118 protein-coding genes, 4 tRNA genes, 1 pseudogene and 1 CRISPR repeat array (1 of these 124 cut by a window edge) are annotated in these 112379 nt (G+C 51.1%); of the genes and pseudogenes, 59 read left to right on the top strand and 64 right to left on the bottom strand.

The features are described from left to right. Positions 1 to 10 precede the first annotated feature (10 nt). The 6 genes from GAH_RS06985 to GAH_RS06960 are packed head-to-tail and all read left to right on the top strand — an operon-like array spanning position 11 to position 6368. A complete protein-coding gene (locus GAH_RS06985; RefSeq protein WP_048095611.1) occupies positions 11 to 1582 on the top strand; it encodes a type II/IV secretion system ATPase subunit in 1572 nt (523 codons plus the stop codon). Continuing rightward, entirely contained in the window at positions 1579 to 3552 is a 1974-nt protein-coding gene (locus tag GAH_RS06980) for a type II secretion system F family protein (RefSeq protein ID WP_048095609.1), read from the top strand. The genes GAH_RS06985 and GAH_RS06980 overlap by 4 nt, the downstream gene beginning before the upstream one ends. Before the next feature lie 9 nt (positions 3553 to 3561). Beyond that, positions 3562 to 4278, top strand: coding sequence for a DUF432 domain-containing protein (locus GAH_RS06975; RefSeq protein ID WP_048095607.1), 717 nt, complete (start codon positions 3562 to 3564; stop codon positions 4276 to 4278). Continuing rightward, complete coding sequence (locus GAH_RS06970) at positions 4275 to 5099, top strand: mechanosensitive ion channel family protein (protein ID WP_048095606.1); 825 nt, start codon at positions 4275 to 4277, stop codon at positions 5097 to 5099. The genes GAH_RS06975 and GAH_RS06970 overlap by 4 nt, the downstream gene beginning before the upstream one ends. Before the next feature lie 30 nt (positions 5100 to 5129). Beyond that, positions 5130 to 5648 (top strand): metallophosphoesterase, encoded by a 519-nt coding sequence (locus tag GAH_RS06965; protein WP_048095604.1) that lies wholly within the window; start codon positions 5130 to 5132, stop codon positions 5646 to 5648. A gap of 9 nt (positions 5649 to 5657) precedes the next feature. After that, entirely contained in the window at positions 5658 to 6368 is a 711-nt protein-coding gene (locus GAH_RS06960; protein WP_052747804.1) for a molybdenum cofactor biosynthesis protein MoaE, read from the top strand. On the opposite strand, the gene GAH_RS06955 is transcribed toward GAH_RS06960, so the two are convergent. Both GAH_RS06955 and GAH_RS06950 read right to left on the bottom strand, forming a co-directional pair. Then, positions 6351 to 7058 (bottom strand): DUF2103 domain-containing protein, encoded by a 708-nt coding sequence (locus tag GAH_RS06955; RefSeq protein ID WP_048095602.1) that lies wholly within the window; start codon positions 7056 to 7058, stop codon positions 6351 to 6353. The genes GAH_RS06960 and GAH_RS06955 overlap by 18 nt on opposite strands. Beyond that, a complete protein-coding gene (locus GAH_RS06950; RefSeq protein ID WP_048095600.1) occupies positions 7055 to 7741 on the bottom strand; it encodes a dolichyl-phosphate beta-glucosyltransferase in 687 nt (228 codons plus the stop codon). The genes GAH_RS06955 and GAH_RS06950 overlap by 4 nt, the downstream gene beginning before the upstream one ends. 77 nt (positions 7742 to 7818) lie before the next feature. Here GAH_RS06950 and GAH_RS06945 point away from each other — a divergent pair, with 77 nt between their 5' ends. Then, on the top strand, positions 7819 to 8664 hold the full coding sequence (locus GAH_RS06945; RefSeq protein WP_048095599.1) for a lysylphosphatidylglycerol synthase transmembrane domain-containing protein: 846 nt from the start codon (positions 7819 to 7821) through the stop codon (positions 8662 to 8664). A gap of 1 nt (position 8665) precedes the next feature. Here the strand turns inward: GAH_RS06945 and GAH_RS06940 are convergent, their stop codons facing one another. The 3 genes from GAH_RS06940 to GAH_RS10855 form a co-directional block, all read right to left on the bottom strand. Beyond that, on the bottom strand, positions 8666 to 9469 hold the full coding sequence (locus tag GAH_RS06940; RefSeq protein WP_048095598.1) for an MBL fold metallo-hydrolase: 804 nt from the start codon (positions 9467 to 9469) through the stop codon (positions 8666 to 8668). A gap of 437 nt (positions 9470 to 9906) precedes the next feature. Continuing rightward, entirely contained in the window at positions 9907 to 11334 is a 1428-nt protein-coding gene (gene proS / locus GAH_RS06935) for a proline--tRNA ligase (protein WP_048095597.1), read from the bottom strand. Positions 11335 to 11430: 96 nt separating this feature from the next. Further along, a complete protein-coding gene (locus tag GAH_RS10855) occupies positions 11431 to 16056 on the bottom strand; it encodes an outer membrane protein assembly factor BamB family protein (RefSeq protein WP_218915464.1) in 4626 nt (1541 codons plus the stop codon). Positions 16057 to 16496: 440 nt separating this feature from the next. Here GAH_RS10855 and GAH_RS06925 point away from each other — a divergent pair, with 440 nt between their 5' ends. Then, complete coding sequence (locus GAH_RS06925) at positions 16497 to 17150, top strand: 30S ribosomal protein S3ae (RefSeq protein WP_048095594.1); 654 nt, start codon at positions 16497 to 16499, stop codon at positions 17148 to 17150. Between the two features lie 9 nt (positions 17151 to 17159). Here GAH_RS06925 and GAH_RS06920 read toward each other — a convergent pair whose 3' ends face one another. From GAH_RS06920 to thpR, 6 genes are all read right to left on the bottom strand, one after another. Next, a complete protein-coding gene (locus GAH_RS06920) occupies positions 17160 to 18926 on the bottom strand; it encodes a ribosome biogenesis/translation initiation ATPase RLI (RefSeq protein ID WP_048095591.1) in 1767 nt (588 codons plus the stop codon). Positions 18927 to 18966: 40 nt separating this feature from the next. Beyond that, on the bottom strand, positions 18967 to 19224 hold the full coding sequence (locus tag GAH_RS06915) for an EMC6-like membrane protein (RefSeq protein ID WP_048095589.1): 258 nt from the start codon (positions 19222 to 19224) through the stop codon (positions 18967 to 18969). A 1-nt stretch (position 19225) separates the two neighbouring features. Beyond that, complete coding sequence (locus tag GAH_RS06910; RefSeq protein ID WP_048095586.1) at positions 19226 to 21082, bottom strand: threonine--tRNA ligase; 1857 nt, start codon at positions 21080 to 21082, stop codon at positions 19226 to 19228. Between the two features lie 85 nt (positions 21083 to 21167). Next, complete coding sequence (locus GAH_RS06905; RefSeq protein ID WP_048095584.1) at positions 21168 to 21878, bottom strand: MBL fold metallo-hydrolase; 711 nt, start codon at positions 21876 to 21878, stop codon at positions 21168 to 21170. Next, positions 21875 to 23203, bottom strand: a complete 1329-nt coding sequence (gene cca / locus GAH_RS06900) for a CCA tRNA nucleotidyltransferase (RefSeq protein WP_048095582.1) — start codon at positions 23201 to 23203, stop codon at positions 21875 to 21877. Before cca ends, GAH_RS06905 begins: the two co-directional genes overlap by 4 nt. After that, positions 23200 to 23745, bottom strand: coding sequence for an RNA 2',3'-cyclic phosphodiesterase (gene thpR, locus GAH_RS06895; RefSeq protein ID WP_048095580.1), 546 nt, complete (start codon positions 23743 to 23745; stop codon positions 23200 to 23202). Before thpR ends, cca begins: the two co-directional genes overlap by 4 nt. A gap of 44 nt (positions 23746 to 23789) precedes the next feature. On the opposite strand from thpR, the gene GAH_RS06890 reads away from it, so the two are divergent. Further along, the gene (locus GAH_RS06890; protein WP_048095579.1) at positions 23790 to 24848 is read left to right on the top strand and encodes an AAA family ATPase; all 1059 of its coding nucleotides are present in this window, start codon (positions 23790 to 23792) and stop codon (positions 24846 to 24848) included. Here GAH_RS06890 and GAH_RS10415 read toward each other — a convergent pair. Together GAH_RS10415 and GAH_RS10410 are read right to left on the bottom strand one after the other, a co-directional pair. Beyond that, positions 24845 to 25273 (bottom strand): nitrilase-related carbon-nitrogen hydrolase, encoded by a 429-nt coding sequence (locus tag GAH_RS10415; RefSeq protein ID WP_052747803.1) that lies wholly within the window; start codon positions 25271 to 25273, stop codon positions 24845 to 24847. The genes GAH_RS06890 and GAH_RS10415 overlap by 4 nt on opposite strands. A 73-nt stretch (positions 25274 to 25346) precedes the next feature. Then, complete coding sequence (locus GAH_RS10410) at positions 25347 to 25880, bottom strand: nitrilase-related carbon-nitrogen hydrolase (protein WP_052747802.1); 534 nt, start codon at positions 25878 to 25880, stop codon at positions 25347 to 25349. 188 nt (positions 25881 to 26068) lie between these two features. On the opposite strand from GAH_RS10410, the gene GAH_RS11035 reads away from it, so the two are divergent. After that, the gene (locus tag GAH_RS11035; RefSeq protein ID WP_281173920.1) at positions 26069 to 26194 is read left to right on the top strand and encodes a hypothetical protein; all 126 of its coding nucleotides are present in this window, start codon (positions 26069 to 26071) and stop codon (positions 26192 to 26194) included. A 94-nt stretch (positions 26195 to 26288) separates the two neighbouring features. Beyond that, a tRNA-Arg gene (locus tag GAH_RS06880) sits at positions 26289 to 26363 on the top strand. A gap of 127 nt (positions 26364 to 26490) precedes the next feature. Here GAH_RS06880 and GAH_RS06875 read toward each other — a convergent pair. Next, on the bottom strand, positions 26491 to 27234 hold the full coding sequence (locus GAH_RS06875) for a hypothetical protein (protein WP_156967418.1): 744 nt from the start codon (positions 27232 to 27234) through the stop codon (positions 26491 to 26493). A 20-nt stretch (positions 27235 to 27254) separates the two neighbouring features. After that, on the bottom strand, positions 27255 to 27767 hold the full coding sequence (locus GAH_RS06870; protein ID WP_048095576.1) for a hypothetical protein: 513 nt from the start codon (positions 27765 to 27767) through the stop codon (positions 27255 to 27257). Positions 27768 to 28007: 240 nt separating this feature from the next. Here GAH_RS06870 and tsaA point away from each other — a divergent pair, with 240 nt between their 5' ends. After that, the gene (gene tsaA / locus GAH_RS06865; RefSeq protein WP_048096814.1) at positions 28008 to 28412 is read left to right on the top strand and encodes a tRNA (N6-threonylcarbamoyladenosine(37)-N6)-methyltransferase TrmO; all 405 of its coding nucleotides are present in this window, start codon (positions 28008 to 28010) and stop codon (positions 28410 to 28412) included. A gap of 12 nt (positions 28413 to 28424) precedes the next feature. Here tsaA and GAH_RS06860 read toward each other — a convergent pair whose 3' ends face one another. Then, positions 28425 to 30500 (bottom strand): DHH family phosphoesterase, encoded by a 2076-nt coding sequence (locus tag GAH_RS06860; protein WP_048095575.1) that lies wholly within the window; start codon positions 30498 to 30500, stop codon positions 28425 to 28427. 235 nt (positions 30501 to 30735) lie between these two features. Here GAH_RS06860 and GAH_RS06855 point away from each other — a divergent pair, with 235 nt between their 5' ends. Further along, a complete protein-coding gene (locus tag GAH_RS06855; RefSeq protein WP_156967417.1) occupies positions 30736 to 31152 on the top strand; it encodes a hypothetical protein in 417 nt (138 codons plus the stop codon). 46 nt (positions 31153 to 31198) lie between these two features. Here the strand turns inward: GAH_RS06855 and GAH_RS06850 are convergent, their stop codons facing one another. Next, positions 31199 to 31660 (bottom strand): zinc ribbon domain-containing protein, encoded by a 462-nt coding sequence (locus GAH_RS06850; RefSeq protein ID WP_048095573.1) that lies wholly within the window; start codon positions 31658 to 31660, stop codon positions 31199 to 31201. A gap of 214 nt (positions 31661 to 31874) precedes the next feature. Here GAH_RS06850 and GAH_RS06845 point away from each other — a divergent pair, with 214 nt between their 5' ends. Both GAH_RS06845 and GAH_RS06840 read left to right on the top strand, forming a co-directional pair. Then, entirely contained in the window at positions 31875 to 32711 is an 837-nt protein-coding gene (locus GAH_RS06845) for a hypothetical protein (RefSeq protein ID WP_156967416.1), read from the top strand. 343 nt (positions 32712 to 33054) lie between these two features. After that, positions 33055 to 33138 (top strand) — tRNA-Leu (locus GAH_RS06840). 67 nt (positions 33139 to 33205) lie between these two features. Here the strand turns inward: GAH_RS06840 and GAH_RS06835 are convergent. Continuing rightward, positions 33206 to 34477, bottom strand: a complete 1272-nt coding sequence (locus GAH_RS06835) for a TM1812 family CRISPR-associated protein (RefSeq protein ID WP_048095571.1) — start codon at positions 34475 to 34477, stop codon at positions 33206 to 33208. Then, positions 34474 to 35211 carry a CRISPR-associated protein Csx14 gene (locus tag GAH_RS06830; protein WP_048095569.1) on the bottom strand — a complete coding sequence of 246 codons (738 nt, stop codon included), beginning with the start codon at positions 35209 to 35211 and terminating at the stop codon, positions 34474 to 34476. Before GAH_RS06830 ends, GAH_RS06835 begins: the two co-directional genes overlap by 4 nt. Before the next feature lie 205 nt (positions 35212 to 35416). Then, positions 35417 to 36000: a CRISPR direct-repeat array (repeat unit 24 nt; unit sequence GTTTCCGTTCTCCCTATGAGATTC). Positions 36001 to 36522: 522 nt separating this feature from the next. On the opposite strand from GAH_RS06830, the gene GAH_RS06825 reads away from it, so the two are divergent. Continuing rightward, positions 36523 to 37353 (top strand): DMT family transporter, encoded by an 831-nt coding sequence (locus GAH_RS06825; protein WP_048095567.1) that lies wholly within the window; start codon positions 36523 to 36525, stop codon positions 37351 to 37353. Positions 37354 to 37356: 3 nt separating this feature from the next. On the opposite strand, the gene GAH_RS06820 is transcribed toward GAH_RS06825, so the two are convergent. Further along, positions 37357 to 37428, bottom strand: a tRNA-Arg gene (locus tag GAH_RS06820). Between the two features lie 89 nt (positions 37429 to 37517). Here GAH_RS06820 and GAH_RS06815 point away from each other — a divergent pair. The 15 genes and pseudogenes from GAH_RS06815 to GAH_RS06750 all read left to right on the top strand — a co-directional run bounded on the left by GAH_RS06815 (position 37518) and on the right by GAH_RS06750 (position 49329). Then, positions 37518 to 37591 (top strand) — tRNA-Phe (locus GAH_RS06815). Between the two features lie 474 nt (positions 37592 to 38065). Further along, on the top strand, positions 38066 to 38350 hold the full coding sequence (locus GAH_RS06810; RefSeq protein WP_048095565.1) for a hypothetical protein: 285 nt from the start codon (positions 38066 to 38068) through the stop codon (positions 38348 to 38350). A 331-nt stretch (positions 38351 to 38681) separates the two neighbouring features. Continuing rightward, positions 38682 to 40201: pseudogene (locus GAH_RS06805) on the top strand (class I SAM-dependent DNA methyltransferase). A gap of 56 nt (positions 40202 to 40257) precedes the next feature. After that, positions 40258 to 40833, top strand: a complete 576-nt coding sequence (locus GAH_RS06800; protein ID WP_156967415.1) for a hypothetical protein — start codon at positions 40258 to 40260, stop codon at positions 40831 to 40833. A 576-nt stretch (positions 40834 to 41409) separates the two neighbouring features. Beyond that, positions 41410 to 41745 (top strand): hypothetical protein, encoded by a 336-nt coding sequence (locus GAH_RS06795; protein ID WP_048095562.1) that lies wholly within the window; start codon positions 41410 to 41412, stop codon positions 41743 to 41745. Beyond that, the gene (locus GAH_RS10950; RefSeq protein ID WP_245603994.1) at positions 41735 to 42064 is read left to right on the top strand and encodes a hypothetical protein; all 330 of its coding nucleotides are present in this window, start codon (positions 41735 to 41737) and stop codon (positions 42062 to 42064) included. Before GAH_RS06795 ends, GAH_RS10950 begins: the two co-directional genes overlap by 11 nt. Further along, complete coding sequence (locus GAH_RS06785) at positions 42042 to 42461, top strand: type II toxin-antitoxin system VapC family toxin (protein ID WP_048095560.1); 420 nt, start codon at positions 42042 to 42044, stop codon at positions 42459 to 42461. Before GAH_RS10950 ends, GAH_RS06785 begins: the two co-directional genes overlap by 23 nt. Continuing rightward, a complete protein-coding gene (locus GAH_RS10405; protein ID WP_052747800.1) occupies positions 42458 to 43009 on the top strand; it encodes a restriction endonuclease subunit S in 552 nt (183 codons plus the stop codon). Before GAH_RS06785 ends, GAH_RS10405 begins: the two co-directional genes overlap by 4 nt. Before the next feature lie 61 nt (positions 43010 to 43070). Then, on the top strand, positions 43071 to 43658 hold the full coding sequence (locus tag GAH_RS10400) for a restriction endonuclease subunit S (protein WP_052747799.1): 588 nt from the start codon (positions 43071 to 43073) through the stop codon (positions 43656 to 43658). 99 nt (positions 43659 to 43757) lie between these two features. Continuing rightward, positions 43758 to 44813, top strand: a complete 1056-nt coding sequence (locus GAH_RS06775; protein ID WP_156967414.1) for a hypothetical protein — start codon at positions 43758 to 43760, stop codon at positions 44811 to 44813. 249 nt (positions 44814 to 45062) lie between these two features. Then, on the top strand, positions 45063 to 45323 hold the full coding sequence (locus tag GAH_RS06765) for an AbrB/MazE/SpoVT family DNA-binding domain-containing protein (protein ID WP_048095555.1): 261 nt from the start codon (positions 45063 to 45065) through the stop codon (positions 45321 to 45323). Beyond that, the gene (locus GAH_RS06760; protein WP_048095553.1) at positions 45292 to 45708 is read left to right on the top strand and encodes a PIN domain-containing protein; all 417 of its coding nucleotides are present in this window, start codon (positions 45292 to 45294) and stop codon (positions 45706 to 45708) included. Before GAH_RS06765 ends, GAH_RS06760 begins: the two co-directional genes overlap by 32 nt. 55 nt (positions 45709 to 45763) lie before the next feature. After that, complete coding sequence (locus GAH_RS06755; RefSeq protein ID WP_245603993.1) at positions 45764 to 48367, top strand: type I restriction endonuclease subunit R; 2604 nt, start codon at positions 45764 to 45766, stop codon at positions 48365 to 48367. Further along, positions 48256 to 48663, top strand: a complete 408-nt coding sequence (locus tag GAH_RS10945) for a hypothetical protein (RefSeq protein ID WP_245603992.1) — start codon at positions 48256 to 48258, stop codon at positions 48661 to 48663. The genes GAH_RS06755 and GAH_RS10945 overlap by 112 nt, the downstream gene beginning before the upstream one ends. A gap of 9 nt (positions 48664 to 48672) precedes the next feature. Then, complete coding sequence (locus tag GAH_RS06750; RefSeq protein ID WP_048095551.1) at positions 48673 to 49329, top strand: M48 family metallopeptidase; 657 nt, start codon at positions 48673 to 48675, stop codon at positions 49327 to 49329. A gap of 170 nt (positions 49330 to 49499) precedes the next feature. On the opposite strand, the gene GAH_RS06745 is transcribed toward GAH_RS06750, so the two are convergent. Then, positions 49500 to 50009, bottom strand: a complete 510-nt coding sequence (locus GAH_RS06745) for a hypothetical protein (protein ID WP_156967413.1) — start codon at positions 50007 to 50009, stop codon at positions 49500 to 49502. A 331-nt stretch (positions 50010 to 50340) separates the two neighbouring features. Here GAH_RS06745 and GAH_RS06740 point away from each other — a divergent pair, with 331 nt between their 5' ends. From GAH_RS06740 to GAH_RS06730, 3 genes are read left to right on the top strand one after another with little or no spacing between them, the layout of a single operon-like run. Next, complete coding sequence (locus tag GAH_RS06740) at positions 50341 to 50790, top strand: EVE domain-containing protein (protein ID WP_048095547.1); 450 nt, start codon at positions 50341 to 50343, stop codon at positions 50788 to 50790. Beyond that, the gene (locus GAH_RS10720; protein ID WP_048095546.1) at positions 50777 to 51079 is read left to right on the top strand and encodes a hypothetical protein; all 303 of its coding nucleotides are present in this window, start codon (positions 50777 to 50779) and stop codon (positions 51077 to 51079) included. Before GAH_RS06740 ends, GAH_RS10720 begins: the two co-directional genes overlap by 14 nt. Further along, positions 51060 to 51821, top strand: a complete 762-nt coding sequence (locus GAH_RS06730; RefSeq protein WP_048095545.1) for a transglutaminase domain-containing protein — start codon at positions 51060 to 51062, stop codon at positions 51819 to 51821. Before GAH_RS10720 ends, GAH_RS06730 begins: the two co-directional genes overlap by 20 nt. 26 nt (positions 51822 to 51847) lie before the next feature. Here GAH_RS06730 and GAH_RS06725 read toward each other — a convergent pair whose 3' ends face one another. Further along, entirely contained in the window at positions 51848 to 52888 is a 1041-nt protein-coding gene (locus GAH_RS06725; RefSeq protein WP_156967412.1) for an integrase, read from the bottom strand. A 178-nt stretch (positions 52889 to 53066) separates the two neighbouring features. Here GAH_RS06725 and GAH_RS06720 point away from each other — a divergent pair, with 178 nt between their 5' ends. Further along, positions 53067 to 54269 carry a pyridoxamine 5'-phosphate oxidase family protein gene (locus GAH_RS06720; RefSeq protein WP_048095542.1) on the top strand — a complete coding sequence of 401 codons (1203 nt, stop codon included), beginning with the start codon at positions 53067 to 53069 and terminating at the stop codon, positions 54267 to 54269. A 4-nt stretch (positions 54270 to 54273) separates the two neighbouring features. Continuing rightward, positions 54274 to 54720, top strand: a complete 447-nt coding sequence (locus tag GAH_RS06715) for a pyridoxamine 5'-phosphate oxidase family protein (RefSeq protein WP_048095541.1) — start codon at positions 54274 to 54276, stop codon at positions 54718 to 54720. On the opposite strand, the gene GAH_RS06710 is transcribed toward GAH_RS06715, so the two are convergent. From GAH_RS06710 to GAH_RS06685, 6 genes are read right to left on the bottom strand one after another with little or no spacing between them, the layout of a single operon-like run. Continuing rightward, positions 54709 to 56055, bottom strand: a complete 1347-nt coding sequence (locus tag GAH_RS06710; protein ID WP_048095540.1) for an RsmB/NOP family class I SAM-dependent RNA methyltransferase — start codon at positions 56053 to 56055, stop codon at positions 54709 to 54711. The genes GAH_RS06715 and GAH_RS06710 overlap by 12 nt on opposite strands. Further along, entirely contained in the window at positions 56025 to 56321 is a 297-nt protein-coding gene (locus GAH_RS06705) for a DUF424 domain-containing protein (protein ID WP_048095539.1), read from the bottom strand. Before GAH_RS06705 ends, GAH_RS06710 begins: the two co-directional genes overlap by 31 nt. Beyond that, positions 56318 to 56725 (bottom strand): translation initiation factor IF-2 subunit beta, encoded by a 408-nt coding sequence (locus GAH_RS06700; protein WP_048095538.1) that lies wholly within the window; start codon positions 56723 to 56725, stop codon positions 56318 to 56320. The genes GAH_RS06705 and GAH_RS06700 overlap by 4 nt, the downstream gene beginning before the upstream one ends. Next, positions 56712 to 57116 carry a GIY-YIG nuclease family protein gene (locus GAH_RS06695; RefSeq protein ID WP_048095536.1) on the bottom strand — a complete coding sequence of 135 codons (405 nt, stop codon included), beginning with the start codon at positions 57114 to 57116 and terminating at the stop codon, positions 56712 to 56714. Before GAH_RS06695 ends, GAH_RS06700 begins: the two co-directional genes overlap by 14 nt. A gap of 9 nt (positions 57117 to 57125) precedes the next feature. After that, positions 57126 to 57878: a HesA/MoeB/ThiF family protein gene (locus tag GAH_RS06690; protein WP_048095534.1), complete on the bottom strand. Its 753-nt coding sequence runs from the start codon at positions 57876 to 57878 to the stop codon at positions 57126 to 57128. After that, the gene (locus GAH_RS06685) at positions 57856 to 58947 is read right to left on the bottom strand and encodes a DUF362 domain-containing protein (protein ID WP_048095533.1); all 1092 of its coding nucleotides are present in this window, start codon (positions 58945 to 58947) and stop codon (positions 57856 to 57858) included. Before GAH_RS06685 ends, GAH_RS06690 begins: the two co-directional genes overlap by 23 nt. A 50-nt stretch (positions 58948 to 58997) precedes the next feature. Here GAH_RS06685 and GAH_RS06680 point away from each other — a divergent pair, with 50 nt between their 5' ends. Beyond that, positions 58998 to 59948 (top strand): hypothetical protein, encoded by a 951-nt coding sequence (locus GAH_RS06680; protein ID WP_048095531.1) that lies wholly within the window; start codon positions 58998 to 59000, stop codon positions 59946 to 59948. Here the strand turns inward: GAH_RS06680 and pyrH are convergent. Continuing rightward, positions 59935 to 60594 carry a UMP kinase gene (gene pyrH, locus GAH_RS06675; protein ID WP_048095529.1) on the bottom strand — a complete coding sequence of 220 codons (660 nt, stop codon included), beginning with the start codon at positions 60592 to 60594 and terminating at the stop codon, positions 59935 to 59937. The two genes, GAH_RS06680 and pyrH, sit on opposite strands and share 14 nt — an antisense overlap. A 122-nt stretch (positions 60595 to 60716) precedes the next feature. Between pyrH and GAH_RS06670 the strand changes: the two genes are divergently transcribed. Together GAH_RS06670 and GAH_RS06665 are read left to right on the top strand one after the other, a co-directional pair. Next, on the top strand, positions 60717 to 61079 hold the full coding sequence (locus GAH_RS06670) for an ArsR family transcriptional regulator (RefSeq protein WP_048095527.1): 363 nt from the start codon (positions 60717 to 60719) through the stop codon (positions 61077 to 61079). Beyond that, positions 61076 to 61783, top strand: a complete 708-nt coding sequence (locus tag GAH_RS06665) for an alpha/beta hydrolase family protein (protein WP_048095525.1) — start codon at positions 61076 to 61078, stop codon at positions 61781 to 61783. The genes GAH_RS06670 and GAH_RS06665 overlap by 4 nt, the downstream gene beginning before the upstream one ends. On the opposite strand, the gene GAH_RS06660 is transcribed toward GAH_RS06665, so the two are convergent. Genes GAH_RS06660 through GAH_RS06645 form a run of 4 tightly spaced genes read right to left on the bottom strand, consistent with a single transcriptional unit; the run spans position 61773 to position 64342 of the window. After that, positions 61773 to 62426, bottom strand: coding sequence for an adenylate kinase (locus tag GAH_RS06660; RefSeq protein WP_048095523.1), 654 nt, complete (start codon positions 62424 to 62426; stop codon positions 61773 to 61775). The genes GAH_RS06665 and GAH_RS06660 overlap by 11 nt on opposite strands. 34 nt (positions 62427 to 62460) lie before the next feature. Continuing rightward, positions 62461 to 62994 (bottom strand): ASCH domain-containing protein, encoded by a 534-nt coding sequence (locus GAH_RS06655; RefSeq protein WP_048095521.1) that lies wholly within the window; start codon positions 62992 to 62994, stop codon positions 62461 to 62463. After that, positions 62991 to 64136 (bottom strand): radical SAM protein, encoded by a 1146-nt coding sequence (locus tag GAH_RS06650; RefSeq protein ID WP_048095520.1) that lies wholly within the window; start codon positions 64134 to 64136, stop codon positions 62991 to 62993. The genes GAH_RS06655 and GAH_RS06650 overlap by 4 nt, the downstream gene beginning before the upstream one ends. Next, entirely contained in the window at positions 64133 to 64342 is a 210-nt protein-coding gene (locus GAH_RS06645; protein ID WP_048095518.1) for a hypothetical protein, read from the bottom strand. Before GAH_RS06645 ends, GAH_RS06650 begins: the two co-directional genes overlap by 4 nt. Positions 64343 to 64412: 70 nt before the next feature. Here GAH_RS06645 and cobS point away from each other — a divergent pair, with 70 nt between their 5' ends. The 3 genes from cobS to GAH_RS06630 are packed head-to-tail and all read left to right on the top strand — an operon-like array spanning position 64413 to position 66263. Beyond that, positions 64413 to 65120, top strand: a complete 708-nt coding sequence (gene cobS / locus GAH_RS06640; protein ID WP_048095516.1) for an adenosylcobinamide-GDP ribazoletransferase — start codon at positions 64413 to 64415, stop codon at positions 65118 to 65120. Further along, a complete protein-coding gene (locus tag GAH_RS10395) occupies positions 65108 to 65629 on the top strand; it encodes an NTP transferase domain-containing protein (protein ID WP_052747798.1) in 522 nt (173 codons plus the stop codon). Before cobS ends, GAH_RS10395 begins: the two co-directional genes overlap by 13 nt. Continuing rightward, complete coding sequence (locus GAH_RS06630) at positions 65613 to 66263, top strand: protein-L-isoaspartate O-methyltransferase (RefSeq protein ID WP_048095513.1); 651 nt, start codon at positions 65613 to 65615, stop codon at positions 66261 to 66263. The genes GAH_RS10395 and GAH_RS06630 overlap by 17 nt, the downstream gene beginning before the upstream one ends. Here GAH_RS06630 and GAH_RS06625 read toward each other — a convergent pair whose 3' ends face one another. From GAH_RS06625 to GAH_RS06610, 4 genes are read right to left on the bottom strand one after another with little or no spacing between them, the layout of a single operon-like run. Next, complete coding sequence (locus tag GAH_RS06625; RefSeq protein ID WP_048095511.1) at positions 66264 to 67046, bottom strand: ABC transporter ATP-binding protein; 783 nt, start codon at positions 67044 to 67046, stop codon at positions 66264 to 66266. It lies immediately after the preceding gene. Continuing rightward, positions 67040 to 68074: a FecCD family ABC transporter permease gene (locus tag GAH_RS06620; protein WP_048096811.1), complete on the bottom strand. Its 1035-nt coding sequence runs from the start codon at positions 68072 to 68074 to the stop codon at positions 67040 to 67042. The genes GAH_RS06625 and GAH_RS06620 overlap by 7 nt, the downstream gene beginning before the upstream one ends. Further along, positions 68071 to 70233 (bottom strand): ABC transporter substrate-binding protein, encoded by a 2163-nt coding sequence (locus GAH_RS10390; protein WP_052747797.1) that lies wholly within the window; start codon positions 70231 to 70233, stop codon positions 68071 to 68073. The genes GAH_RS06620 and GAH_RS10390 overlap by 4 nt, the downstream gene beginning before the upstream one ends. Then, the gene (locus tag GAH_RS06610; protein ID WP_245603991.1) at positions 70233 to 70982 is read right to left on the bottom strand and encodes a class I SAM-dependent methyltransferase; all 750 of its coding nucleotides are present in this window, start codon (positions 70980 to 70982) and stop codon (positions 70233 to 70235) included. Before GAH_RS06610 ends, GAH_RS10390 begins: the two co-directional genes overlap by 1 nt. A gap of 125 nt (positions 70983 to 71107) precedes the next feature. On the opposite strand from GAH_RS06610, the gene GAH_RS06605 reads away from it, so the two are divergent. From GAH_RS06605 to GAH_RS06595, 3 genes are read left to right on the top strand one after another with little or no spacing between them, the layout of a single operon-like run. Next, positions 71108 to 71998: a hypothetical protein gene (locus tag GAH_RS06605; protein WP_048095509.1), complete on the top strand. Its 891-nt coding sequence runs from the start codon at positions 71108 to 71110 to the stop codon at positions 71996 to 71998. Positions 71999 to 72047: 49 nt separating this feature from the next. After that, complete coding sequence (locus GAH_RS06600; protein WP_048095508.1) at positions 72048 to 73397, top strand: CoA transferase; 1350 nt, start codon at positions 72048 to 72050, stop codon at positions 73395 to 73397. A gap of 10 nt (positions 73398 to 73407) precedes the next feature. Next, positions 73408 to 74757 carry a CaiB/BaiF CoA transferase family protein gene (locus GAH_RS06595; RefSeq protein WP_048096808.1) on the top strand — a complete coding sequence of 450 codons (1350 nt, stop codon included), beginning with the start codon at positions 73408 to 73410 and terminating at the stop codon, positions 74755 to 74757. Here the strand turns inward: GAH_RS06595 and GAH_RS06590 are convergent. The 9 genes from GAH_RS06590 to GAH_RS06550 form a co-directional block, all read right to left on the bottom strand. Continuing rightward, entirely contained in the window at positions 74754 to 75536 is a 783-nt protein-coding gene (locus GAH_RS06590) for an enoyl-CoA hydratase/isomerase family protein (protein ID WP_048095506.1), read from the bottom strand. The two genes, GAH_RS06595 and GAH_RS06590, sit on opposite strands and share 4 nt — an antisense overlap. 4 nt (positions 75537 to 75540) lie before the next feature. Then, on the bottom strand, positions 75541 to 76725 hold the full coding sequence (locus GAH_RS06585; RefSeq protein ID WP_048096807.1) for an acyl-CoA dehydrogenase family protein: 1185 nt from the start codon (positions 76723 to 76725) through the stop codon (positions 75541 to 75543). A gap of 46 nt (positions 76726 to 76771) precedes the next feature. Beyond that, on the bottom strand, positions 76772 to 77251 hold the full coding sequence (locus GAH_RS06580; protein ID WP_245603990.1) for a Zn-ribbon domain-containing OB-fold protein: 480 nt from the start codon (positions 77249 to 77251) through the stop codon (positions 76772 to 76774). Then, the gene (locus tag GAH_RS06575) at positions 77251 to 77781 is read right to left on the bottom strand and encodes a Zn-ribbon domain-containing OB-fold protein (protein ID WP_052747872.1); all 531 of its coding nucleotides are present in this window, start codon (positions 77779 to 77781) and stop codon (positions 77251 to 77253) included. The genes GAH_RS06580 and GAH_RS06575 overlap by 1 nt, the downstream gene beginning before the upstream one ends. A gap of 5 nt (positions 77782 to 77786) precedes the next feature. Next, positions 77787 to 78986: a thiolase domain-containing protein gene (locus tag GAH_RS06570; protein WP_048095504.1), complete on the bottom strand. Its 1200-nt coding sequence runs from the start codon at positions 78984 to 78986 to the stop codon at positions 77787 to 77789. A 6-nt stretch (positions 78987 to 78992) separates the two neighbouring features. Beyond that, positions 78993 to 80138 carry a thiolase domain-containing protein gene (locus GAH_RS06565; protein ID WP_048095503.1) on the bottom strand — a complete coding sequence of 382 codons (1146 nt, stop codon included), beginning with the start codon at positions 80136 to 80138 and terminating at the stop codon, positions 78993 to 78995. A 155-nt stretch (positions 80139 to 80293) separates the two neighbouring features. Then, positions 80294 to 80794 carry a type II toxin-antitoxin system VapC family toxin gene (locus GAH_RS06560; RefSeq protein WP_245603989.1) on the bottom strand — a complete coding sequence of 167 codons (501 nt, stop codon included), beginning with the start codon at positions 80792 to 80794 and terminating at the stop codon, positions 80294 to 80296. Continuing rightward, the gene (locus GAH_RS06555) at positions 80746 to 81021 is read right to left on the bottom strand and encodes an AbrB/MazE/SpoVT family DNA-binding domain-containing protein (protein ID WP_048095499.1); all 276 of its coding nucleotides are present in this window, start codon (positions 81019 to 81021) and stop codon (positions 80746 to 80748) included. The genes GAH_RS06560 and GAH_RS06555 overlap by 49 nt, the downstream gene beginning before the upstream one ends. Positions 81022 to 81099: 78 nt before the next feature. Then, positions 81100 to 82230 carry a hypothetical protein gene (locus GAH_RS06550; RefSeq protein WP_048095498.1) on the bottom strand — a complete coding sequence of 377 codons (1131 nt, stop codon included), beginning with the start codon at positions 82228 to 82230 and terminating at the stop codon, positions 81100 to 81102. 165 nt (positions 82231 to 82395) lie between these two features. Between GAH_RS06550 and GAH_RS06545 the strand changes: the two genes are divergently transcribed. Together GAH_RS06545 and GAH_RS06540 are read left to right on the top strand one after the other, a co-directional pair. Beyond that, the gene (locus tag GAH_RS06545; RefSeq protein WP_048095497.1) at positions 82396 to 82728 is read left to right on the top strand and encodes a nucleotidyltransferase domain-containing protein; all 333 of its coding nucleotides are present in this window, start codon (positions 82396 to 82398) and stop codon (positions 82726 to 82728) included. Next, positions 82721 to 83104: a HEPN domain-containing protein gene (locus GAH_RS06540; RefSeq protein ID WP_048095495.1), complete on the top strand. Its 384-nt coding sequence runs from the start codon at positions 82721 to 82723 to the stop codon at positions 83102 to 83104. The genes GAH_RS06545 and GAH_RS06540 overlap by 8 nt, the downstream gene beginning before the upstream one ends. Before the next feature lie 32 nt (positions 83105 to 83136). On the opposite strand, the gene GAH_RS06535 is transcribed toward GAH_RS06540, so the two are convergent. From GAH_RS06535 to pan, 10 genes are all read right to left on the bottom strand, one after another. After that, positions 83137 to 84642 (bottom strand): MFS transporter, encoded by a 1506-nt coding sequence (locus tag GAH_RS06535; protein ID WP_048095493.1) that lies wholly within the window; start codon positions 84640 to 84642, stop codon positions 83137 to 83139. Then, positions 84642 to 86621 (bottom strand): COG1361 S-layer family protein, encoded by a 1980-nt coding sequence (locus tag GAH_RS06530; protein WP_048095492.1) that lies wholly within the window; start codon positions 86619 to 86621, stop codon positions 84642 to 84644. The genes GAH_RS06535 and GAH_RS06530 overlap by 1 nt, the downstream gene beginning before the upstream one ends. Then, positions 86618 to 87112, bottom strand: coding sequence for a PadR family transcriptional regulator (locus GAH_RS10385; RefSeq protein WP_052747796.1), 495 nt, complete (start codon positions 87110 to 87112; stop codon positions 86618 to 86620). The genes GAH_RS06530 and GAH_RS10385 overlap by 4 nt, the downstream gene beginning before the upstream one ends. A gap of 48 nt (positions 87113 to 87160) precedes the next feature. Continuing rightward, positions 87161 to 87937, bottom strand: a complete 777-nt coding sequence (locus tag GAH_RS06520) for a CoA-transferase subunit beta (protein ID WP_048095490.1) — start codon at positions 87935 to 87937, stop codon at positions 87161 to 87163. Continuing rightward, a complete protein-coding gene (locus tag GAH_RS06515; RefSeq protein ID WP_048095488.1) occupies positions 87934 to 88902 on the bottom strand; it encodes a CoA transferase subunit A in 969 nt (322 codons plus the stop codon). The genes GAH_RS06520 and GAH_RS06515 overlap by 4 nt, the downstream gene beginning before the upstream one ends. Positions 88903 to 88962: 60 nt before the next feature. Beyond that, positions 88963 to 90567, bottom strand: coding sequence for a sodium:solute symporter family protein (locus GAH_RS06510; protein ID WP_048095486.1), 1605 nt, complete (start codon positions 90565 to 90567; stop codon positions 88963 to 88965). Next, positions 90567 to 90734, bottom strand: coding sequence for a hypothetical protein (locus tag GAH_RS06505; protein ID WP_245603988.1), 168 nt, complete (start codon positions 90732 to 90734; stop codon positions 90567 to 90569). The genes GAH_RS06510 and GAH_RS06505 overlap by 1 nt, the downstream gene beginning before the upstream one ends. Positions 90735 to 90896: 162 nt before the next feature. Continuing rightward, entirely contained in the window at positions 90897 to 91499 is a 603-nt protein-coding gene (locus GAH_RS06500) for a 3'-5' exonuclease (protein ID WP_245604110.1), read from the bottom strand. A gap of 5 nt (positions 91500 to 91504) precedes the next feature. Continuing rightward, positions 91505 to 93253 carry a DUF294 nucleotidyltransferase-like domain-containing protein gene (locus GAH_RS06495; protein WP_048095481.1) on the bottom strand — a complete coding sequence of 583 codons (1749 nt, stop codon included), beginning with the start codon at positions 93251 to 93253 and terminating at the stop codon, positions 91505 to 91507. A gap of 65 nt (positions 93254 to 93318) precedes the next feature. Continuing rightward, a complete protein-coding gene (gene pan, locus GAH_RS06490) occupies positions 93319 to 94527 on the bottom strand; it encodes a proteasome-activating nucleotidase (RefSeq protein WP_048096803.1) in 1209 nt (402 codons plus the stop codon). Positions 94528 to 94649: 122 nt separating this feature from the next. Here pan and GAH_RS06485 point away from each other — a divergent pair, with 122 nt between their 5' ends. From GAH_RS06485 to GAH_RS06470, 4 genes are all read left to right on the top strand, one after another. Continuing rightward, positions 94650 to 95126 (top strand): multiprotein bridging factor aMBF1, encoded by a 477-nt coding sequence (locus GAH_RS06485; protein ID WP_048095480.1) that lies wholly within the window; start codon positions 94650 to 94652, stop codon positions 95124 to 95126. A gap of 163 nt (positions 95127 to 95289) precedes the next feature. Then, positions 95290 to 95871 (top strand): DUF2589 domain-containing protein, encoded by a 582-nt coding sequence (locus GAH_RS06480; protein ID WP_048096802.1) that lies wholly within the window; start codon positions 95290 to 95292, stop codon positions 95869 to 95871. A gap of 17 nt (positions 95872 to 95888) precedes the next feature. Next, positions 95889 to 96377 (top strand): DUF2589 domain-containing protein, encoded by a 489-nt coding sequence (locus GAH_RS06475; protein WP_169745345.1) that lies wholly within the window; start codon positions 95889 to 95891, stop codon positions 96375 to 96377. After that, positions 96377 to 96826 (top strand): hypothetical protein, encoded by a 450-nt coding sequence (locus tag GAH_RS06470; protein WP_048095477.1) that lies wholly within the window; start codon positions 96377 to 96379, stop codon positions 96824 to 96826. The genes GAH_RS06475 and GAH_RS06470 overlap by 1 nt, the downstream gene beginning before the upstream one ends. On the opposite strand, the gene cysS is transcribed toward GAH_RS06470, so the two are convergent. Further along, complete coding sequence (gene cysS / locus GAH_RS06465) at positions 96827 to 98224, bottom strand: cysteine--tRNA ligase (RefSeq protein ID WP_048095475.1); 1398 nt, start codon at positions 98222 to 98224, stop codon at positions 96827 to 96829. It lies immediately after the preceding gene. 51 nt (positions 98225 to 98275) lie between these two features. Here cysS and GAH_RS06460 point away from each other — a divergent pair, with 51 nt between their 5' ends. Beyond that, complete coding sequence (locus GAH_RS06460) at positions 98276 to 98881, top strand: VIT1/CCC1 transporter family protein (RefSeq protein WP_048095473.1); 606 nt, start codon at positions 98276 to 98278, stop codon at positions 98879 to 98881. Between the two features lie 68 nt (positions 98882 to 98949). Here the strand turns inward: GAH_RS06460 and GAH_RS06455 are convergent, their stop codons facing one another. The 3 genes from GAH_RS06455 to GAH_RS06445 all read right to left on the bottom strand — a co-directional run bounded on the left by GAH_RS06455 (position 98950) and on the right by GAH_RS06445 (position 102678). After that, entirely contained in the window at positions 98950 to 100131 is a 1182-nt protein-coding gene (locus GAH_RS06455; protein ID WP_156967410.1) for a hypothetical protein, read from the bottom strand. 84 nt (positions 100132 to 100215) lie between these two features. Then, positions 100216 to 102030 (bottom strand): SLC13 family permease, encoded by a 1815-nt coding sequence (locus GAH_RS06450; RefSeq protein WP_245603987.1) that lies wholly within the window; start codon positions 102028 to 102030, stop codon positions 100216 to 100218. 114 nt (positions 102031 to 102144) lie between these two features. Then, entirely contained in the window at positions 102145 to 102678 is a 534-nt protein-coding gene (locus GAH_RS06445) for a ribbon-helix-helix protein, CopG family (protein WP_048095469.1), read from the bottom strand. 141 nt (positions 102679 to 102819) lie between these two features. Between GAH_RS06445 and GAH_RS06440 the strand changes: the two genes are divergently transcribed. Next, entirely contained in the window at positions 102820 to 104121 is a 1302-nt protein-coding gene (locus GAH_RS06440; protein ID WP_048095468.1) for an NAD(P)-dependent malic enzyme, read from the top strand. On the opposite strand, the gene GAH_RS06435 is transcribed toward GAH_RS06440, so the two are convergent. Further along, positions 104102 to 104548, bottom strand: a complete 447-nt coding sequence (locus GAH_RS06435; protein ID WP_048095466.1) for a protease complex subunit PrcB family protein — start codon at positions 104546 to 104548, stop codon at positions 104102 to 104104. The genes GAH_RS06440 and GAH_RS06435 overlap by 20 nt on opposite strands. 55 nt (positions 104549 to 104603) lie before the next feature. Between GAH_RS06435 and cbiB the strand changes: the two genes are divergently transcribed. After that, positions 104604 to 105449 (top strand): adenosylcobinamide-phosphate synthase CbiB, encoded by an 846-nt coding sequence (cbiB, locus tag GAH_RS06430; protein ID WP_048095464.1) that lies wholly within the window; start codon positions 104604 to 104606, stop codon positions 105447 to 105449. Here the strand turns inward: cbiB and GAH_RS06425 are convergent. Genes GAH_RS06425 through GAH_RS06415 form a run of 3 tightly spaced genes read right to left on the bottom strand, consistent with a single transcriptional unit; the run spans position 105391 to position 109100 of the window. Further along, on the bottom strand, positions 105391 to 106536 hold the full coding sequence (locus GAH_RS06425; protein WP_048095462.1) for a DUF401 family protein: 1146 nt from the start codon (positions 106534 to 106536) through the stop codon (positions 105391 to 105393). The genes cbiB and GAH_RS06425 overlap by 59 nt on opposite strands. A gap of 33 nt (positions 106537 to 106569) precedes the next feature. After that, positions 106570 to 108192 carry a DUF2070 family protein gene (locus GAH_RS06420; RefSeq protein ID WP_048095460.1) on the bottom strand — a complete coding sequence of 541 codons (1623 nt, stop codon included), beginning with the start codon at positions 108190 to 108192 and terminating at the stop codon, positions 106570 to 106572. After that, the gene (locus GAH_RS06415) at positions 108189 to 109100 is read right to left on the bottom strand and encodes a formylmethanofuran--tetrahydromethanopterin N-formyltransferase (RefSeq protein ID WP_048095458.1); all 912 of its coding nucleotides are present in this window, start codon (positions 109098 to 109100) and stop codon (positions 108189 to 108191) included. The genes GAH_RS06420 and GAH_RS06415 overlap by 4 nt, the downstream gene beginning before the upstream one ends. A gap of 75 nt (positions 109101 to 109175) precedes the next feature. Here GAH_RS06415 and GAH_RS06410 point away from each other — a divergent pair, with 75 nt between their 5' ends. From GAH_RS06410 to nrfD, 5 genes are all read left to right on the top strand, one after another. Next, positions 109176 to 109373, top strand: coding sequence for a hypothetical protein (locus GAH_RS06410; protein WP_048095456.1), 198 nt, complete (start codon positions 109176 to 109178; stop codon positions 109371 to 109373). A 108-nt stretch (positions 109374 to 109481) separates the two neighbouring features. Beyond that, positions 109482 to 111041, top strand: a complete 1560-nt coding sequence (locus tag GAH_RS10380) for a multiheme c-type cytochrome (protein ID WP_169745344.1) — start codon at positions 109482 to 109484, stop codon at positions 111039 to 111041. A gap of 41 nt (positions 111042 to 111082) precedes the next feature. After that, a complete protein-coding gene (locus GAH_RS06400) occupies positions 111083 to 111547 on the top strand; it encodes a multiheme c-type cytochrome (protein WP_048095454.1) in 465 nt (154 codons plus the stop codon). A gap of 1 nt (position 111548) precedes the next feature. Then, positions 111549 to 112289 (top strand): 4Fe-4S dicluster domain-containing protein, encoded by a 741-nt coding sequence (locus tag GAH_RS06395; RefSeq protein WP_048095452.1) that lies wholly within the window; start codon positions 111549 to 111551, stop codon positions 112287 to 112289. 1 nt (position 112290) lies between these two features. Next, positions 112291 to 112379, top strand: partial view of an NrfD/PsrC family molybdoenzyme membrane anchor subunit gene (gene nrfD, locus GAH_RS06390; protein ID WP_048095450.1) — the beginning only. 1099 nt of this gene lie beyond the right edge of the window; the window shows 89 of its 1188 coding nt (coding positions 1-89); it begins with the start codon at positions 112291 to 112293; its stop codon lies beyond the right edge, outside the window.

Here is a 112379-nt window from a genome sequence, read left to right as displayed (position 1 = left end):
TCATAATAATATGCAACCAATCTACACAAGATACTATGGACTTCTCGGAAAATACCTGCTGGAGGATATCTCGCCCGATCAGGTAATTGAGGACATCTCTTCTGTGGAAGACGGCAGCATAATCGAATCTTACTGGATATTCAGACCCTTTGTTGGTGTGAACATAATCAAGGACAGGCTCACTGCGGGAATAAAGTACCTGCTGCTCGAACCAACCCTCACACCGGATGAGTTCGAACTTCTCGAAAAAATTTACTTCGAGCTCGGAAACGTCCTGATACTTAAAGACATAACACTCGACACGTTTCAGAAGGAAAAGATTCTGATGGACGCGTTCGAGGAGATAGTTCAGGAGTTCAGCGTTGACCTCGACCCCGTTTTGAAGATGAAATTCATCTACTACCTATTCAGAGATTTCATAGGGTTCGGCCCGATAGACGGGGCGATGAACGATCCCTACATTGAGGACATAAGCTGCGACGGCTACAACATTCCCGTCTACGTGTACCACAAGAAGTACGGCAACATCCCGACGAACATCTCATTTTCCGAAGAGGAGCTGGACAGGTACGTTCAGGCTCTCGTCCAGATAGCGGGAAAGCACATAAGCTACGGGAATCCCGTAATGGACGCATCCCTTCCAGATGGAAGCAGACTTCAGGCCACCTACGGAACGGAGATAACCCCGAGAGGTTCGAGCTTCACCATAAGAAAGTTCACTGAAGAGCCCCTCACACCGATCGACCTGATAAGATTCGGGACGTACACTGCAGAACAGATGGCGTATTTCTGGCTTGCCGTTGAAAACAAGCTGAACCTGATGGTGGTTGGGGAAACCGCGGCAGGAAAGACCACCACACTCAACGCGATACTTATGTTTCTGCCACCTGATGTCAAGGTGATATCGATCGAGGATACCCGAGAGATTGCTCTGAGGCACGACAACTGGGTAGCGGGAGTCACGAGGGAGGTAACAACCGGAGACGAGAAGTCGATAACGATGTACGATTTGCTAAAAGCTGCCCTCAGGCAGAGACCGGAGTACATAGTGGTTGGAGAGATTAGAGGTATTGAAGCCCAGACGCTGTTTCAGGCGATGTCCACGGGGCATGCGGCGTACTCAACGCTGCATGCAGGAGACATTCACCAGACGATATACAGACTGGAGAGCGAACCTCTGAACGTTCCAAGAAGCCTGATACAGTTCCTTGACATTGTCACGATCCAGACCCAGTGGACGAAGGCAGGGGTGAGAAAGAGGAGGTCGAAGGGAATATACGAGTTTATCGGCGTTGATCCAAACGACAAGAACCTGCTCATAAACGAGGTCTACAGGTGGGTTCCGCATGAGGATGCGTTTTACCTCGTGAGCCCGTCAAAGAAGATAGAGAAAATCGCACTCATAAGGGGTGAATCCCCCGAGGAAACATCCAGCGAGCTGAAAAGGAGAGCGGAGTTCCTTCAGTACCTTGACAAGATCGATGTCAGGGACTTCGTAAAGGTGACCCACATGATTCACTCCTACTACAGAAATCCAGAGGAGACGTTCGAGTACATTGTCAGGGAAGGGATGAGAGGATGACACAGTGGCTGTTCAGAAACGGAGAAACGGAGTTCTCGGAGAAATTCAGCGTATGGGTTCCAAAGAGACTTGTAAAGTTCTACAGAGCGAGATACGAAAAACGCAGAGACAAGTACTCCTGGCTGGAGAGAGACCTCATCTCATCGAGGCTGCCGGTAACCGTTCCCAAGCTGCTTGCCATCGCCCTGTTTTACCCGGCAATCCTGCTTCCGGTCTTCGCGTTCGTTTCGGTGGCCATCTCGAAGAAAATAGGGTACATTTACCTCATGTACTCGAACAAAGAGATCCCCCCGGAGTTAAAGGTAATAAAAGACGTGCCAGTGGAGTTCTCGTTCCAAAAACCAGACGTGTTTGTTGTAGAGGTGCTGTCCTTCGTGATCCTGACGCTGGCGCTGCTGTACCTCACGAGGGTTGCCATACTGAGGTACCCGAGACTTGTCGTGTCCCAGCGGAGGTCGAAAATCGAGTCAACGCTGCCTCATGTTGTTAACATAATGCTGGGAATGACCAAGGGAGGAACGCCTCTCTTGGAGATCATAAAGACTGTGGCGGAGGAGAGAACGGTAACCGGGGAGGTCGGAAAGGAGTTTTCGGTGATCATAAGAGAGGTCATGATGTTCCACAGGGATATAATTTCCGCGATGAGGTACGTGGCAAACACAACGCCATCACCCAAGCTGTCAGAGTTCCTCGAGGATCTGATAAGCGTTGTGGAGGGTGGTGGAAGCCTCAGCGACTTTCTCGAGTTCAAGTCAGCCCACTACATAGAGGAGAGGGAGAGGTACCACGAGATATTCATCAACTCCCTCGAAATACTCGCAGAGGTTTACGTCTCGCTTTTCGTGGTTGCGCCTCTATTCACCCTGATTGTGTTCATCGTCATGGGGATGATGGGCGAGGACATACATACTGTCTCCAGAGTCATAGTCTACGGGTACATACCGCTCGGTGGGCTTCTGTTCATCTGGCTGATCAGGTCGATGATGCGTAGCGAAAAGGCCGGGTGGGTTAGCGGAAAGGTCATCCCCGTGTTTCTGAGAGCCAGAGTTGTGGAGAACGGGAGGGAGAACGCATTTGCATACCGAACAGACTTCAAATCCAAGCTCATGACCAAGGTTGCTGCAGTGAGAAGAAGGCTCAATCTTCCGGAACTCCTGAAAAATCCCGAGTACACACTGATTGTCACACTGCCAGCCTCCATTTTTGTCATCGCGGCGATGAAACCCTACAAGCCCGAGACCGTGCTTGGCGTGCTCTTTGCCGTCATTGCAGTTCCCTACGTGGTGCTCTACGAGTACAGGAATCGCATGATCAGGAAGCTTGAAGAGGAGCTTCCGGAGTTTCTCAAACAGCTCGGGAGCCTAAATGAGAGCGGTCTCACGCTTGTTGCAGCCCTCAGAGTTCTCTCCACCACGAACCTCGGAGCGCTGACGAAGGAGGTCATGAACATAAGAAAGGATGTGGAGTGGGGCAGACTGATAACGGAAGCTCTCCAGAGGTTTGACGAGAGGGTCGGAAGCAACGTCGTCTCCAAGGTCGTTTCGATCCTCGTGAAGGCCCTTGAGGCGACAGACAACGTAAAGGCGGCAATATTCACCGCCGCGACTGATGCTGAAATGTATCTGGAGTTCAGGAAGAGGATAGCCAACGAGATGTTCGTTTACACGGTCATAGTGTACATAACCTTCGCAGTCTTCCTGTTCACGGTTGTCGTGCTCAACCAGAACTTTGTAAAGGTCTTTGGAAGCATCTCGGTTCCGGAGTCGTTTGTTGGGACAAGCTTCACGTTTCCGGATGCCGAGAAGCTGACCACCCTGTTTTACCATGCCACCCTGCTCAACGGCTTTTTCAGCGGCCTTGTGGCGGGTGTTATGGGAGCCGGAAGTCTTAAATCTGGACTGAAGCATTCACTTATAATGGTTCTCGCCTCAATACTGGTGTTCCACCAGTTCGTCGGCGTGAGCCTGTGAGGGCTGGTTATGAGTCTCTTCGGCATATACGATCTGGACGAGGTGGAAATTGAAGCTGATGGAGTTAGGATCACTCTTGAAAGGCACCCGGAGCACTACATTTACAGGAGAGAATTTGGAGGCAACACGGTAGAGAAGGTGATACTCTCGAAGAAAGGGAGGCTTGTAATAAATCCCGTAGAGCCCGTGAACCTCCCGAAGCAGGTCTGCCACCACCTTGAGATATCCTTCAAAAAGAGAGTCATCGTTGAGCCGAAGTACAGGGAGACTTTCTTTCTGACGTTTCCTGTAGAGATCGGAGTGTTCACGACGGGAAAGGGAGACATAGAGCTGATAGACGTTTTCTCGTTCGTTAAGCCGAAGTACACGCTCTACGGAGACCCGAGGAACGGGCTGATATGCAGGTACTGGGAGAGTGAGCCGAGCCTGTCCCTCCCCAACCCAGATCCGCTGAGGGAGGGAGTTATGAGGCTCGAGATCAGGAATACTGAGAGCGAGTGGGTTGAGGTAAGCAGGGTGGTCTTCAACGTGTATCTCATGAGCATATACTACAGCGACGATCTCGTTTTCTCAAACGCGGAGATGGAGGTGACGTCGAAGAAGGTCGCCGAGACGAGGTTCCTCCTCTCACCCCTCAGAGACGGGATGAGGAAGGCCGTGGAGATCTTCACACCGAGGAAGGTTCCGGGCCTGACCAAGAGGTTCTTCATGGAGTGGGGACTATGATAGATGTGCTCGGCCTGACGGTTTACGGGGATGTCACGCTGTACGACTTCGTTGTTGCGTTTTTAGTGATGTTCTTCGCGGTTTTGCTGGCGAAGTTTGCCACATCCAACCTCAGAAGGGCCCTCTCGGAGAAGCTGAAGAAGGATCAGCTGGAGCTCCTGCTCAAGGTGGTGAACTTCGCCATACTGCTCATCGCCTTCCTGTCGATCTCCCCCCTCCTCGGGATAAACCTCTCGGGACTCCTCGTCGCTGGAGGCATAACTGGTATTGTCATAGGTTTTGCGAGCCAGAGCGTGGTTGCGAACCTGATCTCCGGTCTGTTCCTTCTCTGGGAGAAGCCGATAAAGCTCGGAGACCAGATAAACGTGGACGGCATCTCCGGGTTTGTTGAGGACATAAACATCATGTCCACCATTGTCAGAACATACGACGGGCTTTACGTGAGAATCCCCAACGAGAAGCTCTTCACGTCGAAGATCACAAACTATGTTGCCAACGTGGCGAGGAGGTTCGAGTACGTGGTCGGGATCAGGTACTCGGACGATGCAGAGAAGGCCGTTGAGATCGTCAAGAGGGTTGTTGAGGATGAGCCGTTCGTGCTGAAGAATCCCGCTCCTGTAGTTTTCGTTGACAGCCTTGGGGACAGTGCCGTGAACCTCGTCATAAGGGTGTGGGCTCCCGTTTCTGTCTGGTACGACGTGAAGATGTCCCTGCTCAGCAAGATAAAGGTGGAGCTTGAGAGGAACGGCATCGAGATCCCGTTCCCGCAGCGTGTCGTGTGGTTTGCCAACGAGCTCAACCTCAGAACAGAAGGGGAATAGTTTTTATTTTCGTCGCCAGTCCTTTCATTTATGAAGATCATCGCAGTCTCGGACACTCACGTGAGGAGGTTTGATGATCTCCCCGAGAGGCTCGTGAGGCTCATGGACTCCGCAGACATGGTAGTTCACGCCGGAGACTTTGTCAGTGCGGACGTTCTTGATGAGTTCGAGAGGAGGTACGAGTTCGTTGGTGTTTATGGAAACAGCGACGACGCTGAGGTTAAGGAGAGGCTGAACGAAACAGAGGTGTTCGAGGTTGAGGGAGTGAAGATCGGGCTGATTCACAGGGGGAACTTCATAAACGAGTTCCATGATCTCGGCTACAAGGCAAGGGAGCTTGGCGTGGATCTTCTCGTCTTCGGACACATCCACAGGTTCGTTGTGGAGAGGTTCGGCAGGATAATCGTCGCGTGCCCCGGAAGCCCGACCCAGCCGAGACTGTCTGCGTCGAGCTGTGCGGTTATAAGCGTTGAGGATGGCAGGATGGAGATAGACTTCGAGCTCGTTCAGGAGTTCGCCTGCGGGATAGATGTGAGGCTCAGAACCTGAGGTGGTCGGATGAAGGTCTGTCTGGTTAAAGGCGATGCGTGGAAAATTAAGGAGGAACTCGACAGGAGGGGCAGGGCAATAGTCGTTGAGAAGGGGAAAGGCGGTGAGGAGGGAGTTGTTTTTGGTGAAGACTCGGTGTCGTTCTCAGTCTCGCCGATGAACTTAAGAGACGTGCTGGAGGTGCTCGCCGATCTGGGGTACGACTACGCCCTTCTCAGCGGGTTCATGAGGGAGGAGGTGTCTAACCTCGGGATCTTCATTCCGGAGATTGAGAGCGCCGAGGAGGCTGAGAAGGCGGAGGACTGCGAGACACTCAAAAGCATAATGAGAAAGCTGAAGAAAAGCACAGGCTCAGAGTTCTGCGGTGCGATGGGCGTTTTCATCGGATTCGTCAGAAAGATCTCGGAGGGGAAGGAGGTCGTCAGGCTTGAGTACGAGAAGTACGAGGACATCTTCGATAGAGTGAGGAAGGAGATCGAGGAGGAGATCATGAGGTACGAGGGTGTCAGGGGGGTCAGAATATACCACAGGGTCGGCACGCTGATGCCAGGTGAGGACATAGTCTACGTGATCGTGATGGCTGAGCACAGAAAGCACCTCTGGGAGCCGCTGCACAGGGCAGTTGAGCTCTTCAAGGCGAGGCTGCCAGTCTGGAAGAAGGAGGTCTACGTTGACGGTGAGGTGTGGGCGCACGACAGGGATCTAAAGGAGGGATCTTAGCTCCCTCATCACAACCTCTCCCTCTTCCCTGTTTTTGGCGGTGGTTATGACGTGGATCTGCTGGACACTCCCTCCGTGAATCAGGAGCCCCCTGATGTTGCCCCTGTCATCGCACCTCGTCAGCTTGAGCCTCACGCTTCCGGTTGTCGTGCCCTTGTTCTCTATGACCCCCGGCACCACCTTCTTGACGAATTCCGAAGAGGCGAGCCTCATGACCAGATCCCTACCCTCCCTTCCACCTATGATTGTGGAGTGCGCGCCGCCAATCTTCTCCCCGACAGGGATGCTCACCCTCGGAATCTCATCCCTCACCCTGACAAACCTCTCCAGCCTCTCAGCAAACTCGTGGAGTGGCAGTGGCTCTGACGTGAGAATCCTTGCGCTGTAGAGAGACGTCAGCCTCAGCATCCTCTCCGCCTTCACTATGCTCTCCACGTCTCTGCCAGACACGACAACCTCCCCAGCCCTCTTCCTGTGGAGCTTCTCCCAGACCACCTCGTAGAGGTTTCTCCTGCTCTCCCACTCCTCGTACTCCTTAAAGGTCAGGTACCTCACGCCGGAGTCTCCAACGAGAACCAGAGTCAGCACGTCTCCTGAATGCAGCCCGCAGAGCAGTACGTTCCTGCTCCCACACCTGAGGCAGAAGTCGTAATCCTCATCAAGCTCCGAAAAACAGGTTCTGCACTTCATTTCATCATTCTGAGGATGTTCCTGAACATGTAAACGCTGTCCCCGAGCACACTTACCTTGGACTCTCCTCCGTGCTCCCACCTGACCGGAATCTCCTTAACCCTCAGCCCCTCCCTCTGGGCGAGGACGAGAAGCTCGGTGTCCCAGAACCAGTGATTGTCCTCTATCCTCTCCAGAATCCGCATGATTCTGCTTTTCCTGAACCCCTTGAACCCGCACTGATGGTCTCTAACCTTCGAGCCAAGCAGAATTCGCACGAGGAGGTTGTATATCCTCGACGGAAGCTCTCTGAAGAATGGCCTTGTGGCGAGGCTTTCCGGCATGAGTCTCGAGCCTATGGCAACATCGTAACCCTCCTCCAATGCGCTGTAAACTTCCTTCACGTGGTTTAGGTCGGTGGAGAGATCAACGTCCATGTACATCACGAACTCGAATCTTGCATTTGCTATAGCCCTGTTTAAGGCCTTTCCCCTCCCCAACCTCTCATCGCTGTGCAGATGGGTTACAAATTCATACTTCTCAGCGAGCCTTCTCGCTATCTCGTCTGTTCCGTCCGTGGAGCCATCCTCGGCTATTATTATCTCGAACTCGCTGAAATTATCCTGAAGGTACTTTGCGAGTGTCTCGACGCTCCTCTCGAGTCTTTTTGCCTCGTTGTAAGCGGGAAGTATGACCGATATCATCTCTCAGAAGGTCTGGAGAAGGATATTTGAAGCTTTTCCGCCATTACCTTTTTATCCCGGAGATAGTAGGCATGCTGATGTCCGCAGTGAGGGCCATTGCCGGCATTGTTATCCTTGCTCTCGTCATTTTCGCGTTTCGCGATTCTCTGACCCACATACTCTCTGCAAACCCTGAAATGTTCCTCCTCGCGGTTCTCTCCTACACTATCCTCAACATCCTGCTCGCCTATCGAATTCACTACCTCCTCAGAAAGCAGGGGATAGATGTGAGGTTCTTCAGAATCCTGAGGCTTCATTATGCCGGGATGATCGCGAGCGACTTCACCCCCGGGAGGGCAGGGTACTTCGCCATTCCAGCCCTCGCCAGAGGTTATGGAATTGACGGCAGTGCCGTGCTCGGAGTCATCCTCTCGTTTCAGGCAGTGGAGATGGTCGTGAAGATACTCGGCGCATCTCTCGCCGTGTTCTACCTGCTGACCCCCTCAAGCTACCTCGGCCTCGTGGTGCCGGCTATTCTGACCCTGATCGCGATTGCCTACCTGTGGTCTGACATTCCGCCAAGAATAGAAAGGCTGGAGGAGGTCAGAAGGAGGGCGAGGATGACCAAGGAGCACGCGCCGTTCATATTCTCGATCTCCCTTGCAGGGTGGGTTGTCGTTGGATTTCAGTGGTACTTTCTGTTCAGGGCGCTGAACATGAACGTCTCCTTCCTTCAGGCGTTCCTTCTCCAGCCTCTGGCAACCCTGCTCATGTTCGCCCCCCTGACTCCCGCGGGAATGGGGATATTCGAGAGCGGCTCCGCGTTCCTCATCTCCCTGCTAACCGGAAGCGTCTCTCAGGGGGTGGCCCTTTCCCTGCTCGTAAGGAGCTCGACCATCCTTGCCGACCTCCCCGGCATCCTCGAGTTTCTTTCAAAGAGGTGAGCTAATCGCTCTCAAGCACCCTCCTCTTAAGAAGCATCGCCGAAGCTTTCATGGCCTCCTTCGGGTAGAACTTCAGCTCGTCCACGATGAAGTACTCAAGGAGCTTCTCGTCCTCCATTCCGGATTTCACCATCTCTGCAAGCCTTACAGCCTCTTCCCTCGCCCTTCTGACAGCGTGATCGCATTCCCTTCCGGTGAAGTACTTGACGTGTCCGACGCCAAAAATCTCCGGTCTGAACCCGGCGATTCGGTCTATTGAACTCAGGTACTGATCGTAGCTGTAGAAGAACAGCGGTATCACTTTGCCTGAGGATGTGAAGTATCCGAGGGAGTCTGATACGAGCAGCACGTTCTCTCCCCTGTGGTACACCGAGAGAGAGTCTGGAGAGTGTCCCGGAACTTCGTAAATCTCGAGTCCGTGGAACACATCCCCCTCTCCCAGCCCCCTGTCAATTCTCAGCTTCTCCCCGTCATAGCTCTCTCCGCACACCTCAACATCATCTTTAAACCACGATTTGAGCACCTTCTCCTTCCCAAGCAGCCTCGCAATACCTGCATGCCCCCCCACCTCTGCTTCGGGGTACTGCTCCAGAAGGACAGAAAGGCCGGTTATGTGGTCGAAGTGGGCGTGAGTTATCAGTATGGAATCCACATCCTCGTCCAGCTCCTCGAGAAGCTTGCTTGCTGTGCAGCTCAACCCGGTCTCGATGAGCACGGTTTTTTCCCCAGAATAGACGTAGTAGTTCACGAATCCCACTCTGTAGAGCTTGAAGCTGCTCGTCAGCTCGATTACCTCGACCTCCATGGTTTTTAAATGATTAATCAGCTTGAAATAGTTTGCGATTATCTTTATTAACTTTCGGAACGTATAGTTAATGCCCCAACCGGGGAGGGTGTGGAGAAAGCTTCGCTCTCGATGAAGCTCCCTGCAAGCGTTGGGGTAACACCATGTCGCATGGTCCCCGAGCGAGAGGGGAGCAAATGCTCCGTCTATGACCTTGGGGCAACCCCGACATGGGACAGCCCCGAACGGTCAGCCATCCCGAGGTGGCGCGAGCCTGCGATGAGGGATGGTGTTAGCTTCGGGGGACATTCTGCAATTTTGTCACAGTGCGGTGGGACAGAAAACCGAAATGTGTCTTTGTGGAGAGGTACACATTGGGTTCAGCGGCATTTTTAAAGGGGCGGTAAAGAATACCGGACTATGATCAAAAAAGGGTAAAAACTGGATGGAAAAGGCAGTCAGTAGCTCTTCGCTATCGCGTTCAGCTTGCCCTCTCTTCCGCAGACTATGCACTGTCCCTCCTTGCTAACCTTAATCCCTTCCGGAATCTCGACGAGCTGTCCAAGCACCCCTGCCTTCGCCTCCTCCTCGACCTTCTCTCCACACTCCAGACTCTCGCAGAGGTGGAAGAGTGCTACGCCCTTTCCAATCCACTCTGCAATCTCGCCCAGATTGTCGAAGTACCTGATCTTCTCAACCATCTCTCTGTAGGCTCTCTCCCTCAGCCTCTCGTGCATCTCCCTGCCCCACTCCCTTATCCTCTCCTCCGTCAGCTCTTCTGCAGGAACCTTCCTCTTCACCTTCTCGTCCCTGAAGGACACCACCACTTCGTTGCTCTCAGCCTCCCTCGGCCCTATTTCTATTCTGATCGGCACTCCGAAGAGCTCCCACCTGTAATACTTGGCTCCCGGCCTGTCGTCGCTGGTGTCCATCACGACCCTGAAGCCCATGCCCTTCAGCGTCTCGTAAACCCTGTCGGCCAGGCTCATGACGAGCTCTTCCTTCCCCTTGTAGAGGATCGGGATTATGACTATCTGGTGAGGTGCAAAGTCGAATGGGAGCACGAGGCCAACGTCATCCCCGTGTATGCTTATGAGCGAGGCTATGCACCTCTCGGATATGCCGTAGCAAGTCTGGTGCACGTAGGCGTGGTCTCCGTTTGGAGTCTCGTACTTTATGTCGAACGTCTTGGCAAAGTTATCGGCCAGATGGTGAACTGTGCCGATCTGAAGGGTTCTGCCGTCGGGCATGATCGTGTCGAAGGCAATCGTGTAGTCTGCGCCGGGGAACTTGTCCCACTCCGGGCGCTTTATGACCATGTATGGGATGGCGAGGGAGTCGTAGAACTCCTTGTACGCCGAGATCGCCTTCTTGACGTTCTCCTCCGCCTCCTCGTAGTTTCTGTGGGCTGTGTGAGCCTCCTTGAAGGACGTGATCTCCCTCAGCCTGATCAGCGGTCTGGTGTGCTTGGTCTCGTACCTGAAAACGTTCACAACCTGATATACCTTGAGAGGGAGGTCGGCATGGCTCCTTATCCAGAGCTTGAACATCGGATACATCGCCGTTTCGCTTGTCGGCCTTAAGGCGAGCTTCACGTCCAGCTCATCAAGCCCTCCATGAGTGATCCAGTAGACCTCATCCTCAAAACCCTTTATGTGCTGACCCTCCTTACCGAGCTCGGTTTCGGGGATTAGGGCTGGGAAGTAGACCTCGTCATGCTCCCTGTCCATGATCTCCTTGAGCTTCCCGTAAACAAGGTTCCTGAGCTTGAAGCCAAACGGGAACCAGACATACAGCCCCTTGACGGGATACCTTATGTCCATTATCTGAGCCTGCTGGATTATCTCGTGATACCACTCCGAGAAGTTTGATTTGGGAGGAAGCATGAATATGGGCAAATGGGAGTGTTATTAAAACTTTTTTGAATGTGGCTTATTTTGGAAAAAATGAGGGAAAAGATGTGTGGGTGTCTCCGCAATTTCTCAGCTCATCCTTCTCATCAGTGCAGCTCCGATCGCAAGGAGCGCAACGACGACCTCGAACCCAGGTATCCCGAATGATGTCGTGGTCTCTTCTTTTTCCTCCACCACTTTCTCGGCAGTCTCTGTGGGTGCCGGTTGTATCGTGCTTCGCTTTTGTGCAGTGGGTGTAACCTCCGGTGATCCTGCTGTGGCGGGAGTTTCTTCAGGTGATGGTGGCTTGGTTTCAGTGGAGCCCGAACTCTTTTCGTGCACAGAGGCTTCAGTTTTTTCAGTTTCAGGAGCGGGGCTCTCTTCTTGCTTTTCCGGTGGTTTTATCCAGTACCCCCCACCTCCGACGTATCCTGTTCCAAGAGAGGGCTGGGTTTGAGCCTCCTTAATGGTAACGGTCTTCACGCAGTGTGAAACGGCTCCATCGCTGTCAGTAACTGTGAGGTTTACGGTGTACGTGCCCGGAGCGGTGTAGGCGTGGGTAACTACCGCGCCTCTGCCACTCCCTCCATCGCCGAAATCCCATGTGTAATTAACAATGGTTCCGTCAGGATCGTAGCTCTGAGACGCGTTGAACGTCAGGATTTCGTTTGTTTTTGCAGACGTTTTGCTCACAGCAAACATCGCAACCGGAGGGTGGTTGACCACGCGAATGAGCACACTGGTGGAGTTCACGTTTCCGGCCAAATCGCTCGCACGAATTGTATATGTCCAGTAACCAAGAGCAGTCGTATTTACAGAGATGTTGAATGGTGACGCGCTGCTGTAGCTTCCTGACGCGATGAGGGAGCCGTTTCTGTAGGCTGTGTAGCTGAGTGGATGTGCATCTGTGACTGTTACGGTAATGTTTGCCGAGGTAGCTCGGTAAATTGTCGAGGGGGCTGCAACAGAGATTTGGGGTGGTGTTGTGTCAATCACATTCACGAGGGTCTTGCTCGCATTCCTGTTCCCTACAGTGTCATTCGCCAGAGCGTAGTAGGTGTACTTCCCTTCGCTGAGATTAGTGATGTTGGTGTAGAAAAACCAGTCAGTATCATTGTGCTTCCAGAGGGTTGAGTAGTAGAGCATCTTGACCTCTTCCGGTGTTAGGGCTCTGTTGTATATGCGAACATCGTCAACAACACCGTTGAGATAGCTATTATCCAAGGCCACCTTGTACCCGATAGTCAGTGGATAGGAGTTCGTGTTTATTGTGAATGTGTCATTTACCTCGTTGTTCAACACTCCATTAATGTATATCCTCTGAGTTTTTCCATCGTAGGTACCAACAACGTGGTACCACACTCCAGCTTGGGGTTTCACAGTGGATGGCAGGTTCTTCCAGCCGCCTCCAGCAGCAGTCAGGTGGAATGTAAAGTAGCCCTCTGTCTGGTAGAACTGAAGTCCATAAGCTGTATTGCCTTTCATTATTATGTCCTCCCAAGAACCTGGAGAACCGGTATTGTGCTTAACCCATGCAGCTATCGTTATGTTATTGGTTATCTGGAATTCCGGCTTATTGCCAAGGTCCACGTAGTCGTTTATGCCATCGAACTTCAATGCCTTTCCATATCGTCCTTCAACGTAAACTGCTCCATTAATTGTCCCGTTGTTCCTGTACCCGCTCACGTCAACAACATGAGTGCTATTTTCCCCTATTGCCGAGTTGTTGTTGAAGTTAAGGTAGAGCACAAGCGAGTCATCATATATGCTGTAGTTTGTGCCGTTCCAGTTGAAGATTAGTTCGTTCAGATTCGGTTCCTGCACGCTCAGGTTAACTTCTAAATAATTTCGGGAAGTTACGGTGTTGTTCGCTGGAGTGGGTGGCAGGAATTCCATTGTAGGTGGCGCGGTGTCAACGCTGAAGTAGACCATCTCGCTTGAATTCATATTCCCAAAGCTGTCGCTTGCATAGATTCTTATGTAATGCCTACCATCGGCAAGATTTACCGAGCCAACGTAGTGGCCATTGGAGTAGCTCAGGGTTACATTCTGCGACCCGTCAATCTGGGCGATTACGGCATTTACTCCACTCGGATCGCTGACCGAGACGTTTATTGCTATTGTCGAAGTGCCGTAGATTAAGCTCTGGGGAGACAATATGGTCACCCTCGGAGGTGTTAGATCGCTGAGTGCGTGAAGTTTGTTGCCTGCCGACGCAATGTAAATCGTACCATCACTCGCCATAGCTGGAGAGCCTGCGGCACTGCCGATGTTAAAAGTCCATTTCAGCGTTCCGTCTGGGTTCAAAGCATAAACGTTGCCTGTAGATGACCCAACGTAGATCACGCCGTTTGAGTCTACAATCGGTGATGTGCCTATCAGACTCGTTACCGACCCTAACGTGAAATTCCATTTCTCCGTTCCGTTGGGGTGGAGGGCAAAGAGGTAACCTGCAGTGGTTCCACCCACCAGCACGTAAACCGTACCATCGCTCGCTATGGCTGGTGTCGAATAGATCCCCACCGTTGTGCCAAGAAGATCGCTGAAAGAGATGTTCCACTTAAGGGTGCCGTTGGGATAGAAAGCGTAGAAGTGTCCCAAACTTGTGCCGACGTAAACAGTCCCGTCGCTCGCTATGGCTGGTGTCGATCCTCCAGTACCACCTTTAATCGAAAAATTCCATTTCTCGGTTCCGTCAGGATTTATAGCGCAGAACTTGAAGGTGTTATTTGAGCTATAGAGGAGGCCGCACTGAATGTATATCGTCCCATCGCTCGCTATGGCCGGTGAGGAATCAACGTAGTAGTTGGTTGTGATATTCCACTTAAGGGTGCCATTGGGGTAGAGAGCGTAGAACGTGCCGTAATAGGTGTAACCGTTATAGCTGCGAGCTCCGAAATATATCGTCCCGTCACTCGCTATGGCTGGTGAGGAATAGATGCCATAAAGATCGCCTGTGGAGAAATTCCATTTCTCTGTTCCGTTGGGGTGGAGGGCAAAGAATCTGGCATTTGTGCAAGTCCCGAAGTAGACAGTCCCGTCACTCGCTACTGCGGGCGATGATCTTATAAGTCCGCCTGCCGAGAAGCCCCATTTGAGCGTGCCATTGGGGTAGAGAGCGTATAGATACTTGTCGTCACTGCCCATGTAAACCGTACCATCGCTCGCTATCACTGGTGAGAACCCATGCTGGACGCCCATGGTAAAGTTCCACTTCTCATTGACCTCCCCATGCCCGGCATATTGACTCCTTCCAGTGTGATTCAGGTCATGGTGGAACATGGGCCAAGGTGAGTTCGCGAGCTTTGGAATTGAGATGTTAAAGTAAACCACCTGTGTTGAGTTCAGGTTTCCATAGCTGTCATTTGCGTAAATCCTTATGTAGTGCTGCCCATCACTTAGAGCTGGAGTCGAACCAATGTAGTGGCCATTTTGGTAAGTTAACGTTATGTTGGTCGCTCCATCAACCTGAGCTATTACCGTGCTAACTCCGCTTGGATCTCTTGCTGAAACGTTTATCTGAACGATTGAAGTCGGATACACCGTATTCTGTGGAGACTGTATGCTCACCCTCGGCGGAGTCATGTCTGCAAGAGCGTAGAGTTTGTTATTGTAGATGGCGTAGATTGTGCCATCACTTCCTATCGCGAGCTCGTACACCCTGTTCCCGATTCCAAGGTTCTTGGTCCATCTGACCGTACCATTCGGGTAAAGGGAGTATATATTATCCCCTGCTCCGACGTATATGTAGCCACTTGCATCGATGACCGGAGAAGAGTAAATACCGCTTCCGAGATTCTTTTCCCACTTCAACGTGCCGTTTGGATAGAAAGCCCTGAACATGTCAGAGCATGGGAATCCGATGTAGACAGTCCCGTCCTCGCCCACCGCAGGGGTTGTTTCAATCGTGCAATCATCATTTACGTCAGTGTAGCTCCATTTGAGAGAGCCGTTAGCAGCATATATCGCGTACAACGTTGCATACGATCCATTCGCAGACCCCACATATACAGTGTCTCCGGCTATAGCAGGGGAGGATTTCACACCATCGCCGGTCAGAAATCTCCACTTCAACGTGCCGTTTGGATAGAACGCATAGACGTATCTATCGTCTGAACCGACATAAACAACGCCATTGCTATCCACAGCAGGAGAGGAGCGGAAATCGTTTACCGTTGCGTAACTCCATTTTTCCGTCCCATTTGGGTACAGAGCATAGAACTTGTTGTCGTCTGATCCGAAGTATACAGTTCCATCATCACCTATGGCCGGGGCTGACAAGACAGCCTCTCCCGCCGAGAAGTTCCATTTCTCTGTTCCGTTCGGATACAGGGCAAAGAGTTTCCTGAAATTAATACTGTTATCAGAGCCTATGTAGATCGTGCCATCAGAGGCTATTGCGGCAGCACTCCGTTCAAATAATGCTGAAGCGCCACCGTAAACAGGAAAACTCCACTTTTGTGTTCCGTTTGGATAGACTGCATAGAGCTTCACATACCCGACATATATTGTTCCGCTGGAATCTATTATCGGTGCTGATCTCACACCATATGGTGGAGAGAACACCCACTTCAGATCGGGCTCACCCGTTGCGTTATACGGACTCCTCCCAGTGTGGTTCAAATCGTGATGAAACATTGGCCAGGGCGAGTTTGCAAGTTCTCCAGCAGCGCTCGAAGTGTTTGCAAGTCCAAGCAAAAGAACTGTAATAAGCAACCATGTCCACCGCGATTTTACGGTAAGAACCCTATTCCCACGTGGCCGAATTCGCATACGAGTTCACCCTCATGCAGTATTAATTACCGTGGACATGCAATCAAATAAAAATGTTTCCATGTTCAACTAACCAACAACACAAACAACACAATAGTTTACTAAATCCTTTAAGGTAACACAGGCTTTTGATAAAAATTTTTTAAAATTCTGTGAAAGACTTTGTGAACCTTAAAATCAAAACCCTTGACAACATACTTACACCAAACGGCAGGGAAATGATCAAAAAAGCACCGTCAAAAACCTCCAATTCACTGCAGAAGCGGTGGGGAGAACTCACGATGATGCGTAGCTCGGACTGAGACCAGCCTGACAACCCATTACCAAATTCCACAAAAAGTTTATTAATAGAGTCTGGTTTCGGGAAGGTAAGGGGTGTTAAAATGGCGAGGAGAAAGAGGCAGACAAGGGTTAAGGACAAGTGGACGATGAAGAAGTGGTTCACACTCATCGCTCCTGAGTACTTCGGCATGGCGGAGGTAGGGTACACTCCCGCAGACGACGAGAGCAAGGTTGTTGGGAGAACCGTGGAGGTGACGCTCGCCGAGCTCACCAACGACTACTCCAACCAGAACCCCTACAAGAAGCTGGTGTTCAAGGTCTTCAGGGTTGCTGGGGAGAACGCCTACACGAAGTTCCACAGGTTCGAGCTCACCAGAGATTACCTGAACAGCCTCACGAGGAGGAGGACGAGCAAGATCGAGGACATTGTGGACGTGCAGACCGCAGACGGCTACGTGCTTAGAGTCAAGAGCGTGGCCTTCACTGTAAAGAGGTGCCAGAGCTCCCAGAAGAGGGCGATAAGAAAGGTCATGAACGAGATAGTGAAGGAGAATGCCAAGAAGAGCAACTTCGTCCAGTTCCTGCAGGAGGCAATACTGGGCAAGATACCTGCCGAGATCTACAGGAGCGCTAAGAAGATCTACCCGCTCAGGAGGGTAGAGATCAGGAAGATAGAGGTTCTCAGAGAGCCGAAGGAGATTGTGGAGGAGAGGGCTCTCGCAAAGGCTGAAGAGAAGGTTGAGGCCGAGGCCTGATCTTTTTTATCACTCTCTCACATAGTAATAGTACTCTCCTGCAGCCTTCTGTTCTCTGTCGAGCCTTGAGCCGGGCTTGTTCACCCTCGGCCTCTTGGTCTCCTCATCCCTCCTGAAGGTTATGTCCAGATTCTTCAGGAAGAGGTTCATTCCGTCCCTGAGGTTCATCGGCCTCCTCGCCCTTCCTCTCTTTCCCGGCTCCCCCTCAAAGACCATAACCCTGTCGGACAGCATGTCCACGAGGTAGATGTCGTGGTCCACCACGAGCACAGACTTGGAGTTGTTCATCGCGAACCTCTTGATTATCCTCGCCACCTCCGTTCGCTGCTCAACGTCGAGGTGGGCTGAGGGCTCGTCGAGAAGGTAAAGATCCGCGTCCCTCAGAAGACACGCGAGAATTGCAACCCTCTGCAGCTCTCCTCCGCTAAGCTCGTCCAGATTCTTCTCCATGAGCTTCTCAAGCTGCAGTGGCTTTATGAACTCGGTCTTATAATATGAAGACTCCACCATCGGGTTTATGCTCCTCAGGAACATGCCGACGGGCATGCTTATGTCTGCCTTAACATACTGGGGCTTGTAGGAGACCTTTATGTCGAGGTCGACCTTCTTCTCATCATCCTCCAGCACTCCTGCGAGAACCTTGACGAACGTGCTCTTGCCCGTAGCATTTGGGCCGAGAACCCCTATAACCTCCCCTCTCTTTATGTCCCCGCTGTCCGCTTCAAGGATAAAGCCCTCGAAGGTCTTTCTGAACGCCGGATACTCGACGAGCACGTCCTCTATCTCGCTCTCAGTCGGCTGGAAAATTTCGAACTCTATCTCCTTCTCCCTTATCCTTATGTTCTCCTCAGCAAGGTAGCCCCTCAGGTACTGGTTTATGCCAACTCTCACGCCCTTGGCGTTGGTTATCACACCGTAAACTGCAGGCTCACCGTAGCTTATGTGCACGTAGTCGGCGAGCATGTCGAGGATCGCGAGGTCGTGCTCGACTATTAGTATCGGGCTCCTCTCCGCAACCTCTCTGATTACCTTGGCAGCCTCTATCCTCTGGTAGATGTCGAGGTAGGACGTGATCTCGTCGAGGAAGTAGAAGTCCGCATCTCTAAGAAGGCATGCGAGTATGGCAACCCTCTGCAGCTCTCCTCCGCTAAGATCCTTGATGTCTCTGTTGATGGCATTCCTTAAGTTGAGCTTCTCCACGTACTCGTCTAGGGCGTTCCTCTCATCCACCCTCTCCAGCAGCTCCCTGACCTTTCCCCTGTAGACCTTCGGAATCGCCTCGATGTACTGGGGCTTCACGCTAACCCTGATGTTCCCGTCCGCTATAGCTTTCATGTAGTCGAACAGCTCGGTTCCCTGAAACCTGTCGAGAATCTCGTCCCAGCTCGCATCCTCCTTTCCGAGGTTTGGTTTGAGCTGTCCGGAGAGGATCTTGACGGCCGTGCTCTTCCCAGTCCCGTTAGGCCCGAGAAGGCCCACAACGTGACCCTTCCTCGGTATCGGGAGGTTGTAGAGCACGAAGCCGTTCTTACCGTACCTGTGAACCTCCTGCCCCTCAAGCTGCTCGGGCAGGCCGACTATCGTTATGGCATTGAACGGGCACTTCTTGACACAGATGCCGCAGCCAACACAGAGCTCCTCGCTGATGATGGCTTTCTCCTCAATTACTATCGTCTCATCTCCAGTCCTGACCTTCGGGCAGTACTTCAGGCACTCCTGGCTGCACTTCTTCGGCTGGCAGCGCTCCCTGTCAACAACAGCGATTCTGAGGGACATCCTCTCACCGGAGAAAAAGGCGAAATATAAGGGTTCCGCCCTAAGAGTTCAGAAGGAGCGTCCAGGAGATGTACCACGTCGCGAGGGTCAGGAAGCTTATTCCCAGCCAGTCCTTAGTCTCTATGGTCAGCCCAAATTTCGGCAGGATGAACTTGTGGAGGTAGATCATCATGACGAGGACGAGTATTCCGAACGGGTCCCTGCTCCTCATGTCTCCTGTAATGATGTAGGAGACTATCCCGGCGATTACACCCATGAGAAGTGGTAGGAAAGTTTTCAAGTCGTTCTTCTCCATCATATCACCTCATGGACGGTCTTCTCGACAGCAGCACGGGCATCGGCAGTGGTTTGTAGGGTTTGCCCTCACACTCTTTCCTGATCTCCTCTATCAGCTCGTCCACGGTCATCTCCACCTTCCTCTGCTTCTCCTTGGTCGAGCCCTTCCTGACTGTAACGCTGAGCTTTCCGCTTTCCAGCTCCCTGTCACCTATGACGACTATGTAGGGGATCCACTGCGTTGCCGCGTCCCTCACCTTCTTTCCAGTCGTCTCCTCCCTATCGTCCACGTCCGCCCTCACCCTGTTGGCTCTGAGAACCTCAGCCACCTCCATCGCCTTCTCGAGGTGCCTCTCGGCTATGGGGATGATTCTGACCTGAGTGGGCGAGAGCCAGACCGGCAGCATTGGCAGCTCTCCCCTCTCCGCCCTCATGTGCTCCTTCTCAAGCAACGCATACATGACCCTCTCGATCGCACCGCTCGCAGAGCAGTGGAGGATGAGCGGATGCTTCTCTTTGCCGTCAGAGTCGACGTACGTGATGCCGTACCTCTCTGCGTTTTCCACATCTATCTGAACCGTGGAGAGGGCGGAGGCTTTGTCGAGGGCATCGACGAAGTTGAACTCGAACTTCAGGACGAAGTAGAAGAAGCGTCTGTCCCACATCTCGATCAGTATGGGCTTGTTGAGAACCTCAGCTATGGAGTGAATGAACTCCCTGTTCTCCTCGTAGAAGTCCCTGGTTATCCTTATCGCCACCTCGTAGTCCTCGGGCTCAAGCCCTATCTCCTTCAGCACCTCCACCGACAGCTTGTACTGGTTGTAGAACTCCTCCTTCGCCTCCTCGATGTCCCTCACTATGGTGTGCATGTCAGGCATCGTGAAAGCCCTAAGCCTCCTAAGCCCGACAAGCTCTCCCCTCTGCTCCTTCCTGAAGGAGTAGCGCGTGAGCTCGTACATCTTGAGCGGCAGATGCCTGTAGGTTATCGTCGCCTGGGAGGCCATGAGGAACTGACCGAAGCACGCGGCAAACCTGAGGAAGAAGTCCCTCTTGTCCCCCTTTATTATGTACTGCCTCGCTGGGAAGCGCTCGAGGTACTTCCTGAGGGTTGGGTGGGCTCTGTCGTACATTATCGGCGTCTCGACCTCCATCGCCCCGTACTCTATGCACCTCTCGGTCACAAAGGTCTCGAGCAGGCTCTTAACCAGCCTGCCGTTGGGGTAGTACCTCATGTGGCCGCTGTCCGAGGCTTCCTCGTAGTCAGCGATCTCGAGCCTCTTCATCAGCTCGACGTGGGGTGGTATGCGGTCAACCGCCCTCCTCTTGGAGATCTCGTAGTCCACGAACTTCTTCAAGTTGGGGTACTTGCTGAAGTCGAACTTCTCCACCTCAACGAGCTCCTTCTCGGGGGTGAGAATGTACCAGTAGCTCTTCGCCTTCTCCTCGTCCTTCAGGGCCTGAGTCACCTCGATGTCCTCGCCCTTTATCTCCCTCGATAGCTCGCTCAGCGGGTGACCCTTGCAGGAGATCTTGAACGCCTTGTACCACCCAAAAGGAGAGCGGTGAACCTCAAAGTCTGAGGAGAGCTCCTTTTCCATGAACTTGAGGAGCTTTACGGCAGTTTCGGGATCAGCGAGGTTTGATGAGAGGTGAGCGTAAGGGTAGAGGACTATCCTCTCGGCATTAACCTTTCCGGCCACATCCCTTATCTCCTCAACCGCCTTTAAAGCGGTGTCCTCGCTATCGCCTTTCTCCACAGAAACGAACACCACAAGGGCCTCGTTGACCCTCTCACCCTTCCCGTCAAAAGGTTCCGCAAACTTGGTCTTCTTCTTGACCTCGTACTCAATGTAATCTGAGTGGAGCAGGAGTATCTTCATGGGGGCAAAGAATACCGGAAGGCTTTAAATTTTTCGACAGTGAGTGGGAAAACTGGTTGCCGGGGTGTGAGGAGTCTGCCCGGTTTTACAGCTCGAGCGTGTCGAGGTCGTTGGGGAAGAATGAGGCTATTCCCCCTCTCTCGAGGTACCTCGCTATCTCCTCCCTGTTCCCGTATGCTGGGGGGTAGAGGTGGATGAAGTACGCCCTCTTCAACTCCCCTGCATTTTCTGCGAAGTTCTCCGGCGAGGTGTGGAAATCAGCTTTTCCACCAAAGTCGAGCGACATCTCGTGGATTGCGGCATCAACACCCTCGTAGAGCTCCGGAAATGCCGACGTGTCCCCAGAGATGAGCAGGCCGTCGACCACATACCCCAAACTTTCCACGGAGTGCACCGTCCTCCTCGCCTCGAACCTGAGGTTGCCTATGGAGAACCTCTCACCACCTCCAACCTCCCTGACCCTGAAGCTGAGCTTTCCCATGAGATAGGGAGAGGAGGAGAGGAAGCTGCTGATGAAGCTGCTTGCACCCTCCGGAGCGTAGATGTCGATCCTACCAGCCCCACTAAGCCACCTCGCCTTGAGGATCCCCATGAGCTCACCGCAGTGGTCGAGGTGGAAGTGCGTGAGGACTATCGCATCAAGCTCCGTGACGTCGTAACCGGCCTGCTGTAGCCTCAGCATGGATCCAAAACCGCAGTCAATCAGAATTAGCCTGTCATCCTCGATGAGCAGAGATTGCTGGGCCTTCTGCTCGAGGCTGACCGCAACACCTGTCCCGAGAAAGGTTACCCTCACTCCCTCACCCCCAGAAACTCGGTCAGGAACTCGAGAAGCTCGTGGAGGCTGAGGATCTCCTCTCCAGAGTGGACAGACCCGTCTCTTATGTAGTCTGAGAGATCCTTCCCCATTGACTCGTGCTGGGTCGCTATGGCGTGCTCTATCACCTGCTCTGCCCTCCTGAGCTTTCTCCTCCTGTAGGTCACGTATCTGCCATCCTCGAAGAACCTCTCGTACTCCCTGTTCTTCCTGAGGAACCTCATAGAGTTCTCGTAGCTCTCGATTTTCGGTCCGTAGTGCTTCTTCACCTTAGAAATCTCTCCCGCAGTCGTTTCGAAGAGCAGGTAGCACCTCTCCCCGGCGTGGTGTCCAGATCTCAAAACCTGAAACTCGTTATCCTCAAGCACCTTCCTTATCCTCCTCTCGGCCCTCTCGAGCTGGGTGTAGAGGTTGTCCTCCACTATTGGGGGCCTCTCGAAAGAGACGGCATAGACGAACCTCCCTTCAAGCTCCTCCCTCAACCTGTCCACATCCACAGCCCTGCTCGCCGTCCTGAAGAACTCGGGAGACGGGTTCTCGATGAAGAGTCTGCACCTCTCCACGAACCTCGCGAAGTTGTCAACGCTCAGGTTTGCCGCCACGTTCCTCTTCCTGTCAACCGGATCAACAACAAACAGGCTCCGCTGATCTTTCTTCAGCTCGATTTTACCGTTCTCGACATCAATAACCATCTCCCTTCTCCACCTCGTCGCGTTCCTCACGAGGTTCTCGAAGGATCCGTAGAAGACCACAAGCAGCTCGCACAGGTATCCCGAAAACCCCCTGACCTTGAACTCCGCCCCGTATAGGTTTCCTGCCTTCAGAAACCTCTTTAACAGCCTCACGTCATTCTCCTTACCCCTTATCCTGTCCTTTAGCCACTCGTGATGGAAAGGGGTCCTGTCGACGGCACTCTTTATCCTCTCGGGGCTCTTCAGCCTGTAGCACGGAACTACATCGACCTCCACTCCAGCGACGAGGCCGTGGACGTACGGGTGTGCGGCATACCTCATCTCGTAGCTGTCGACCACGCTCTTTCCGACCTCTATCCCAATCCTCTCGAGCTCCTCAAAGCTGTAGTGCTCGGGAAAGAGGAGGAAAACGTCGATCTCGAGGCTCTCAGGGAGCCATGTGTCTCTCGCATAGCTGCCGAGAAACCTGTACTCTATGTCCGGGTAATTTGAGAGAGCCGAGTCGAGCCTCCTCCTCAGCTCCTCCTCAGCCTTCTTGGCCTTCCTGACGAGCTCCTCCCCGGGAATCACTTCCGGAAGGACTTCCCTGAGAATTTCCTCGATGCTGCTCATGTCTTACCACCAAAGACCTCCACATCCTCGTATATCGGGCCCTTTGGCGTCAGGGTGGACTTCTTGAGCTTGAACCTGTCCACGAGCATCCTTCCGTAGTCCCGGCTGAAGTCCTCGAGCTGCCTTGCGAGCCTTGCTCTCGCCTCGCTGTCTATTCTCTTAATCCTGCCGACCGTCAGGTGGGCCCTGAAGTCCTTGTCCTTCCTGAATCCCAGCTTCCTCATCTCCCTCTCGACCTTCTCCGCGAGGCTGTAGATTCCCTCTCCTTCCACGCCCACCCAAACTACCCTCATGTAGCTCTGACTTGGGAAGTAGCCTATTCCCCTGAACTCGATCTCGAAAGGCTCGAAGTCTATCTGCCTGAGCCTGTCCCTGATGAGCTCTGCCCTCGCCTCGTTCACCTCTCCGAGAAACTTGAGGGTTATGTGGAGGTTCTCCGGTTCCACGGGCTTTATGCCCTTATAGCCGGATAAGAGCTGAATGAGCGGAACGAACTCCTTTCTGAGCTCCTCTGAAATGTCGATCGCTACGAACAGTCTCATAAGGGCAAAGATTATTAATAAGTTCAAATAGTTTTTCGGTTTGAATGACTGGCAGGAGTAAGGGAGAGATCAGATACGTCATCCTGCGCCCTCTGGGCTATCCGCTGAAGGCCAGCTACCACGAGTACCCGAAGGTAGACAACCTCAAGGTCTTTGACCGCTATGCAAAGGAGCAGTGGAGGGGAGAGTACGTATACAGGGGGAAGATGCTGTTCGACGTCAGGATGTTCCCCGACTTCGCATTCGAGGTTACTGGATGCGAGCCGGAAGAGGGCTTCGTGGGAGACCACACGATATTCCTCGTGGAGAGCGAGTCGAACGAGATCGTCACCGAGATAGTCGTGGACGTGAAGCTCGACGATGTTGTTGGGCAGGAAGACGCCAAGAAGAAGGCGAGGATCATTCTGGAGTACCTGAAGAACCCTGAGAAGTTCGGAAAGTGGGCTCCGAAGAACATCCTCTTCTACGGCCCACCCGGAACGGGGAAGACGATGACCGCGAAGGCTCTCGCAAACGAGGCCCACGTCCCATTCCTCTCGGTAAAGTCCACGAGGCTTATTGGAGAGCACGTTGGCGATGGGGCGAGGAGGATACACGAGCTCTACGAGAAGGCGAGACAGGTTGCGCCGTGCATAGTATTTCTTGACGAGTTCGACAGCATAGCCCTCGACAGGAGCTATCAGGATCTGAGAGGTGATGTGAGCGAGGTCGTAAACGCGATTCTCACGGAGCTTGATGGAATAGAGAGGAATGAGGGGATATGCACTATAGCAGCCACAAACAGGATTGACATGCTCGACCCCTCAATCCGGAGCAGGTTTGAGGAGGAGATCGAGTTCAGGATGCCGGACAGCGAGGAGAGGTATATGATACTCAAGAAGAGCCTCGAGGACTTTCCGCTCCCGGTCAACGCAAACCTCGAGGAGGTGGCGAGAGTTACGGAGGGTTTCTCGGGGAGAGATCTCGTGGAGAAGGTGATAAAGGCGTCGCTCCACAAGGCGATAGTCGAGGGCAGGGATGTTATAACGACTCAGGACCTCCTCAACTCGGTTCAGAAGGTGTCGAAGCCTGCGAAGCAGCCTCCCAAGCAGATGTTCGTTTAACCCGCTTTTTCCAGCATATTTCTCAGCTTTTCCACAACCTCCTCCACCTTCTTGAGTCTGGTGCCGTATTCATTCAGGATTTCCTCGAGCTTCCTCGATGAGAGCACCTCCTCGCTCACGCTCTCGAAGAGCTCAAGCGGTCTGGAGCTCTTAGCCCTGTACACTAACTGAACCACATCCCACCGGCTGTAGTGGCCCACGCAGTCGAAGTACGCTTTTGTCGCCATCCTCTCCTCTGGGTCGAGTTCAGCGTAGATGATTGTCTCGCCATCAAACACCGGCTCCACGATGTAGAGCCCGGAGGGGTTGACAACTGCACTTCCGCCAGCGGCGATGTCGAAGGAGCCATCAGGAAGGATGTCTGGCTCGAGAAACATGTTGGCGCTCACAACAAAGGTCTGGGTTTCGAAGGCATACTCCCTCACAGCCGAATCTATGTCGCAGCTGGTTATGCTGTCCCTCTCCGGATCGAACCTCCTCTTGCTGGCAGTTGTCCTTTCAGCTACCCAGTACCCCGGCCATAGCGCGAAGTTGGATCTCCTCCCCCATGAGAGCGAGCAATGACTTAACAGGAGTCATGTGGTTCTCATAGCATATCAGCCCGCCCAACACTCCGTGCTCCGTTCTGTACGTCCTCAGATCGGTTCCATCTCCAAGACCCCACACCATCCTCTCCCCGTGGGTCGGCATCAGCTTCCTGTGCCTTCCCATGACCTCTCCCTCTGAGCTTATGAAGACAATCGTGTTGTAGAGCGTCCTGCTTCCGGCAGTTGTGTCAAGCTCGCTAACCCCGATGACAGTGGTGATGCCCGCATCTCCTGAAGAGTCGAGTATGCTGCCGAGATCGTCGGGAATCCTCACGGAGTTTTTCTGGTACTCGACCATGTACTCTGCCCACCTCGATCCTGTGGCGCTTCTCCAGTAGGGATACCCGGGGATGGACGTTTCTGGAAAGGCGATCAGTCTCGCACCCTTCCTTCCAGCCTCCTCGATGGCTTTGCACGCCACATCTACCGTGCCTTCCCTGTCCATGTACTACGGGGAGACCTGAGCGACCGCTAATTTTACCACACCTTCAGAACCTCATTTTCCCAGCCCCGTAAATTTTCAACAATTAATTATTGCCATAGCCATAAATCGTTTTCTCACCCCACCTTTGCTCCTCATTAGCAAAAGGTTTTTAAATCCCTAATTATTTATCATGTCAAAAGGTGGTGGAAATGGCGTGTATGGTCTGTGGAAGCGGCAGGTTCGTTCCGCTGCATGAGGATGAGAGGTTCACCTACTATGCGTGCACAAACTGCGGGAACACGAACGTGATGCCGAGGGATGTGAGGCTGATGTGATGCAGAATTAGTGTAGCTGACTGCTCTTTTATTCTAAACCCACTTTGCATAATATTTATAAACACAGACGATTGTGGTGGTTCTGTCCCCATCTGGGCCCGTAGCCTAGCTAGGATAAGGCGGCAGCCTCCTAAGCTGCAGATCGCGGGTTCGAATCCCGCCGGGCCCGCTGTATTCTCGCTTGGTAGAATTCTCGATGTAGCTTAACTAGAATTACAACAAAGTGAATACTCTATTCGATAAACAATATTTGTGACAACCTCTAAAATGAACACGCAATTATAAGAGCTAAGTTACTAAAGTTTTAATTCTTTTCTGAGTAAGTTATCTTCAACATGTTTAATTCCTTTGATTGTTAATTTAACTAAGTCTCTCTTCACATAAATTAATCCCCTTTTGTCTAGATTCTTTAAGGTTGTTGGTATATGAGAAGGACTTTTAGTTGGGACCCATCTTTTAAGGTCTTTTTTGGAAACATATTGGGGGTATTTTCTATAGAGTATAAGCAATATTTTATCTGGGACAAGTAGTGAAGTGTCTAAAATCTTAATGTCTTCCCCAAACTCTTCAAGCACTGGTACTTTTTTATCAACCAACGAATTAATTAAATCCCATACTTCTTTTTCGTCTCCTGTGTGGTAGAGTCTAATTAACTCTGCTACAATCCAATCACAAGCAGAGACTACATAGGTTGCATCTATGTGGTTCGGGTTTATTCCTTTTATATGTGCGCCACCCCGCTTACTTCGGAATGTGTAAAGCGAATAAAGAACTCTTGGAATTAGTATTCTAACTGAGTCAGGAAAATCGTTTTTTGGCAGGTTTTCAAATTTTTTTAAGGTGTCTGAAATACTCAGTTCTTCTTCAAAAGAAGTAAAGTTGCCTGTTGTTATATGCTCCAAAACACGGATTGATACTTCAACAAATTTTCCGATTTTTTCTAAGCATTCTTCATACTTTCCTAGCCAAAAGTTTTGTTTCAGTTTATTATAAACTTCTTCTAGTTTCTGAAGTAAGATTTCTGGGATTTCATGGTCCATAATCTCTACTAAACTATGACTCATTCATTCACCCTAAGCAATTTATTCACATAATTTTCTCCAGTCATGCTAAGTTTATAAGCAGGTCTTCCGCCTTTTACATTTACTTTTATAAGGTATGCTTTTTTACCACTGGCTAGTTCTCTTAAATCTCTTGATATATTAGATGGTAAGGGTACTCCAGCATCTTTTAATATTTCTACAACATCTTTGGGGGTGACAGCATCTTTTCCTTCAAATTTATTGAACCAGTATACGGCAATCAGTGATTTATCTTGTTCCTTTTTTGGATCTATTGCTTTATAAAATTCTGCGAACGATTCAAATAGCATATTTTGTTCAGTTACAGCCCCTGATTGTGTCAATACGTCTTTTTTATCTTTATCCATTTCTAGCGATGAAGCCAGACTAAACTTAGCTACAATTCTTTCAAGGAGTTTTTCAATTTCATCTTTAACGAATTCTTTGTCCCCTTCAACTTCAATCTCCCCATTTTTTAGATTTACTTTTATCCTATATCCCATCTCGCTCATTTTTTAGCCTCCTTTTCCTCCTTTTTTTGATGAGGTGTTTTTATCAATCTAGTTTAAAGATATTTAAAACTTTTATCCCTCTTAATTATCTGATATATGTCGAATAATGTATTTTATCAATCCGTGGTACTACTTGATTCGCCTTAATTTGAAGAGCCCAATGCGAAAATTATTAGGATAGAAAACAGCTCTGGAGAAGGAGGGAAAAAGAAATTTATGAATCGTCTCAAAATGATAAAAATGAATCTAATCCCTATTGGTGAGGTCGTGGACTGCTATCCCTCAAGAAGTGATGCTCCAAGACAGGGTGCTTTCGGCGACAGGCTCTGCAGGATAAGGATCTACGAGGAGTTTGCCGAGGGGCTTGATGGTCTGGAGAGGTACGACAGGCTCATCATCCTGTACTGGCTCCACCTTTCGCGCAGAAACGTGCTGAAAGCGAAGCCTCCCGGGTCGGAAGAGGTGAGGGGTGTTTTCTCCACGAGGTCGCCTGAGAGGCCAAACCCGATTGGGCTTGCGGTCGTGAGGCTAATTGAGATGAGCGGCAGCACACTTGCAGTAAAGGGGCTGGATGCGGTAACGGGAACTCCGGTGATAGACATAAAGCCGTTTCTGAAAGATGTGGACTGTAGGGGTGTTGACTAAAGATATAACCGGTCAGATGCTCCCGATCTTTGCGGCGAGCTTGGCCAACACCTCCTTTCTCTTGGCCTGAATGAACTTCAGGCTTCCCACAACAAGATGCCCTCCGCCGTCAACTCCCGCGTTGATCTCCTCCTGAAGCTCCCTGACGATCCTCGGGATGTCGAGGCTGACACCCTCGCTCCTTATCACCGCAAAGTCCGGGCCGTAGCCGATGGTCACTATGCGCTCGTACTTGCTCTTAAGCCTGTCGTGCACCTCGCCGGTGAGCTTCCCGGGTGGAGGGAATGTGAACTTCTTCGCGTAATTCTCTATGTCGAGCGCAGCCAGCGCTATCCCGTTGGGCAGGATCTGAACCCTCACACCGTCCATTGCCGTCTTCACGTTCTCCTCTATGGCCTTCTTTGCGTGAGATGAGAGCGTGGAGATGAGGCGGTGCATCCTGTCCTTCCTGCCGAATCCGAGAATCTCGTGGATGATCTGGCTCGCGGGCCTGAACCTCAGGAAGAACCCCTCAAACTCGAGAGCAAGTCCTATGTTGTACAGCATCTCCCTGTCGTAACCCGAGAGCTCCACATACCTCTCAACCTCCCCCTCCGCCCTGTCCGCGACCACGGAAACTGCTGGGAGGGTCTTCAGATCCCTGTCCGTTATCATCCTCGCTATCTCGGTGCAGAGCACCCCGGATGTGTAGTTGCTGTCTCCCCCGACCTTGTACGGGTTGACGTGGTGGAGCAAGTAGCTGTCAACCTCATCATCCGGGAAGTGGTGATCCACGGTTATCACATCCGCCCCGAAGATCAGCATTTGCTCAACTGCGGGAATGTCCTCATGCCCAGAGCCGTTGTCAACGAGCACAACAAGCGGGATCTTGTCTCCAAACTTCGCCATGTCCTCGAGACTTTCGTCCAGATCCTTGACCACATCCTCAAGCTCGTAGAACGGAGCTCTCGAAACCTTCCTCCTTACCAGATAGTTCTTCGCATCGGGATCCGGATGGACTTTCTCAATGTAGTCGAGCAGGGCTATTTCGAGGGCCACACCCCCGCAAACGCCATCCGCATCCCAGTGGTGGCGGATTATTATCGGCCTCGATTCGAGCACGGCTTTCTTCAGCTCTTTCGCAACAGCCATCATCCCGTCCTTCAGCCTCTCCAGAACCTCGCTCTCAATCATGAAGCCCCTGAACTCTGGCTCGGCCTTCCTCTCAAGCTCCCTCTCGATCAACCTCTCTATCTCACTCGCTTCCTTCCCCAGCAGCCTCTCCATTTCGAGGACTTCCAGCTGAAGCTTCACGTCCCTCCTCTTGACTATCCCGATGATCCTGACCACGTGCCCCGGCTCTATCTCGGGATAGGCCCTCTCCCCAGCCTCGAACGCTGCGGCGTTGATCAGGCCAGTCTCATCTGCAATCGTGAATATTGTCGGCCCGCCGGTGAGCTTGACGTGCTCGACCTTCCCTCTCACCTCGATCATCTTCCCAACTGCCCCGTCGAGCTGGGAAATCTTGAAGAGCGGAGCGTCTTTGGAGACCTCGACTATGCTGTAGTCCTTATTCTCCCCAAGAACGAGATCTATCTCGCCCGTGGGTCTTATGTTCTCCACCTTGACGAAGACCTGATCATTCTCGCTCAGCTTGGCCTTTCCAACGTTCCTCCTGTGAATTAGGCCCCTGAGCCTCTTGTTGAGGTTCACAAAAACGCCTATATCCGTTACTCCCGAAACCTTGCCCACGTAAATCCTGTTTAACTTAACATCCTCCAGACCGCAGCTGTTTTTGAGCAGATAAGCGTGAGGTTTTCTCCTGCACTCAGGACACAGATCGTGGTTTCCAATCACCTTTTTGCCGCAAATCCTGCATTTCCCTGCCTTTCCTGTTCCGTTGCAGGACTTGCACACCTCCATCCTTTTGATCTTTCCAGTCCCCCTGCAGGCTCCGCACACACCCTGAAGGAACATCTTGAGCTGCTCATCGCTTAGCTCTGCCGTTATCTTGGGATCGAAGCTCTTCGCCTTTCCCGAACCTCCGCAGACCTTGCAGGTCTCCTCCACCTCAACGTAGCCCTTTCCACCACAGGCCTCGCACGTCATCCTGCGAGAAGTTTCGCATGGTTAGAATAAATAGTTTAGGCTATCGCAAGAGTTAAGTCGTAAAAATCTCTAACCGTGTTTCGTGAGTGCTCCCCCTCATCGAAACGCGTACGAGTAATGATTGATGTACTTTAGGAATTAACTTTCATAATTTGTAGTGGAAACAACACTGTAGCACGAGGTAGTAAGGATATAGGCAGATAGCCAAATATACGTCAAGAATGGAACATTAGCTATGAGTCCTAATCCAACAGATTTGACCTTTTACTATGCAGTTTGGCAGAAAAAATGTTGGAAATGTAAAAGGGATATCACGGTAGCTATAAATGTTGAAGGGTGGAGTTTCGTTCCGGGAGGAGTGGGAGAACTGTGGAGACAGGAAATGCCAGACTGGTTACTAAAGTATCTTCGCTCATTAGGTGCTAACATCCATTACCGCAAAACTTCGATGGTCAAAGAGGGGTACTACGCAAACGTTTGTCCTTACTGCAATGCAGTTCAAGGTGACTGGTTCTTAAATGAGGAATTAATAAACTATCTTTACGAAGAAAAACCACAAAACTTCAAAATAGTAGAAATTAGAAAAGAGGGCATAGTCAGACAGTTCAATAGTGTCCGTGAAGCCGACGCATACTATAATAGGGCAAAATAGTGATATAGGGGATCTGCTTCTTAAAGTTCAAAAAATAAGCAAAACTCTACTCTACTGCTGACCAGCCAAATCTTTCACCACAATTCGGACAGTACTTGAAGCGATCGCTGAACACATATCCGCAATTTCCACATTCGTATCTAGCTATTTCTGAATCCTCAGAATCTTCTAAATCCTCATCGAAATCTGGCTCATAGATTTCAACTCTCTCTGGCTCTACCTCCAGCTTAGGCTCAGGTTCTTCAACTTCGGGCGATTTGATGGTAAAAAGTTCAGGTCCTCTTACTTCGATGGCAGGCACAGGCTTAAAAGTAGAACTTTCGGCAATCTCAGCCTCGTTGTCTTCGCTATTTACTTTCGTTGACCTTAGGTTTTCGTAGTTTTCAAATGCTTTCTGGATAATCATTCTAAGAAAATCACTTCTACTCATGTTTACCTTCTTTCTCATCTCTTCGAATCGTCTAAATGCGTTTTCATCAATTTTACAGCTTATAACGTGCGTAGACATGGTATACCGTCGGTATACCAAGTATTTAAAACTGCTAGGTTAGGACCAGTTCTAGAGTTTCGTAACACTTTTGGCAAAATCATTGAAGCTTGTAAGTTACTAGAGACGCCTTAAATTAGCGTAAACTTTAAGCCAATACATATGATTCTATGATTAGTCTTAGGATTTTGAAAAAAGTCTATGAGTAAACCAAATAGGGAAAAGGGTGAAAATCATGAATTTGAGAAAAATTGGGGTAATTGCTTTAGCTTTTTTGCTGGTATTAATTATCTTTTCGAGTTATATTAATGAAGATGAGAAAGGTGAGAGAGTTCAAAGTTCTGTAAAAATCCCAAAAATAATTATTGAAAATTTAAGTGTAAGAGCTGAAGCTCCAGTTCTTGATGAAACAGACATCCTTGTAGACAATCTTACCCTAAAGAATATCGGAAATGGTAGTTTTGGACATGAATTCAATTCTGGAAAAGTGTTTGTCAGAATTACAATAGAAGGCAAGAATGTCACTAAAGAATTTGAAGAATATGTACACCTTGAGCCAAATGAGTCAATAGTTTTATGGAAATCTACTGTTCCGTTAGAATTTGAAAGATTTCCGGGAGAATATCAGTATACTGGGCGTATTTGGATTATAAATGAAACTGGAGAAATTCTTGATACTAAAAACTTCTCTGTAAAGATACCCACTGCAAAAATTGGGGACATGATTCTTATACACATGGGTGATGGAAAAAAATTTGATTTAAGACTAAACTCTTGGCATACAGAGCCTTATAAAGACGAAATGGATGTTATCCTTAATATGACAATTAAAAACAGTTATTCTCGAAAGCCAGAAGATATGCCTTTGCTTTTTGGAGCCATTATGACAGAAAAAGGCTATGTGCTTGGCTATAGAACATCTCATACATCTTTCTTCGCTCATAACTTACTGCCAGAAGAGGAAATTACTGGTGAATTGAGGATTTCGGGAATACCAAAGGACTGGAAACCCGTGGAAGCGAAGATTGGCTGCCTTTACGGTAGTATTGATGAGATAGTCATTCTTGATTAATTTAGAATCTCTGATTGCATCAATAGTGCTCGTATGTATTACTAGCGGTTTAACTGTTTGGAATTCTCAAAATTGACCCTAATCCACCAACCATAAATACCTTAAAACCAAATGTTAAACTATGCGTGACGATAAGTCAATACGTGTCATGACACAAATCAGAAAACAGAGAAGAAGCGACGCCAACCGAAATAGACCTCGTATAACCTTCACTCTAAGTCAAGAAGTCATCGAAGCCTTACGCCAGAAAACCAATAACATGAGTGATTTCGTTGATAGAGTCCTTATATCTGTCCTGTTCGAAGAACCGGGTGAGTTGGTGACTATATTACCGATATCTCGGGCGGGGGTTGCCGAGCCAGGAAAAGGCGCAGGGCTTAAGACCCTGTCCCGAAGGGGTCCGAGGGTTCAAATCCCTCCCCCCGCATGGTTTTATTTTGAGAATCTTAGTTGTTGGCAAATATTTTTCAATAAAAACCAGATGTCTTCTGAATCTAATTTTTCTCAGGATTGAGAATCCAGCTTTTAACTTCCTTCAGCCTGTCCTCCAGCCACCCCACTTTCACCCTGCCATTCTCCTTTTTCACGACAGTAAATTCCTGCAGAAAACCACTATGAGCAAAAAAGTTCCTTTTCTCCACCTTACTTCTACAAAATTCCTTTCCGTGTTTCAGAATTCCCAATATCTCTTCTTCTCCTTCCCTGAGCTTATCAGAATAACTAACAATCTCCTCAATGTCCCTTTGCAAAAAGTACTCATTTACACCAACTCCGAGATTCTTGTTTCTGTAAATCCCTGAGAATTTCTCGAGTATTTCACCAACTTCCGGTTCGCCTAGCGAATTTTTAAACTCTTTCAAACTCCTGAACATGGCTATAGCGTAAAAGATGTTAGAGATGTTGACACCATCTAAGGGAAATCTCTCAACTCCACTCTCTGACTTTACTGGCTCTAAAAACTTCTCTACAAACTCCAAAACTCCTTTTTCCATAGTATCCGTCGAAATATCCATCTTCAGGAGTTCGTAAAAGGCAAGGGGCACATTCAACCTTAACGCATTGTAAGCCACTGTAAGTTCCTCATAAAGACGTCTGAACACTTTCTTAATCCCTGAATTTTCCCTGTTTATTTCAGCGAGCTTTTTTCTTAGATTTCCCGGGCATTCCCTGACAATTTTGTCTATGTCCGCTTTGGGAAGTGCAAAGAAGGCTTTGACGTCTATAGGCTGGATTTCCACGTTATACCTCTGCACATCTCTTGATATTGGTGGCGAGAACGTCGTCCTTGCGCGTACCACATCCATACCCTGCAAAATTCTCTCCATTTTCCTAAAGGTCAGGTATCTCTTCGTTGCCTCAAGCAAGCTGACAGGGTATATGTTAAACCCAGTAGACAGATCAATTATTAGACTGTCTGGCTTCTTTTTCAGAAGGTAAACGAACATCGCGGTTGTTATGGCCTCAACGTTCCCCCTGAACTCGATCTCTCTTCCACCATACATATACCTGCCCACAGACGGAATGACTGCCGCCTCAAAGTCCGTCACTCCAATATCACCAAGCTTTTTCTGAAAGCTTTCGAGACTCTCACCCAAGAGTATGCTTTCAGGAACAAAAATCGTGAGATCTGTATCCTCGTCCAAACTGTTAAGATGTTCTCTGAGAGCGTTCGAGCACAGACAGGTCTTGTACGTTTTTTCTCCGATTGTAAACTCATTCTCCTGATAGAATTCAGGTCGTCCAATCACCTGAAAAATGGTCGTCACCCAACCAGCACCTCTGCAAACCTCTTTCCAAAGTCAGAGACGCGATACCTATTTCCGAATTTCTCAATCAACCCATGTCTCAAGAGCAACTCCCTTTCAGAGTAAGTCAAAGTGTCGAGCCTGTCATTGTAGATCACATCCAAAATCCTCTGCATGTAGTCCCCGGGAACGGGAACTGTCGGGATCCTAACAACCTGATAATCCTCGGGAAACATCAAAGCGTTGAAGTATCTGGCCTTCTCCTCGTAAATTCTCAGCCTCTCTTCATCACTCTCTGCAAGATAGAGTCTCTCAATATCGTGCCTCAGATTCTCAAGCATCTCGTTTACGATTTTAACGTTGGGAGACACAACGTGAAAAACCCCATCAACATTCAGAAACTGGCCAAGAATCGAGAGAGTTATGCACATGTTCTTCCTTCCGCCAGCAACATTCAGATACACCACATCAGAGCCAAATTTTTCTTTCTGCCTCTTTATCGTCCTTCCCGCAATCCTCATGAATTCAAAGTTTTGCTCCTCAGTGGTGATGTCCTCGAAGGGAACTTCAACTTCATGAACCCTTGTTTTCGGATATTTGACCTTCATAGCAACTTTCACAAGCTCAAATCCCTGCTTAACCCTGTCATCAGCCGTAGTTATGACGACCAAGTCCCTCACATCCCGTATGTGGTGCACAAAAGCCGTAATCACCGGAGGGCTCATTCCAAGTGGTGCTATAACCGCCACCTTCATCCTAAAAACCTCCTTTCTGCATATTCCAGACAGATTTGATAAAATTTCCGGAGTTTACACTCCGATAATTTTCCCACCCTTTCGTAAACATCAACCCACAACCACACAATTCCGACCTGCCTTCGACAGGAGAGGCATTTCCCCCTTTCTCACGTCAATGCCCACATTCTGACTCTTTCTGCGATAATTTTCGAGAAGTTGGGGGGTGTTCGTTCTCCTTATGAGATCCTAAGGCTGGCCAAAAAGGATTATGAGGCGTTCGCTGGAAAATTTCCGTTCTCCCTATGAGATTCCGGAAATGGTAATAATGGAACAATAAGTGGAGCTACGTGGGGTTTCCGTTCTCCCTATGAGATTCCGTGCTCTCACTAACGAGTAAATGTCCGTGGCCATCAGCGTTTCCGTTCTCCCTATGAGATTCTTGAACCAGTTGAAATGCTTGAAGACCCGGACATAATAAGTTTCCGTTCTCCCTATGAGATTCTTGGTGAGAACACAAAAAGATACACATGTGCTATTACGTTTCCGTTCTCCCTATGAGATTCTTAGGGAAACGATAGTGCGTGCAGACAGAGTGGATTTTGTTTCCGTTCTCCCTATGAGATTCTTTGCGAGGTGAAAGAGATGACAGATGTTGTTAAGTTTCCGTTCTCCCTATGAGATTCGGAGCACATGATATACTACGGACTTCTGCTTACGAGGATGTGTTTCCGTTCTCCCTATGAGATTCATATCCCAACGACGCATATATTCGGGTCTCTCGTGGTTTCCGTTCTCCCTATGAGATTCCGATGTTCAAATTTCTCCTTTGCCCATTTATAACCTTTTTCCCACCCGCTTTTTTCAGGGGTGATTGGTTGCATGCAATTTTGGGCGTGAGTATTTAAAGAGCAGCCAATTTTTGAAAGGCTTTCTCAGGAGAGATACTTGGGAGTTTTGGGAGAGGGAGCCTAATTGCAGAGTTAGGGGACGTGGGAATTCGCAAATTCAATCCATTAACTACGTGAATTTTTATTCGTCTGGAAAATCAGATAGTTTTTACCATAAAACAAGTTTAATTTACTCAGTTTAAGAATAATAAATCCCAGCTATATTTAAAATACTACCAGAGCTCAGTGTGTTAAGTGCCCCACACCATTTGTTTGTCTTTTTGAGATGAGACCAATTTGACTTCCTGTGGAAAATCATTGTTGGGCTGCTTTCCAGATACACGCGCTTGGTTTCAGATAACTTTCAGCAGCCCACAACCTAAAAATGAGTAATGGCCCAGTCCACACAAACAATTTTCTACCCTCAGTGCAAATACCATCGGTGAACGGCATAATCTATGCACTGCTCGCGTCAGTTTTCTGGGGAACGAACGGCGTGCTCCTGAGAGTTGGGCTCAGAGGAAAGGATGTCGTTTCATCCACGATGACCATAATGCTGGTCGTGTCTGCCATCACATTCGCTTTCTCTTTCGGAGATCTTCACAGAACCGCTACCGATCCGGTAAAACTCGCGTATCTATTCCTCGCCGGCTTTTTCTCGTACTTTGTCGCGAGAGTCATAACATACAGGTCTGTGACGGAGGTGGGCTCATCGAGGGCGTTCTCTGCCACATCCACGAGGATTCTTTTCTCAGCATTGTTCGGATACTTCCTGCTCTCCGAGGACATGGGACTCTACACGCTGTCTGGAACGCTGCTGATGATCCTCGGCCTCTACACGTTCACAACCGAAAGGATAGACAGAAGAGAGCTTATCATTTCGACGTCAAGCGGAATATTCTACGGGCTCGCGTCCCTGCTGATAAAGGTGGGGATGCTGGAAAGCGTGTTTGTGAGCGTCTTCATAGCGTCGCTGTCAGGATTTCTGTCTCTCGCAGCATTTTCTGCAGCTACAGGAAGGCTCGAGATCTCGATCAACAGGTACATCTTCCTCTCCGCCATGAGCCTGGCAGCCGGAAACATTGCCTACTTCTACTCCCTCAGCGCAATCCCGCTCGTAATAGCCGTGCCCCTCTCCAACCTGTACCCGATTGTGACCACCACGCTCGCCTACATTTTCTTGAAAAGCGACGAGCTTGTTGGAATCAGAACGTTTGTCGGCTCGGTTCTGACTGTAGCCGGGGCATCGCTGATATCAGTCAGCATATCTTAGCAGCGGGCCCGCCGGGATTCGAACCCGGGTTAGAGGCTCCGAAGGCCTCTGGGATATCCACTACCCTACGGGCCCAGCCCCGATTAGGCTAAGATCTCCTGCTTAATAACTCTTGTTTTCGACCAAAAACTAAAAATATCCTGAGCCATAGTATCTCACACTGAGCCCGGGTAGCTCAGCTTGGGAGAGCGTGCGGCTGAAGACCGCATAGTCGCCGGTTCAAATCCGGCTCCGGGCATTCCAATTCTCAAAACTGAAATCTCTAGAACGTTTCCTGTTCTCAAAAAGGTTGCAAAGGCATCCATTATCTCAGAAATCCTACCTCCATAGTTTTCTTTCAGAAATATATAGTTCTCCTTAGAAAACCAGATTGTCATTCTGAGCTTTCTCCTTCCTTTTTTCTCAAAATCCGGGCTTTTCTCGGAGTTTATTCTATCTGGACGTTCATGAACGTCCATGGACGTCATAGTGATAAATATAGCATAACAGATATATAAATTTTTTGTAGCAAAAACTAAATTTATTCAGATTGCACACAGGAAAGATTACAACCATGATTCACGAAATTTTTGCATGCACAAATTCATGTGTGTGCACCCTCCACGAAAGAGTATCAAGTGATCACAAAAGAAGGCAGGAGAGGGCTTCTTTTCATGCACTTTGGAAGAAAGGTGCATGAATTTCATTCCAACATTCATCCATTTTATGCAGAATGGAAGAAAGGAAGAAAGGTTTCTTCCATGGAAGAAAGGTGCATAAATTTCATGCAAAATGGAAGAATTCTGCATTTTTCACGGTTTTATGCGATTTCTGGAGAGGTGATCCAATGGATAAACCAGTAAAAATCAGCGTTCACGTGAATGAAGATGAATGGCTGGCTTTCAAGAATTACGTTTTATCCAAATACGGCTGTCTCTGGAAGTATCTCGGTGAGGAATTATCCAAGGCAATAAAGCTCTACCTCTCACAAGTGGCGGATGCACACACAAGAAAATGAACACACATAATTTCGAGTTTGGCATGACTATAAATGGAGAGTGATCAGCAGGAATTCAACAGAGAATCAACCACAATCAACTGTTGATCAGCAATCAATCAACAATATCAACACCATGTTGATTCTCAAATCAGCAGGATCAACTGATCAATCAACAGCTGTTGATTAGCGAATCAACATTCAATCAACATGTTGATTAGCAAAATCAATGTGGTTGATCAGCAATCAATCAACATTGAATCAACGTTGATTGAGCAGATCAACATGGGATCAACAGCGATCAAACACTTTCCAGAAAAATAAAATATGCAGGCTGAATTCATTTATTGTAATGACTCTTGCTGATTACATTGAGATTGAAACCACAAGAGATGAGCTGATAAGAGCATGCAAGCAGGCAGCTGATCTGATAAGAACGAGGGTTGATTACAAATACATTCTCGTTCTCCTTTTTCTGAAAAGGCTCAGTGATGAGTGGAAAAGAGAATACAACGAAGCTCTGAAAACTCTGCTTGAGAAGGGGTTAAGCAAAGAAGAGGCTGAAAACTTTGCAAAGGATAGATCCTTCCACAGGTTTGAATATCCTGAGAGATACACATGGGAAGAGTTGAGAAAGAACATTAACGAGCTGCCTGTAAGACTTTCTGAGGCGTTGAAACTTCTTGCTGAGAAAAATCCCGAATTGCAGGGAGTAGTTGATAGGCTTGATTTTCTTGAGTTTACGAGGCACAGAGATAATTTTGACATTCTTGTTCAGCTTTTTGAGCTTTTCAGCGGGCTAATCTTGGAAGAGCGAGTGATAGCATCCTCGGTGATGCTTATGAATGGTTGATTGGCTATTTCGCACCACAGAAAGCCAAGGAAGGTGAAGTTTTCACGCCCTCCGAGGTAGTGGATCTGATCGTCAGGATTGTTGATCCGAAACCAATGGATAGCATTTATGATCCTGCAGCGGGCTATGCGAGGATGCTTATCAGGGCATACGATTATGTTAAGCGGAAGTATGGCGAGGAAGAGGCAAAGAAGCTCTTCCTTTACGGGCAGGAAGTTAATCCAACAACTTACGCAATAGCGAAGATGAACGCAATAGTTCACGGAATAAAGGATATCAAACTCGAAGTTGGAGATACGCTGAAGAATCCGAGATTCAAGGAAGGAGAAACGTTCAGGAAGTTTGATATTGTCATAGCCAACCCTCCATGGAATCAGGATGGATATGGAGAGGAAGAATTAAAGAAGGCAGAATTCTACGATGAACGTTTCAAGTATGGTTTTACATCAAAGCAATCTGCTGATTGGGCATGGATTCAGCACATGCTTGCCTCGGCAAAGAGGAAAGTTGGCGTTGTAATAGATAACGGATGCCTTTTCAGAGGTGGAAAGGAGAAGCAGATCAGAAAGGCTATAATCGAGGATGATCTGATTGAATGCGTAATTTTACTGCCAGAAAAGCTCTTCTACAACACTGGCGCTCCGGGAGCGATTATAATCTTCAACAAACAGAAGCCAGAGGATAGAAAGGGCAAAATTCTGTTCATAAACGCATCCAACGAATTCGAGAAGCATCCAGAGGTTAGAGAGCTGAACAGGCTTGGAGAACAGCATATAGAGAAAATTGTGAATACTTACAATGAGTTCAGGGATGGAGATGGTTTTTGCAGGGTTGTTAGTTTAGATGAAATTAGGGAGAACGACTACAACCTGAACGTTACGCTTTACGTGTTTCCACAGGAGGAGATTGAGGAGATTGATGTTGCGAAGGAGTGGGTGGAGTTAAAGACTATTGAGAAAGAGATCGAAGAGATTGAAGAGAGAATTGGCAATTATCTTTCTGAACTGGGCTATAAGTGATAAAAATGAGTGATTGCTCTAAGTTGAAAAAGAGTGTAGAAGAAATAAGAAGTTTTATGGATGAACACGGCGAAACAAAGATAAAGGAACTTTTGAGTAAAGAGAATGGTAGAGAAGAATTGGTTTCATCATTTTTTACGCAGTGGGGTATTTTATTGCGCCGTTATGTTGATTCGTTGGGCACAATTGTAGTTCCTGATGACATCCACAGCATCTTGTTGTTATCGGTTCTTTTTGAGGGGTTCGTAAAAATAGTTTGTTTTTTCGAGGGTCCCAATATAATCCTTTCACGTGAAAAATCAAGAAGAACATTGGGAAGCATAAAAAACGAGTTTAAAAAGATACTCTCTGAAAAAGAGGATAACAAAATCAAACTTTGTGAAATTCAAGAGATACTGGATCTATTTACTAAATTGCGGAATGAATTTCTCCATTTTCCATTCTACTACCGCTGGGATTATCGATTTCATTGGCTATTTTTTCAATTAGTCTCATATACTCTGGAAAAGCTTGATTTGTGGGATTATTTAGATGGTGATACTCAAAGAATTGTTAAACATTATGCCAAAAACAAACCTGCAGGCATCTCATTATTAGACGTACCCCTATATAGTGATCAAACTCCAATGTGATTTCAAAACCAAGAAGATAGTGAAAAGGCTCTAAACTAAGTGATTCTTTAATCTATGATAAACTGAAAAGATCGCTGAAGGTAAAGTAAATCGTGGAATGAGTTGAAAATGGAACCTTACCGGCATGAGTTTTGCAGATAGCAATTTCGACCTCTCGCCAAACTTTTAAATTTTCTCAATACAGAAAAACATTCAATGGGTGTAGAAGCCGAGCTTTTAAAGGCTATTTATGCTGAGCTAAAAGTCATAAAAAGAGGAGCTGAAAAAGTTAAGCAGTAAAATCGAGCTTATTGAAGCTGGATTGATTCCAGAAGAAGAGATCAGCGAGGAGAAAGCCAAGGAGCTTGACAGGCTTGTTGAAGAGACGAAAAAGAATGGAATTTCATGGGGAGAAACTCAAAGGTGAACTCGACTTATGAGTTACGAGATTATGATTCACCCGAAAGTTGCAAAATCGGTTAAAGAGACTGATATTGTGAAGGGGTGGGGAGATTGAAATCGATTGAAACGGAAATTGAAAAAATTGAAGGGGAAATTAAGTGACTATTTAAATGAACTTGAGTATCTGGTGGTGAAATGAGCAAAACAGGAATCATATTAACGATTTTTGCGACTGGATTTATATCTGGAATCTTTTTTGGCTTCTATTTACTTACTGGTGAGAATGTAAATCCAGAAAACATACTAATAAAGGCTGGAAATATGTTTTGTGATGCTATTAAAAATTTAAATCCTGAAACATCAGCCCAGTGTAAAGACTACATGTTCTATGCGTCACTTCTGATCAGTGTTTTAGGAATTTTAGAAATTATAGCACTAATTTCCGCTGCGGGAAATTGGATAACTGGTATAAGTGCGTACCTCATTGGATTTGTAATTGGAGTTGTTTTGGTGTTTTTTAGTGGAGGTTGATAAAGAATGCCTAATAACCACAAAGAAACACCAATCGGCAGAATTCCAGAGGATTGAGAGGTTTGTTTTATGGAAAGTTTGGAGTAAGTTATATAATATCTCTAAACAACTTAAGCTCATGGGTGAGATCACAATTAAAGTATCCGTTCCCGATCATGCTGAAAGAGCATTCAGAAAAGCAGTTGAGGAAACTGCCAAGTTCTTCAATGAAAGGGATAGATTCTTTGAATTGATGAGCAAGCTAAAGGGAACGCTGAAAGTAGATAAATCTTGGAAGGAGCTAAAAATAGAGGCCTATGAGCAGAATCTTCTTGGATAGCTCGGTTCTTGTTGAATCGCTCAAAGGGAAAGACTCGGCAGTCAAGATTATCGAGATTTTAAGGGAAAAAGAGGCGTTGCTCGTCATAAATCCGATTGTGTTTAGCGAGGTTACATACCTGTTTATGAAATACGCTGGAAAATCCCGCATGAGGGAACTGTTTTCCATGCTTAATTCACTTGCGATGTTTGAGGTGAATGCCGAAACCGTTTCAATTGCAGAGGAATTCATGCTCGATTACAATCTCCTTCCGAATGATGCTTTAATCCTCGCAACGTGCAAATACTACGGAATAAAGTATTTGGCATCTCTGGATAGCGATTTCGAGAGAGTTTGTGAGGTAGAGAAAATCACTTTAATAAATAACCCGGAAATAGCAGGAGGGATACATTTTTGACAACAGGATTCAAAGAAACACCAATCGGCAGAATTCCAGAGGATTGGGAGGTTGTAAGGCTTGGAGACGTTTTAACGCTAATTAGGAATGGTTTAACTTATCGGCAAAACAAAGAAGGAAATGGGTATCCCATTACGAGAATAGAGACGATCTCAGATGAGAAAATTGATCCAAGTAAAGTTGGTTTTGTGAATAACCTCAAAGAAGGAGAATTAAAAGAATATCAGCTAATTGTTGGCGATATTTTGTTCAGCCACATTAATAGCCTTGAACATATCGGAAAAACAGCAATTTATGAAGCTGTACCAGAAATATTGTTGCATGGGATGAATCTCTTGCTTTTAAGGCCAAACAAAGAGGAGATTAAACCTCGTTTTTTGCTTTACCTACTTAAAATATACCGATTAAGAGGAATATTCAAAAATATAGCGAAAAAAGCTGTAAATCAGGCTTCAATAAATCAAACGGAATTGAAGCGAATTAGAATCCCCCTCCCACCCCTCCCAGAACAGCGCAAAATCGCTCGCCGAAATTCTAAGCACGGTTGATAGGGTCATAGAGAAGGCGGATGAGGCGATAGCGAAAACTGAAAGGCTGAAGAAAGGGTTGATGCATGAGCTTCTGACGAAGGGGATTGGGCATACTGAGTTCAAGGATACGGAGATTGGGAAAATTCCGAAGGAGTGGGGGGTTGTCAAAGTAGAAAATATTGTTATGCCAGAAGATGGGATTAAACGAGGGCCTTGGGGGAGCATGATTAAAAAAGAGTTTTTTGTAGAAAGTGGATATAAGGTGTATGAACAGAAGAACGTCATACTGAATGATTTTACTGTTGGAGATTACTATATTAATGACGAGAAATTCGATGAACTAAAGAATTATGAAATAAAACCAGGCGACATTTTAATGACTTCTGCAGGCACTATAGGCAAAATAGCAATTGTACCCGAAGGAATTCAAAGGGGGATATTCAATCAGGCGTTGATTAGAATAAGGTTGAATGGCAATAAAATTAACATTCTGTTTTTCAAATACTTGTTCGAAAGTGGATTGCTTGAAAGGCAACTCAGAAAATTTACATATGGTGCTACCCAAGTAAACCTTGCGTCTATCAAAATACTCAAACAAATTTTGTTGCCTCTACCACCGCTCCCAGAACAGCAAAAAAATCGCCGAAATTCTTTCAACTGTGGATAAAAAACTCGAACTCGAAAGGAAACGCAGGGAAAAGCTTGAGAGGATTAAGAAGGGTTTGATGAATGATTTGCTGACCGGGAAGAGGAGGGTTAAGGTAGTATGATGAAAATGCTTGAACTCGTTCCCAGCTCTATTGTTATGTACGGAAGATATTTTGTACCACTTTCTGAAGATCTCAAAAAAGCAAAAAACGAGCTATCTGATTTGAAGAGCAACTTAATGCACTTTTTAAAAGAGAAAGGATTCACGATACGAGATTTAGGGGCTATAAACAGGCTTTTCACGTATTCATATGGAGAATTTGAATTCGTGCTGGGTTTACCATACGAGACGGAGTATACAATTAGGGAGAGGTTAATTTCCTTATATAACAAAGATAAAGCTGAGTTTTCAAAATACGAACGTGTATTACTTAGAACTCGTGATGCAAACCCATGGCGTGTGTTAATTTTGTGGAATATCTACCCAAAAAGCAAACGCCACGGCATTGAACTGGAAATTTTTTCTTTTCCCGCATTATATTTCAAGCATTCTCAACTGGGTATCAAACTTAGAATACCTACATCAGTATATGATGAAATTCTGCTGGAAAATGAGCTGTTCATTAAGAGAATCGCCCGAGCTTTACACATGATAGAAATTGTGCCACCAATGCCGAAATCAAAGGTTGCTGATAGGTTGCCTACAGCAGAGATCTTACGTAGATGGGGTTATGGGGATGTTGGCGACTTGCTGGAATCCGCAAACAACAAAATTGAAAATGGCAGAATAGACGATGGACTTGTAGATCTTCGTAATGCTATCGAGCGTTTGTTCAGTCAAATAGCCAATAATTACAAGATCAATTTATCCACCCAGCAGGGTAGAGGAAGCTTAAAAGCATTCATAAATCTCTTGAAACAAAGCGGATATTTGACGAGCAGTATGTATAACACACTGGATAAGATACTACGTTCTGGAATTTACGATAGTGCTTTGAGTGTGTCTGTTCATGGAAGGCATAAATTCAATCTTGATTTACTTGATGGGAGATACGCTTTTACTATTGTGTGTGAATCGTTTGAATACATCTTAGAGAAACTGAGAACATATGGCTTCGATAAACTGAGTAGAGCCTCTGGAGAATACGATCTGGATAAAGGAGGGGGATCTTGAAAAGAATCAATATGCTATCGTAGCAAGAGACATACCAGTTTAAATAACTCGGAAGTTTCCGGGAGGAAACACATAATAAAAAGGATACACACGGCATTGGATTTATTCTTGAGCTTCTCGCTAATGGATGGAATTATGGAGAGACCCCCGAAAATTGCTCTCAGCTCAGAAAACGGGATGCCTCTGAAGTTATAAACCACTCCATAAAAACATTTATAACCTCTCAAACTAAGTGGGAAATGTGGGAAAATGCCAGTGGCAAAAATTGACGAGAAGGGCAGAATTCTGCTGCCTAAGGAAATAAGAGATAAGATGAACATAAAGCCGGGAGAGGAATTTCTGGTGGCAGATGTAGACGAAAATGCAGTTATACTCAAGAGGATTGACGTTAGAAAGATGCTCGAAGACCTTATTGAAAAAGCAAAATCAATTGATCTGGAAAAGCTGGAAAGAGAAATAGAAGAGGAAGGGAACAGAATTGCGAGAAGGAGGTACAAAATTTCTGATTGATACCAACGTTTTCATAGCTGCAGTTAAGAAAGGTTGGACGAAAACAACGGAATTAGTCCTGCATCTCCTCTCGAATCCGGAATTTGTTCTGGTGGCAAATGACGTTTTGCTTGCAGAGTATGAAAGGTATGCCAAGGCGTTTGATGCTGAGAATTTTCTTGAGTTTATGAGGCTCAGAGTTATTATCGTAAATCCTTCAGATGAGGAGATCAAAGTGTGTAGGCAGTATTTTCCAGAAAATGAGGTTGCTGATACAATTTATGCTGCCACATGCCTTAAAACAAATGCCGTTCTTATTACAAATGACAAACACTTCGATTCAATCAGGAAGGCTGGTTTGATAGAAGTATGGAATATTTCAGAGGCGATCAGCAGAATTCTCTGAGCATGGTTGCTCATTCGAAACTATTTTATCTGCCTGAACTGTAAACTCAAATACAGTGAGGAAAGAAAAATCTCAATCTGAAGATTATCTTTCGGAAATACTCGAATCGTTTGGCTGGAAACAGAAAAACCTGAAGCCCGATATTCTCGCATTAGATGAGTTTGTTGATGCATTGAAAAGGCTGAACGATGTGAGCAATGAGGACATCAAAGAGGTTCTGAACTTCCTTGAAACTCGTTCCTTCGATGTTGAGAGCTCAATGCAGATACTCGATGCGATTAAGAAGGGAGTAACGATAAAGGATTCCGAGGGCAACCTGAAAACCATCAAGCTGATAGATTACGAGAATCTTGAAGCCAACAGCCTCGTTTTCTCAAGACAGGTGAGCTTTAGAGATGCAGTAATTCCGGATATCACCCTGTTCGTTAACGGCATTCCTCTCGTAGTTATTGAATGCAAGAAAATGGCGAAGAGCTGGAAGGAAGGTTACTCTCAGATAAAGAGGTATGAACAATCAGTTCCAGAGCTATTCAAGTATGTTCAGATTGGTGTGAGCTTCGCTGACAAACTCGTTTACTTCCCGATTGTCAGGTGGGCTGAAAACGTTCCTGTCTATGAGTGGAAACCGCAGTTCGATATTCTGAAGCCTGAGATTCTGCTTGATGTTGTAAGGTACTTCACATTCTACCGTGAGCAGGATGGAGAGATAACCAAGGTCCTGCCGAGATACATGCAATACAGGGCGGTGAATGCCATTGTTGAGAGAGCGGTGAGCTATGCCAAGGGATTGACCGACAGGAATAAGGGCTTGATATGGCACTGGCAGGGAACTGGAAAAACGTTAACAATGGCGTTCTCAGCTGTAAAAATCAGAGATCTGCTTGGTAATCCGAGCATTTTCTTCATAGTTGACAGGGTTGAGTTGCAGAAGCAGTTATTGGATGAGCTGAAGGGGTTGAAAATCAGCTGTGAGGTGATTGAGAGCATTGATCACCTTAAAGAAGTTCTCAGCCATGCTGACGGCAAGCGTGGCTTCTTCATTACCCTTATCCACAAATTCAGAGAGGAAGAGCTTGCAAAGCTGAGAGAGCAGATGGAGAAACAGCACTGGAGCATAATGAAGAGGAAGGATGTGATCTGCCTGATAGATGAGGGGCACAGAACTCAGTATGGTGAGCTTGCAGCCAGCATGAGAGGAATACTGAAGAATGCGAGCTTTTTCGCCTTTACAGGCACACCCATAGCAAAGAAGGGCAGAGATACATATTCAGCCTTCGGCTATCCAGATGAACCTTACCTCGATCGCTACTTCATACTTGATTCGATTAATGACGGCTTCACAGTAAAGATAGCCTATCAATCAAGGCTTGATGATGTCCATCTCGATAGAGAAAATCTGGAGATCTTCCTTTCATCCAAGCTTGAAGAGATTCCGGAAGAGTATAGAGAGAAGGTTGAGCAGGATTTGAAGAGGAAGCTCAACAAGGTTAAGGTAATTCTTGAAGATAAAAACAGGATTGAGAGAATAGCGAGAGATATTGCCAGCCATTACATCAAATACGTCAGGCCTTTCAAGGCTATGGTTGTTGCGGTGAGCAGAAACGCATGCCTATACTACAAGCAAGCCCTTGACAAGTTCCTGAATGAAAATGAGACGGAGATTGTGATGACCTTCCAGCAGAACGATTCAAAGGAACTGCTGAACTATCTTGAAAAGCTCAAGGAGAAATATGGAAAGAACGAGCTGAAGGAAATTCATGAGGAAATTATAGCAAGATTCAAGAAGAAGGAGAATCCTAAAATACTCATCGTTACGGACATGCTCCTTACGGGTTTTGACGCTCCAATACTGCAAACATTATACCTTGATAAGCCATTAAAAGAACACAGATTATTGCAGGCGATAGCGAGAACTAACAGGCCGTTCATCAAAAATGGAGAGAATCTGAAGGGTGCAGGCCTGGTTGTAGATTATGTTGGAATCTTCAAGTTTCTGAAGAAGGCATTTGAAATGTATGAAGATGAGGATATCAGAGGAGCGGCATACAGCATAGAAGAGATAAAGGAGGAGTTGAGGAAGAAGATAGAGCAGGCTTTCAACTTCTTCGATTTCGAGCTGAGCTATGGCAGGGATGTTATAGATAGAGCGGTTCTTGTTATCTCAAACAACATTGACGAATTCAGAAAGCTCTACTTTGAAATCAGGAATCTCTACAGGCTCTTACTTGAAGACAAAATTGAATTCAAGGAAAAATTCGATCTTCTCAGCGAGATCTACCATGTTTACTTGCAGAGGGAGAATCAGCTTGATGCTGAAATTGAGCAGAAAAGAGATCAGTTTTACAAAGAGGCCCTAAAATTCATCCACGAAACCATTGATGTGCAGAAGATAAAGAAAGATTATCCGGTTGTTGTTATAGATGATGAGTTCATCAGGCGGATAAAATCAGAAAAAGGTGCAAGAAAATTTTACGATCTTCTTTTCCCAGTAAAGAATACGCCAAGGATATCTCTGATGAGAGTATTGTTGAGAGAGTTGATAGAATCGTGCGAGACTGGAATGAAAGAAAGAGAGATATTGATGAGCTTTACGAAGAACTTCTATCTATTGCTGAGGTTATCAACAAGGAAAGAAAGGAAAGGGAGAGGCTCAAGCTAAATGAGAAAGAATACAGAGTTTTCAAGCTTCTCAAATCTCACCTAACTGATAAAACAGACGATACTGAGCTTGTGAATGCTGTTAAGGAAATAATGGAAAGAGTTGATTCGATAACATTCCACAGATGGTTTGAGAAAAGTGAGGTTGTGCAGGAGGTTGAAAGGAGTATTCTGCTATACCTCATAGAAAAAATGAGTGGAAAATTTGATGATATCACAACCACAAAAAATGAGATCGTTCGCTTTCTTGTAAATCAGGCTGAAAAGGAAGCAAAAACTAAAAACTGGAAAAATTAGGTGAAGGCGATGGACGTGCTAGTGGAGAGAAAACCCGTGAAATATGCAAGAATTCAGGTTTTGCCCAATGGAAAGGTTAGAGTTGTAGCTCCACCCGATTTTGATGTTGATACTTTCATTAACTACCATGCTGAGTGGATAAACAAAAAGAAAAAGGAAATCGAAGAGCTTGCAGATGAGATAAATGGGAAAGAGAATCTGCTAATTCTCAACGGCAAATTCTACCACCTTGTTAAAGATAAGAGCTTCGAGATTCTTGACGGTGAGGAGGGTGTTGTGAATTACTACAGCATGAGAAGTCTGAAAAGAAGACTCGTAAGTATGCTCAGAGAAGAACTGAAAAGCACGGTTTCATTCTATTCGAGGCTTCTCGGAATAAAGTATGGCAGGATCTTCATAAAAATGCAGAAAACAAAGTGGGCGAGCTGTTCATCAAAGGCAAATCTCAGCTTTAACCTTGCAATGCTTGCTCTGCCAGAGAAGTTGAGGGGATATATTGTTGTTCACGAACTCGCACATTTAATTGAACCAAAACACACCAAAGCATTCTGGGATCTTGTTGGCTTTTACTATCCAGATTACAAGAATGCTGAAAAGGAACTGAAGAAATACTGGGTTTTAGTTGAGAGATGTAATGTTTGGAGGGAGTTGAGATCCATCAAGTGATTCATGTTTTGTGTGCACCCCCTGAGAGAACGTAACCCAATCTAACCTGTATTATATGGCACAGCTGTGTTATAATTAATAACACAGCAGAACCAAATCCCACAACAAGGAACAGGATACATTTTCGTGAAAAGCACACACAAAAAATTGGAAGAAATGTGCAAAAAAGTTCAGCGGAGAATTGATTCAAATTCAGGTATTGCCTTCAAGAGTAATCTTTCAGCTTCAACAATACTGATGTTGTTCCTGATTGCCCAATCGTTCAGCCTCACGTAGATGAGATCCTTGGGTTCTCTTCCAATTTTCTGGGCGGTGTTGATGAAGGATTCAACTCCCTCGTTTATTACCTCGCTGAACAGATTCTTCAGATCATCAACAAGCTCCTTCTCCTGTTCAGCTGCTTCTTCCTCAACCTTTTTGAGCATGCGATCTTCAAGCTCAATAACTTTTGAGAAATACTCCTTGCCCTTTCTGATCCACTCCTCCAATCCATTCTTGATCTTTCTCAACTCAACAAGATCCTTGGATGCTGTTTTGATATCAAGATCTCCGAAGAAGTACTGCTCAAGCAGAGTTACAACAAGCTTTGAGAGATTTCCACCCTTGCTCTTGAAATCCTCAATCGCATAGATCAGCTTCATGTTGCCAACTCTAAACGAGTAGTGGTGTGCCAGCTCCACCACCTCCTCTGATTTTCAACCCAAGCAAGGCCCTCACTAACCTCCTAACCCACCTGAGCATGTTACGTTATAATACAAAGTGATATATAAATTGTTCGGAACAAAATCGTCAGAGCTTTGTTACAAAAAGTTGAAATTGGTAGCAATTCTATAACTTATTGCATCAATATGATACTATTTGATTCCTATGTAAGCAATATGACGCCAAATGATGCAAAAAGCAACAATTTGATACATTATTGTAGCATATTGTAGCAAGAATGAAGCATTCAGGCCATGTTTCAGCAACAGTTATATCTGGGATTTTTATAACAAGTATTCAGGTGATTTTATGGCCTACTGGCTCTGCATAACCAATGAAGAGAATTGGAAGGTTATAAAGCAAAGAAACATCTGGGGAGTTCCTGAAAGGCACAGGAACACAATTGCCAGAGTGAAACCGGGAGATAAGCTGCTCATCTATCTCAAACAGGAAAGGGATAAAGATGTGGTTAAAGAGCCGAGAATTGTTGCGGTTTATGAGGCAGCTTCTGAGGTTTTCAGAGATTCAAGCAAGATTTTCAAGTCTCCAAAAGGTATGGGAAACGAAACATTCCCGCTGAGAATCAAGCTCAAACCCGTTAAAATCTTCGAAAAGCCCGTTGAGTTCAAACCTCTCATCCCCAAGCTGAGGTTCATCACCAACAAGAAGAAGTGGAGCGGGCATCTGATGGGCAAGGCGATGAGGGAGATTCCTGAGGAGGATTACGAGGTAATTGTAGGAGGAAATGACGTCAAATAAGGGATTTACTCCATCCTTTGCACTTGCGCTTATACTCGCTTTCTTAGTTTGCTTTGTAATCTTACTCAATTTTGTTTCTCTCTGGTATCACTTCCATATTGCTCCTGAAGGCGAATCTGAAATAGAAATGCTTGTAAATGAAGTTAACGCCACGAAAGATGTTATTCAAAAACTTGAGAAAATCGCAAGATGGGAAGGAGAAAATATTGATTACGTTTATGGGATAGATCCGGATTTTTCACTCGACGGTTATGCGTTTTACTCAATTAATGGGAAGTACAAAATTTAGGCCTACAGAGCCTCCATATAACAATGATCCAAAGTGGATTGCCTACTACAAAGTAGGAGGTTGTGGAGAGTTAGCTTCGTTTTTCTATGAAGTTGCAAAGCGTGCAGGCTTTGAAGTCAGAGTTGTCGAAGATAATGGGATAGATCACGCATGGGTTGAAGTGAGGATAAACGATAGTTGGATGGTGGCAGATCCAACAATTTACTGGTGGTATGTGAATGATCCAAAGAACCATTCAGACTGGGATAAACGGTGGTTTAACAACAAGTCTTGGTATGAGCGATGGCATTTTTCAAGAGTTGTAACTCGATCACAAAACGGTACCATTCTGGATCTAACGGCCAATTACACCAAAACATACAACGTAACGATATCAATAGATCCAGAAGTTCAAAATGGAGTTTTAAAAGTAACCACATGGAAAGGAAGCCAAGAACGGATCGTTTTCTATTCTACGGTTAATGGCTCAGATAACATTAGTTTATCACTTGGAAAGAGAATCTACAAATTTGAGTTAATAGAACCAACATGGTATGGCGTTGAAAAATTTGGGAGGAGAGTTTATTCAATTGATGAAATTGAAAGGAAAATTGTCAAACTAAAGATAGAGGGAAAAAGATTGAGTAATGATTGCTATGTTTTTATTGGGTTTTCGTTTGGTGTGCTAATGTCATTATTGGCAATAATGATGCGCCAGCCGATAATGAGACTGTATGAGAAGTTATTAGGAAGAAATAAATGAACTTTTTGAGGGTTTTTCTCAAAAAATTAGAAAGGAATTGGGAATTTATCAACAATCTTCTCATATTCCCTCCAGCTCAGCTTATCCCTGAGATCAAAGTAAGCCTTTCCTCCCATTCCCTTTATCGCATGCCCCATGAAGTATTCCGTTGCAGATTCAGAAACATCATGGCCTAAGCAAAAGTTCCCAAACCATTTCCTGATGGCATTCGCATCAACCCTGCTCTTTTTGTATTTCTCATCTCCTCTCCATCTCTTAACGTTGATCCTGTTCTCCCATGTTTGGTAATCGAGCTTCTTTTTGATCTTCCTCAGCTTCCTTGCAAACTCTGCCGGCATGAATGCATACTCTCCAGATTTGATCTCATTGCTAATATCGGTTAATGGATACCTTGCAACTCTCCCCTTAAACTCAAGCTTCCTTGGATCAAAGTTATACAGCAGATCTAGAGCATGATCAAGCCTTATCCCTGAGAATACAAGCAGTTTGAACAATAGTTCCGTATCTTTATCCTTCCACTTCTCCTTTAACCACTCATAAGCCTGCCTGATCTCCTCATCCTTCAGGTAAATCCCTCTCCTCTTTGATCTTATTGGTGTTAAGAATGGTTGTTCAAGGATCTCCTGAACCATCTCCCTTGGCATTAGCTTCCTCACCTTCAGATACTCCAGCAGAACCCTTACAGCATTCACGTAATCCTTTTTGTTTGTTGTTTTGTGGAATCCCTCCCTCAGCGATTCCTCATTGATCACCTTTCCAGCCAGAACCTTCTTGAGAACATTGTATAATCTCTTAACTCTCTCCTTTTTGGTTTTCATTTTCCTCTCTGCCGTCCAGAAAAGCTCAAAATCCTCGTAATCAATATCCTCAAACTTTATTCCTTCATTGTAGCTGTTATATCTTTGGTGCAATTTGCCACCATTTGCCACCTCTATATGCCTATTGGAGGCATTATTCAACTCTATTTCATTAATGGAGCTCGTATATTGCCCTACGGCTGAAGACCGCATAGTCGCCGGTTCAAATCCGGCTCCGGGCACTTTTTCTTCCGGTTCAATTCTCCGCACTCAAAACTGCAAAGAGTTTGTGAATGCTTGGAAAAGAGAATTCACTGAACAAAACCATGCAACCTCTTTTTAAAAATCCGGAAAGCCAGCACCATCTCATCACCACCAAAAAAGGAACAGTTAAAAGCCTCCCACCCCACAATTAAAAATCGCAGAAATCATACCACAGGTGGCGTTGATGGAGAAGTGGGTGTTCGAGCTGATAGTGGAGAAGATACCTCCGTTCTCGATGTTTGAAGGCGAGAGGGCAGTCATGGTTCAGCTTGTAATCATGCTCCTCGTGGGAGTCCTCGTGTCCATAGCCTTCGGCCTTCCGCTCCGCTCGATTGTGATGGGCAGCCTCGCGATACTCGTGGTCGTGCTGTGGAGCAGGCTCACCCTCATCATCGCTCCCTCGATAAGGTCATTCCGCCCATCCCTGAGCCCGGAGGAGAACGAGATTATCGAGAGGTACAAGTCTCTGCTCTTCGACCGCAGAAGGCCGGAGCTGTTTGCCGGAGCGCTGCTCTTCATCCCGCTTCTCCTCCACCTGATGAGAAACGGGACGCTGCTCCAGTACTACCTGAACAATAACCCATATGCCATAGCCTTCGCAATGGTGCTCGCGTGGGATGTTGCCTACAGGGCAGGGATAGGGGCATGGGTTGGCTCGCTGAACCTCTGGAGGTCTGTTAAGCTGCTGTCGGCCTCGAAGAAGAGGGAACCCCTCGACTACACCTTGCTTAACGACCTGAAGACGATGGAGAGAATAGACAGGAACGGCGTGTTCTTCGGGCTTGCAGGGCTGCTGCTCATCCCGGTTCTGCTCCCGGATCCCCTGCTCACCCTCGCTGCAGCAGCGTATTCTGCCTGCATAGCCGCCATGTCGTTCCTCTCGCTCACCACAGTGAGGAGGGTTCCATGGCTGCCGCCAGACATAATGGAGCTGCTTGAAAAGGCCAAGTTCGCTTATGTAGGCCATGCCGGGAGGGAGTTCCCCCACCTCACGCCGGTTGTTCAGGTGTTTGACGGCAGCAGCGTGTTCTTCGTGACGTCCAAGGCAAGCAAGAAGTTTTCCCTTATAAAGGAGGACGACAGGATCGCGCTGCTCGTCGACGAGAGGGATCCGAGGGACTTCTTCGGAAACAAGGCTGTGATGATGGTCGGCAGAGCAAGGTACTACACGCTTAGGAATGCGATTCCAAACGCCCCCAAGCTTCTGAGGGTCTTCAGGCTCTTCAGGCGAAAGTATAGAGCGTATATAGACAGGTACTCTGAGAGAAGGGACGAGCTTCCCGAGGCGTGGAGATTGACGCCCCTCATCAAGAGGGTTCCGGTAGAGATCGTGCCTGAGAAAGTCGTGTACTGGAGAGGCGCGAGAAAAATAAGGATAGGGCTGTGATACCATGCTCCCTCAGGAGGTAAGAGAGCTTCTGAACACGAACTACTTCGGATATCTCTGCACGAGGGGAGAGTACCCCCACATAACGCCCATATTCTTCACATACGACCAGAGGAGCTCGATACACTTCATGTCAGAGTTCAAGTCCAAGAAGGTGAGAAACATACTGAGGGACAGCAGGGTTGCGCTTGTCGTTGATGTCAGAGACGAGAGTGACCCGTTCAACAACGAGGGTGTGCTCATCAGCGGCTTTGCCAAGATATACCTGCCCGGAGAGAGTGTTATGGAGGACTACGACATAGTCTACACAACATACGAGCTCTTCAAGTCCAAGTACTCCAAGTTCGTTGAGTTTGAGGAGAAGGGGGATGTTGTTGTCGAGATTCGCATAAAGAGGGTGAGCTACTGGAAGGGGACGAGGTTCAAGTCCTTCAGGGTGTCAGAGGACTGACAGCCTGGAGATAAAGAACCCGGCGGTGTCGTGAATGTGCGGGTAAAGTCTCACGACCCTGTCGGCGTGTCTGAACTCCTTCCCCTTGTACCTCCTGAGCCCCCCAAGGCCCATGCCGAGCTTCAGTCTATCCACGCTGAACGTGTCCTCCAGCTTGAGCAGGTTGCCCTCGTTCTCCTCAAACGTTATGCTGCATGTGGAGTAAACGATCTTATCAGCCATTCTCGCCGCATTCCGCAGCATCGCCCTCTGAAGCCTTAGCAGGGCCTGAAACTTCTGTGGCGAGTACCTCCACTTCACCGACGGGTAGTTCCTCACCGAGCCTGTCGAGGAGCAGGGTGCGTCTATAAGAACCCTGTCCGCTGACGCCCTGAACTTCACGCCGTCTGCAACCCTGATCTCCACGTTCCTCACCCCGAGCCTCTTCAGCCTCGCCCTCATCCTCTCCACCCTCTCCCTCGAGTTGTCCACCGCGATAATTCTCCCCCTGTTCTCCATCAGCGCAGCGATGTGGCTTGTCTTTGAGCCCGGAGCGGCTGCGAGGTCGACAACGGTTTCCCCCGGCTCTGGGGAGAGGGCAAGGGTTACGAGGCACGACGCGAGATCCTGTATCACGAAGTCCCTGTCGTAGCCCTCGAGGATTGCAGGTGGCATCTCATAGCTCACAACTTTGAAAACATCCTCAACAGGCGTTTCCTCGAGCACCACACCCTGACTCTCCAGGAGCCTCCTCACGTTCTCAGGGGACTTCCGAATCGTGTTTGCCCTCACGTATATAGTCTGCCTTAGGTTCGCCTCGAGGAGCTTCTCGTAGTCCGGCACCGTTTTCTCGGCGATCCTGATGTACCACTCGGGGTGGAAGTATTTCAGGGCGAGGTACCTCCTCCTGCTGACCTTCCTTATCTCCTCAAGCTCCCTCTCAACGCTCACGTTCTCAGCATTCCTCAGAATCGCGTTGACGAAGCCTGCCGACTTAGGGCTGACCTCCCTCGCTATCCTCACCGCGCTGTCAGTCGCGAGGGCGGGGTGAACGCCCTTAAAGTGCATCTCGTAGACGCCAATCCTCAGCAGGTTCCGGATGAACGGGTTTATGGAGCCGAGGTTCCTGAAACCGAGAGCCTTCTGAAGTATGAAGTCAATCAGGTTCCTCCGCTTGAGAACCTCAAAAACGTAGGCGTGGACGCTTCCCCTTATCTTGTAGTCAAGATTCTTCCCAAGAAAGTACCTCCTCAAAGCCTCTTTGGCCGAGATCGTGTTCTCCTCAACTATCTGAAGAACCTCGGCGGCCAGCTTCTGGGTGGGTACTACATCACCACCATCTGCGCGTGCCAGCATTCTCCGATCTTCAGAACCCTTTTTTCGTCCACAATCCCGATGCTTATTGCGAGCTTCACCGCCCTCTCGCCGGAGATGTTGGCTATCGTCGCCTGCCTCAGTGCCCTCTTAACTTCTTCCTCCCCTACGCTCTCGGTTCCGTAGAACTCCTCCCTGATCTCTATCTTAAGCTCCCCTTCCCTGAAATCTCTCCCTATAAGCTCCTCATCGCAGACGGCAACCATCACTTCTCCTTTTACCCTGTACACCTTCATCCTGAAGGTCATAGACCCTTTACGGAGTGCTTGGCACCGCACGCGAGGCACTTCACGAAGAGAACCCTCTCCTCCCTGACGAACTCTGTATCTGGAGCCCCACACTCCCTGCAGAGCACGTAGGTCTTCACGTAGTCGTCTATCTCCTTCTGAATCTCCTTGTCCGTGAACTTGCCCTGAAGTATGAGCCTGCCCGACTCAACAACACCCGCTGTGCCCAGAGATCTCACGAGGTACTTGTAGAGGTGCTCCTCACTCCTGTTTATCGTCTTGGCTATCACCCCAAAGTTCTTCACTATCGTCCTGCTACCCTCCTTCTGAACGCTCACCCTGGGGATTTCGAACCTCTCCCTGCTGATGACCTTCTCGGGGAGCATGCTGTAAGCCCTTTCAAGGAGTTCATCATAACTCTTCATAGTTCAGCCTCTCTGCCAGCACATAATTAAGCTTTTTCGCCTCCTCTATGAAGTCTGAAGGATAAGTCTCGGAGTAGTAGAGGTGAGAGTAGCACCTGCAGTCCGAGCTGCCAAAGCCCTTTATCCCCTCCATGAACCTGCTCGCAAGCTCAGCTATCTGGTGCTCGTCAGCCCTGCACCTGTACGCCTCCACCGCCTCGGCCTTCATGCTCAGGTAGTCCACATGCCAGTGGAGCCTCTTGTTCCTGCTGAAGTGCCTCCTGATGCGCTTCGAGAACCCCCTCTTCGCAGAGCCGGAGTAAACGTAGTAGCCCCTCCTGAACAGGATTTTCCCGAGCTTCCCGACCTCGATCTCCTCATCCCTGTCGAGCCTGAATATAACGAAGTACATCCCGCTCCCTCAAACATTGTAGTTTTCCGGCCTTATCTCCCTGATCTTCCCACTGCAGATGGGGCAGTCATTTCTCCTGCTGATGTCTATCTCGAACCACTCCATTGTCTGCAGATCTACCCTCAGGAGCTTTCCCTCGAGCAGCTCGCCAAAGCCGGCCAGAAGCTTAACAGTCTCAGCCGCCTGAATCGTTCCGAAAAAACCTGCGGTGAACCCAAATATTCCCGGGGTGGGCTGCTCAACCTCTTTTGGATATATGCACCTGTAGCACGGGGAATCGTCTTTGTAGGTGAACGTGGACGCCTCTCCTTCAGTCTCAAACACCGCTGCGTGAACCATGGGCTTACCGAGCAGATAGCATGCGTCGTTTATTAAAAACCTCAGAGCCATTGAGTCGACGCACGAGACCACGACATCCCAGGGCCTGAGGGTTTCCAGAACGTTGTCGGGATCGAGCTTGTATGGGTATGCGACGGCCTCAACCTCTGGGTTGAGCCTGTTTATGTACTTCACCGCCGAGATGGCCTTGTTCTCCCCAATGTTTCCGGCGTGGATTATCTGGCGGTTCAGGTTGGTTATCTCCACGGTATCGTGGTCAACAACCCCGATTCTGCCCACTCCGGCTGCAGCGAGGTAGCTTATCACGGGGCTTCCGAGCCCTCCGGCTCCCACAACCAGAACCTTCGCCCTCTCAAGCTTCCTCTGTCCATCCTCACCAAAATAGGGAATTATGATCTGCCTATGGTACCTGCTCGATGTCATACCTGCTCTCCCCAAGACCAAGTTCTTCTGCGTAGCTTATCTGCCTTTCGGGACTTGTCCACTCCCAGAACCTGAGGAGAGCCCTTGACGTCAGCTCCTCTTTTCTGTAAGCGTCGAGGCTTGCGGAGTCCACTGATACTATATCTCTCGACGCGAAGATCCCTATGTCGGGAACCTGAGGCACCCCGCTGTATGGGTGGCAGTCGCAGTGGGGCGTGATGTCTATGGCGAAGTTCAAGTAGGCAAACCTGTCCTTTCCGAGCAGATCCATTACGCCCTTGGCAGCCTCCACTATCCTCTCGGCTATGTCGTCACCATCGAGCCACGGGCCTATCACAACTGCTCCGGCCTCACACACCTCGTAGCACCCGAGACACTTCATGCACCTCGACGTGTCGATCACGAGGTCGTTTATCGCATCAAACGGGCACACCTCGACGCACTTCATGCACCTCGTGCACTTCTCGTGGTCAATCTCCGGTGGAGAGGGCAGGTGGATGTCGTACTTTGTGGTCTTGGTAACGCAGCCGACCCCGATGTTCTTCATGCTCCCTCCGATTCCCCCTCTCATGTGGAGCTTGAAGTGGGTCATGACGAGTACAAAGTCAGACTCCGCTATCGCCTTGGCGACGTAAACCTCCCTGAAGTGCTTTGCGTTCTGCTCTACCCTGACTCCATCGAAGCCCCTCAGTCCGTCTGCAACTATTATCGGTGCTCCGACCGTCTGAGATGTGTACCCGTTTTCCTCAGCTATCTCAATCCTGCCGATTGCTGTGTTTCTCTCCCTGAACATACCGAGCCCTGTTGTCTCAGTTACGAAGACTTTCGCTCCCCTCTCTTTCAGCATCTGGACGGCCTTTCTTATGAAGAGGGAGCGGATGGTCTTTGTTGTGCCCCTGTCACCGAAGTGAGTCTTCACCGCAACAACATCGCCTGCAGACACATCCTCTATTATTCCGCTCTCCTCGATCAGCCTCTCAAGCCTGAAAACCAGGCTCTTGTCGGGCTGGTACCACCTTGAGGGCTCAGCAACATCAACATCAGCGGGGGTGAAAAACACCTTGGCCATAACTCTCCCTTGCCAGCAAATGTTAAATATCTTTCGTAAAATTCTGATTTATGAGGAAATTTGCGCTGATACTTGGTTTAATGCTCATAATATCAGCAGCAAACGCTTTTGAGATTAGAATAGAGGGTTACGAAGGTGGAAACGTAACCGTCAGGCTCATACCGATCGGAAACGGAACTGCAGAGAACGTGACGGTTCAGGAGAACGTCATCACCTTCCAGAACATCACGAACGGGAGCTACCACGTGATCATCACGTACAGGGACATGCAGTACCTCGGAAGCGTGACGATCCCCGGAAACGACACCCTCGTCGTGAACTTCACCAAGACCTCGGACACATCTGTCCTCAAGATAGACAACATGCACTACATACTGAACTACCAGAACGGTGATCTGGTGGTGCTTGAGGTCGTGAACTTCGAGAACACGGCTGACATGTACTACGCAGGAGACATAGTGAAGGAAATCCCGAACGCCTCCCACCTCATGATCGACGACACGGGACTCGTTCAGGCGGGGGTGAGCTTCGAGAACGTGTCTCAGGACGGAAACAGCATAGTGATCAAGAACGCGACCGTGCCACCCCGCGGCATTTTCTCACTCGCCTACCTCTACTTCCCGCAGGGAGACCTTGAGATAATCGCGGACTACCCGACGGACATCATCAGGATAATCCACCCGACGGCGATCACAGTAAGCGCTCCAGACGTTTTCAAGCTCGAGACCCAGTTCGCAGACGCCAACGGGCAGGTCTTTGTTGTTCTGACGGCAACGAACGTGACCAAGGGACAGGTGTTCACTATAACCGCCGAGATGAGTCCACAGGGAGCAGACGTGCATGCTGGAGCGGACAGGGGCAAAAGTCCCCTCAACAACCCGGCAGTCATCGTAGGTGTGCTGCTCGTCGTCGCAGGGGTCGCGCTGTTCCTCTACTCCAACAGAAAGGGTGGGGGAAAGGAGGGCGAAGAAGACAGCGGGTGGGAGCTCATGGACGAATGATCGTCCCTATTTTTTCCCCTTTCAAAGCCCTCTCCACGTTTTCGGGTGTTCCTTCGAAAATCACCGTAGGAATTCTGCTCCTCTGAATGATCTTGCTTGCAAGCAGGTCCACAACGCTGCTGCTCCCTGCCCTTACATCGTTTCTCGCGACTATTTCCACAAGCTCCTCAGGTGTGAGCTCCTCGAACCTCGTGGCCTCGCTGTCTCTTCTCGGGTCTGAGGAGTAGACGCCATCAACGGACGTTGCGATGAGCAGCTGCTCCGCTTTCAGGGCCTCAGCGAGCAAGGCTGCAGTCGCGTCAGTGGTGTGCCCCGGGAACGTTCCGCCCATAACCACTTTGTCGTAGTCCGTGAGGAGGAGCTTCGCCGAGCTGAAGTCCTCAGGCACCACCGGTGCGCAGCCCTTCAGCCCTGACAATAGAACCATGGCGTTTATTCTCGTAACCACGATCCCTATCTCGTCGCACCAAACCTCATCCGCCCCGAGACCTCTCGCGATCCCTATGAAGTTCCTGGCTATCCTCCCCCCACCAATCACCACTGCAAGCTTTCCAGAGAACCTGTTAATCGCCTCAGCATACCTGCGAACCCTGTCGCCGTCAAAGTCCCCGAAAACCATCGAGCCACCAAGCGCGAGAACTTTCATCCCTTATCGCTATGCAGAGGGCATAAAAAGGGTTTCGGCCGTATATACTTCAGTGTTTTTGAATAAATCAATAAATAGTAAAATATTTATATCATCGAGCTAAATAATAATGTGGTGATATTATGGAACTTGACTCTAAGGATGAAAGGCTCGTGGACCTGCTTGCAGAGGCGGGACTCAACAGGAACATAGCAAGGGTCATCGTTTACCTCTCAAAGGCCGGAGAGGCCATATCAAGGGACATAGAACGGGAAGCGAACCTCAGGCAGCCTGAAGTTAGCCTCGCGATGAAGGACCTGAAGAGTCTGGGGTGGATAAAGGAGAAGGAGATCAAGAAGAAGGGCAAAGGGAGGCCGCTGAAGAGCTACAAGCTCAGCCTCGACATCAAGGACATCGTCAGAGAGCTGGTCGAGAAGAAGAGGGAGGAGCTGAAGAGGCTCGAGAAGGACCTTGAAGAGCTTGAGGAGCTCGTTGGTCTGAAATGAAGCTCGACATAAACTTGGGAAGGAACTACGTAAGAATTAACGTCGACAGGGCTGTCATAATCTGCCACGGACTGCCATACGAGCCGGGATCTGCAATAGACAAGAGCTACGACAGTCTGGCAGAGTTTTTTTCCAAGAGAGGTATTCCGGCAGTCGTGTTCGATTTTTCCGGTACGGGGAAGAGTCAGGGAAGCTTCAGCCTCATCTCCTGGCTTGAGGATCTTGAGAGCATCGCGGAGAACTTCGATGAGGTGCACGTGGTTGGCTTCAGCATGGGGGGCGCTGTAGCGTACGCTTTTGAAAATGCTGAGAGCTACAGCATAATCTCCTCCCCCTTCAGCCCTGACATGTTCAGCGAGGGGATGCTCAGGGAGATATACTCGAACGCCCTGCTCAAGGGGACGCTGAGGGGCATAAGGGACTACGAGACGTTTCGCAGGAGGTTCGTGGAGGAGTTCCAGAGCATAGCACCATCGAGCGTCAGGCCGAAGAAGGATGTGCTTGTCGTCCACGCAATTGACGACGAGGTGGTGCCGTTCGATCAGGGAGAGAGAATATTCAGGTACTCAAAGAGACCGAAGAAGTTCGTGAGAGTTGAGAACGGAGGTCACTTCCTGAGAAGGTCGGAGAAGGTGATAGAGCTCGCTTACAGGTGGGTCTCGGAAAAAAGGGAGGGCGAAGAGGTGGAGACGATCAGGATCTGATCTTCTCGAGCACGCTCTCTATCTGCTTCCAGACCTCCTCGATGTCCTTTGTGCCGTCTATGTTGTAGATTACCTCCTTCTGGCTGTAGTAGTTTATCAGCGGCTCGGTCTGCTCCTTGTAGACCCTCAGCCTCTCCTTAACAGTTTCCTCCTTATCGTCGTCCCTCTGGTACAGCTCGCCACCGCACTTGTCGCAGATGCCGTCCTGCTTTGGCGGGCTGTAGATCAGGTTGTACACAGCCCCGCACTCCTTGCAGACCCTCCTGTAGACGATCCTCTTCAGTATCTCCTCGTCAGGGACGACTATGTTAATGACAGCATCGATTTTCTTGCCCATGTCGTCGAGCATCTCGTCGAGGGCCTCAGCCTGCTTTATCGTCCTCGGGAATCCGTCCAGTATGAACCCCTTCTCGCAGTCTGGCTGTGAGAGCCTTTCCCTGACGATTCCGATAACAATCTCGTCGGGAACGAGCTCTCCCCTGTCCATGTACTCCTTTGCCTTCTTTCCGAGCTCTGTCCCCTTAGCAACCGCCTCTCTGAACATGTCCCCGGTGGAGATCTGGGGAATGCCGTACTTCTCCACAATTCTCTTTGCCTGCGTGCCCTTTCCAGCACCCGGAGGACCGAGAAGAATCAGGTTCATGGCCTGAGTTCCGGGAGAAATTATTAAAGTTTTTTCATTTTTGTTCGTTAACTATCTTTCTGGCCTTCCTCAGCGCTTCTCTAACTACACCCCTCCTGCTGAGCCCGCCGAGCCTGAAAGCCGTTTTCCTTATGCTTCCCGTCTTCAGGAACAGCCTGAGCACCTCCTTCTCCTCCTCGCTCAGAACATCGCTATCCACAGCCTTCCTCGCAATCTCGATAAGGTCGTCGTTCTCGTAGTACATCTCCGCCGGGTCAAGCGGCTTCTCGAACGGCTCAAAGTCGAACTCGATAAGGTACAGCCTGTCCCTGTCCGAGTAGTACCCCCTCAGCTCCGCCACGAGCTCCTCGACGGACTCAAATCCCTCCTTCCTCGCAACCTCTTCATCAATCTCGTCCAGCCCGATCTCCCTCACGTCCTTTATCCTCGCCCTGCCCACTATATTCCCACCGCAGTGAACGTAAACGAGCTCTCCGGGTTTGACATAGACTCTCTTTCTTATCGTCGCCCTCTTCTCACCGCTCAGGAGCTTCTGAAGGTACTTGCCCTTGAACTCGAGGTGCTTCATACCTCCTCCCCCAGATATATCCCGTCCTTCGCCCTGACTATCCTGAACCTCACGTGCTCTCCAACATCCCTGTCAGTCAGAACCGTTACAACCCTGTCTCCGACAACAGCGATCTTCTCGCCAAATCCCCTTCCATCCACCACTATTTTCGCCGAGTAAACCTCTCCCTTTCTGATTTTTGATGGATACCTTCTCCTCTTCTCAATTCCAAAGTCCTTCGGGCTCAGGACAAGCTTTACCCCATACTCTCTCTCAAGCTCCCTGAGCTTCTCGTAGAAGAATTTGAAGCTGATAACCCTCTTCACCTTCCTGCCGCCCTTGTAGGGTATGTACTTCTGGATTCCAAGGGGTGGCCACCTCTTGCCAGCTCCGATGTCGAGGGCGAACTCGATTATCTCCCGGATGTCCTCGTCGTTTATCCCCGGAAGCCACACAGGAGCGATCAGCAGGTCTATCCTGCTGTCAGCTATGTATTCTGCGATCCTCCTGACCTTCTCCACGGGGTACCTCACACCGTAGATCTTCTCAGCCCTCTCCGGGTTGAGGCTGCTGACGCTCAGGTTGATTCTGTCGAGACTTCCCTCAAGCTGATCGATCAGACTTTCGCTCAGCAGTGTTCCGTTGGTCTGTATGGAGACGACCTCCGTCTCCCTGACCTCCTTGAGCCCCCTCACAAGCTCGGGGAGGTAGGGGTAGAGGAACGGCTCGGCCTGCCCGTCTATGTGAGCCTCCACGCCCTTGCCCTTAAACTCCGCGACCTTACGGAACTGCTCAACCAAGTAGTCCGGATCGACTATGAAGTCGTTGGCCTTCGTCCTGCTCTTTCTGCCTTCATCAACGCTGCAGAATATGCAGTTCAGGTTGCAGCCGGTAATCGGCCTGACCTGAATGAGGTTTGTGCCCCTGTCAATGAGGCCGAAGGCCGCATGCCCCAGAAGCGGGATGCCCGACTCCCTCGTTATGTAGTAAAGATCCCTCTTCGTCGTGTGGTGCAGAACCCTCTTTTCCTCGGAGAACTGGATAATCTCCTCCTTGCTGAGCCTCCTCCTGAGCCTCTCGTAAACGTTCTTCTTTATCCTTACCTCGATTATCCTCCTGAGGAGGAAGACCTTCTCATCTCCAACCTCGTACTCGGTTATCATAGCTGGGTCTTCTTCAGCGCCTCCTTGCCCTTATCGGTTATGGAAACTCCACCCTCACCGCTCTCAACGTACCCCTTTTCGGAGAGAGCGTCGACGATTCCCTTCAGCATTCTCTCCGGCAGCCTCGTCGCCTTCCTGAGGTCGTTCAGGTTCATGGTCTTTTCCGAGACGAGCTGGAGCACCTTGAGCATGTTGCCTGAGAGCATGACAATAATTCTTCTCCGGGCTTATTAAACCGTTGCGTAAGGGTTTAATATTTCCCGCTCACCCCTCACTGTGAAATCGCTAAGAGCGGGCATCAGCTTCTTCTCAACGATACGGGCAGGAGGGGAGTTTGAGGACCTGACAAGGAACCTCTACATCATGCCCGCAATTGGCGCGATTCTGGGTGCGATTGTCGGGATGGCTGGCTACCCTCTCTCCCTTTACGGACTCGGGTTCCTCATCGTGGTTGTCTATCTGGGCGTTGAGGGGATCAACCACGTTGACGGGCTTTCGGACTTCTTCGACGCATACTTCGCCCCAGAGAGCAGGAAGCTCAAAGCCTTGAAAGACCTGAACACAGGAACCGGGGGGACTGTGGCTGTGGCGCTCTACATAATCCTGCTCACACTGTTTTTCACCCGAATTGACCCAGCCAGAGTCGTTCCCGCGCTTGTCCTCTCCCAGAGCCTTGCCAAGCAGGGCATGCTCCACCTGATGCTCTCCTCAAGGCCGCTCTGGGAGGGGATGGTCTCGGAGTTCGTGAGGCATGCGAGAAGGCGGGATTACGCGTCTTATGCAGTAACTCTAAGCATCGCCCTGCTCATAGGCATGGAGTTTCTCCAGCAAACCGCACTCTCGCTCGCAGCGTACCTGCTGACCCTTCTGGCGATGAAGGTCTATGCGGACAGGAGGTTTGGGGGGATAAACGGAGACGTGGTTGGTGCGACGAACTGCCTGATATTTCTGGCTGTAATCGGTGTGTGGGCATGCTCGCCATAGTGATGTGCGGCGGAAGGGGCAGCAGGCTGGGATTCGTGGAGAAGCCCATGATTTCCGTGGGCGGGAAAAGGCTTGTTGAGGGCGTAATGGAGGAGCTCGAGCTGGCCGGGCTCGAGACTGTGTTCGTCACCTCCCCATTCACACCAGAGACAGAGAGGTTTCTCAGGGAGATGGGGCTGGAGGTGTTCAGGGCCGATGGAGGAGGGTACATGCACGACCTCCGTCAGGCTGTTTTCGAGTACCGCATTCTCGAGCCGGTCCTGAACGTGAACTCCGACCTGTACTTCCGGGAAAGAGGGATCATCCTCAGGTTTCTGAGAGCTTACCTCACCTCATCCTCCCCGGCAATGTCTGCCGTGTTTCCGAGCGGCAGGAGGGTGGGCATAAACGCCTTCGACCCCGCGCTGGGGGAGCAGAGGGAGGAAAAGTTCATTATTGAGGAGAGCAGAGTTATCAACATAGACACGCCCGGCGATCTGGAGAGGCTGAGAGATGGACGAGTACTTTGAGAGAAGAAAGAGGATGGTGGAGAGGCTCAAGGACGAGCTGAAAATCTCGGAGAAGGTAGCGAAGGCCATGCTCGAGGTTCCGAGGCACCTGTTCGTCCCACCTCACATGAGAAGGGAGGCATACAACGACTACCCTCTGCCGATAGGCTACGGGCAAACGATAAGCGCCCCCCACATGGTCGCGATCATGTGCGATCTGCTCGACCTGAAGGAGGGGGAGAGGGTTCTTGAGGTCGGAACCGGGAGTGGCTATCACGCCGCGGTTGTGTCGAGGATTGTAGGCGAAGAGGGGCTGGTCGTGACGGTGGAGAGGATTCCGGAGCTTGCTGAGACGGCCAAGAAGATCTACGAGTCCCTCTGCTACGACAACATAAAGGTTGTTGTGGGAGATGGTAGTGTTGGCTACGAGGAGCTCGCTCCATACGACAAGATCTACGTCACCGCAAGCGCTCCGAAAATTCCGGTCAAGCTGCTCGCCCAGCTCAAAAACGGAGGGAGGATGGTTATCCCCGTGGGGGACTTCGTCCAGCACCTGTACGTGGTGGACAAGGACGAGTACGGGAGGGTGAAAAAGAGGAGCTGGGGGGCTGTCAGGTTCGTTCCGCTTATAGGTGAGGAGGGGTTTGAGGACTGACTACCTCGCCCCGTTCTTAATGGGCTTCACGGGGAGGACGTGTATGTGCTCTCCAACCTCAACCCTGCCCTCCACACCGTAAACCTCTGGCAGCAGGTCTGTCGTGAGCACCTCCCTCGGAGCTCCGCTCGCATACACTTTGCCGCGGTTGAGGACCACGAGCCTGTCCGCGTATCTTGCGGCCAGATTCAGGTCGTGGAGTATCACGATCGTCGTAACTCCGCGCTCTTCCGTCACCCTTCTGACGAGCTCCAGTATCTCGAGCTGGTTCCTTATGTCGAGGTTCGATACCGGCTCATCCAGCAGCAAAACCCTCGGCTCCCTCACGAGGGCCTGGGCGATCAGAACCATCTGCCTCTCCCCACCGCTGAGCTGGTTCGCGAGCCTCTCCGCGTAGCTCTCCATTCCCAGCTCAGCAAGAACCCTGTCCACCACCTGTAGGTCGCGATTCTTCACCCTCCACGTGAGGTACGGAATTCTCCCGAGCAGCACGACCTCGTAAACAGTCATTATCCCCGGTATCACGTTCTCCTGAGGCAGGTAGCTGACGATCCTCGTCACCTCCTCCCTGCCCATCTCCCTAACATCAGTGCCGTCCAGAAGAACACTACCGGACGTTGGCCTTTCAAGTCCGGCCACCATCTTGAGCAGAGTCGTCTTTCCGGCACCGTTCGGGCCTATGACTGCCGTGACCTCTCCCTCCTCTGCCGAAAAGCTTACGCCCTCGAGGACGCTCCTTGAGCCATACCTGAAGGAGACGTCCCTCACCTCTACAGCTACCATATCTGCCTCCTCCCCCTCATGACGAGGAACATGAAAAACGGCACCCCGAGCAGGGACGTGATTATCCCTATGGGGAATATCGCCCCCGGAACAACTGTTTTACTCACAAGCGCTCCCCCAAGAAGTACAACTCCACCACACAGTATCGAGCCAATTATCAGGAACCTCTGATCCTCCCCGATAAGCATTCTCGCGATGTGGGGAGCGACAAGGCCGACAAACCCAATTATCCCCACGAAGCAGATCGCTATGGATGTCAGGAGGGAAACATAAACAAGAACCTCCACCCTGATCGCCTCTGTGTTCACCCCGAGAGCCCTCGCCTTCTCCTCACCCAGCCTGAGGGCCGTGATCTTCCAAGACCTGAGCATGAGGGCCAGGGTGACGGGGACGAGGACTGCGAGGATCACCTGAGCCTTCAGCAGGCTCGCCTTGGTTAGACTTCCAAAGAGCCAGAAGACTATCGCCTGCAGCGTCTCCTCGCTCGCGTAGTACTGCAGCAGGGCGAGCAGGGACTGGAACATGAAGGATATCGCAATCCCCCCGAGGACGAGAGTCTCGCTCGTAAAGCCCCTGAGCTTCCCGATGAACATGATCAGCATGCAGGTCAGGAAGGAGAAGAAGAAGGCATTCACCGGCACCACAAACTCGGGCGGGACTGCGGGGATTACCTTCACCCCGAGAACGTAGGCGAGGGCTGCGCCAAATCCAGCTCCTGCGGAGACGCCGAGGGTGTACGGGCTGGCGAGCGGGTTGTTCAGTATCGTCTGCATCTGCAGGCCGGCAAGTCCAAGAGCCCCACCGACGAGCAGTGCTGTCAGCGTCCACGGCAGCCTGTACTCCCAGACGACCACGTCTTTTGGCGCAGTTCCCGGGTTCAGCAGGCTGCTCAAAACATCCCCAACACCGAGGTTCATTGGGCCGGTTGTGAGGTTGAGAACCGCAAGGATCACGCTCAGAACAAAAAATGTGAGGAGGAACTGAACCCTCCTGTAGATCAGAGACCTGTACATTCCCTCCATGCTCATCCTCCGATGCTCGTGGCCCAAACTCCCCTGTACGGCAAGGGCATGAACCTCTCGTAAAACTCCTTCAGACTTCCCTCCGGGTTCAGATTGCCGAACAGCTCGGGATGCAGCCACTTGGCAATGTACTGCAGGCATGCGAACTCGAATATGTGCCCGTGAGAGAGTCCGTGGTGAACTATGTACACCCTGCCGTTCTTCACCGCGTTCAGGTTCTCCCAGCCCGGTCTGTTTATCAGCTCCCTGAGAGCCGCCTTTGCCTCCGCATCGCTGTCAACCGTGTATCCTATCGCCACCCTCTGCCCGCTTGGGAAGTTGTTGTTGCACGTGAACACTATCACGTCCGGATTCTGCTCGAGGACGAACTCGGGGTTCACGTCTCCGCTCGCCCCGCTCACAACCTCGGCGGCTATGTTCCTTCCACCCGCCATGTCTATCCAGTGGTTGTACATCCCCTCCTTACCGTAGGCTCTCCACTCCGACCACGTGGCAAACACGATCGCCTTGGGCCTGTTCTCGGCATCCTGAGCTTTTTCAACGACGGAGCTCACCTGCTCTCTGAAGAACTGAACGAGCTCCCTCGCCCTCTCCTCCTTTCCGAGCAATGTGCCGAGAAGCATCGTGCTCCTGTTGACCTCATCAAAGAGCTCGGTGACGTTGCTGCTGTGCGGGAAGTAGTCCGTGAATACCACGGGGATTCCCGCCTTCTCGAGCCTCTTAAGATCCTCGTCCATGTACTTGAGCATGGACCTGTCGGCTATGACCACATCGGGATTGAGCTTCAGAACCTGCTCAACCTCGAACGTCTTGCCCGGCTGCCCTACATCGGGTAACTCGGCAAGCCACGGGTAGTTCTCGATCCATCCCTGCCACCAGTCCGGCCTGTACTTCTTGTACCTCCATGAATTCAGCCCTACGAGCTTGTTGAGAGCCTCTTCGCCCCCAACTGCAGCGTAGTCCTCAAGGCCGTATAGAAGGACGACCCTGCTCACCGGAACCTTCACCTCAACCGTCCTCCCAGCGAGATCCGTGACCTTTATCACCCTCTCGGCTTTCGGGCTCTCGAGGCTCACAGCCCAAGTTCCGCTGTACTTCACCGGCAGGAACTTCTCGTGGAACTCCTCCCACGACTTTTCGGGGTCGAGATCGCTGAATAGCTCAGGGTGGAGCCACTTTGCGAAGTACTGCAGCGCCACGAAGTCGTAGATGTGGCCGTGGACAAAGTAGATGTGTATCGCATAAACCCTGCCGTTCTTCACCGCGTTCAGGTTCTCCCAGCCCGGTCTGTTTATCAGCTCCCTGAGCATCTCCTCCGCCTTTTCTCTCTCGATCCCGTACCCGAGATCGACGTTCCACCCCTTCTTCCCTATGAATATCACCACGTCGGGGTTCTCCTCGAGCACGTACTCGGGGCTGATCTCCCCAGACTTCTCCACGACCTTCGCCGCTATGTTCTCTCCTCCGGCAAACTCGATCATCTTACCCCTGTAGTGATCCCTACCGTAGGTCGTCCACCCCTTCCCGAGGAGGAGAACCTTGGGCCTGTCCTCAACCTTCTTGAGCCTTTTCAGCACCTCGTCCACCTGAGACTTGTAGTACTCGACAAGTTCCTTCGCCCTCTTCTCCTTGCCCAGAAGGATGCCGAGAAGCATCGTGCTCTTGGAGTGAGTCGTAACGTTAAACGGCTCGTAGTAGTCTATGAAAACAACCGGAATCCCGGCCTTCTCGAGCTTTTCCAAATCCTCCTTCACGTACTTGTACTGATCCTTCGACATTATCACAACGTCCGGCTTCAGCTCGATTACCTTCTCAGCGCTGAACGTGCCCTTCCACGGATAGCCAACGTCCGGAATCTCGTCTATCCACGGGTACTTCTGGAGGTACGCGTTCCACACGGTCGGCCTTCTGCCCTCCCAGTAGTACTTGCTCCATCCAACGACCTTCTTCAACGCATCTTCCCCACCAACAGCAACGTACTCCTCCACGTTGAACGTTATGACCACCCTCTCCACCGGAACCTTCACGTGCACCTCCCTGCCCATGAGGTCGGTGATCGTCGCCATCCCGGCATTCTCAGCACTCGAAGCCTCCTTCTGAGCGCAGCCAGCCAGAGCAATCGCCAAAACGAGAACAATCAGGGCAAAATACCTCTGCCTCACCATCACACCCCCTTGACTCCTTCAACAAGGAAGTAGGACCTTCCACTCCACGCGAGCCTATAGAAGAACGGCCTGTCGGCCATCAGCCTCTCCCTGATCCAGCCGAGATCCGTTACGGAGACCTTCCCGAGACCTGCGCTCTCCATCAGCCCGGCAACTTTCTCTGGAGTGACCCGCTTGTGGAGAGGCAGGTGTCTGCTGAGATCTCCATCATAACCCACAGGCCTAAACGGGTTCCTTCTCTCGTAGATTGAGACGAGGAACCGGCCAAAAGCCCTCTTCAGCCCGCTGCCATACCACGATCCGTCAATCACAACAACCTTGCCGCCGCTCCGAACGACCCTGCTCCACTCCCCCACAGCCTTCTCCGGATTGGGGAGAGTCCAGAGGACGTGCCTGCATATGGTGGCGTCAAAGCTCTCATCGTCGAATGGCAGGTTCTCAGCATCAGCAATCCTGAAGTCAACGCTGACCCCAGCTCTCCTAGCTTTCTCCCTCGCAACGCTTAACATACCCTCCGACAGGTCGATCCCGACAACCTCGTGCCCGAGCTCGGCGAGCAGTATCGCGAGGAATCCTGTACCGGTTCCAATGTCAAGTATCCTCATTTTTCCGTGGAAGACAGCAGACAGAACCTCCTTCCAGGCATTCTCCAAGCCACTGTGTCCCGGAGAGCTGTCATAGGTCGCGCTCCTATCGTCCCAGTACCTCCTGATCCTGTCCTTGACCTCCATCCTGCCACCCCTCATCATTTGGTATTAAAAATCTTTCGAATTTTAACACTTATTAAGAAATTCTTTTAATAAAATAACAAAAAATAATATTTTAATGAAAGAAATTAGAAATTTTTATTAACAAAACTCGTAAGCTGATACAGATGATTCAGGCGACCCTCGAGGAAGGTGCGGCGATCCTCCAGACAATTCTGCCGAGGATGTTCATCGGAATGGTTCTGGCCGGAGCGCTGTTCTCCATGCCGGAGTTCAGGAAAGTCACCGCGCTCTTCGAGCGGCTTGCGAGGGTTGCCAACCTGAAAAGCGGAGTGCCGGTTGCGGCGTTCTTCGCAGACAGGTATGCTGCTCTGTCAATCCTCGCGGAGATGAGGAGGAGGGGGGCTGTGAGCGACAGGGAGGTGATGGTGTGCGCGGTCATGGGGATGTTTCCGATGGGAATCAGGTCTACCCTCCTCGTCATGGGGCCGCTGGCGCTCTCGTCCCTCGGAGCCAAGTACGGACTCGCGTACATCCTCCTTGACCTGACGTCGAAGCTCCTCGTCTCCCTCACCGGAGCACTCGCCGGAAGGATGTACCTCGAGGGCGGGCAGGTGGAGGTGGAGTTCAGGATGCCCGTCAGGGAGAGCGTGGTCCAGTCTGTCAGGCAGTTCCTGAGGGTTGCGGCAGTTCTCATCCCCTCTGTCTTCGCGGTTCTGCTGGTTGTGGATGCCGGGATGAACAGGCTGCCCCTGAACACTGCCCAGCTCGCCATCCTGTCTGCCGGCGCGGGCAGCACCATAGCAGGAATAGGTGTTGCGGGATCGCTTGTTGCCAAGGGGGTTGTGAGCGGCGAGACCGCGCTTCTGCACCTCATAGTGGCCCAGATGCTGCACAGGGTTGTCGAGGGGCTGAGAAGCTCGATGCCCGTGAACGTCTCCATGTTCGGAGCCTCACTCGGATCAAGGCTAACCGCTGTGACATTCATCGCGGGAGAGGTGGCCTGCCTGATCTCCCTCGGAATTCTGCTCATCTCCACTTCGCTCTCAGTACTCTGACCTTCTGTTGCCAAACCTCACGCCTGAGTAAAATATATAAGGTTTAATAATGACAATAAGTGGAACAGGAGGTGATATTCTGCAGGAGTTCAGGGAGTTTGTAAGAGGGATTTTAGGTGGCGACTTTTTTGAAAAGGACGAGTCCCTCAAGGGTGTGAGGGTGCTCGAGGTTTGCTCGGTTGTTCTCGGACCCGCCGCGACTGACATTCTCGCCGAATTCGGAGCAGAGGTGATCAAGTTCGAGCCGAAGAGAGGAGACCAGATGAGGTACGTCTCCCCCTTCGCGTACTACTGGAAGAACCTCTCCCCCGGCCTTCTCGAGCAGAACCACAACAAGTACTGGGTCGGCATGCACTTCGGACATCCGAAGGCGAGAAAGCTATTCTACGATTTCGTGAAGAAGAGCGATGTCGTCGTGGACAACCTCACACCTGGAAGGCTTGCGAAGTGGGGACTGAGCTACGACAGGCTCAGGGAGATAAACCCGAAAATCATCCAGCTACACGTATCCGGGTTCGGCAGCTGGGGCCCTTTCACCGGAAGGACGAGCTACGACGCAATAGCCCAGAGCGAGGGCGGGCTGTCGTACATAACCGGCCACGAGGGCAGGGGGCCGATAAAGTCGGGGGTTTGGATAGCCGACTGGATAACCGCGCTCATGAGCGCTCTCGCGATAGTGACGGCCCTGAACTACAGGGAGGTGAGCGGAGAGGGCCAGTTCATAGACTACTCGCAGGTGGAGAACGTCATCAGGTTCATGGACTGGACGTGGCTGTACGTCTTCAAGACGGGAGAGAACAGGGAGAGGTACGGGAACAGGGACGTTGCGATCTGCCCATCAGACCTGTTCAAGTGCAGGGACGGATGGGTGGCGATAGCTGCCTTCACCGAGAGGGAGTTTGAGGGACTGTGCAGGGCCATGGACAGGATGGACCTCTACGAGAGGTTCAGAGACCCGGTGGAGAGGTTGAAGGATGAGAACGCGAGAGCTATTCTCGCAGAAATTGCGAAGTGGGCCGAGAGCAAGACTGTGGAGGAGGTCGAGGAGCTGGCAGACACCCTCGGCTTTTCAGCGAGCAGGGTGATAGATGTTGAAGAGGCCTACAACAGCGAGCACTTCAGGGAGAGAGGAGCGGTGCAGGAGTACTACGACCCGCTCTACGGCAGGCTCGTCGAGCCAGCCTACCCACCGAGGATGGAAACTCCTGCGAGACTCAAGTGGGGTGCGAGGCCGCTGGGCTTCGACAACGAGTACGTGCTGACGAGGGTTCTTGGGCTGAGCATGGATGAGATCAAAAGGCTTGAGGAGGAGGGCGTCATCTACAAGTGGGATCCGAACATCGCCCCGCAGACTCCTCCCCCGGACTGGGATGGAAAGAGGGGGTTGAAGTTCCCGTGAGGTGGTCGTGATGGAGGAGAAGATTGTCGGAATGGCGATTGATCCCGAGTACGCGAAGTTTGTGTACTCGCTCACAAGCCCTGATGAGGTTTACGGAAAGCCTGAAGCTCTTGAGGGCGTGGTTGTGCTTGATCTGAGCTACGGGAACTACGCTGGACTCTTCGCATCATCACTGCTTGCGGAGCTTGGGGCTGAGGTGATAAGGATCGAGCCTCCCGAAGGAGATGTGGCAAGGAAGATGACTCCCTTCGGCATAATGGTCGGAGACGCGGGACTTGCATACCTCACAGAGGGAAGGAACAAGTTCCACGTCACGCTGAACCTCGAGAGCGAGGAAGGGCGAGAGATGTTCAGAAAGCTCGTTAAGAAGGCTGACGTTGTGATCGAGACGTTCAAGCCCGGGTACATGGACTCTCTCGGCATAGGTTACAGGCAGCTGAAGGAGATCAACCCGAGGCTGATCTACTGCGCAATACACAGCTTCGGCCAGTTTGGGAAGGACAGTGAGAAGCACGGTAACCAGCCGAGCTACGATCTGGTGGATCAGGCGAGGGGCGTGGTGATGTCCGTCACCGGAGAGCCCGACCTCGATCCCGAGGTTCCGGAGGAGTACAAGAAGCCCCTCAAGCACGGAAACTGGATGGGGTGGTATGTAGGAGGTGCGTGGGCGGCACTCGGAATTCAGCTCGCCCTGTTCCACAGGCACAGGACTGGAAAGGGACAGTTCATAGACGTGGCTCCTTCAGAGGGTCTGATGGCCATCGCAAACTACCTGATGCAGTACTTCCACATGTCCGGCAGGAAGATGGTGAGAGCTGGAAACTTCGACTATGCCGTTTTCCCCTACACTTACGTGAAGTCCAAAGACGGGTATGTGTTCATGTCCGGGTTCACAGATCCGAACTGGGCTGCGCTGTGTGAGATAATGAACCGCCCCGACCTGCAGGAGAGGTTCCCGACCACCAAGGAGAGGCTCACTCCAGAGAACCAGCCCATCATACAGCACGAGATAGAGAAGTTCACGTCCCAGCACACCTCGGAGGAGCTGCTGAACATGATACTCGAGTACTCGAGAAGGCCGGACAAGAAAGGAACGGTTGTCACGGGAAGACTGAACTCACCCAAGGAGGTGCTGGAGGTGGAGCACCACCAGATAAGGAAGACGTTCGTGAAGCTGACCGACCCCCACTACGGAGAGCTGCTGATCCCCAACTCGACCTTCAGGTTCATGTCGAGAACTCCCGGAAGGGTGAAGTGGGCCTGCAGGCCAATCGGAGCGGACAACGAGTTCATATACGGAAAGTACCTCGGAATCTCCGGAGAGAAGCTGGAAAAATTGAGGGAAAAGGGAGTTGTTTAAACCCACTTTCTTTCTTTTTCGAAGTTCGGCTGCCTCTTCTCCACGAAAGCCGAGAACCCCTCCTTTGAGTCCGGACTCGCGAACGCTATGGTGAAGAGATCCCTCTCGTACATTATCCCATCCCTCAGGCTCATCTTGAAGCCCCTGTTCACAGCATGTTTCACGAGCATCACTGCATAGGGGGACTTCGACTTTATCTTCTCCACCAGCTCGTTCACAGCATCCATCAGTTTTTCATGAGGCACGACCCTGTTCACAAGGCCGAGCCTGTAGGCCTCGTCCGCAGATATGTGGTCTCCTGTCAGGCTGAGCTCCATGGCCCTCTTCCACCCGATGAGCCTCGCGAATCTCTGAGTGCCACCTGCCCCTGGGATTATGCCAATGTTTATCTCCGGCTGGCCGAACCTGGCCTTCTCGCTGGCTATGATTATGTCGCATGCCATGGCTACCTCACACCCACCTCCGAGAGCGTAGCCGTTGATTGCAGCTATGACGGGAATGTCGAGCTCCTCGAGGTCTTCGAGCAGCGCTCCGAGGTCCTCTATTATCCTTCTCGCCTTGAAAACGTCTGTCTCCGAGAACATCTTGATGTCGGCGCCTGCACAAAACGCCTTGCCCTCTCCCGTTACGACCATCACCCTCGCAGTTCTGCTGCTCCTCGCATGCTCCACAGCCTTCCTGAACTCCTGAACGAACTGCTCGTTTATTGCGTTGAGCGCTTCGGGCCTGTTGAACCTCACCCAGACTACTCCGTCCCTCTCCTCGAACTCAACTGCCATGCTCTCAGCTCCTGTAGCTCTTGGGCATTCCCAGAACATGCTCGCCGATGTAGTTGAGGGCCATCTGCTGTGTCACGGGAGCGAGCCTTATCAGGTTGATCTCCCTCCACCACCTCTCAACGTCGTACTCCCTCGTGTAGCCATAACCGCCGAATGTCTGCATCGCCCAGTAGACCGCCTTTATTCCAGCCTCTACCGCAACGACCTTCGCCATGTTCGCAGCCTCACCAATCTCCTTGTAGCTGGCGTTGTTGTCGAAGAGCCATGCGGCCTTCAGGTTCATCAGCTTCGCACACTCAAGGGTCGCGTACGCCTCAGCAATAGGGAACTGCAGACCCTGGTAGCTGCCAATCGGGTCGCTGAAGACCTTCCTCTGCTTGGAGTACTCAACAGCCTTGCTTATCGCCAGCCTCGAGATGCCTATTGCCGCTGCGGCGAAGCTCATCCTCTCCGGGTTGAGGGTGTCGAGGATCATGTACCAGCCCTCGTCCTGCGGTGGCATGAGAGCATCCTCAGGCAGCCTGAGGTTGTTGAAGCTCACCTCACAGGTCTTGGAGTAGTTTATGCCGTGCTTTGGTATCGGGTTCACCTTCACGGCCGGGTTTGGAAGGTCTGCAAGGAAGAGACTGATTCCGTACGTCTTCTTTGGAGCCTCCTCCTTCGGAGTCGTCCTTGCGATTATCAGCATCCCCTTTGCCCTGTCCGCACCGCTTATGAAGATCTTGTTTCCGTTTATCACCCACTCGTCTCCATCCTTCACCGCCCTCGTCCTTATGTTGAGCGTGTTCGTGCCCGCATCTGGCTCTGTAAGGGCCATCGCGAACTCGAGCTCACCCTTGGCGATCTTCGGCAGGTACTTCTCCTTCTGCTCCTCAGTTCCATGCCTCACTATGCTCAGGGCACCGAATACCTCTGTCAGAACGAGGTACCACACACCACCCATTCCGCATCCGTTGGCTGCAAGCTCCTCCATTGCTATGAGGAGCTCGGTAACGCCCATTCCCGCTCCGCCATACTCCTCAGGGATCACTATGCCGAGGAAGCCGGCCTTGCTTATGGCCTTCCAGAACTCCTCGGCAAACTCACCCTTCTCGTCCTTCTCCCTCCAGTACTCTGGAGGGAAGTCCTTCGCTATGTCCTTTGCTGCGTCTGCAATCATCCTCTGCTCTTCCGTAAGCTTAAAATCCACATTCACCACCCCCATTTTTAATAATTAAAAAACCTGAGCAAAAAAATTAGGAAACGGGCTTGAAGTAGAGGATGTCCGTTATCCTGCCCTCCCTCTCCTCCTTCGGCTTGAGCACCGGCTCGACCTTCATACCAATCTCAACGTCCTCGGGCTCAACCTCGCCGAGGAGGTGGACTATTGATCCATCCGTGCCGTCCATCTCTATGATCGCGTAGATCTCCGGCTTCTCGAGCTTCTTCTCGTATGTGTCGTAGTTTGCCACCGCAAAGGCCTTAACGCAGCCCTTACCGCTTACCTCCACGAACTCGGTCTCGCCGAAGTCGAACTCGCAGTATATCCTCGGAGGGAAGTAGACGTGACCGCACTTCTTGCACCTTGCAGCAATAAACTTGCCCTCATCCTTGAGCTTCTTGAAGAATGCATCTCCAGCCTCTCCGCTCGTGTAAACCCAGTAGAGCTCGATCTTGCCCTCAACGTGCCTGAGCTCGGCAGGATCCACAATCTTCTCGTTGAACACCATCACCATCACCCCTCTATTGGCTTCCAGTAGAGGATGTCGGTTATCATGCCCTCCCTCTCCTCGGGCAGCTTCCAGACTGCCTTCACCTTCATTCCAATGTACACCTTGTCCGGCTCCACCTCGCCAAGCTTGTGCAGAATGCCCATCTTCGGTGAGGCTCCGTCTATGGAGATCACAGCCACAATCTCTGGCTCGTCAAGCGGTCTTGCATCAGGGTCGATGTAGGAGATCGAGAACGTCTCGACCGTGCCAGTGTCTTCAAGCTCCACCCACTCGTCGATTGGCCTGTAGCAGAGCTCGCAGAACATCCTTGGAGGCACCATCACCCTCCTGCACTTGTTGCACTTCGTTGCGAGAATCTTGCCCTCCTTGAGGCCGTTGAGGAACTTGCTGATGGCCTGTCCGGCGGTGAACTGATACCTTATGTCAGGGTGATCCTCAACGTACGTGACCTTCCCTTCCTTCAGATCCTCGGCCTCAATCCCGTGCCCCTCGACATACAGAGGAGCTGAGATGTTCTTCTTCCCAACCGCCATCACAATCACCTCTTGTTGGAGAGAACCATAACGGTTCCAACCTGCATCAGGTCACCCCAGGCCTGAGCAACACCCGTCGTCACTTCCTTGGCGACCTGCCTCTTTCCTGCCCTGTAAGCCAGCTGCCAGTAGATCTCAGCGACCTTGACACCCATTGTTGCAGCAATCGGGTTGCCAACGCCAAGCAGTCCACCGCTCGGGCAGACCGGCAGGTCTCCGTCCCTCGCTGTAACTCCCTCTCTCGTCAGTATCGGCGCCTCTCCCTTCTTCGCCAGACCCAGACCCTCCATGTGGTGAAGCTCCTTGTAATCGAACGGGTCGTATGGCTCGGCAACATCAATCTCCTTCCTCGGATCGGTTATGTGGGCCATCTTGTAGGCCATTTTTGCCGCTTCGGCAACATACCTCGGGAAGTACAGGTCTCTGTTCGTCCACCAGGTCGTGTCGAGTGCCCAGCCAACTCCATCAACCCAGACAGGCTCATCGGTGAGCTGCCTCGCTATATGCGGGGCGACCATTATCAGCGCTGAAGCTCCATCACTCGGCGGGGAGACGTCCAGCCTTCTTACAGGCAGAGCCATCGGCTCGCTGCTGAGCACATCCTCGACCGTTATCTTCTCAGCAACCTGAGCTGCTGGATGATCGAGGGCGTTGCCCTTGTTCTTCACAGAAACGAGGGCGATGTCCTCGTGCTTTATGTTGTTCTCGTGCATGTACCTCCTCATCTCGAGGGCAAAGATCCATATCAGGTTGGGGTTGAGCGGCCTGTCAAGAATGGGATCCCAGATGTACTTGAAGGCTGACTGGGGATGGGGGTGCACCGAGCTCATCTTCTCCTCGGTTATGACGAGGCAGACGTCCGCAAGCCCGCTTGCGACGTGCCAGTATCCTGCTATCGGCGCGAAGACTCCGGTTCCTCCACCGACAAAGACCCTCATGTACGGCCTGTTGCTACCTCCGCTGCCGTCAAGCAGGTACTCACCCTTCATGTGGATTCCGTCGAAAGAGTCTGGGGCGGAGCCCATCACGACCATGTCTATGTCCGAGATCTCAAGTCCAGCCTCCTCAAGGGCCTGCTTTACAGCGTAGTAGCTCAGCTCCTTCCCGGTCTCGTTCATCCTTCTCCTGAAGAGAGTGATTCCCGCACCGACGATGGCAACGTCCTGCTTCTTGTGGAACTTCAAACCCTTAATCCTCTCGAACATAGCTTATCACCTCGAGAAGACCGCAACGGCACCGCTTGCGGTCGGAACGTACCTCCACGCCTGAGCAACACCCATCTCAGCGTCGACCTGCCTCTTCCCAGCCTCTCCTCTCAGCTGAAGGACGATCTCGAGGGCCTTCTGTCCACCCGTGGCCTCGAGCAGGTTTCCGACGCTGAGGTTTCCTCCGGAGACGTTCACGGGCAGAGCTCCATCCCTGCTGAAGTAGCCCTCGCTGAGCAGCCTGTCAACCTCACCCGGCTTTGCAAGCTTGAGGGCTTCGATGTGCTGAACCTCCTTGAACGCGAACCTGTCGTCCACCTCGGCAATGTCCACCTGCTTCGCCGGATACTCAATTCCGGCCATGTCGTAGGCCATCTCGGCAGCCTTCCTTGCATACTCTGCTGTGAAGCTCATGGTGTCGTAGTTGCTCGTCTCGCTCCACCAGCCTATGCCGTCAACCCACACAGGCGTGTCTGTCAGCTGCCTCGCGACCTCATCACTCGCGAGCACGAACACAACAGCCCCATCAGCCCTCTCAGCAATCTCGAGCTTCCTGAGCGGGTAGAATGACGCCTCGCTGCTGAGCACATCCTCGGCGGTAACGTTGCCCGAATACGGTGCGTCGGGGTTGAGCCTGCCGTTCCTCTTGTTCTTCTCCACGACCTCAGCGTACACGTCGTCGCAGTAGCCCCTGAGGCTGGAGTAGTAGGACTTCTCAAGGGCTGCGAAGTAGTACGGGTGTGCCTTGCCAATTGGCCTGAGCCACACCGGATCGAAGGCGAACTTCATCACGTTTCCGAACGTCAGTATGTCGCTGGCCTTGCTGTGCGCTTCCACAACAGCAATCTCGGCAAGGCCGCTCTTGATGTGCATGAACGCCGTGGCTATGCCGTAGAGGAAGTCCGCGGTCACGGTCAGGGTGGGCTTAAGCACTGCCCCGAGCTGGTCGGGGACGAACTCGTCAAAGATGGCAAAGCCCTCCCAGAAGTCCTCCGCACACGTTACGAAGCTGTCCACGTCTCTCCTCGGGTTGATTCCTGCATCCTCGTAAGCCCTGACAGCCGCCTCGTACATCAGCTCCTTCCAGCTGAGGTCGGGCGTGTTGGTGTTGAAACCACTATAACCCACACCGACAACAGCAACTCTGGTCATGGTTTCACCGTGAAAAAATTAACGTTAACGTGATTTAAATCTTTCGTAATTTTTCATTACCAACATAAGTTAGATTAAAAAGTTATCCCAAAGGTGCAGACCAAGGGACGACAAGGAAGGAGAATGTGTTTTGCAGAAAAGGCCGGAACACAGCACTAACCGATGTTCTCCTCCAACCACCTGTTGTATTCCCTGAACACATCATCAGGGATGGGATTGACAACATGTATGTCCCTGACCTTTTTCCCCATTTTCCTGTCAATCGTGTAAATCACAGGGGCAGAGTGTGCCTTTGCTATTGCGACCAAATAACCATCCCAAGACTCGATTCTATACCCCATCGCATTTGCCAAGGACTCTACAGCAGTGTCAACACTCAGATCAGAGTAGAGTGCCGGAGATCTTGTCTCGAGAGTCTTCCTTAAAGCCTCGTATGCAGAAATTCTCTCAACCCCAAGATAGTTGGTGAGCACGTGATATGCTCCAAGAAATGCCGTCACAGGAATCAGACATTTCCTTTCCCATAGAAGGACGCTTTTTAAGAATTCAAGAGCGTGGTTCTTTGCTGGATTTTCAAAATGTGAAATCACAATCAGGCCAACATCCACTACTCCTTCAATCCCAACTTTCTCATGCTGAACTCCGCTGAATACCACTTCCCTTCAACCTCCGTGTCACTAACAAAGGGCTTTGGAGCCCTGTTTTTCAGATGGTCAATAAGCTCCTCAACCCTTTTTTTTAGATCTCGGTCTTCAATGGCTATCAAGATCTTTCCTCCTCTGACTTCTACCTCAACTTCGACCTCATCCTCAATTCCCAGATTTCTCCTGATCTCCTTCGGAATCAGGATCCTGCCAAACCTGTCTATCTTGGATCTTGCCAACTACATCACCAATTGGTTAATAGTCTGGAAAGAATAAATGTGTTACGTTCCCACACAAAAATTTATTTTTGATGCCCACTAAACACCATCCATTGCCAGCGTTACTTTTAACCCCATCAGCCCGGACAGCGCATTTTCAAGCTCTCTTCTTAACTCCCCGATCTCACCATCCAGACGGCTTACAGTCTCCTGAAGAGAGACCATCCTCCTCTCAAGCACTTTCCTCCTTTCAGCCGGGTCATGTCTCTCGCGCCGCGACTCGAGCTTTCTGAGTTCTGATTTTAAAGCTCCAAGCCGTCTTTTGAGCTGCCCGATCCTCTCAATCTCGGATTCAAGGCTGCCATCCACAATCTCTTCAAGAAGCTTCAGAACCACATCCTGCCTCTTCTCCTTCAGCTTAATCGTTCCCTTCCTCACCTCGGAAAGCGCACCAGAGGCGAGGTTTTTCAGATCGTCCATGCTGAGCAGAAGTGAGCGGGTTTCAGTGCTAATCTTCACGCCCACAGCGTGGGCGTAGAGCCTGATGGGCTTTTTTACGCGGGCGATCTTTCTGTGCACCTCTTCCTCCCTCCTCGCCACCTCCTGCTCCACGGCCTCCACCTCGGCCTTCAGAGCCGCAAGGCGCTCGTCATCTCCATCCCCGGATTCCTCACCTTCAATTTGCTCAATTTCAGAGAGAAGCTCGGCGAGTTCCCTGCTTACTCTCACCCTCTCTTCAATCAGGTCTCTTGTTTTCTCAATCATTCTGAGCGTGTTCTCCAAGTCGTCAATTCCCGCTTCCCTCCTTTTCCCCTCCACATCGGCGATTGTGCCGGCGATTGCTCTAAGGTGGGCATCCACCCTCTCGATCTCCGGAGAGCCCACAGCGAAGAGCATCCTGAAGTACCTGACGTTCATGGACGCGGTTTTTTCAAGCCTCCTCGATGCTTCATGGAACGCATCTTTACCGAGCTCATCCCTCCACAGCGTCAGCATGGCGGAAACAAAGTTGCGAGCCTGATCCCTGAGTCTCGGATGCACGGCATTCACGTCAAACCCCTCAAGGGATGAGATGAGACTGCTGATTTCAGCACGCAGCTCCTTTTCCTTCTCGAGCATGAAGGGATTGACATCCGCTTCAGCAGACCTCATAATGCTCAGAACCCTCGCCTCGGCCTCCTCCAGCGTGAGTTCCTCCGTCTTTCGCCTCCTGAAAAATCCGAGCCCCATCAACCGAAGTACTCCAGAATCTTTTATAGCAGTTGCCATGCTAAACATCCACTAACCGGAATTCAGTTACCCACCGAAACTCTCCGGCACTCCGACAGGAGACTAAGAAAGCCCCTCGGAGTGGGGAAAAGTGTTAAATTGAGTTCTCACATAATCTTTAGTGCAATGATCTACCAGCCTGCACTTTCTGAGACCAAGAGAGCCGCAATAGATGAGTTCGTCAGAGAACTCATGAAAAGGTATGGCGAGAGAGTGAAGCGAGTCATACTTTTCGGATCGGTTGCAAGAGGAGACATCCACAGTGAAAGCGATATTGACGTGCTGATAATTGGCTCACTCACTCTTGACGATGTGATCGGCATTAGCTACCCCATTCTGTTGAAATACGGCGAGCTCATTTCACCACACATTATGAGTGAAGAGCATTACTCAATGCTAAAGTCCAGAAACTCAGGCTTTATCAAGAGTGTCGAAAGGGAGGGCATCGTCCTTGTCTGACACCGAAAAGCTGTTGGAAAAAGCATATGATGCTCTTGAGACGTCAAAGATCCTTCTTGAAAGTGGAAAGTACAATGCAGCAATCAGTCAAGCATACTACTCAATGTACTATGCAGCAAAGGCCCTTCTAAGCGTTAAAAACCTCAACCCGAAGACACACAGAGGTGTTGTAGTGACACTCGGCCTCGAATTCGTTAATAAAGGATATCTGGAGGAAATCTACGGTGCAGCACTGGCAAAAGCTTTTAGACGAAGAGAACAAGCCGATTATGATCTGTACTATCGTGCAAGCGAAGAAGAGGCAGCTTTAGCTATCGATGATGCTGAAAAATTCTTAGAGCGGATAAAGTCCGCAGTGAAACAACTTAAAGGGTAATCTGAAGCCAGCATGAAAAGCAAATAATTAAATCACCCCTCAACCTCCCCTTTTCTTACTGCCAGCACCCTCATCCTCCTGAGGTGCTCTTCTCCGCTGAGGAACAGCAGTATGACTAGCATGCTCAGCAGCGGAAGCCACATCATCACTGAGAAGAGGTAGTGCATGCTGTCCATGAAGCTCTCGACCATCGCGACCAGCGGAAGGGGGTTGCCCTTTAGAGCGAGAACCCTGAGCAGGGCCATGGTTCCCGGATCCGGGATCTGGTTGCCGTAGTTGCCGAGCCAGTCCTTCATCCTGTTTGTAAGGAGCACACCCCCGACAGTCACGCCCATTGCCTGCGAGAGTGTGTTCACAGATCTAACAGTCCCATTTGCCATCCCGGCCTTTTCCGGAGGGACGGAGGCCATTATGACGTTGAACGACGGAGACATCAGCATCCCCATGCCGATCCCCATTGGCATGAGCTTCACGAAGAACTCCCAGTAGCTCACGTTCTCCTCAATGCCCGAGAGGTTGTACATCCCGAGGGTGAAGAGGACTGGGCCGGCACACATCAAATACTTGGGGTTGATCCTATCGCTCAACCTCCCGGCCAGAGGAGAGAACACGGTGTTGACGAGGGGCAGCACGATCATCCAGTAGCCGGAGTCTGCGGCGCTCAGGGACTTTATCCCCTGAAGGAAGTACGGCAAAACGAATAGCGAGGAGGACATGCCGAAGAAGAGGATTGAGACCGCAAGAATTCCGACGGTGAAGTTCCGTATCCTGAACAGCGAGAGGTCGAGCAGCGGGTACTCGTAGCTGAGCTCCCTGAGAGCGAATGCGATGAGGTAGGGAATCGAGATTGCAAAGCACCCGAGCGTCTTCTCATCCCTCCAACCCCAGTCCTGCCCGTTTATGATTCCGAGCGTCAGAGAGCCGAGAGCAACCGCCAGAAGAACTGCGCCAGCAAAGTCCACAGGAACCTTCTCCTTCGCGCCGAGGGGTGGGAGAAGCAGGTAGGCCAGAATGACCGAGACTATGCCCACCGGAACGTTCAGGTAGAACACCCAGTGCCAGCTCAGGTGGGTTGTCAGCCACCCGCCTATTATTGGGCCGAGGGTGAAGCTCGACGCCACCAGTATGGAGTTCAGACCCATCGCAGCACCCCTCTTGCCGGGAGGGAAGAGCTCGGTGATTATCGCGAGGGTGTTTCCGCTCAGCATGGCCCCTCCAACAGCCTGAAGCACTCTGAAGAAGATCAGGCTGCCTGTGCTCCACGCCTGAGCGCACAGGAAGCTGCTCACCGTGAACAGGGCCATGGCCCCCATGAAGTACCTGTCCCTCCTGACCATGTCCCCGATTCTGCCAGCGAGAACCAGCAAAACGACCATCGTGAGGGTGTAGCTGTTGAGTATCCACTGTATGTCAGACATCCTCGCGTTGAAGTCCCTCGCTATGCTGGGCAGAGCTACGTTCAGCACGCTGACGTCGAGCAGCACCATGAAGAGCCCCATCCCGACAGGAATGAGGCCCAGCCACCCGGATCTCGACATCAGCCGCCCCTCATCCGTCTCCTGAGAAAGACAGCGGAGAGGGCCAACGCGGGAACAATTGCCGCGAGAATGGCAATGGTTAGAGGTGTCAGGAGGGGTCTCTCCACAACCCTGAGCGATGCTGTGATTGGGGACGTCAGGTGTGTGTACCCCTCCTCGTCGCTGTACCTCACTCTGAGGCTCACAGGGTACTCCCCCATCCCGGCATCCTTGTCAACGTCAACCCTGAACCTCGCAACCGCCTTCATCCCCGGCTTCAGCGTGCCGAGGTAGTAGTACGACGGCTGCGGCTTCCCGGAAAGGCCCATCAGGGAGCTCGAGCCGGCCGGATGCAGGGGTGGGCTCAGATCGAGCTCAAGCACAGCATCATGCATCGTCCTGTTTCCGGAGTTCACTATGACGAGTTCCACGCTACCGGTTTCGTCCGGCACGAGGTCACTTTTGATGGATACGAGCTGAATCGCCCTCTCTCCGCTCCTGATCTCGACCGGAATCTCGGATATGCTGATGAGGTTCTCGACGCCATCTACGCTGTACCTCTCGAGCAGGTAGAGGCTGCGATTGCCAGCGGCGGCCTGATCCGACACTGACAGCCTGAAAGCCACCTCCCTCGACTCTCCGCTCCTCAGTGAGCCTATGTAGGCTGTGGAGCTCAGCGGCGTGATTGTGCGCTCGGGGGACACCAGCACGAGCCTGAGGTTCTCTACTCTTACCCCCATTTCGTTCCTGATGTTCAGCTTGAGGGAATCGACGGATCCGACGTCGATGCTCCTCACCACAGGCTCTGTAAGCAGTGGCTGCTGGCTGCCGGCAATGACCTCGACTGTCAGCGGCTCTGAAACCTCCACATCCCCGAGCTCGTTCTTGTACCTTATCTCCAGAGTTCCCCTGTACCTCCCTGACGGGGCTGAGGATGAGACGTAGAACAGCAGCTCCTTCACCTCTCCACTCGAAAATTGGCCGATGTATGGAGAGTTCTCGGCCCTCATCAGCCTGTTTTCGAACTTCAAATAAGCCACGGCGTCGCTCACGTTCTCTCCGCGATTCTCCACCCTCACAGAAACGTAGCCCCTCACGCCCGGAATCTCCATTCCTGACGGAACGGGTACGTACGCGGGCAGGAAGCTCTTAACATCAACAACTCGGAAGTGATCGACTCTCTCAACTTTCAGGCCAACGGTCTTGGTGATGAGCCGTGGGATTCCCGATGAGGTTTCAAATCGGATGACGAGGGTTACAGGGTAGCTCTGGTTCATCGCCCCGTCCATGACGAACAGCTTGAACGTCGCGTTCTTCCTCTCCGTTGGCGAGAGGTGGCCGAGGTATGCAGAGAGCCCAGAAGGGTTCGGTTTGAATGGCGGGGTAGTGTTGAGCATCACAACGCAGTTCTCGACTGAATTCGAGCCCGTGTTCGTGATCTCGATCTTAACGTACCCCTCCCTGCCGGAAATGAGTTCGCTGTTTTTGACTGAAATGGAGAAGTCGTAATCCTTCCTCTCCACAGACACGTGCACATACTCAACGTCGGAGTCGTCCTCGTAACTTATCGCCGGAGCCCCGTTCACCAGCGAGTACGTAACCTTCGAGAACTTCAGCCTCACCGGCACAGTGTAATCTCCAGATGAGGCGTTCTCATCAACCCTTATTGAGAACGCGACCCTCGCAACGATTCCGGATGGCAGGTCTCCGACCATGTACGGGTTTGCAGATTTCACCTCAAATGGAGCGTTGCTATCGTCCAGCTCCACCCTCAGGTTCTTGGCGGTGGTCAGCAGAGGTATCAGGCTGGACGTGTTCTCGTTAACAACAAATCCGGAGAGCTTTGCGTCGTTTTCGATGAGCAGGGTTAGGACTGTTTCCTCGCCCGGGTGTATCGCGCTGTTCTGCAAGGCTACGTGGAACGTGAAGTCCGTGGATGCTGAAGAAGTGTGGATTAGCACAAATGTCAGCAGGAGTGCAGCTAACATTACCTTCCTCATTCTCCCACCTCTTCCGAAATGCACTCAATCGCCTTCTCGAGCATTTTCTCAGCCCTCTCCCTTGACTCGGCTGCAGCTCTTGAGAGCATGACCACGAACTTGACCCAGTTCCTGAGCTCGAACAGCCTGAGGAAGTTCTCGCGCTTCATCTTCATGAACTCGGTCAGGTTGTCGTACTCATCTTCGCTCAGAATCCCCCACTCCTTCAGGACTCCGAGCTTCGTGAGCAGCGCCTGCATCTCCTTTTCAGCATACTCAGTTAGCGCCCTCCTCCCGAGTTCGGACAGAGAGTACACCTTGCTCTTTCCGACAGCCCTGACCTCCAGAAACCCGGCACTCTGCAGCTCCTTCAAAAGCGGGTAGACCGAGCCTGGAGAAGGGCGTTTGGCAGTCTTTTTCTCGATCCTGTCTATGAGCTCGAGGCCGCTCAGGCTCTCCTTCTCAAGCTCCTTCAGAATGAGTATCTTCAGTATGCCCTTCAGGTGTGTCACAAAAAGGGTTTAACTGAAAAATATAAAAATGTATCGGATTCCGATATATCACTTCTTTATCACGAGCCCGTACGGGTCGATCTCCTCCCTGAGTATCCTGAGCTCCTCGTCCGTCGGCGGCTCGAGAACCTGAATGTCGTCAGCAATTACAGGCTCGAAGCCCATGTCGCTGACCACATCATCTACGCTCAGTCCCTCCCTCACGGCTATGAGCCTCATCACCTTGGTATCCTCATCGAAGTCGAACATGGCCTTCGATGTCACAACCCTCCACGGGCCCGTGCCCTTCGGCAATCCATACTCCTCCCTCGTCTTGCCGTCAATCACGTGGCCGGGAGAGGTGATGAAGTCGCACCTCTCAACAAACCTGCGCTTCTCGTGGTTCATCACGATTATCGTCTTCCAGCAGTAGCTCGCGACCTCGTTACCTCCACCGCTTCCCGGGAACCTCACCTTGGGCCTCTCGTAATCGTCGCCAATCATTGTGGAGTTTATGTTGCCGTACTTGTCTATCTGCGCCGCTCCGAGCATTCCGTAGTCTATGTACCCAACCTGAGCGTAGCTGAACGCCAGCCCCATGCTGCACCACTGCAGACTCCTGTACGTGTTCTGCGGCCCCCCCATCGTGCCCCTCAGGAACGGGGTTCTGCTCTGAGGGCCGATAGCACCAAACTCGAACACCTGAGTTATGTTCGGAGTGTAGAGCCTCTCAGCGAGGAGCGCAACGACCTGCGGCATCCCCCAGCCCACGAAAACCGTCTTGTTGTCCTCCAGAAGTCTCGCGGCCTGACATATCATGAACTCGACATCAGTAAACTCCTTCATCTGTATCCCTCCAGAATCTGCGCCTTCTTAATCAATTCCTTGAGCTTCTTCATCCCAACCCTCTTCTCCAGAAACTCCTCGTGGCTGTCCACGCTGTATATGTACTCCTCGAGGTACCTTTGCATGTCCTCCTCCTCCCTTATCGAGGAGAGCATCAGGTAGTGCTCGGAGTCCATCTCGTAGTAGCCCTGAGTTCCACCGGGGTATGCGCCAAAGGGAGCGTGTACAACTGCATCGACAAGGTAGTACGGGATTATGGTCATGTTCGGCTCCTTCCTGAACTCGATGGTCTCCACAATTCTTTCAGCAGAGATTATGACCTTCTTTGACGCCATTGCAGTTTCGAGGGTCGCTACAGTAGGGCCGTACACCCTCGCGTTCCCGTAGATGTCGGCCTCCTGCACGTGAATTATCGCCACATCCGGATTCAGGGCTGGAAGTAATGCAACGGGCTTTCCTGTGAAGGGGTCTTTGACCGCCATTGCTCCGGATTTCTTGAACGTGTCGGTTCCGAGCAGATCCCTTGCGGGTATGAACGGCACTCCCATAGCCCCGGCGATGAGCCTGTAGGTTATGCTGCCGTTGCTCCAGTCGTAGACCTTCACTTCCCCGTTCTGCACCTTTCTGGCTATGTACGGGCCAAATCCGAGAAAGCCCACATCTATCTTGTCTATGCAGCCAGCACCCGCGAGCAGCACGCTCTCGAGCAGTGTGAACTTCGCGCATATCCAAAGGTACTTTTTCCTCTGCCTGATTATCTCCCTTATCAGGCTCTGCGGTCCCCTCGTAAGGCTCGAGAAGTCGTAGGCCAGATAGTCCCCATCGCTCACGAACTTCTTCACCGCCTCGCTCTCATCCATCAGCTTGTCTTCCCAGTTCCTGTTCTTCCTGTCTCTGACGTACTCCCTGAAATCGTCGGGATCGACAAAATGAAATTCTGCGTCACCTCTATCCAGAACCTCCATACTCAAAACCTCCTGAGAATTCAGCAGAACAAAAATTGGAAAAAAGAAATTTAAACGTTTTCAAACGTTCTCGGTCAGCTCAACGCAGTACTTCTGCACGGTCTCCTCATCCGGCGGGCTGGTGAGCAGCGAGATTATGACGAACAGGATGAAGCCCACCGGGATCGCCCAGAACTGGTGTGGTGTGACGATCCATGCGGCCTTGTTGTCTCCGAAGAGCATCTGGTTCAGGAAGAACCACGCGTGGTGGCCGAGGTTGAACTTCGCGTACATCCATGCGTAGAGGTGCAGGAAGAACATTATTATCGCAGTCGTCCACATTGCAGTCCTTGTGGCCCTCTTCCACCACAGTCCGAGGACAAGTCCTGGGCCTATGGAGGCAATGAGGGCAACGAATGCCCATCCTGAGAGGTCAAGGACGAGCGCTGGCGGGTTGAATGAGATGATCATACCGACGATCAGGAAGACGATCGAGACGATCCTTGCGGTCGTAACCGGGTTCTCCTGAGCGTACTTGCTTTTGAGCTGCATGCCGAGCAGGTCTCTTGTGACGAGGGTGTTGACGACCATGACCCATCCGGCAGCGGTTGACATGGCTATGGCCAGTCCACCGGCTGCGAGGATACCGAGGACGAGCGGGTTGGACAAGGCCTCAACAGCGGCGATCATCGAGTAGTCGAGGACTGAACCGACCTGGTACGTCTGCTGGATTATCTTCAGAACGCCAACAGCCTTGCCTCCTGCCTCAGCAGCGAGCGGGTGGTAGTTCTCGATCATGACCTTGGCTCCGGCACCGATGATCTGTAGCGCCATGTAGAAGATACCTGCGAAGAGAGCCGTCCAGAAGATGCTCCTCCTTGCGGTCTTGATGTCCATGGTCGTGAAGAACCTGACGACCGTGTATGGCATGACTGCAAATCCAAAGTGCCACGTGAAGTACCATCCAACTATGGCCAGCCACGTCCCAACGAACGCGTGCGGTGGCTGCGGGTCACTGGCGGTGTTGAAGAACTTCGGGTTGTTGGCAAGCACAGCCTCATGGAAGCCCTGAAGACCTCCGAGCTTTCCAATCATGACTATCGCTGCAATAACTGCTGCGACGGTCATCAGCGCTGCCTGGAACGCTGCGTTCCACGAGGTGGCGATCATTCCTCCCCAGACAACGTACAGCAGAACGATCACTGTACCGATTATAACTCCATAGATGTAGTTGATCTTCAGTATGGCGAGCAGGAACAGAGCCATACCGACGATGGACAGCGTTATGTACAGTATCGAACCGAACGCAACGATGACACCGATGAGCCACCTGAGCTTCTCGTCCTTGTACCTGTCAGCATAGTAGTCCGCGAAGCTGGTCGGTGCGTACTTTCTGAGGGCTGAAGCTGTAAGCAGCGTTGCCAGCGGCATTCCGAGGATGATGGCGGCCATAGCCCACCAGAACGGATATCCCAGTATGAATATGTACGCCGGCAAACCGAGCATCGATGCGGGGCTCAGGTACGTTGACTCGAGCGCAAGTCCGTTGACAAAGCTGCCAATCTGCCTTCCGGCAACGTAGTAGTCGGTGGCGCTCTTAAGCTTCTGCTTGCTCCACCAACCGATGTATATCGTTACCAAAAAGTACAAAACCGTAACACCCACAACAATCGGATCCACGGCCATCAGCTACCACCTCTCGCTTCTTCAGCCTTTTCGGGTATGTAGAAGTACAGGAACGCTACCACCACTGGTATGATGAACGTCCCTATTAGACTCGCGTAGATCGTCGGCGCAAGCACTGGTCCTATCCAGATGTGGTTGATGTGCGCTGTCGCTTCTAGGGCCCACATCAGGAATGTGTACCCATACATCACTAAAACTCCCAGCCAAAACACCTTCGGCGGCCAAGGCATAGTCTCACCTTACGTTAAGTAAAATTCATGATTAATTTAAACTTTTCGCAATTGGCTGTTATAAATTTTCTTAGTTCTTTAATAATAATGACGAATCAATCAGAAAATAAAATGGGAGTCAGAGATGCCGAGGCGGGAGATGAAGGACTCGAGAGCACTGAGGGAATTTATGCCGTACTTCATCAGCCGCATCATCTGTATCTGGAAGATCTGAGCCTCAATGTACGCATCAGCCATAGCGCTGTGCCTGTAGACGAGGGGGACGTTGTACTTCCTCGCGAGTGACTCGAGGGTGAGCTCCTCCCTGCTCGGCCTCTCACCGAAGATCTCCCCGATGACCCTCTCGACCAGAGCAATATCCAGGGACTTCTCAAACCTCACCTTCTTCCCGCACTTACCAAACTCCTTCTGCAGGAACTCCACGTCTATGCTCACCCCGTGACCGACGAGCACTCTGTCATCAATCTTCTCCATGATCTCCTCAGAGACCTCGCAGAATGATGGAGCGTTTTCAAGGATTTCAGGAGTTATCCCGTGGTACTTTATGGAGGACACCCTGAAGGACTTGGGCCTGACAAACGTGTGGTATGCGCTGCCAACAAGTATCTTGAGCCCGTCCATCGGCAGAATGGCGACGCTGATCACCTCATCCTTCCTGAGGTCGAGTCCTGTCGTCTCTACATCCACCACCGCAAACCTCACGTCCCTCAAAGCCTGTCCACCCCGTAATACCTTCTAACAAAGCCCTGAAAGTTCTTTATAATCTTGAAAGCCTCCCTCAGTATCACCAGATCGAGCTTCTCGAGCTCATTCTGGTTTATCAGGTTGTCGCTCTTGTGTGCCTGATGCTTCAGCCTGAGATCCTGAAGGAACTCAAAGCTCTCTTTCAGCTCCTCAACCCTCCTCTCCCCAAACACGTGCTCGAGCTCCGAGATCCTTGACAGGGTGTTCGTCTCCCTGATCCCCTCATCCACGGCAAAAACCCTGACGGCGTTGACAATTGGGTAGATCCCGTGCTTCTTCACGTCTATCCCCTTGTCAATGTCCTTGATGCCGAAGATTCCTATGGGTGGCTCAAGGGACGTGGCGTCGTACGCCAGAAACCTCAGTGCCTGCATGTTCTTCACCTCGAAGATGTGGTCGATGAGCTCGTCGTAAAGTCGCTTGTCGCCGTAGATGTGCCTCATGTCGAGGAATACTGTCAGGAGTCTCAGGTTCTTCGGCACCGGCTCGTTGAACCACTCCTCGAACATCCTCTTCCACTCGTCTATGCTGTGGTGCCAGTTCGAGGCCATGTAGCCGGCGACGCATTTTGGTATGCCCACGTAGTCCATCGTCTCGTTCACCTCAGCGAGGAATTCTTGCGGGACTTCGGTTTCAAATATCACGGCATTGTCCTGATCCGTGGCTATTACCTGCTCCTTCCTCCCACTGCTCCCCATGTTGACCCACGAGAAGTCCCTGTGAACCCCGTACTCCTTGGAGAGAAGCTCTATCACCCTCACGTAGGTCTGATCGTAAATCGCGTTTATCATCCTCGAGAGGTCGTGGAAGCCCACACCCTTGCTCACGAGAACCCTAACCTCATCCCTGACGGTGGCCATCATGTCCCGCATCTCGGTGAAGTCGTCCGTCCTCCTGAGCCTCCTGTAGATCCTTATGACCTTGGCAAATGGCTCGAAGACCGAGAGAACGTCCTTTATGGAGATGACTCCCTCCAGCGCATCACCGTTCACTATCACGAGGTGGTTGACTCCCGCCTCTATCATCTTTATGTACGCCTCAAAAACCGGCTCTCTGCTCTCGGAGGTTATGAGGTTCGGGGTCATGAACTCCCTCACTTCCCCGTCTATCCTCTCGCTCGCAACCGCCTTCTTCAGGTCGGTGTCCGTGAAAATCCCCACTGGCCTTCCCGCGTTCACGACCACAAGGCTCCCCACTGACTTCTCGAGCATCGTCCGTGAAGCTTCCTTGACGACGCAGTCAGGGGTGCAGGTAATGGGCCTTCGATGGACGAGTTCGATTACCGGCTTGAGTAGCAGCTCCTCGACCTGAGTGTCGAACCTGAGCTCCCTGAACCTCCTCTCAGCGAAGGTCTCAAAGAATATCCTGAACTTGGAGTTGCTCTCCATGACCTCCCTGAAGACCCTGCCGTCGAAGAGGTAGCATATCGTGTCCTCCTCGGCAACGGCGGTTGCGTTGAAGGGCGTACCCTCAACGGCAGACGTGACCGCGAAGAGCTCGCCCTTGGTCAGCCTCTCCTCCACGTCATTTTTCAGGAGAACCCTTCCGGAATAGATGAAGTAGACGTACTTCGTCTTCTTGCCCTTCTTGATTATCGTCTCTCCCTCTTCGAAAATCTCGACCTCCATACCGCCAATGAGCCTGTCGAGCTCATCTCCGGTGAGGTATGAAAATGGAACGATCTTCCTGAGTAATTCCTTAGGCGGAATCATTGCCTCACCAGAAAAGGGTAACGATTAATCTTTATAAATTTTGGGGGAGACCCCCGGAAGGGGCATCAGACGAACATCACGCCCTTTGCCTCGAACTTCACGGGCTTGCTGTCCTTCTTCAGCACCTTTGCAATCGCCCTCTCGAAGTCCTCCATGGTCACCCTCGCCTTCTCCTGCTTTATCGCGAACATTCCTGCCTCGGTGACTATGGCCTTTATGTCAGCACCGCTCGCACCCTCAGTCATCTCGGCCAGCCTTCTGAAGTCCACATCCTCCGCGATCTTCATCTTCCTCGTGTGGATCCTGAATATCTGCATCCTGCCCTCAAGGTTGGGCATCGGAATCTCAATTATCCTGTCAAATCTACCGGGCCTGAGTATCGCCGGGTCGAGGATATCTATCCTGTTGGTCGCGCCTATGATCTTCACGTCTCCCCTCGGATCGAAGCCGTCCATTTCCGCAAGCAGCTGCATCAGCGTCCTCTGAACCTCCCTGTCACCGCTTGTGTCGCTGTTCGTCCTCCTCGCAGCTATTGCATCAATTTCGTCAATGAACAGTATTGTCGGTGCCTTCTCCCTCGCAAGGTCAAAGACCTCCCTCACGAGCCTCGCACCCTCGCCTATGTACTTCTGGACGAACTCGCTTCCCACGACTCTAATGAATGTCGCGTTTGTCTCTGTAGCCACAGCTTTAGCGATCAGGGTCTTTCCTGTGCCCGGGGGCCCATAGAGCAGCACGCCCTTGGGTGGCTCAATGCCAACCTCGGCGAACAGCTCTGGTTTGAGCAGTGGAAGCTCCACAGCCTCCCTCACTTCCTCGATCTGCTTGTCAAGACCACCGATGTCGGAGTACGTGACGTTCGGCTTCTCCTCGATCTCGAATCCGTAGACAGTCGGATCCTTCGGGCTCGGAAGCACGCTAACGACTGCAAGCGTCTGCTGGTTCATTGCCACCCTCGCACCGGGCTTGAGCTCGGACATGTCAACGTACTGGGAGACGTTAACGAGGAATTTCGGCCCGGTAGAGCTCTTAACCACAACTCTACCGTCCTCAAGGACGTCTGAAACTGTTCCTACGATTAAGGGTGGTGAGCGTAACCTCTCAATCTCGCTTCTGAGTCTCCTAACCTCACGTTCAAACCTGATCCTCTCGGACTCAACAAACCTCTTCTCATCTTCCAGCCGTTTATAAAGCTCCTTGAGCCTTTCATACTCTCTCTCGAGTATCCTGAGCTTCAGAATGATGTCCTCATTTCCAGCCGGACTCTCAATCATGTCCTCCGTCATACTTCCCATACCTTTTTATTTTTTGGCATCAACTCCCTTCCGGGAGTCTCCAATTAGAAATATATAGCTACAAGTATTTGAAATTATTGGAAAATTGGCAGGGGATAGCAATGGAGTGTGAGATCTGCGGGAAGGAGATTAAGGGTAGGGGCTTTAAGGTTGTCGTTGAAGGGACGGAGCTGAACGTCTGCGCGAGGTGCAAGGAACACGGGGTCGAGGACATATCCACCTCTTCACAGCACGGGGTGTCAAGGGTTGTTAGAAGGGACAGGAGACAGCCAAGACCTTCGAAGCCAATAGTCTTCACCGAGGAGCTTGTCGAGAACTTCAACGAGATTATAAGGAGGGAGAGGCAGAAGAGAGGATGGAGCCAGGAGGAGCTGGCCAGAAGGATTCAGGAGAAGGAGTCCCTCATCAGGAAGATCGAGAACGCCGAGATAACCCCCGAGCCAGAGGTCGTGGAGAAGCTGGAAAGGCTGTTCGACATCAAGCTCAGGGAGAAGGTTCAGGAGGTGAAGGTTGAGAGCCAGAGAAAGCTCGTCCCGACCCTTGGAGACGTTGTGGTCATAAAAAAGAAGAAAAGATAGTGCGGTGGACATATCCACAGAATGCTCAATATTATTTAAACCGATTTTCCAATCAAATTATCTTGTGCAAAATTTAAGCCTGAAATTATCTGATCAAAAAACTATTTATATTACCTCATCATAATGAAGAAGAAGCACGATTTTCGTGCTGGAGGTGTTTCGGATGGTTGGTGCCAACATACCTGCAGAGCTTGCTGCTCTGCCGATGGAGAGCCTTATCGGCAAGCCTCTCGAGGCTGCGATAAGAGCTCAGGCATACGCGGCCATGACGACCGCCAGATTCATTCAGGAGGTCGGAATGGACGATGATGGGAATGTGAAGAGCGTTGTTTTCAAGTTCAAGAGAAAGGAGGTTGACCCGGAGAGCGGTGACGTCAAGGACGTTGACACGACCGTCGAGGCTCCGCTGCTCTCGATTCTGCCGGTGCCCTACATAAGGATAAAGGACATGACAATCCGGTTCAACTTCACCATAAAGACGTCCGCCTACGACAAGAGCCAGCACGACTTCTCGAGCAAGCTCACGGCAAAGGCAGGATGGGGATGGGGGAGTGTCAAGTTCACGGCCTCATACGGATTCAAGAAGGAGAGCAGGTCGCAGGTTGACAGGAGCTCGGAGCTCGACATAGTCGTGAACGCCGTGCAGGACGAGATGCCCGAGGGGCTGAGGATGGTTCTGAGCCTTCTCAAGGAGAGCATAGCCCCGGCATCGGGTGGTGCATCCGGCGGTGGCGGAGGAGGGTAAGCAAGAGGTGCACCGAGTTGTCGTCCAACCTGGCCGTCCTGCTGCAGCAGATAATCTCCTCTCCACTCAGAGCCGTGATTGATGCACAGGAGGAGTCGGCCAAAGCCACCCTCGACTTCATAGCCAGCACGATGGAGAAAAAAGCCGGGAAGCTCGTTCCCAAGGCGGTGAATGTCGGATACACGCAGGCGTACATCGACCCAGACACGGGGGAGCTGAAAACGGAAGACCTCACGCTCTCAGTCCCTCTCGTAACAATGGTGCCCATACCCTACATCAGCGTTGATGAGGTGGAGATTGAGTTCGACGCGAAGATTGTGGCGGTGAGGCCGGAGAAGAAGGTGGTGCAGCTCTACGCAATATACGCGCCAAGGTCATCGTCAAGAGTTGACCTGAGCGGCGAGATGCACGTCAAGATAAGGGCCAGAAGGGCCGACGTTCCTGAAGGAGTCGCGAGGATGCTCACCGCCCTCGCAAACTCTCTGGGCGTGAAGGGTGAGGAGTGATGCCGGAGAGAAAGAGGAAGGTTAGAAAGGTCGAGAAGAGCGAGGATGAGCTGAAGAAAGCGATGCCCGGGAGGTTTGATGCTGGTGTTTTCACCCCGGACAGGGTGTCTGAGAGGCTGACGCTGAAGAACCTCGCCTCCGGAATAGCGCTCGCAGCTTTGAATGCGAAGGTGATCATCGATGCTGAGGCGGTGAGGGCGAGGAAGGAGATTTACGAGAAGGATGAGGTTCTGCGCTCCCTGCCCCTCACAACCTTTGACGTGTCTGAGATAGAGGTGGAGCTGAGGTTCGCGGTTGAGGGTGTTGAAGAAGGGGACGTCGTGGTGTCCACAGACATTGAAAAGCTCGAAAAAATTCAGGATTCACTGTCCACGGTGAAGTTCAGGCTGAAGAGCAAGCCGATCACCGAGTACACTCTGCCAGATGGAGAAAAAGTTGTGAGAGGCTGATCAGGCCAGATACCACCTCGTTCCGTGCTTGGTGTCAACCAGAACAATTCCCCTATTTTTGAACTCGTCCCTTATCCTGTCCGCGACATCGAACTCCCTCTTCCTCCTCGCCACCTCCCTCTCAAGCACCCTTGAGCGATCCTCCTCCCCGAGAACCGGAGACCTTCTGTAGTCCCTGACGAGGCCCATGACGTCCATCATCGTGTGCAGCTCCTCAAATGCCCTTTCGAGGCTGTTGAGGCCTGCCGAGAACTGCCTGCTGTTTATGTTCGACGCGAGCTCATGCATCACCGCCAGGGCTTTGGGCGTGTTGAAGTCGTTCTCGAGTGCCTCAACAAAAGCGTCCATGAACGACGGAATCTCGTCTCCATCCCTTTCCCCGCCGAAGGTTTTCAGATAGGCTATCTCCATGTCTGCATTTCTGAGAGAGTTGAGCAGGTACTCGTACGACCTCTTTGCCTCGACCACCCTCTCCTCCGAGTAATCGAGCGGGTGCCTGTAGTGGGCCGAGAGCAGCAGGTACCTGAGGGCCATGCCACCGTGCCTCTCCACCACATCCCTGATCCTGATTATGTTGCCCAGACTCTTGCTCATCTTCTCTCCGTTCACCGTCACAAAGTTGTTGTGAACCCAGTACCTCACGGGCTCAACGCCGTGGAGCGCGTAGCTCTGGGCCCTCTCGTTCTCGTGGTGGGGGAAAATCAGATCCATCCCCCCGCCGTGTATGTCGAACGGCGTTCCGAGGATCTCTGAGGACATGATGCTGCACTCTATGTGCCAGCCCGGTCTTCCCGGCCCCCACGGTGAGTCGAAGTATGACTCCGCCTCGAAGTCCTCCTTCTTGGCAGCCTTCCACAGAGCGAAGTCCCTCGGGTCTTTCTTCATCGGATCTGGCTCGATTCTGTGCTTCTTCAGCTCCTCGGTTGACAGACCCGACAGCTTTCCGTAACCATCGAAGGCAGGAACGTGAAAGTAAACGTCCTCCCCGTTCTCCTTCTCAACCGTGTAGGCGTAACCCTTCTCGATCAGCCTCTGCACGGCCTGAATTATCTGGAGTATGTAGTCGGAGACCTTGGGCCTTATGCACTCCTTCACGTTGAGCTCCTCAACATCCCTCATGAACTCCTCGATGAAGAGTGAGGAAATCTCGAGGGCTTTCCTCCCCTCACTAACGGCCCTGTTGATGATCTTGTCGTCGATGTCCGTGAAGTTCTGCACCATGATCACGCGATGCTCCCTGAACTCGAGAAAGCGCCTGAGCGTGTCGAACAGCACCACATTCCTCGCATGACCTATGTGCGAGTAATCGTAAGCAGTTATCCCGCAGACGTATATCCTGACCTCATCGCCGAGCTCGAGATCCACAAGGCGCTTCTGCATGGTATCGAAAAGCTTCATAAATCCACACTGGCAACACTCATTTAAATTACTTGCTGGGGTTGGTAAGGAGTGCAAATAGCCTCGAAGCTTCTCGGCAGGGAGAGGCTCAGAAAGTGGAGGATATACGCAAGGATGACGGACATCTCGTCCATCTCGAGAAGGTACTTCGTCATAGGGTTCTTTGACGGTGTTCTGACCATCATGGGAATGGTTCTCGGCGCACACCTGAGCGGGGAGGCGAGCAGGGAGATAATATTCTCCGCGGGCATAGCCACCTCCCTTGCCCTCGGAATCTCAAGCGGATGGGGTGCGTTTGAGGCTGAGAGAGTTGAGCAGATGCTCGTTGCGATGGAGAAGAGGAGGGCGCTGCTGAAGTCGGATGGGGAGCAGTGCCTGATAGACGAGGCCCACGAGTTCGCCATGAGGATAAGCTCTTTAGTCCACGCAATAGCCCCGATACCGGCGGGAATCATCCCTCTGCTGCCGTACCTGTTCCTGCCAGAGGACATCGCGTTTATTGCCGCCCTGATAACCGGATTCGCCCTGCTGTTCATCGTTGGGGTTTCGATGGGAAGGGTGTCGAGAAGCAACATCCTGAAGTCCGGGGCGAGGATGGTGCTTGCGGGCGTTGCCACGCTGGTAGTAGTTACGCTTCTGAGCCCATCTCATTTCTAACAACCGATTCCAAAACATCCCCATTTCTAAAAATCCACTTTCCCCGAGAAAAAATGGAAAATGAGAGATTAACCTATGTTCATCCTCAGCTTATCAAGCTGCTCCTCAGTCAAAGGCTCTCCAAACAACATCTGCGTTTTATCTGCACCATGTTTCAAGAACGTCCAGTTTCCTGTGTCAAAGGGCTTAAATGGATCGCTTGTGTTTCCTGTGTACGTCAGGAAGTCAAACTGGAAGGCAGTAGACCAGTCTGGCACAACTGGAATGACTCCTTTCCTCCACTCAAGCTTTCCAGCGGTAGAATTCCATGCAGTTATCACAATTTTTCCATTTTCATCATACTCTTTGAGCGCCTCATTTCCGTGGCAGTCAGAGCACTCAATATCTTTAGTCACTGTGTGTGAATAGAACGGTGCTATCACGTAGAACGTGCTATTCTCATACTGTACTGCCATTAAAGTGGCGGTTGTAACCTTTCCGTTGAAGTTTATCAGGAACTTGAACCCGCTGATTGGCCCGTATGGTCGCTTTACATGGGACTTGATTGCACTTTCGAGATGGCAATTGTAGCAAGAGATGACGGTCTTGACATGACATGCAGAACAATCAACTTTCGACATGTGGATCGAGTGTGCTGTGTTCTCCGGAACACTTGTGTGACAGTTCTCACAATCAACCTTTATTGCACCCTCCAACATTGAGTTGTACTGGTTCCCATCCCCATGCATTTCCTCTTCTGTATGGCAGTCAATGCACTCCATGCCCTTCGACCTATGCACGTCTGAGAATAGCTCTGGTTTTGCAGATTCGAGCTTTATCTCCACACCCTGCCTTGAATGGCATCCAAGACATACCTTACTGCTCGGCTTGTCACCGATCTCCACATGACAATCGTTACAGTCAGGAGTGTATTCCTCAGCCTCAATTGGAGAACCATCTGCTTTTGTCTTTGCATGACATTTCATGCAACCAATTTTTTCGATAGGAACCCCCGTAAGTGCCTCAAAACCTCCATTATCTTTGCTATAAAAGTATGCCTTGCCATTTCTCGTGTAGTGTAGACTTGTCTGAAACTTTTCAGCGATCACTTGCTCCTTACTTGGTGTCTCAACCATGGTTGGCGTTGGAGTGGCCGTTTTTTCTGGAGTAGGTGTTGGAGTTGGCGCTTTTTCGGCCTCCTCTTGGCTGCATCCGAGTACCAAAATGGCCAGAACCAACGCCAGAATCAGGCCCCATCTCATAATTACCACCAGCATAAGTATAACATACCGAAATAAAAAAGTTATTATTAACGATGTTAAATTAAAATACTGAAAAAAGGTTTAAAGAAAAAATCAAGGCACCCACTTGGGAGCCACACCCGGTACAACGCCAAACACTGCCTGCACTAGGAAGTAGCTGAGCAGCGACACGAAGACTATGCCGATCAGGTTCAGCACCAGACCCGTCCTCGACATCTGCGGTATTGTCACATAGCCGGTTCCGAAGACGATGGCGTTTGGCGGCGTGGCCACTGGGAGCATGAAGGCGAAGCTCGCCGCTATCGCTGCCGGGATCATGAAGAACCTGGGATCCTCGCCCATTGCCAGCGCGAATCCAGCCATGATCGGCATCATGAGCGTCGCTATGGCCGTGTTGGAGGTCATCTCGGTCAGGAAGATTACGAGGGTGACTATCGCGAACATCACCACGAGCGGGTGAACGCCCTTGAGGAACAGCAGCTGCTCTGCGATCCAGTTGGCAAGCCCACTCTTCGTGAAGGCCGAGCTGAGAGCTATGCCACCTCCAAACAGCAACAGTATGCCCCACGGAATGTCCTTGGCGTGATCCCAGTCGAGGGCGAACTCGCCCCTCCTGAAGTCGACAGGAATCACGAAGAGCAGTATGGCCGCGAGCATGGCGATAACGTAGTCATTCACGAACGGCAGGTAGCTGCTTATACCGGGAATGGTCACGCCTCCGATGACCTTGGGCTTGCTGTTTATCCACGCCAGAGCGGTAAGCAGGAAGACAGCAAGGACGATCTTCTCCCCCCTGCTCCATGGCCCGAGCTTCTCCAGCTCCCTCCTGACGAGCTCCTTGCCTCCCGGAATTTCGCTTATTTCCGGCGGGCTGAGGAGGTAGACGAGCACGAACCACGCTATAAACAGGAAGGTCCATGAGATCGGAACGCCTATGGCCAGCCAGTCGGTGAATGTGATGTCAGGGGCGTTCGGGAAGAGCTTTGAGAAGGTGCCAACGAAGACCGCGTTTGGAGGGGTGCCGATTATCGTCGCGACACCTCCAATCGATGCCGCGTATGCGATTCCCAGCATCAGGGCAGTCCCAAACCTGAAGTGCCCCGCTCTGAAGTCCACGTTCTTGAGCTCACCCCTCCTCTTCATCTCCTCCCCTGCCATTGCGACGTGCAGTATTATGGAGAGGCCGATCGGCATCATCATCATGGTCGTCGCCGTGTTTGAGATCCACATGCTCAGGAAAGCTGTAGAGACCATGAACCCCAGAATTACCTTCCTCGGGCTCGTCCCTATGGCGTTGATGATCATCAGGGCGAGCCTCCTGTGGAGGCCCCACTTCATCATCGCAGCGGCTATGAGGAATCCACCCATGAAGAGGAAAATCACCTTGCTCGCGTAGCTCGGAGCGACCTCCTTGAGCTTGCTAACCTCAAGCATCGGCAGGACGACGAGGGGCAGCAGAGCCGTTGCCGGCAGGGGAATGGCCTCGCCAATCCACCACACCGCCATCAGCACTGTGAGGGCCAGAACGCTCTTCATGTCCTTGGCCTTCTTCAGTATCGCTCCATGAGCCTTGGAGTCCTTCTCCTCTATCAGGGACAGCAGGCCCTGAAGGTCGTGGATCTCGGAGATCTTCCCGTCCTTGAGGGTCACGAGCCCCTTGCCCTCAGCAACTGCGAGCACCTCATCGCTGAGCTTCGCAGACTTGACCGCACTCTCAAGGAACGTGGACGGAACGGGGATCAGGAGTATCGCCGCAAAGAGGATGATCCCAAGGAAAAGGGAGTACTTCTGCCTCTTGGTGTACTCGTGCCTGTCCTCTCCAGCCACAAGCACGTCTGCAATCCCGCCCTCCTCGAAGTCCTCCTCGACCCTCTCCTCAATCTCCCTGATAACGTCATCACTGCCCAACACCACCACCTCAGCATTCGGGGAAAAGGGGGCTTTTAATTAAATTTACGGAAAAGATAATTAAAATTCAATTATTGTGGATTAATAATTTCAAATATTATTCACAAAAAATCGTTATTTTCTGACCACAACCCTCAGCTTCCCTATGCTTTCCCTCAGCTCCACGTCAATGTTCTGAGCCCTGAATATGTTCTCAAGAAACGTTTTGATGAACCTCATCTCAGACGGGCATGAGAGGATGAGCGTGTAGCTTCCATCACCGTCCTCCTTCACCCTGAAGAAGTTTCCCGGCTCCATGTACTCGAGAATGCTCTTCACATCTCTCAGACCCTTGTTGTAGTACTGAATCCCGTGCTCCTGCCCTGACTTGGCGACCATCTCCCAGAACTGCTCGTCAGCCTTCTCGTTGAGCTCATCCCACATCGCGCACCAGTGCTCCAGATCGACAATGACGTGCTCACCCTCGGAGAGGAAGTCTATGTAGATCATTATCTCCCTCTTGGAGACGTTCTGCGAGTACTCGAACTCGTAGTAGGAGTTCAGCGCGTCCCTGATGATCTCGCTCGCGCTCTTTCCTGTTCTCCTCATGAGCTCCTCCAGTATTCTGGACGTCTTTGCGTCAAGGCTTATTGACGTCCTGTAAACCATGCCAGTTTCCTGATTTTGTATGTATTAGTAATTTACGGTGATAAATTTAGCCAAAAGTTCACACGGCAGCATAAACCGGATGAAGTTCTTGTCAAACCCCGTTAACTATATTTATAATCTTTATTAACAATAAATTCGGACATGACCGAGAGCAGAGAGGTTTACGAGAAGGCGCTGGAGATACACAGGAAGTACGAGGGAAAGGTCGAGGTTCTGCCCAAGATACCCTATCGAGGGCTGGAGGACTTCACGTACCTGTACACCCCCGGAGTTGCGAGGGCGTGCGAGGAGATAGAAAAGAACTCTGACAAAGCCTACGAGCTCACGTGGAAGTCCAACAGCATCGCAATAGTCACCGACGGATCGCGAACACTCGGCCTCGGGGACATAGGAAGCCTCGCCTCTCTGCCCGTCATGGAGGGGAAGGCCCTCATTTTCAAGCTGTTCGGCGGGGTTGACGCCATACCCCTGCCCATCAACGAGCATGACGCTGACAGATTCATTGAGATAGTGGAGAAGATCTCCCCATCGTTCGGAGGGATAAACCTCGAGGACATTGAGAGCCCCAAGTGCTTCTACATACTCGAGAAGCTGAAGGAGAGGCTCGACATACCCGTCTGGCACGACGACCAGCAGGGAACTGCCACGGCTACGCTCGCAGCCCTCTTTGGCGCACTGGATGTTGTGGGGAAGAAGCTGGATGAAGTTAGGATCGCGGTCATAGGCGTTGGAGCCGCAAATACCGCCGCAATAAGGCTGATGCTCGAAGCAGGAGTGCCGGGAGACAACATAGTCGCAGTGGACTCCAAGGGAACGCTGTACGAGGGGAGAGAGGGGCTTGAGAAAAACAAATACAAGATGTGGATAGCGGAGAGGACGAACAGGAGCAAAATCAAGGGAGGAATCAGGGAGGCCATGAGAGGTGCTGACGTCGTCATCGCTGCCAGCAAGCCCGGCCCGGGAGTGATAAGAAAGGAGTGGATAAGGGAGATGAACGACGACCCGGTGATTTTCGCAGAGGCCAATCCGGTGCCGGAGATTCTGCCAGAAGAGGCGAAAGAGGCAGGTGCGAGGGTCGTGGGAACCGGAAGGAGCGACTACCCCAACCAGATAAACAACAGCCTCGTCTTCCCCGGAATATTCCGGGGGGTTCTGACCGTGAGGGCGAGGGAGATCACGGACTCAATGGCGATCGAGGCTGCGAGGGCGTTATACGAGTACGCGAAGCCCAGACTCAGCGAGGACTACATAATCCCCAGAATGGATGAATTTGATGTGCACGAGAGGGTGGCTGTGAGAGTTGCTGAGAAGGCCATTGAGCTCGGGGTTGCGAGGAGGGAGATGAGCAGGGAGGAGCTCAAAAAGGAGATAGACAGGGTGCTCGACTCAACGCACGAGAAGGTGAGGGTCCTCTCGGAGGTTCTCAGCACTTTATCTCCCTGACGGTCTCGACGAACTCAACCTTTCCGTCAAATTTTTTCAGCTTGACCACCTGAAACGGGCTCGTTATCACCGAGGTGACGAGGCACGTGTCGGATGGCTCGTATAGATCCACAAAGACAACCAGTTTTCCATCCTCCTCGAGAATCTTGCCTATGTTGATCTCATATCCGCCAGTCTTCCTTTCCCCCATGAACACGGCGATGACCATCGTCGTGTTGAAGTCAGGCGGCTGGAATATCACGCCGGTCTCGTTGATGAAGTCCCTGAACTCGTCAGTGCTCCTTATGACCATGTACCTCTTCTCCGCCACGTTGGAGAAGTAGCCCTTTCCGATGACATCGAACTTGACCTGATTCTCCTCCTTGCCCGAGCACCCGAGCAGCGAGAGTGTCAGCAGAGACAGGATGAGCAGGAGTATCCACCTCATGCTCCTGATTCTGCACGGCCAAATATAACGTTTCCCGGCAACATTTTTAACTTACATGGTTAGTTTGGGTGTGCTCGAGCTTCCCGTCGCAATCGCCTTCGAGCTGATCAGGTCAGAGCCTCCACCGCGAGCCCATCCCACCGTGTGGTTCGGGAGGCTCATCTCCTTCCTCGACAAAAGGCTGCCAAGGAACGCTTACGCCGGCATTCTCCCGCCGCTGCTCACAGCCTCCCTCGCCATAGCACTTTCGCTCATCCCATCAGCCCTGCCATGGCCATTTGACCTGCTGCTCTCGGGGTACCTGCTCTACTGCAGCATCTCGATAAGGAGCATGGTCGAACACGCCCTCGCCTGCGTGGATGGAGAGGGTGTTGTTAGAGAGAGGGTGAGGCTTATAGTCAGCAGGGATCTGAATGGTCTCGAGGACTGGCAGGTCGTGTCTGCCGTCATAGAGAGCGTGTCCGAGAACTTCGTGGACGGTGTTCTGGCACCCCTCCTCTACTACGCCATCTTCGGCCTTCCGGGGGCGCTCGTTTACAGGGCGATAAACACCTGCGACGCCATGCTCGGCTACAGGAATGAGAGGTACAGGGAGTTCGGCAGAGTTTCTGCCAGACTCGACGACCTGCTGAACCTCATACCCTCGAGGCTCTCACTCCTGCTTTACGCGATTCTCAGCAGGAGAGCGTTCTCCTGCGGGCTCAGAAGCCCAAAGCTGAACGGCCACTCGATCTCCGCGATGGCCGGGTTGCTTGGGGTCAGGCTGGAGAAGCCGGGGAGCTACAGGATAGAGTGCGGGAGAGAGCCTGAAGTGAAAGACATAGAGAGGTGCGTCAGGTACTTCACAGCACTCTCAGGAATGGCAGTGATATTAGCACTGTCATTAAGGCTGCTGGTATGAGGTACCTGTAAACCCCGTAGAGCCTCGCCTTGAAGTACTGGGCCGTGAGGACGAGGCAGAGGTGCATTGGAGACAGCATCACCCCGGTTATGCCACCGAGGAAGATTATGAAGAGGTGGCTGTTGATGACATCCCCCGTACCCGTGAAGGACGTGAGGAGGGGCAACGCCACGGACGTGTAGCTCAGCTCTATGCCAGTTGCGAACGCTATCAGGAAGGACAGAGAGAAGGCGGCAACGTAGGGGTTTGAGAGTGAGAGCACATCAGAGTAGAAGGCCGAGGAGGCGTTGCTCATCTCTATTGCGTTCTTGTAAAGCATAACTCCGATGACGAGGACTATGATCTTGAAGTCCACAGTCTTCCTGAATATCTCCGGAACCTTCGAGAACGCCCTGTTGAAAAGGATTATGCTGAGGAAGGACGCTATAAGCGCTGCAAGCAGGTCGCCTGTCAGGGCCGTGAAGAGGACGATCAGGAGAACTGGGTACATGTACGCCAGCCCCCTGGAGTCCCTCCTGCCCTCAATCCTCGAGGATCTGACTCCCATCAGAAGCACACCCGAGACGAGCGAGGCCACGAGGATTGGATACGTCGACCTCGCTATCTCCGAGTAGTCAGTCGAGAGTATCCCCATCGCGATGACTATGTTGGGGTAAAGGGGCCAGAAAGTCACCCAGACGTGCCTGAACCAGTAGTTGATGAACACGGCCTTCTCGGGCCTTATCTCGAAGCGCTCCACCAGATCTTTTATCATGACAGCCGAGACGAGCGCGCCGCCGGGCATGGGGAGCAGGCCTATCAGCATCGGTATCAGAGCGACGCTCATTCTTCCAGAGATGGAGTGAACTGACTCGGTTATGCGCTTCAGCATTCCGACGACTTCCATGGAGTAGCCAATGGAGAACGCGAATACGACTATGGCAACTATCCTCCACGTCGATATGCTTGAGAAGGTGGCAAGTATGCTCTCAGGGGCGCTGGTGATCGCGAGGAACAGAGCCCCGGCAAAGACCGCGAGGGTTATCTCGAAGCGGATGAGCAGGAGGATTATGAGAACCGAGATCAGGAGGGTTACGACAACGTCCATGCTCCACCAGATGGCTTACGTGTAGTTAAGCTTTTAGATGATGACCGATGAGAGGGCGAAGGTCAGGGCGTAGTTAAGGGCGGAGAAGAGGATGAAGAGGTACATCGCCCTCTCTCCGTAATTTTTGAATGCAGCGTCAACATCCTTGAAGAACCTCTCCCCCATCACCGTGACCCTCACGCTCGCCACACCGAACTCCACCTCCACCTCGGAGAGCTTGGCATTTGCCATGGCCCTCTCAAGGAAGCTCTCAATCGCCTCTGCATCAACCATGCCAGCCGGCTTGTACCCGATTTTTGGTGACACTCCCGTCTTGGAGTGGTTGTCAGTGGTGATGACGTCCAACTCAACTCCATACTTCTTACCCACCCTCTCCAAATACTCCCTGAGCTCGATGTCCATGTTGTTGGCATCCACCATCAGGATTCCATGCCTCTCCCCTTCAAACGACATCAGCAGAAGCGCGAGCTTTCCGCAGATAGACTGGCTCTCGTAGTCGGCGGAGGTGAAGTAAGCCTCGAACCTCCCGCACTCATCTGGACTGATCTGGGAAGCCTTCTCCATCAGCATGTATATCTCGGTCATGTCCTCGGGGGTTAGCTCGTACCTCTCAGCGTAAGCGTTGTGCCCGTCAACCACAATTGGGTTGGCGAAGAACCTCTCCGCTATGTCCCTCACCTCCGAAGGTATGTCGTCTATGCTCTCCTTTCCGTGGATGATTATGAGCGTGAAGGTTGTGAACGGGTAGATCTTCAGCCTGAACCTCTTCCCCTCCACCGAGTACGGCTTCCTCGCTCTGGCGCCTTCAAACTCTGGAGTGACGCGGATTATGGCTTCAACGTCCTCGCCTGTGGACGGGTTCGTCGCATGAGTTGACGCGGCATGCAGGAACATCGAGAACCTCCCCAAGGCTCTCTCCACGAGCTTTGCGCCACCGATGTCCCTGAAGGGGCCGGGGTGAAATTCGGGAGCTATGAGGGTCGCGTCCCCAACCCTTATCACGAAGACCTTGCCCTCTCTGACCTCTGAATACATCTTTATCCTCCTCTCGAAGATCCCGGGCTCTCCCTTCAGCCAGTACAGGACAAAGTCCCTCAGTATGTCCGATACGACAATTCTCCCAGCCTTCCCGCTCATGAACGAGACGAAGAGGTATGAGAGAGAAACTCCGGCAAGGGACGAGAGGGCGTACGCCAGCCCCCTGTGAGGGGCGCTGAAGGAGAAGAGGTAGTCCACAGGATAGAGCAGGGCGAGGATGAGCAGTGGCGCGAGGTAGCTGAACCGCTCGGACGTGAAGTACAAAGCCACCGAGAGGATGAATGCTATAGCCGAGGGAGAGACGACGATCAGCTCGGGGCTCAGCAGGTGTATTGCTATCACGTCAGCTATCTCTATCAGCACGAGCATGAACAGCGCGAAGAAGAATATCCTCCTGCTGTTGAACCCGGATCCAAGCAGCCTGCCGAAGAAGAGCAGTAAAGCGAGCAGGGCGAGGCCTATGAAGAAGTACCTCATCGCAAAAAAGGACTTTCCGGAAATCCCGTTCAAATAGGATGCAAGGACTATGCTCGTTATGCCTATGGCTACGCTGACTCTCTTCTTCGGGACGGAAAAAATTTTGGAGTAAAACTTTTCGAGGATGTTCTGATCGATCATTCACCGTATTCCTGCAGGATGTCTCTCAGGTAGATCTTGTGCTGACCCAGCTTTCCGCCGTAGTTTCCAGCCGAGATCTTGAGAACGCCATCTATCCTGCTAACTACCTCCATGCAGACGTACATGGCTTTCTTGACGTCCTCAAGGGTTGTGCCGTTGATGACTATCTCCGGAATGCTCTTTACACCCTCAGGAACCTTTGAATCTGGGATCTTGCCCTTAAGCGTGGGGCAGTAGTAGTGGTTGGTTGTTGGCCCGATTTCAGGATACTTCGTCTCGGGCTTCGAGCCAGCAGAACATATGTCGAAGGAAGTTATGACGTTGTCCATGTTCCTGAGCACCTCTACGGCAGCTTCTCCAGCCTCAAGGGCTGATTCCTCGCTGTCGCAGAAGAACCAGACGTTGCCTCCAGCGACACCCTCAGCATAACCGATGTACCTCTCGATTATGAACTCGCCGAACATGATGGGCACTCTGATTACCTTCCTGCCCCACATCTCTTCCTCCCACTCGTATCCATCACCGCACCTTCCCACATTCAGCTCGGCATCGAAGAACTTGTCGCTCTCGGTTGCGTTGAACACCCTTGTCGTGGGAACAACAAGAATGCCCTGCCTGATCCTCTTGCTCATCTCTCTCATCAGAACGCTCTCGAAGTTCTTGCTCTTAGCAACCCATATCTGGGCGATCGCACCCAGCCTGCCGTCGGGGGTCTCCTGAGGTGAGACAAACTTCTCAACTCCACCCTCGGACTCGCCGAAAACGGTTGATGGAAGGGCTGTGGAGTTGTAAGCGGCCTTCTTGAGCAGCCACTTCTGCTTCGCAGTTATCAAAATCCTCGAATAGATTCCATCAAACGCCTCGCAGTACGTATCCTCTACAGGCACACCATTCAGCTCCAGCTCCATGATTTAAGTTGGCAGGGAGGATATATAGTTTGCTGGATAACGTTAAATCATCATGGCAATTGCGAACGATTTATCATGATGATGGCAGAGCAAATAGAATTCATTACCGACGTGGGCGGAAACTTTTTAACGTTGTTAACGTTAATGATTTCTCTGTCAGCATATATTCTGGCACAAAACGACCCTGCAGACCTCAGATATGGCTCAGAAAATAGGGTGAATAGAGTTTATCATTTCCAGCTCCCTGTCGGTTGCCAGCTCAAAATTATTTAACGTTGTTTAATGATGACACCAAAATTTTTTCGTCATTGACGTAATTTAACGGCGATAATTTAGGATATATTCGTAAATTTTAAATCCTCTTCACATGAGATTATGAACATGAAACGTCCCGGGCTGTTAGTGGGAATAATAGTGGCAATCGCAGCCCTGCTCGCCATTCCAGCGAGTGCAGAGGAACTGTGCATTGCCTGCCACTACAAGCAAACACCGAACATCGTCAAGGACTGGGAAAAGAGCAAGCACGGGGACTACGGAGTGACGTGCTACGTCTGCCACAAGGCTGGAGATGACGAGTATGGCGAGGACCACCACGGATACAGGATAACCCCGGTCGTTTCTCCGAAGAAGTGTGCACAGTGCCACGAGTACGAGTACGAGACCTTCTCAAAGAGCAAGCACGCCTTTGCCGCCATCAACGGACCCCTCATGCCGTGGTACAAGGCCATGACATCGCAGGGTCTGAACCCGCTCGACCCGAACACCGCAAGGCAGAACCCGCCGAGAGACTACATAAGGGACAAGGTAACGCCCCTCTACCCGGCAAGCGGAATATTTGCAAAGACAGGGCTTCTCGACGAGATAAACCACGAGAATCAGGTGCTCGGATGCATGGAGTGCCACGGAAGCTACGTTTACTACGACGGGGAGAAGCTGCAGGGGTGGCCGAACATCGGCATAGGCAGAATAAACCCCGACGGTAGCCTCGGAAGCTGTGCCTCCTGCCACACGCAGCACCAGTTCAGCATAAAGGAGGCGAGAATGCCTGAGACCTGCGGAAAGTGCCACCTTGGATACGACCACCCGCAGATCGAGATATACGAGAGCAGCCACCACGGAGCGAGGTACATGGCCGACGAGGAGAACTGGAACTGGGAGGCAAAGCCGTGGAAGGTCGGTGTTGACTTCTCCTCACCGACGTGCAGCGTCTGCCACATGGGTGGAATCGCCGACTCATCTGGCAAGGTGATAGTCCAGAGCACGCACGACGTTGGAGCCATGCTCAAGTGGGAGATTCAGGGGCCGTTCAACACCTACCAGAGCAGCAACCCCAACAAGGCTGTTGGGTACACCCCAGACGAGAAGCTCGCCAACGAGAACAGGGAGAGGATGAAGAAGATCTGTCAGGCGTGTCACAGCCCCAACTGGGTTGACGGGTACTTCGAGAGCTACGAGAAGGTGCTCGCCGACTACGACAAGACTGCAAAGTACGCGAAAGACCTGCTGCAGAGGATATACGACGAGGGGCTTGCCGACCCGAGCAATCCGATAGACGAGTTCCCGGAGATGATGTGGTACTACATCTGGCACCACGAGGGAAGAAGGTGGAGAATGGGCGCCTCGATGATGGGACCGGACTACACGCACTGGATGGGAGCCGTTGACACCGTGATGGACAAGCTCGGAAGGATGATAGACTGGTACGAGACGCAGAAGAGGATCAGGGGAGAGGTCCCGGCACTGTCCACCGCACCTGACTCGAGCACCGCACCGCTCACACCACCTGCCAACAATGCTGTGGTCGCGCAGGGAGTCGCAGATGCCACCACGTCCCAGACAATCAGCCTTCCGAAGAACGTGAGGTTCGTGGAGCTGACGGCCGGATCCTTCGCAGTGCTCGCAGCACTGGCCCTCGCAGGAAGGTTGCGGGGTTCAGCCTGAGCCACACCTTCCCCCAAATTTTTTAGAGAGAGGGCAGGGCCATGAAAGTCACCACCAGAGTCGTGCTTCTGTACATACTGGGGCTTGCAGTGTTCTTCATAGCCAGAAGCGTCTTTGTCCCGGATACCTTCGGCGAGCTCGGCCACTACAGGGCCGCGTCTATCGGGGAGATAGAGAGCCTGAAGACCAAGGTTGGAGAGAACTACGAGTGCTTCAACTGTCACGTGAATGAGTACGTGGACTGGAGCGTGGGGGAGCACAGGAGGATAGCGTGCACAAGCTGTCACGGACTCCTGAAAGCCCACGTTGCCGATCCGAAAAACCACTCGGCCAAGGATGAGTTTCTGAGCCCGTACGCGTACCCCACCATGACGGACTTCTGCCTGAGCTGCCACGCCACCAGCCCGAGCAAGCCAGAGTCATTCCCGCAGATCTCAGTAGAGCACGGTAGAGAGGAGATGTGGAACTGCACGAGGTGTCACAATCCCCACAACCCGGTGGTGTAATATGAATAGGAGAAAGTTCCTGATTGCCTCGTCAGCCATCGCATCGGGAATCATCGGGTTCAGGCTTGCGAGGGGGGAGGAGGCTGAGGGCAGAGCAACAGGCTACATTTTCGTGGTCGACGTCAGGAAGTGCATAGGCTGCGGCAGGTGCGTGAGGGCCTGCAAGATAGAGAACGAGGTTCCCCTGAAGCCGTACTACTTCAGGACATGGGTCGAGAGGTACGTATGGCTCAAGGGAGAGAAGGATCTGAAGGTTGACTCCCCCAACGGAGGGTTCGACGGCTTTCCGAACATCTACAGCGAGGACGAGGTCGCGAAAAGCTACTTCGTTCCGAAGCTCTGCAACCACTGCGAAGACCCTCCCTGCGTTCAGGTGTGCCCCGTTGGCGCAACTTACAGAACCCCGGATGGAGTTGTGCTGGTGGACGAGAAGTACTGCATAGGGTGCAGGTACTGCATTCAGGCCTGTCCGTATGGCGCGAGATACCTCTACCCGAGGGACGGGCCGAGGGAGAGCAGGAGGAACACGGCAGACAAGTGCACGTGGTGCTACCACAGGATAACGAAGGGGTACAAGCCTGCGTGTGTGATGGCATGCCCAACGGGAGCGAGGATGTTCGGCAGGGAGGACGATGAGCGGATCCTTAGGGTTCTCGAGGAGAACAGCGTCTCCGTGCTGAAGCCGGAGCAGGGAACAAAGCCGAGGGTTTTCTACATAGGCATAGACTCGGAGGTGCGCTGACATGAGCGACATCCTCGAAATAGCGCTCAGGCACGTGCAGGGGTTCATCTACCCCAACGAGGTCGAGATATACTGGAGCGTGCTGATCGC

The organism is Geoglobus ahangari (assembly GCF_001006045.1).
Taxonomy (GTDB): domain Archaea; phylum Halobacteriota; class Archaeoglobi; order Archaeoglobales; family Archaeoglobaceae; genus Geoglobus; species Geoglobus ahangari.
This window is presented reverse-complemented; position numbering and strand designations above follow the sequence as displayed.

Bases quoted from the DNA above. Each gene is read 5' to 3' on its own strand.
- GAH_RS06985 (WP_048095611.1), top strand. From the start codon at position 11: ATGCAACCAATCTACACAAGATACTATGGACTTCTCGGAAAATACCTG.
- GAH_RS06980 (WP_048095609.1), top strand. From the start codon at position 1,579: ATGACACAGTGGCTGTTCAGAAACGGAGAAACGGAGTTCTCGGAGAAA.
- GAH_RS06975 (WP_048095607.1), top strand. From the start codon at position 3,562: ATGAGTCTCTTCGGCATATACGATCTGGACGAGGTGGAAATTGAAGCT.
- GAH_RS06970 (WP_048095606.1), top strand. From the start codon at position 4,275: ATGATAGATGTGCTCGGCCTGACGGTTTACGGGGATGTCACGCTGTAC.
- GAH_RS06965 (WP_048095604.1), top strand. From the start codon at position 5,130: ATGAAGATCATCGCAGTCTCGGACACTCACGTGAGGAGGTTTGATGAT.
- GAH_RS06960 (WP_052747804.1), top strand. From the start codon at position 5,658: ATGAAGGTCTGTCTGGTTAAAGGCGATGCGTGGAAAATTAAGGAGGAA.
- GAH_RS06955 (WP_048095602.1), bottom strand. From the start codon at position 7,058: ATGAAGTGCAGAACCTGTTTTTCGGAGCTTGATGAGGATTACGACTTC.
- GAH_RS06950 (WP_048095600.1), bottom strand. From the start codon at position 7,741: ATGATATCGGTCATACTTCCCGCTTACAACGAGGCAAAAAGACTCGAG.
- GAH_RS06945 (WP_048095599.1), top strand. From the start codon at position 7,819: ATGTCCGCAGTGAGGGCCATTGCCGGCATTGTTATCCTTGCTCTCGTC.
- GAH_RS06940 (WP_048095598.1), bottom strand. From the start codon at position 9,469: ATGGAGGTCGAGGTAATCGAGCTGACGAGCAGCTTCAAGCTCTACAGA.
- proS (WP_048095597.1), bottom strand. From the start codon at position 11,334: ATGCTTCCTCCCAAATCAAACTTCTCGGAGTGGTATCACGAGATAATC.
- GAH_RS06925 (WP_048095594.1), top strand. From the start codon at position 16,497: ATGGCGAGGAGAAAGAGGCAGACAAGGGTTAAGGACAAGTGGACGATG.
- GAH_RS06920 (WP_048095591.1), bottom strand. From the start codon at position 18,926: ATGTCCCTCAGAATCGCTGTTGTTGACAGGGAGCGCTGCCAGCCGAAG.
- GAH_RS06915 (WP_048095589.1), bottom strand. From the start codon at position 19,224: ATGATGGAGAAGAACGACTTGAAAACTTTCCTACCACTTCTCATGGGT.
- GAH_RS06910 (WP_048095586.1), bottom strand. From the start codon at position 21,082: ATGAAGATACTCCTGCTCCACTCAGATTACATTGAGTACGAGGTCAAG.
- cca (WP_048095582.1), bottom strand. From the start codon at position 23,203: ATGAGCAGCATCGAGGAAATTCTCAGGGAAGTCCTTCCGGAAGTGATT.
- thpR (WP_048095580.1), bottom strand. From the start codon at position 23,745: ATGAGACTGTTCGTAGCGATCGACATTTCAGAGGAGCTCAGAAAGGAG.
- GAH_RS06890 (WP_048095579.1), top strand. From the start codon at position 23,790: ATGACTGGCAGGAGTAAGGGAGAGATCAGATACGTCATCCTGCGCCCT.
- GAH_RS10410 (WP_052747802.1), bottom strand. From the start codon at position 25,880: ATGGACAGGGAAGGCACGGTAGATGTGGCGTGCAAAGCCATCGAGGAG.
- GAH_RS11035 (WP_281173920.1), top strand. From the start codon at position 26,069: ATGGCGTGTATGGTCTGTGGAAGCGGCAGGTTCGTTCCGCTGCATGAG.
- GAH_RS06875 (WP_156967418.1), bottom strand. From the start codon at position 27,234: ATGGACCATGAAATCCCAGAAATCTTACTTCAGAAACTAGAAGAAGTT.
- GAH_RS06870 (WP_048095576.1), bottom strand. From the start codon at position 27,767: ATGAGCGAGATGGGATATAGGATAAAAGTAAATCTAAAAAATGGGGAG.
- tsaA (WP_048096814.1), top strand. From the start codon at position 28,008: ATGAATCTAATCCCTATTGGTGAGGTCGTGGACTGCTATCCCTCAAGA.
- GAH_RS06860 (WP_048095575.1), bottom strand. From the start codon at position 30,500: ATGACGTGCGAGGCCTGTGGTGGAAAGGGCTACGTTGAGGTGGAGGAG.
- GAH_RS06855 (WP_156967417.1), top strand. From the start codon at position 30,736: ATGAGTCCTAATCCAACAGATTTGACCTTTTACTATGCAGTTTGGCAG.
- GAH_RS06850 (WP_048095573.1), bottom strand. From the start codon at position 31,660: ATGTCTACGCACGTTATAAGCTGTAAAATTGATGAAAACGCATTTAGA.
- GAH_RS06845 (WP_156967416.1), top strand. From the start codon at position 31,875: ATGAATTTGAGAAAAATTGGGGTAATTGCTTTAGCTTTTTTGCTGGTA.
- GAH_RS06830 (WP_048095569.1), bottom strand. From the start codon at position 35,211: ATGAAGGTGGCGGTTATAGCACCACTTGGAATGAGCCCTCCGGTGATT.
- GAH_RS06810 (WP_048095565.1), top strand. From the start codon at position 38,066: ATGGAAGAAAGGAAGAAAGGTTTCTTCCATGGAAGAAAGGTGCATAAA.
- GAH_RS06800 (WP_156967415.1), top strand. From the start codon at position 40,258: ATGGATGAACACGGCGAAACAAAGATAAAGGAACTTTTGAGTAAAGAG.
- GAH_RS06795 (WP_048095562.1), top strand. From the start codon at position 41,410: ATGAGCAAAACAGGAATCATATTAACGATTTTTGCGACTGGATTTATA.
- GAH_RS06785 (WP_048095560.1), top strand. From the start codon at position 42,042: ATGAGCAGAATCTTCTTGGATAGCTCGGTTCTTGTTGAATCGCTCAAA.
- GAH_RS10400 (WP_052747799.1), top strand. From the start codon at position 43,071: ATGCATGAGCTTCTGACGAAGGGGATTGGGCATACTGAGTTCAAGGAT.
- GAH_RS06775 (WP_156967414.1), top strand. From the start codon at position 43,758: ATGATGAAAATGCTTGAACTCGTTCCCAGCTCTATTGTTATGTACGGA.
- GAH_RS06765 (WP_048095555.1), top strand. From the start codon at position 45,063: ATGCCAGTGGCAAAAATTGACGAGAAGGGCAGAATTCTGCTGCCTAAG.
- GAH_RS06750 (WP_048095551.1), top strand. From the start codon at position 48,673: ATGGACGTGCTAGTGGAGAGAAAACCCGTGAAATATGCAAGAATTCAG.
- GAH_RS06740 (WP_048095547.1), top strand. From the start codon at position 50,341: ATGGCCTACTGGCTCTGCATAACCAATGAAGAGAATTGGAAGGTTATA.
- GAH_RS10720 (WP_048095546.1), top strand. From the start codon at position 50,777: ATGACGTCAAATAAGGGATTTACTCCATCCTTTGCACTTGCGCTTATA.
- GAH_RS06730 (WP_048095545.1), top strand. From the start codon at position 51,060: ATGGGAAGTACAAAATTTAGGCCTACAGAGCCTCCATATAACAATGAT.
- GAH_RS06720 (WP_048095542.1), top strand. From the start codon at position 53,067: ATGGAGAAGTGGGTGTTCGAGCTGATAGTGGAGAAGATACCTCCGTTC.
- GAH_RS06715 (WP_048095541.1), top strand. From the start codon at position 54,274: ATGCTCCCTCAGGAGGTAAGAGAGCTTCTGAACACGAACTACTTCGGA.
- GAH_RS06710 (WP_048095540.1), bottom strand. From the start codon at position 56,055: ATGCTGGCACGCGCAGATGGTGGTGATGTAGTACCCACCCAGAAGCTG.
- GAH_RS06705 (WP_048095539.1), bottom strand. From the start codon at position 56,321: ATGACCTTCAGGATGAAGGTGTACAGGGTAAAAGGAGAAGTGATGGTT.
- GAH_RS06700 (WP_048095538.1), bottom strand. From the start codon at position 56,725: ATGAAGAGTTATGATGAACTCCTTGAAAGGGCTTACAGCATGCTCCCC.
- GAH_RS06695 (WP_048095536.1), bottom strand. From the start codon at position 57,116: ATGTACTTCGTTATATTCAGGCTCGACAGGGATGAGGAGATCGAGGTC.
- GAH_RS06690 (WP_048095534.1), bottom strand. From the start codon at position 57,878: ATGACATCGAGCAGGTACCATAGGCAGATCATAATTCCCTATTTTGGT.
- GAH_RS06685 (WP_048095533.1), bottom strand. From the start codon at position 58,947: ATGGCCAAGGTGTTTTTCACCCCCGCTGATGTTGATGTTGCTGAGCCC.
- GAH_RS06680 (WP_048095531.1), top strand. From the start codon at position 58,998: ATGAGGAAATTTGCGCTGATACTTGGTTTAATGCTCATAATATCAGCA.
- pyrH (WP_048095529.1), bottom strand. From the start codon at position 60,594: ATGAAAGTTCTCGCGCTTGGTGGCTCGATGGTTTTCGGGGACTTTGAC.
- GAH_RS06670 (WP_048095527.1), top strand. From the start codon at position 60,717: ATGGAACTTGACTCTAAGGATGAAAGGCTCGTGGACCTGCTTGCAGAG.
- GAH_RS06665 (WP_048095525.1), top strand. From the start codon at position 61,076: ATGAAGCTCGACATAAACTTGGGAAGGAACTACGTAAGAATTAACGTC.
- GAH_RS06660 (WP_048095523.1), bottom strand. From the start codon at position 62,426: ATGAACCTGATTCTTCTCGGTCCTCCGGGTGCTGGAAAGGGCACGCAG.
- GAH_RS06655 (WP_048095521.1), bottom strand. From the start codon at position 62,994: ATGAAGCACCTCGAGTTCAAGGGCAAGTACCTTCAGAAGCTCCTGAGC.
- GAH_RS06650 (WP_048095520.1), bottom strand. From the start codon at position 64,136: ATGATAACCGAGTACGAGGTTGGAGATGAGAAGGTCTTCCTCCTCAGG.
- GAH_RS06645 (WP_048095518.1), bottom strand. From the start codon at position 64,342: ATGCTCTCAGGCAACATGCTCAAGGTGCTCCAGCTCGTCTCGGAAAAG.
- GAH_RS10395 (WP_052747798.1), top strand. From the start codon at position 65,108: ATGCTCGCCATAGTGATGTGCGGCGGAAGGGGCAGCAGGCTGGGATTC.
- GAH_RS06630 (WP_048095513.1), top strand. From the start codon at position 65,613: ATGGACGAGTACTTTGAGAGAAGAAAGAGGATGGTGGAGAGGCTCAAG.
- GAH_RS06625 (WP_048095511.1), bottom strand. From the start codon at position 67,046: ATGGTAGCTGTAGAGGTGAGGGACGTCTCCTTCAGGTATGGCTCAAGG.
- GAH_RS06620 (WP_048096811.1), bottom strand. From the start codon at position 68,074: ATGAGCATGGAGGGAATGTACAGGTCTCTGATCTACAGGAGGGTTCAG.
- GAH_RS10390 (WP_052747797.1), bottom strand. From the start codon at position 70,233: ATGGTGAGGCAGAGGTATTTTGCCCTGATTGTTCTCGTTTTGGCGATT.
- GAH_RS06610 (WP_245603991.1), bottom strand. From the start codon at position 70,982: ATGATGAGGGGTGGCAGGATGGAGGTCAAGGACAGGATCAGGAGGTAC.
- GAH_RS06605 (WP_048095509.1), top strand. From the start codon at position 71,108: ATGATTCAGGCGACCCTCGAGGAAGGTGCGGCGATCCTCCAGACAATT.
- GAH_RS06600 (WP_048095508.1), top strand. From the start codon at position 72,048: ATGACAATAAGTGGAACAGGAGGTGATATTCTGCAGGAGTTCAGGGAG.
- GAH_RS06595 (WP_048096808.1), top strand. From the start codon at position 73,408: ATGGAGGAGAAGATTGTCGGAATGGCGATTGATCCCGAGTACGCGAAG.
- GAH_RS06590 (WP_048095506.1), bottom strand. From the start codon at position 75,536: ATGGCAGTTGAGTTCGAGGAGAGGGACGGAGTAGTCTGGGTGAGGTTC.
- GAH_RS06580 (WP_245603990.1), bottom strand. From the start codon at position 77,251: ATGGTGATGGTGTTCAACGAGAAGATTGTGGATCCTGCCGAGCTCAGG.
- GAH_RS06575 (WP_052747872.1), bottom strand. From the start codon at position 77,781: ATGGCGGTTGGGAAGAAGAACATCTCAGCTCCTCTGTATGTCGAGGGG.
- GAH_RS06570 (WP_048095504.1), bottom strand. From the start codon at position 78,986: ATGTTCGAGAGGATTAAGGGTTTGAAGTTCCACAAGAAGCAGGACGTT.
- GAH_RS06565 (WP_048095503.1), bottom strand. From the start codon at position 80,138: ATGACCAGAGTTGCTGTTGTCGGTGTGGGTTATAGTGGTTTCAACACC.
- GAH_RS06550 (WP_048095498.1), bottom strand. From the start codon at position 82,230: ATGGGGCTCGGATTTTTCAGGAGGCGAAAGACGGAGGAACTCACGCTG.
- GAH_RS06545 (WP_048095497.1), top strand. From the start codon at position 82,396: ATGATCTACCAGCCTGCACTTTCTGAGACCAAGAGAGCCGCAATAGAT.
- GAH_RS06535 (WP_048095493.1), bottom strand. From the start codon at position 84,642: ATGTCGAGATCCGGGTGGCTGGGCCTCATTCCTGTCGGGATGGGGCTC.
- GAH_RS06530 (WP_048095492.1), bottom strand. From the start codon at position 86,621: ATGAGGAAGGTAATGTTAGCTGCACTCCTGCTGACATTTGTGCTAATC.
- GAH_RS06520 (WP_048095490.1), bottom strand. From the start codon at position 87,937: ATGAAGGAGTTTACTGATGTCGAGTTCATGATATGTCAGGCCGCGAGA.
- GAH_RS06515 (WP_048095488.1), bottom strand. From the start codon at position 88,902: ATGGAGGTTCTGGATAGAGGTGACGCAGAATTTCATTTTGTCGATCCC.
- GAH_RS06510 (WP_048095486.1), bottom strand. From the start codon at position 90,567: ATGGCCGTGGATCCGATTGTTGTGGGTGTTACGGTTTTGTACTTTTTG.
- GAH_RS06505 (WP_245603988.1), bottom strand. From the start codon at position 90,734: ATGTGGGCCCTAGAAGCGACAGCGCACATCAACCACATCTGGATAGGA.
- GAH_RS06495 (WP_048095481.1), bottom strand. From the start codon at position 93,253: ATGATTCCGCCTAAGGAATTACTCAGGAAGATCGTTCCATTTTCATAC.
- pan (WP_048096803.1), bottom strand. From the start codon at position 94,527: ATGATTGAGAGTCCGGCTGGAAATGAGGACATCATTCTGAAGCTCAGG.
- GAH_RS06485 (WP_048095480.1), top strand. From the start codon at position 94,650: ATGGAGTGTGAGATCTGCGGGAAGGAGATTAAGGGTAGGGGCTTTAAG.
- GAH_RS06480 (WP_048096802.1), top strand. From the start codon at position 95,290: ATGGTTGGTGCCAACATACCTGCAGAGCTTGCTGCTCTGCCGATGGAG.
- GAH_RS06470 (WP_048095477.1), top strand. From the start codon at position 96,377: ATGCCGGAGAGAAAGAGGAAGGTTAGAAAGGTCGAGAAGAGCGAGGAT.
- cysS (WP_048095475.1), bottom strand. From the start codon at position 98,224: ATGAAGCTTTTCGATACCATGCAGAAGCGCCTTGTGGATCTCGAGCTC.
- GAH_RS06445 (WP_048095469.1), bottom strand. From the start codon at position 102,678: ATGGTTTACAGGACGTCAATAAGCCTTGACGCAAAGACGTCCAGAATA.
- GAH_RS06440 (WP_048095468.1), top strand. From the start codon at position 102,820: ATGACCGAGAGCAGAGAGGTTTACGAGAAGGCGCTGGAGATACACAGG.
- GAH_RS06435 (WP_048095466.1), bottom strand. From the start codon at position 104,548: ATGAGGTGGATACTCCTGCTCATCCTGTCTCTGCTGACACTCTCGCTG.
- cbiB (WP_048095464.1), top strand. From the start codon at position 104,604: ATGGTTAGTTTGGGTGTGCTCGAGCTTCCCGTCGCAATCGCCTTCGAG.
- GAH_RS06425 (WP_048095462.1), bottom strand. From the start codon at position 106,536: ATGGACGTTGTCGTAACCCTCCTGATCTCGGTTCTCATAATCCTCCTG.
- GAH_RS06420 (WP_048095460.1), bottom strand. From the start codon at position 108,192: ATGATCGATCAGAACATCCTCGAAAAGTTTTACTCCAAAATTTTTTCC.
- GAH_RS06415 (WP_048095458.1), bottom strand. From the start codon at position 109,100: ATGGAGCTGGAGCTGAATGGTGTGCCTGTAGAGGATACGTACTGCGAG.
- GAH_RS06410 (WP_048095456.1), top strand. From the start codon at position 109,176: ATGATGATGGCAGAGCAAATAGAATTCATTACCGACGTGGGCGGAAAC.
- GAH_RS10380 (WP_169745344.1), top strand. From the start codon at position 109,482: ATGAAACGTCCCGGGCTGTTAGTGGGAATAATAGTGGCAATCGCAGCC.
- GAH_RS06400 (WP_048095454.1), top strand. From the start codon at position 111,083: ATGAAAGTCACCACCAGAGTCGTGCTTCTGTACATACTGGGGCTTGCA.
- GAH_RS06395 (WP_048095452.1), top strand. From the start codon at position 111,549: ATGAATAGGAGAAAGTTCCTGATTGCCTCGTCAGCCATCGCATCGGGA.